Here is a 100,153-nt window from a genome sequence, read left to right as displayed (position 1 = left end):
CTGTTTCAACTAAATCATTCTCTCATTGAGAACTTTATTCTTTACATTTAAAAATCAAAATTAATCATCGTTCGAAATTTGCTCTTTTTTCGACTATTTTTCGCCAAAATTTTTTAAAAAACTTTTTTATTTGCAAAAAGCAAAAAAGACACTCGCTTTAAAAGCGAATGTCTTCTTATTAAATCTATTTAAATTAGATTAAGCTTGATTCCTTAGTGATCTTCTTCATACCGTTCATGTATGGAACAAGTACGTCAGGAACAGTTACTGAACCGTCTTCGTTTTGGTAGTTTTCCAAAATTGCGGCTACACAACGACCAACAGCCAAACCTGAACCGTTCAAAGTGTGTGCCAAGTGAAGCTTGCCGTCTTCGTCACGGTAACGAATTTGTGCACGACGAGCTTGGAAGTCAGTACAGTTTGAACAACTTGAAATTTCACGGTACTTGTCTTGTGCAGGCATCCAAACTTCAAGGTCGTAAGTCTTAGCACTAGTGAAACTTGCATCCCCAGTTGACAAAGCAACAACGTGGTATGGCAAGCCTAACTTTTGCAATAAGTGTTCTGCGTTGTGAGTCAACTTTTCAAGTTCATCCCATGATTCGTCTGGCTTACATACCTTAACCATTTCAACCTTACGGAATTCGTGCATTCTAATTAAACCACGAGTATCACGACCAGCTGAACCTGCTTCACTTCTGAATGCTGGTGATAAAGCAGTTACGTTAATTGGAAGCTTGTCGCCATGGATAATTTCATTTCTGAAGTAGTTTACCAAAGGAACTTCGGCAGTTGGGATCAAAGTCAAGTCACGTGGCTTATCTGGATCGTCGTTGTCAACGATAGTGTAAACATCTTCATGGAACTTAGGGAATTGACCAGTACCTTGCATTGAAGCATCGTTTACCAAGTAAGGTGGGATAACTTCGGTGTAGCCATCCTTGGTGTTTTCATCAAGGAAGAAGTTGAATACGGCACGTTCCAAAAGTGCACCTGCACCAATGTAGTAAACAAAACGTGCACCTGAAACCTTAGCAGCACGGTCCCAGTCCAAGATACCTAAATCAGTACCGATGTCCCAGTGAGCCTTTGGCTTAAAGTTAAACTTAGTTGGTTCTTCCCACTTGCGAACTTCTTCGTTGTAGCTGTCGTCTGGACCAACTGGGTCTGAATCTGCTGGGAAGTTAGGCAATCTAAGCAAAATGTAGTTTTGCTTTTCGGTTAATTCATCAACTTCTTTATCTAAGTCTTTGATTTCCTTACCTACTTCACGCATAGCAGCAATGGCATCGCTAGCGTCTTCCTTGTTACGCTTCTTTTCAGCAATTTGCTTTGAAACGTCGTTACGCTTAGCCTTCAATTGTTCACTCTTAGTCAAATCCTTACGACGCTTAGTATCGATTTCAACTAATTCATCCAATTCTTCTGGCTTAATGCCACGAGTAGCCAGCTTCTTCTTTGACCAGTCAAGATTCTCACGAATCACTTTAATATCAAGCATATAAAACCTCCATGCATAAAAAAGAGCCGATTATCCCTATATTTGGGACGAATCGGCTCTTACACGGTTTCGCGGTACCACCCATCTTCAGTCTAAAATAGACTGCACCTCTTTGATAGACGAATAACGACGCCAAACCGTGCAACTATTAATTGCCCACATTACTGAAATCTGGAAACGACTATGCATTCACTCGCACCAACCGTGAACTCTCTGAAGCAGTCTTAGGATTTCGTGTTTGCGTCTATTTTAAGCCATTCTTCTTTTTTGAGCAAATAATATTTTTCTTTAAATGAAAAAAGTGCGCTAACTTGGCTGTAATCGACGGTATAAACGTAGTGAAAACCCAATCGCTGCAAGAGTTTTTGCGACTTTTTATTGTCGGCAAAAGTGCCAGCCCAAATTTCCGTTTGCCTTTTATGTTTAAAAGCATAGGCCAAAATTAAATGAACAGCTTCGGTCATATAGCCATGGCCTTCAAAGGCTTGATCCAGCAAAAAGCCAATTTCTTTTGTCCTAAGCAATCCACTCTGCTCATCCATGCCGCGTTCGTACAATTCAATCAGGCCAATTCCTTCATCGCTGCCTCGCAAGCAGACAACATAGCTTTCGGGGCGTGCCATATATTGGTGCACGCTCTTTACCGCTTGGTCCATATTTTCCATCCGCTCAAAACCGGCCATATCGTGATAACGCGCGTTTTGTCCCCACTTCAGTAATAACGGCGCATCTTTTTCTTCAAATCTTCTTAAATATATTCTCTTTGATTCAAGCATCAGTGACCCATCAACTTCAACAGCCATCTTGCACCATATTGCAGACCAAAACTGTAGGCTGCAATTGTCCAAGGTTTACATAAAATAATGATCCAGAAATACGTAGAAAACTTCATCTTGGTTAAACCAGCCAGCAAACAAAGCACGTCGTCAGGTGCCGCTGGCGCCAAGATACACAGCGCGAAGAACCAGTTGAATTTCTTTTGATTCTTCGTCCACTTCATATATTTGTCTAGCGTTTCTTCAGAGACAATATGCAAAATAAATGGTCGCCCGTAATATCTGGCTAAGAAAAAGTTGATAATTGAACCAATGCAAATGCCGATGTAATTATAGATAAAACCGGCAATCGGTCCGAAAAATACCACACCGCCCAGCAGCGAAACGCCCCCAGGAATGATCGGTATAACAACTTGTACTATCTGAATCAGTACAAAAATGATCGGACCAACAATTTGTTTATTAGCTAAATAAGCCCGCATTTTGGCTTGATCGGTAAAAATACCTAGCCGATACCAATAGATCACTAGCAAAATAATGATTATTCCACAAACTATCGTGGCAATATTAATTAATTTGCGACTTGCTTTAGCCGATATATGTTGCATTTTTTCGCCTTCCCTCATAGGACTAGTACGTCAATTTTATCAAAAATAACACTAATTAACTGATAATTTACCTTATCATAAAAAAACTAAAAATATTCTTATTAATTTCTTCTGTTCCTATAGTTAATATATAATAACTGTGAAAGATCTAATGAAAGGAATGCATTTCATGGTTGTAATTAAAAATAATGTTATCTACGACACAAATAAGAAATTAGGGGCCGATGTTTACTACCCAAATAATACAACTTCTAAGACCAAAATCTTAATCTTTTGGCATGGTGGTGGCTGGTTCCGCGGCAATAAGGAAAGTGTTAAGAGCGTCGGCGTTGATTTAGCTAATGCAGGTTTTATGACTTTCATTCCTGAATACAGCCTCGCTCCTGCGGCACATTTTCCAGCTGCACATGAAGATGCATTGCATTTTGTCGAATGGCTTTTAAAGTCTGATTATACTGATGAGGACGATCTCAAGAATATCGTCCAAATCGGGGCCAGCGTTGGCGGAACGATGGCGTTATACGTTGCAGGCAAATATGGTTTCCCAACGGTAACTTGGTCTGCACCAATTGAGTATTCAAACTGGATTGCACAACACAAGGACGTTAAGGCATCCCCAGCAGCTGCAAAAGACTTTGGCATCGCTGATCCTGAACAAATCAGACAATCATTCTACAAGTACTTCACCTTAACTTACACCGGCACTGAAGATCAAAAAGTTTTGGCTAAACTTGATGCAAAATCATACGACTTAAGCAAGTTGGACAAAGTAATGATGATCAACTCAGCAGACGAACTTACACCACTTAACTCAGTCCTTGATTTCGTTAACTTTTTGGCTAAGCAAAATCACGGCGTGCAACTGCTCGTTATTCCAGGACATGGCCACGCAATGGACTACGGCAACGACTACATCGATGAATCACTCGACTTTTTATTCCAAACAATTAAGAGACAAAAATAATTATGATCAATATAGAAAAATTCGTACAAATTCGTAAAGACCAAAAGCTTTCACAAACCGACCTTTGTCATGGCATTTGTACGCAATCTACTTTAAGTAAATTTGAAAATAATGGTCAGGTACCGTCTTTTAAAATTTTGAAGCAGCTCTGCGATCGACTAAACATCGAAGTTGGCGACATTATGACCAGTAGCGATGAGAAGAAAGTCGCACGCTTATTATTTGAAGCTGATTTTTCATTTATCAATTTTGACTACGCCAAGATTTTGAACATCTTGTCACAGATTAATCCGCAACATTTAAAGCGTGATGAAGATAAAGTACATTACCACTTTTTACGCGGTCAATATGCACTGAAAAGCGACCGCAACCAAATGAGTGCACTATTTTACTTCAACAACATTCTAACGACGGACAACTTGCCTAAAAACGACATTTACCGTTTGCTTGCTTTAAACGGCTGCAGTCAAATCTACGCTAAACAAGGCGAAATTGAAAAAGCCCAGCACTACTACGACCAGATCCTAAAAAGCATTATGGACGTCGACATCACTAACGTTTTGACTACGATGCATATCTTGGCCATTTTATGCGATGCTGGTGAATTCTACGGTGAACGCAAGATGTATAAAGAGTCCAACTCTTTACTTCGTTACGGTTATAAGATTGGCATGGAACAACACTCCATCTTTTACATGGCTCGCATCCTTTTGCGCCAAGGCTTAAACGATATGGAACAAGCCAAGAAAAAGGAGATTACAAGTCAGCACCTGCATGACGCTTGTGCTTTTGCGAGAATCAATAGAAACCGCATCACACTAAAAAAGGCGCGGAAACTGCTTAAACAATTGAATGCATAAAGAAATACCCGAGGAATTATTCCCCGGGTATTTTTGCTAGATAATCTTGTAGCCAACAACTGGGTTAGCAGGTGTGGTGTTGAAGTCATAAGTAGCTAATTTTTCAAAATCAGTATTACCATCAATGATTGTAGTTACACCTTGTGCAAGCATCAAGTTCATTTCTTTTTCTTTATTTGGATCATTGGTAAATGGTACCAAAATTACTGGCTTGTGGAGTGCTCGCATAAAGCCAATTTCAAAAGCACTACCATCATCGATGTTGTCCATGTCGTATAAAAAGACGCCGCAGGTTGCATTTACAAAACCAGTGATGTCATTGTTGTAAGTTGCAAGACGCCAAGTCATGCTACGGATACCGCCGATTTCTGGATTCTTTTCTTCTGGATCAACGAAGTTTTGGTCAAATGGGAAATGTACTCTTACAACAGTTGGATTCTTTTCGAGTAACTCCATCGCCTTCTTAACACGTGCGCGTTGGTCGTCGTTGTAAAAAGGCGTACCCAAATAAATAGTTGCGGTGGAAACTTGCTTAGTCATAAAATCCTCCATGATTCTCAATTCATTAATTACATATAAAAAGTTTATCATGCATTTTTACTAACTAAAAGTACAAATCAATGTGTTTTCTTTGCAAACGCTTTATAATAAATAGTGTAACTTGTAGATGAATAAAATGTTATGAATGGAGGAAAAATAATTGTCCAGATATCAGTCAATTAACCCATATACCAACGAAGAATTTGCTAGTTACGATAATCCAACCAAAAAGCAAATCGAAGATTCTATCAACTTAGCCCACGCCCTTTACAAGAAGTGGCGTCATGAAACACCTGAAAGTCGTGCAACTATTTTACACGATGTTGCCGATGCTTTACGTGAACATGAAGATGAATTAGCTAAGATGATGACCCTTGAAATGGGTAAATTACTTAGAGAATCAAGAGAAGAAGTAGAATTATGTGCTTCAATCTGTGATTACTATGCTAAAAACGGTCCAGCAATGCTTAAGCCTACCCCATTAAAGACTGGCTTGGGTAATGCCTACTACTTGAAGCAATCAACTGGTGTCATCATGGCCTGTGAACCATGGAACTTCCCACTTTACCAAGTTATTCGTGTCTTTGCACCTAACTTCATCGTGGGTAACCCAGTTTTGCTTAAACATGCTCACAACGTTCCAGGTTCTGCTGCACTCACTGCTAAGATCATCAAGCGTGCCGGTGCTCCAGAAGGCAGTTTGATCAACCTTTACCCAACTTACGACCAATTGGGCGAGATCATTGCCGACCCACGCATCCAAGGTGTTGCATTAACTGGTTCTGAACGTGGCGGTTCTGCTGTCGCGGAAGCTGCTGGTAAAAATTTGAAGAAGTCAACCATGGAACTTGGTGGTAACGATGCCTTTATCGTTTTGGACGACGCAGATCCTCAAGTTCTTCGTAACGTTTTAAACGATGCAAGAACTTATAACGATGGTCAAGTATGTACTTCATCTAAGCGCATCATTGTTGAAAAGTCCCGTTATGACGAAGTATTGCACGAATTGAAGAACGTCTTCTCAAGCTTGAAGGCTGGCGATCCACTCGAAGACGACACTACTTTGCCACCAATGAACTCTGAAAGAGCCAAGGAAAAGTTGGAAGCTCAAGTAAAGAAGGCTACTGATGCAGGTGCTAAGGTCTTCTACCAATACCCAGAAATTGACTCTAAGGGTGCCTTCTTCAGACCTATCGTTTTCACCAACATCGACAAGGACAACCCAATCTTCGATGAAGAATTGTTTGGCCCTGTCGCAGAAGTCTTCGTTGTTGATGACGACGATGCCGCAATTCAATTGGCAAACGACTCAAGCTACGGTTTGGGTTCATCAGTAATCAGTAGCGATATCGACCGTGCACAAAAGGTCGCCGCTCAAATCGAAACTGGAATGACTGTAATTAACGGTCGCTGGATCACTTCTGGTGAATTGCCATTCGGTGGTGTTAAGAAGTCAGGTTACGGCCGTGAATTAAGTGAACTTGGTATGATGGCCTTTGTAAATGAACACTTGGTTATCGACGTTACTAAGAATAATCAATAGTTTTTAACTAGATAAAAAAAGATTGGCTTTTAGCCAATCCTTTTTTACTTGCGCCATTTCTTTATTACGTCATCGACCATTTGCACGCATGAACCAACGTAACGCACTGGATCAAGCATTTCACGTAAAGTAGCTTCATCGACGTCTTTAGTTACTCTGTCGTCGGCTAACAGAACGTCGAGGAAATCAAACTGATCGTTAAACGCTTTTTGCGCATCCTCGTAGATAACCTCGTGAGCATTTTGGCGACCAATATAACGGCCAAGATCGAGCATCATGCGTTCTGAAACGATCAAACCATGAGTCATATTCAAATTGCGTTTAATGTTGTCTTCGTGAACGATCATTTGATCCATTACTTGACTCATCATTTTTATGGCGGCACTAAAGACTAAACACATTTCTGATAAATACATCCATTCTGTTTGCCAGAAGGACATGTCGCGTTCATGTTCTTGCACCATCGCTTCAAGACCCAAGTTGGCATTGTTTTTGACCAAACGAACATTGGCATAAATATTTTCACAGATCATTGGATTCCGCTTCTGTGGCATCGTACTCGAGCCACTTTGCCCATTTGGAATCCTTCTTCGACTTCCTCGATTTCGGTTCTTTGCAAATTGATGATTTCGTTAGCCATCTTGCCGATCGTGCTTGCAGCAATCGCAATATCACTTGAGAAGTTAGCCAAGCGATCGCGTGAAACGTGCCAAGTAATCGTTGGAATAGCTAGACCTAAATTTTTACAAAAATCATTTCTAACAGCAATTCCTTTATCAAAAAGAGATGCCAAGGTTCCGGCTGCCCCACCGAAGTTGCCAGCAAAGTAAGTTTTGCGATCATGTTGCAATCTTTCAAGATCGCGACCCAATTCGTTCGCCCAAATAGCGAATTTATAGCCTAAGGTAATTGAAACGGCGTGTTGTGCATGAGTTCGACCGGCTTAAGGAAGAGCCTTGTATTTTTCAGCTTTATCTAAAACTTGATTTAATAAATCTCCATTTGCTTTTCTAAAATATCTTGAGCATTTCTTAACTGCAAAATCGTCCCCGTATCGGTGATATCTTGCGTAGTGGCACCCCAGTGAATGTAGCCACACGCTTCTGGTGAGCAAAGTTGGATAAAGGCACGAATCTGCGGCATCAATGGGTGTGAAGTCTTTTTAAAACCTTCGCGCACATAATCCATATCGATGTCTTCAGCGTGGGCCTTTTCTGCAATTTCTTTAGCGACATTCTCTGGTATAACGCCGTTCTTTGCTTCAGCTTTGGCCAAGGCAACCCAGCAATCTAACCAACTTTGAATTTGTGCGCGTTCGCTAAATACGGCGCGCATTTCTTTTGTACTGTATTGATCTTTGAATAATTCTGAATCAATTAATGATGATGCCATTGTTTTCCCCTTCGTTTGTCTACATAATCGACTCCATCATCCACCAAAATCAAAACAGAAAAAAGCACAGCCTGACTTATGTCAAACTGTGCTCGTAAAAGATCATTAATTTTGCTTGTGCTTAAAAATGTTAAAAGCGGAAAGTCCTGTAGTCAAAACGCTAGACAACAACAAGAAGTATGCTGAAGTTCCGATTGAAACAGCATATGAAATTAATTGACTTGTAATCTGTGCCACAACACCATTTAATGCGTGGACTGAACTAGACATCATATAAATGATGTAGATCAAGAAGACCGTTTCAATTAGTGACAAAACAAATGCCAAAATCTGACTACTCTTTGTATTCTTCAAAACATTGTAAATAATAAAAACCGGGAACAGCAATAAAAGCAACCAAACAATGTACAAAATAAGCGCTTGAAGTGAATTGGTTGATAGAAGTCGACCAGCCAAACTAAAGATCACATTGGAAATCGACATCTTCTGTGTATAACTTACAGCCGAAACAGAAGCGCCAGAATCCGTGAACAAAACGATCAAACTGATCAAAGCCGTCAAAATTACAGATAATTGAATATAGCTGTAACGATGACTACGCTGCTTTTTCATTTCTCTTACTTGATTCTCAACACGTGGATGCTTTTCGGCGAATTCTTTACTACGCGTTCTCACCTTATCTTCACGCGCATCAACTCGATTGAAAACATTCGATCCTACTTGGTTGATCTTTTCAGTTAAACGTTTATCGGCCGTATATTGCTCAATTTTTTCATTGCGATCACACACAATGAAGAGCCAGATCATCAATGCCAAGAAGCAAACCCAACCTGCTGCTCTTGAAAAACTCATCAAAATCAATAAAAAGACGCCGAGCAAAAAAACAATTGTCGCATTTTTTCTAACCCAAGCAATCATTCTTTGGACAGTGGAATTTTGCTTTTCTGGATAAAATTCTTCGCGGTATGTAGCACGGCTAGCAATCTTTTTACCTTCATCAGGTTGTTCATACTTTGCCTGCTTGTGCTGGTCTGTGAAAAAATCGTCACGATACTTTTTCAGATTAAAGCCGCAGTTAGGACAGATATCATCTGTATCGTTAATCTCGTGACCGCAATTTGGACATGTAGTCATATTTAAAAGTCCCTTCTTTTTTAGTATTAATATTATACCATGCTTATACAAAGCGAATAATTACCCAGGTAATAGTTTTTGTTTGGTTACTCATGATTAACCATGTTAATTAGTAAAACAGCTGAGAGCACAAAAAGAGCAGCCCTACGATGTCATAGGACTGCTCTTTCTATTTTGAACTAATGATTAGTTATTAGTTTTATTTCTCTTAAAGTACTTACCGAAGTCGATGCCTTCATAGGTTAACTTAACTGCAGCTGATAAGGTAATTGGCAAAATGAATACCAAGATTAACAAACCAACGTCCACAGTCAAGGCAACTTCGATCAAGGTTGGAATGCCTGATGGAATGAGGGCTGCGAAAGTACCACCCAAGATGATTGCGGCTGAGATAACAACCGTACCAATGATGGCACATGCCTTCAAGATTCTTGAACTTGGAGTAGTAAATCCTTCTTCCTTGAGTTCGTTGTAACGAGTCATGAGGAAGATACTGTAGTCAACACCCAAAGCAATCAACATGATGAAGCTGAAGAATGGAGTGTTCCAAGTAAGCATGCTTCTGCCAAGAACTGCCTTAACAATCCATTGGTTGATTGAAAGTGAGCAGAGGTAAGCAATAAGCAAAGTACCAAGAATGTAAACAGGTTGAAGAAGTGAACGAGTTACGAACATCAAAGCAATACCGATACCAATTAACATGATTGCGGCAGTTCTGATGAAGTCGCCACTAGCAACTGACTTAGTATCCTTGATCTTTGAACTTTGACCACCCATAGCTACCTTAGCATTCTTCAAAGCAGTACCTTGGAAGGTCTTCTTAGCCATTGCGCTCAATTCTTGTGATTCGTCAGTAGCTTCAGTTGCACTTGGGTTTGAGTTGAAGACAACGATGATTTGAGCTGACTTCTTATCTGGGCTGAGGTATACATCCATTGACTTCTTGAATTCTGGATTCTTCAAGAATTCCCTTGGAATGTAGAAGGTATCTGCGGCTGCAGATGAACCTAAGCCCTTAAGGTAAGTTTCACCTTGACCCAAACCACTGTTGACAGTATCAATACCAGTAGTAAGCTGTGGAACTCTAGAAGCTAACTTGCCAGCACCACTTGCAAGTTGACCTGCACCGCTGTTAAGTTGACCGATACCTGAGATAAGTTGTGGAGCTTGGCTAGCTAATTGACCAACACCGTTGTTAAGTTGACCGGCACCATTTGCAAGTGTGCCAAGACCAGAGTTAAGAGTACCAGCACCGTTAGCAAGAGTACCTAAGCCAGATTGAAGTTGACCGGCACCGCTGTTAAGTTGGCTAACGCCTGCGTTAAGACGGCCGGCACCATTTGCAAGACTGCCAAGGCCATTACTCAAGCGACCGGCACCGCTGTTAAGAGCTGCAGCGCCTGAGTTAAGCTTGTTTGCACCGGCAACACCCGCGCTAGCAGCTGATTGAACTTGACTTAAGCCTGAGCTTAATTGGTTCAAAGCAGTTGCGGCACCTGGAAGTGCTTGGTTTGAAGCTTGAGCTAACTTAGCTACTTGAGCTTGAAGAGTTGATAATTGTTGAAGTGATGATTGCAATGAACCTAATTGTGACTTAAGACCTGCAATATTTGAAGCTACTGAGCTTGAAGCACCATTTGTAGATTCACTAGACATTGCACCTGCTATAGCCTTCATTGCAGCTTGTTTATCGCTTTCATCTTTAAAGTCTTGGCTACTTTGAATTGCATTTACAATTTTTTGCTTCATTGCAGCTGCCGGATCAGAACTTTGTTGTCCTTGTTGACCAGCCATAGCATCAACTTGTTTAGATAAAGCATTCAATTGTTCAGTCAATTTAGCAGTATCCAAACCACTAACAGCTTGATTCAATTGTTGAATACCACTGTTAATTTGTGGCAAAGCGGTTTGCAATGCAGCAAGTTGTTGCTTGTTTGAACCACTTAATTGATTTGAAAGTTGTGAACTCAATTGTTGCAATTGGTTGGCCATTTGTTGGGTACCGTTTTGCAAAGTCTTGGTACCAGCTTGCAAACTGTTGGCACCATTTTGCAACTTGTTAGCACCGCTTTGTAAGCTGCTTGCACCACTTTGAAGTGCATGAGTACCACTAGCTAAACGACCTGCACCAGTTTCAAGACGAGCAGCACCACTAACTAATTGATTTGAACCGTTTTGCAAACGAACGGCACCACTCTGCAATTGCTCAGCACCATTTTGTAAACGACTAGTACCACCAACTAATTGTTGGGCACCACTTTGAAGACGACCCGTACCATCTTGAAGTTGATCAGCACCGTCTCTTAATCTGTTAGCACCGTTTGCTACTTTATTAGCACCTTTGCTTAACTTACCTAAACCGGAACGAGCTTGATCTACCCCATCGTTAACAGTGTTCAATTGATTATTTACGTAAAGCATATCAATTGGTTGACCGTAAGGTTGGGTTACAGATGTTGCAAATGAAACGTCTTTTGATTGTTGAAGTTGTCTTGTCAATTGATCAATCAACTTCAAGTTTTCTTCGTTATCTAATCTATGTTTACTTTGGATGTACAAGTATGATGGCTCAGCCATACCCTTTGAGAAGTGCTTTTGAACTACCAACAAACCTTGCTTAGAAGGAACTGAATCAGCAATTTCATCAGTATCGTCGTAGTTCAAGTGACCTGAGTACATCAACATGAATGGAACAGTAACAACAGCTAAAACAACCAAGTAAATAATTGGGTGCTTCAAAGTTGAAGCTGAAATTCCATGCCAAAGTTTGTTATCACTTTCGCCAGTGAATTCCTTAACTGGCCAGAACATTCTCTTACCAAGAACAGCCATGAAGAATAGGTTGAGTGTTAAAAGTACTATCAAAAGTACAGCAACACCAACGGCAACACCTACAGCTGATTGGTAGATTGAGAACTTAGCCAAACTTAATGCAGTAAACCCGATTAAGATAGATGAACCTGAGTAAAGGATGGTCTTACCAGCGTTACGAAGCGAATCATGCATCGCCTTGTACTTGTTCATCCCTTTCCCAAGGTCCTCTTTAAACTTGTCATACAGCAGGATGTTGTAGTCGGTACCGATACCAAAGAGCACGATAACCATGAACACCTGAGTAAAGTTTGAGAATGGGAAATTAGCATGTTCTACTAAGTTCGTAACAATTGAGAAGGAAGTAAGGAATGATACACCAACAGTCAATAATGAAATTAATGGCACAATTGGTGATCTAAATACAATGATTAAGACAATAAAGATGAAGACAATAGTGATTGCTTCAGTCTTCTTAATTCCTTCCTGAATTGAAGCAGAGAAGTCATGTTGCAAAACATCGGCACCAGTTACATAAGTGCGAAGGCCTTGCGTTTTAACATCCCTATTCATTTGGTTATAAACTTGTTCAACCGTACGGCCCTTCTTAGATACGTTGAATTGTGCTACCCAAGTCGTACCGTCTTTTGATTGAAGCTTCTTTCTAGTAGCAATATTGGAATCAGGAAGCAGCGTGTCCTTAATTCCGTACTTGCTTTTATCATTAGTAAACTTGTCAAGCGTATTGTTGATAGCTTGTTTATCAGCATCTGTCAGCTTGCCATGTTCCTTGTTAAAAACAAGTGCTATCGCATAGGTGTTTTTCTTCTTTGCACCCCAGTTGTTTTCAATTGATTGTGCGACGTTGCTTTCAACATTGCTTGGCAATGTAATATCTGAGTGAGCGTTAGTTAGCTCAGTGATATTAGGCAAAGCAACAACGGAAATAATCAATATCAAAACCCATGCAATTAAAGAAAAAACATGATTTTTCAGAAATTTCTGCACTTTCCTATTTCCTCCCTAGTTTTTGTAAATCAGGCTCTGGTTCTACGAGACGCAGAATCATTTCGTGATAATTACGATTAGATTCATCCTTAGTTTCATCAACAAAAGAAGATGAATTGTCTAAAAACACATAACCCAATACAGCACCAATTAAAGCATGGAATGAAATGACACTCTCTTTTCTAAAATTAAGCTTTTCACCTAATTTTATCAGATTAAAAATCTCCTGACTAATCTCAGCATCTTTTGGATATTCGTTCAAATGATACACGATACTGGACAAAGCCCGATCACTCAACAAAAATTCACGCACCGTGTCCGCAAACTTAAGCAAGGCCTCCTTACCGGAGATCCCGATCAAATCATCCATTAACTTGTGCCGTAAGATCTGCACTTGTCTTGCACCAATTAAAGATAATAACTGCTTTCGGCCTGAAACATAGTGATACAGTGATTGCGAGCGAACATCTAATGACTTAGCCAAAGCTGGCATCGTCATCTTATCTAAGCCCTTCTCACAAATCAGCTCAGTTGCCTGATCGATGATCTTGTCCAGATCAAGATTTCTTTTTTGTGCCATTCTTATCCCTCCTTCTCCTAGCATAATAAATAATATATCACTACAAAGTGAAGAATACAATCTACATAGTGTAAATAATGTAAAAAAATAATAAGGCGTTTCGCCTTATTATTTATGCTTATTTATTTTCTTTTACTAAACCAATTATTAACTTGTTTGCCTAGCTTATTAAAGTTCTTATTGTTGCTGCCCCAAACAGACATGCTGTAAGCATGGCCGTTGCCTTGGACGATTGCTGTCGCAAAATCATCATCACCGATCGCATAAATGCCGCCGCTGATGCCGTTCACCATGCTTGGCAAAGGACGTGAGCTAGCAATTGTGCTAAGTACACGACTAGCATGTTGCCGGTTAAGCACTCTACCTTGGTAAAGACCGACCATCGTCTTAGTCAAATCGTTAGCAGTCGTCTTACCATATGAATCACCGTTAAAGTTCTTGGCGATCGACGTTTGCGTTGCACCCATTCTCTTAGCTACAGAGTCAACATTATTTACGCCAACTTTTCTAAGCAAAGCGTTTGATGCAGTCTTATTGCCTTTAAGCATCCCTTCACGCAAGTAAGCAATGCCATAAGCCATATTAACCTGGAACATCTTATCGCCCTTGGCCTTGTCTGACTTCTTAATCTTAATCGCGGTTCTAGAATTAATCTTACCGTTTTGTTCTTGTTCATATAGCGCAATAAGCAAGAACAACTTCATCGCCTTTTTAGCATCATGTGCCTTTTGCGTATTAGCGACCACGGCATAACGGCTAGAATTGGTCAAATCTTGGACAGCAACTTGGTAGCTGTCATCAACGCCCATCGTCTTCTTAATGATCTTAACCAGCTTCTTGTTGCTACCGCTCTTAGCCTTAACGTGGTTAGTATATTCAATTGAGTTAACCTTAGGTTCCTTCAGCGTCTTTACCTTTGGTTCCTTGGCTTTTTTCTTCTTATTAACCTTGCTGGTTGTTGGTCCCACAACCTTTAATTTGGCGTTATCCACGCGTTTTAAGTTAGTCGTGTACAAAAGAAAGGCCACCAAGGTCGTAATAATTGCACCTATTAATACTTTATGTTTCATTTATTTGCCTCAATCTTAGAAGAAATGGTGTCGCTTCATCAGAATTACTAGCCAGATCATCAAAACCACCATCAATAGGATAATCAAAATCCAGTCAAACGAGTTTTTCAAGATTGGCAAAGAAACGTTCATCCCATAGAACCCAGTCAAAATAGTTGGAATCGTCAAAACCAATGACCACACAGTTAAGAACTGCATCGTGTCGTTCAGGTTATTGTTCATCATGTTGTTGGATGTTGCTGACAAAGTCTTCGTAACTTGTTGTGAAATCCTAACCATTTCTGCTGACTGGCTTGATTCAATTAACACGTCATCGAGTCGTTCTTTAGCTTCCTTAGTGAAGTTCAATTTACTGTGGTCCAAGCTGTGCAACATGATCAGATCAGTTTGAATAGAACTGGACAAATAAACCAAACTTTTTTCAATATTAGAAAGCTCGACCAAATCCTTGTTGTTAATATCATCAGACAATTTTTGATCCAAGCTGTTACGCTCAACATCAAGCTGCGTAACGGCACGCTGGAAATATTGTGAAGAGTAAAGGAAGAACAGCATCAACAGTTCCGTTACATCCTTTGCTTCAGATAATCTTTCCCGCATATGTTCGTCGTTGAATTCGTCAAAAACATAACTGGTCGATTCGGTATGGAAAGTGAAGACATTTTCACCGACAACCAAGAATGTAATTGGGTGAGAAGTGAAGTGCTTAATCGTATTGGTGGGCCAGATTGGTACATCATAAACTAGCAAGTGACTCTTGGTATGCAAGTCATAGTCATAGTGAGGACGTTCGTGACGGTCGGAAATATAAGAGATAATGTCAGGCGTAAAATTAAAATCCTGCTGCAATCTCTCACTGTCTTCTTCACTTAAATTATTGATGTCATACCACTTATACTTTGTTCTTACCGGAAAATTTTGTTGTCTAATCAACCAGCTCACCTCAACTTTTATTTTATTACCTAGTAAATAGTACCATTTTTCAATACAGCGAAGAAACTATAAATTTTATCATCTTAACATAAGGAAAAAATTATTATAATCAAAAAAGTTCATTTATTAATCAAATTGACTATAAATGAACTTTTAATTTGACCGACATTATTGTTTATTATTTAAATCAATCACTCTGTCAAACATTTTCTTTTCTTGATCAGTAATCTTATGTGCAACTTCGATAACTGTTAAACCAGGACTATTCAAAATGATTTTGTGAATAGCTAATGACAATTTATTATCTAACGAACTAGTCGCTTCATCCGCTAATAAAATTGGCCGATTAGCCAATAAAGCTCGTGCAATTTCTATCCTTTGAATTTGACCACCTGATAATTTTTTACCATTTTCACCCACTTGATAGTCCCAACCCTTTTCTTTGATTAATTTCTCTAATCCTGCTGTCCTAATCACTTTATTTAAAAACTCATTACTTACACTTCTACCTAAAGTAATATTAAATCGAAGATTGGCATCAAAAATAAATGGTCTTTGATTTATATAGCTAAAATAATTATGACTTTTTTCAAAGTTACTAGTTATGTTTAGCTTATCTACAACAATATCGCCATCTAATGGCTTTAAAATACCCATTAACAGTTTTAAAAAAGTAGTTTTTCCCCACCCGCTCGGAGCTATAAATAATATTTTTTCATTATTTTTAATTTTGAGATTTAAGTCATTAATAACTGGTGTATTAGAATATGAGTAAAATAAATGTGAGACCGTTAGTGTCTCAAACTTGTTTGGCTTGGATGCATCTTCTTCATGCTTGTTAGTATAATTTAAAGCTGGCTCAATTTTTCTATAAATTGGCTCATTACTCTTAATTTGATTTATTCTATTGTATATATCGATCATTGGATTAATGAATTGATTAGACAACTGTACAATCATTATTAATATTCCCACTTGAAGTTGACCACTTAAAATTAATAGAGAGCCAATTAAAAACGGAATAACAAACCCCATTATCTCAGCTACAAAAGCTATTATTTCGTATGCTGAATTTTGCGAGAAACTCATCTCTTTTAAATTACTTTCTAATTCTTTAATTGGCTTCATTACATAAGAAATAAGAGTGGATTGTGTATTATACAATCTTGAAGTTTCAGTACCATTAATAGTATCTGACGCACTTTGCGTATATTCTGAATTAGATTTTTCCCAACTTTTTGCTGTTTTCTGAATTCGTTTAGTAAAGTGTGTTTGTACAATACTAGGTATAATTGTTGCAATGGAAAAAATAACAGTTAAAATCCAAGAATTAGCTAATCCTATAAGTAAAGCAAAAACAAAAGAGCAAACATCTGAAATTATCAATAGATAATTCAAGGTGATTTGCGTTTCTATTTGCTTTAGGTCATTCGTTACCAGAGATAATTCATTTTTATATGTTTCTTTCCCAACATAAACAAGATAATTAAATACTTTTTTCTTAAGTTCAACATTAATATTTTTTACAATGTCAGACTTTAGATATTGAAAAAATATATTAGAAATCAAAATAATAAGTAGAGCAATAATTCCTAACACGGCAATTAGAAAGATCTCTTGAAACTTACTATTTTTCTTTAAAGCTGTGTCAATCATCAATCCTGAAATATATGCAATAGATATATTTCCAAAAGCTTTAATGACAGCCAATATTATATAGAAAGACAGTAAAGATCTAGATGCTAATCTTAGTATTTTCATTTAAAACACCTGCTTCAAATAAACATATGAAAAAATAGTATTCGCATACTGCCACTTCTGATATTCTGATTCAGAAAATTGATTTTTATTAAGCGGATTAAGTACTCCTATCGCCCCATCTTCTCGCATATTTAAAAATAAAAATTCTGTGTAATTATTCAACAACGATATACTACCTATTTTTTTATAAATATTTGTTGCTACCAAAGAAGCTAAATTAATTTTGTAATTTCTTGCCAAATATATTAACAATCCACTCAAATAATTTTGTACTAATTCACTATCAGCTTCATTTTCTAAACTAGCCAAACTAAATAATGTTTTATTGCAATCGTCTAAAAGCTGTAATTTTTTTATGTTAAAGTCAACTTTAGCGTCACCTAATATAGATAAATAATATTGTTTTTCAGTAAAAGATAAATTATGTAGCCTAACAATTTTCTTAATCTTGTCATTGTCACTTCTATTCTTCATTACATACGCTAACCTATCTGTTTGATTCAACAAATTTATATTTACAGCCTTTGCAAAAATCACAGCATCGTTTTTCACTAAGTATTGTTTGACTATTTCTAGTTTATCCATTTTATTCTCCTTGTTGTAACAATAATCCAAAAATCACATCGGGTTCTAATTCTTGAAAACTATATTTGTTTGAAATACCTGGTTTAATATTGAACATAAAGGATGATAACAGAAACAAAGATATATCATTGTCAAACAATAAACTACTTACAAGATTTTTAATTTTAGTATCTGCTTGAAAATCTTTCTCTATTGCAAGACAACGAATAAAATCTTTAATCTCTGATTTTTTTAAAAACAATATATTTTCTTCAAAAGAATCACATCGTGGTTGAATTTTAGGTATTAATTCTTTATATCGATTTCGATCCTCCAAGTTATAAAATAACTTCAGATAAAATTCATCTGGAAGCTCTAAATTCAAAATAACTGAACTGTAGACTAGTTTTTCAACGTTCACTTTGAACATCTGAGAAAATTTTTGTTCACTAAAATTTTTTTGCAAAAAATTATTCCAATTACCAAAATATCCAATTAATAATGGATTAGTTATCAGCAGCGCTTGAATATTCTGTTCGCCGCCAACAAATGAATAGATTATATTAAATAGCAGCTTGCCTAGTTCTTCTTTAGGCTCATTACCCCACCTTTTATAGTCACAATAATATTCACACATTCGTGTTATTTGTAATATTAAATTTCGATCCTTATATTTTGAATCTAATTTATCAATTAAAATTTCCATCGCTTTTTTCATACAAAAAACCTGCTCCTAAAGCTACCATCGTTGTATGATAACATTCAAAGAATTTTTCCTCTTTACAGCTATATTTACCATCAATCCGCCCTGGCGCTGGTAAGGATCCATCTTCCTTCTGATAGCTTGAAATAAATGTTATCGCATTCCTTATCATTTTTTGCTGTATTTGATTCAGAGAAATATTCAAAAAATAACTTGAAATAATTAATTCAGATAAAATATCTAAATTTTGCTCTAATTCATACACAGGTATTAGATTAAAAATTATATTTAATATTTTTTCTTTATTAAATCCCTCAATATTTTGTCTTCCCATGTCTGTTAAATAAAAAATAGAGTGAGTTATTGAATATGTACTAATCTCATTTGTATACATATAATTAAAATCTTTTCCTAATACCGTATTTTTTGCTATATCAGAAAAGCTATTATAATTCGAATAAATTCCCGCCTTGTTCAAAGAATACTTAACGTCTATTTTTCTAAAAGCAGAACGAGTAGTTAAGAGGTCAAATTTATTATCAATCATCTCCTTTAAAAGTATCTTTTCATGACTAAGATCAATATTGTTATTTTTACCAAATTCTTGTGCAACAGCTAAAGCTGAAATAAAACCGTGTTCATGCAAAATAAAATCATTTAAACTTAATGAATTTAATATTTCTTTAGTCATATTTATTATTTTTCTATGAATTCGTGGCATAAATGGTGATTCTGGGAAAAACATATTTTCCAAAAATAATAGTTCTGTAAAAGATTTAATACGTAACAAATCTTTTGCATATTTCCTATTTGTACGCGGATCGAAGAAATCTAAATTATCATCTATCCAGCGTAGGCATTTTTTATACATAGTTCCGCCCTCTTTTTTAATCTTATTGACATTTTTAAATAAAATACTATACTTAATTTAATTTATTTCAAGGAGGTAATCAAAATGTTTAAAAAACTTACTAAGAACGTAGTTTTAAATAAAGGCATTTACTTTAAGATTAAGAATTTAGATTTATCTAAACCTCTTGTAGAAGAAGGGGGACCTTACATTTGCGCATGGTCGGATTACGTAGCTATCGTTAAGACGAAAGAAATTGAACCTCAAAAGGGAAAGAATTTGTTCCATTTTACGTCGGTTTTAAATTAAGGATATGGTGCTTTATGAGGAATTTATCATTTAACTTAAATAGTGATTCATACGTTTTTGTTTGGCAAAGTTTTATTTGGATTAAACAAAATAAAAAAAAGCTATCCAAAACTAATGCAACAAAATTCATGTATGTCGAAGCTTTATCATAGTCTTTCTCATTAAAAACTATATATCCACTACTGTAATTTAATAACTAGGCGATATTCAACGGATCGATTAACTCAATCGATCTGTTTTTTATATTTGATACAAAAAAGCAGACCAAATGGTCTGCTCTTTGAAATCTAATTGCTATTTAGTTTTATTGCTTCCAAGCAGCATCAAACTTTTGCTTACCAACGTTAATTTGGCTGTTAACATTTTGACCCTTTTGTGCTGCGGACAAAATGTTTTGCATAATGCTGTTCAATTGTTGGTATGCAGCGTTTGAGTTCTTTGAAACAGGAACACTGTACAAGTGCTTCATTGAGTCTTCAAGTTTAGCAGGAAGCTTGGTACTCTTGTTGTTCTTGTATTCGCTTGAAGTTACAACGCTTTCGTTAACTGGAATGTAACCAGTAGCATTAGCCCACTTAAGTTGACTTGACTTAGATACCAAGAACTTAATGTACTTAAATGCGGCTGCCTTTTGATCAGCAGTTGCGTGGTTGAACATGTAAATGTCAGTACCTTGTTGCATAGTGTACTTGCCAGGACGTGGAGCAACGTCGTAAGTGAACTTGTTGCCTACACCTTGCTTAACGAAACCTTCACCTGCTGAAGTACCGATGAACATAGCAACCTTTTCGTTAGCAAATGGACCTGAAAGGTAGTGTTCTGAACCAGCTACTCTGAAGTAACCCTTCTTGATACCATCTGCGTAGTAGTTAATAACTTTCTTTGAAGCAGCACCATTGAAGTTAATCTTGTCTGAGAAGTTAACGCCTTCGTTCTTTAAGCCAAGAGTGTAGTAGTTTGAAAGTGAGTCAAAACCAGCACCTACAACCTTGTGGTTACTCTTCTTGTAAATAGTTTCTGACACTTGCTTAAGTTCTTCCATAGTGGTTGGAACTTTCTTAATGCCATACTTCTTGAACATGTCAGCGTTGTAAGTCAAAGTTTCGATTGACTTGTTAAATGGAATACCATATTGGGTACCTTGATCTTAGCACCGTCAAGAAGTTCGGTTCTAATACCGGATGCCTTAGCACTACCCCAACCAACATTCTTGTCGTTGATGTATGGAGTCATGTTTACAAGCATCTTGTTTTGTGCAGCATTCCAAAGCCAGCCTGGATATGCTTGGGTGATAGTTGGCAAGTTGTTTGGTGATTGCAAAGTTGAGTTAATCTTAGCTTGCAAATCATTGTAAGCACCTTGGTTTTCCAACTTAACATTAATCTTTGGGTTCTTCTTTTCGAATTCGTTAGTCAATTGCTTCAAAGTAGAACCTTGTACACCAGGCATAGCGTTCCAAAAGACAACTGTAGTCTTCTTAGTAATCTTTGATGGAATCTTTTCTGATGAACTTGATGAAGAGTTGCTACCACCATTTGAACAAGCGGCAGTTCCTACTAAGGCTAAAGCAGCAACGGCAGCCATAGCAAGTTTCTTACTAAACTTCATTTGGATAAATCCTCCTAAAAAATAAAACTAAACAACAATAATCTTTAATTTTACTAAAGCGTGGCTGTTTGACCACGTTTAGGTAAAATACGTTTTCCAAATGGATTCTCTTCCAGCTCCGGATGCAATGTGTGCACCGGTACCAAAATAGCTGGCTGAATCCCACCAATTATTTCTTTGAGTTCTTTTTCATCGGCGTGGCCTGAACAACGCAATGCAATGAACTCAATTTTATTTTTAGCGAATTGCTCTACAAATGGCTTGTAGGCAGGGTCGAAGTCACCCAAAGGTTCGGCATTTGAGTGGATGTAAAGACCGCCCTTTTGAAGCTTATCATAATCGCTTACAGCTTGCCACAAGTATTTGTGATTATCTTGCAAAAGCTCGTCGTAACTTACTTCAAGCTCAGGATTCAAATCAGAGTACTTCTCATCTTGTGGCAAGTAGTAGTATGGATAATCTTCGTTAAGACTGTCCTTAATCAAATGCGCACGTTTAGCATGCAAAACAACCTTACGCGGAGAATCAGAGATAATTCTAAGAATACGTTCCACGTTGGTTGGGTAAGTGTTAAAGGTGATCTGACGATCAGAGTTGGCGTTTTGCAAGCGAACGATCTCTTCGGTCAATTCTACTTCATTCTTAGGGCCAGTGAATTCTTCGCTGCTTTCATCATGCTTTTCTTCTGGCCAAGAAACACCGGTACCTTCGATAATCAACATATCGCTACCCTTAGCCGCTTGCATGAAGGCACGTACCCAATCTGGGTGGTAGCCATGCAAACGAATATCACCAGTGTAGGCAATTTGCTTGTCTGGCGTCTTGACTAATAAGCCAGTAGCGCCATAAGCATCATGGTCACTAGGATATATTTCCAGGGTAATATCGCCCACCTTGATTGGTTTCTTATATTCAGCCGCAATGATTGGACGAGTGTAGTTTTTCTCGTGTCCAGCGGCTGGTAAAAGAAAGTCGCCATTTTCATTCAAAGCAGGAAGCATGTGTGCAGTAATTGGACCTGCATAAAGTGGAATCTCAGGTGCAAGCAAGTTTAATGCTTTACTGTGATCCAAGTGCAAGTGTGAAATGTAAGCTGCAGAATGTTCCCAACGTTCGGTATCGATTGGCTTGCCCGTAATTTTTGGATCGTAAAAATTAGGCACATCCCCAATTAACTGATTTTTAATCAAAGTTTGGTAACTTTCATCTGGCAGCTTTAACTCAGGACGATATACTTCGCCTAAGTCAAACAGAACGTGTGACTTGTTATAAGCCACTTCGATCATTGGTCCACCAATTGTGGTTAAACCGTTATAAAAGGTAACGGTTGTTTTATCCTTTAAGGTCATTACGTACTACTCCTCGAATAATTTGCTTTCTAAAGATGAAGTATAAGATCAAGATTGGCAAAACGGTTAATGTAGCAGCTGCTAATTGCAATTGCGTTTCACTACCTGCATCTGAGGCAAATGAAGTTAAACCGTTGTTCAACAGTCTCATGCTGTCTTCATTGGTTACCAATAATGGCCATAGGAATGAATTCCAACCTGAAATGAAGCTCAAAAGCGCTACAGTGAACAAACCACCTTTAGACATTGGTACCAAAATTCTCCAGATGTATTCCCAGTCGCTAGCCCCGTCAATAATCGCAGCCTTGTAGATGGTTTGTGAGATTGAGCCGAAGTAGCTTTGTAAGTAGTACATGTAGAAAATTGAAGTCAAGAATGGTAATACCAAACCGATATAGGTGTTAAGTAAGCCAATTCTGGCAATGGTGTTGTAGTTAGTGAAGATGATTGCTTCACCTGGTACCATCAAGAGTGACAAAAGAACGACTTGTACAACGCCCTTACCTTTGAACTTCAAGTTAACCATGGCAAAAGCACCAAGAAGTGCGTTAAACAAACTTACGATAGTCGTTACACTAGCCGTAATAAAGGTGTTTAAGAAGTAACGAGCAAATGGTGCTTGGGCAAAGACCTTAGCATAGTTTGACCATTCAAAGTGCTTAGGAATTAATGTTGGCGGAATCGTTGTCGTTTCTCTAAAACTCATTAGTCCACCCAAAATCATGTAAACGAATGGAAAGACAGTAATAATCGCAAAGATTGCTAAAACGATGTAAGCAACTAAAGCACCCCAACGAATCTTCTTCATTTTTTACCGTCCCCCAATCTTTTTCATCATCTTACGTTGTAAGAAGGTTACGAACATAATGATGAGGAATAAAATTACCGTTGCGGCCATCGCTACACCTGGCGTACCTACAATTTGGAATTTGTTATAAATGTAGAATACTGCCGTTGTAGCTGAGTTTCCGACACCTGCTTGTCCGTTGAACAATGCATATACGGAAGTATAAATCTTGAATGCCGCAATAATGTTCATCGTCAATAAGAAGGCGATCGTTGGTACAAGTTGTGGCATAGTAATACGCCAGAACTTTTCGGTACCGGTTGCGCCGTACATATCGGCAATACTGTAGTAGTTTGGATCAATGTTACGAAGAGCACCCATCAAGATAACGATGTTAAAGGCAAGTGATGTCCAAACACCAAAGATAATGATGGTTGTCAGTGACATTGATGGATCATCAATCCAGTTAGGAGCTGGCAAATGAAGTGCTCTTAATAGGAAGTTAAGCATACCGTATTCACCATTAAAGATGTAACGGAACACAATACCAATCGCAATGGTTGAAGTAACGTAAGGCATAAAGAAAGTCGTTTCAAAGAATGACTTGTGCTTTACCTTACTGAAAATAAACCATGCGAGCATGATTGAAATAGCTAATGCTACAGGCACCGAAATTAGCGCATAAAGAATGGTGTTTCTAATTGCGCGCCAAAATTCGGGATCACTAAAGATGTATTGATAGTTGCTAAAGCCAGTCCAGTTCAAATTGATTAATGGACCGCTTTGGAAACTCATTACAAATGCCCGTAAAATTGGGTAAATACTAAAGAAAGTAACAAAAATGATTGTTGGCGCTAAAAAAAGCCAAGCCTTCTTTTGATTGCTCTTCATTAGTAGACACGCTCTCCTTCCTTAGTAAAGAGGAATACGCGATCAAGGCGCATCTTTAAGTTAATGTTGTCTCCCCTCTTAATTGGAGTTTCAAGATCAACAAGTGAACGAGCTTGAACGCCATCATGAGTAAATTTCAAAATACGTTCACGGCCGATCAATTCAACGTCGTCGATCTTAGCTGAAACATGGCCAGTTTCGGCTGGCAAAATATTTTCAGGGCGAACAGATAATGTATATTCGCCATCAGTCAAGTCACGCTTGAAGCGACTTTTATCTAAATCATCTACATTAATTTCAAAGTCTGAGCCGGTAATCTTGCCGTCTTTGACATTAACCTTGAAGTTATCGATTACTGGGTTACCAACGAAGTTAGCAACGAAGTAGTTATTTGGTTCAAGGTAGAAGTTTTGACCCATATCGTCTTGTTGGATCACACCATTGTTGAAGAGGATGATTTTATCACCAATAGATAAGGCTTCTTCTTGGTCGTGGGTAACAAATAAAGTAGTGATGCCCACTTTCTTAACCAAGTTACGGATTTCTTCACGAATCTTCAAACGAAGACGTGCATCAAGGTTACTCAATGGTTCGTCCATGAGCAAAATCTTAGGTTGTTGCACCAAGGCACGAGCAATTGCGACACGCTGTTGTTGACCACCTGACAAGTTACCTGGCTTTTGGTCGGCAAGTTCAGTGATTTGCGTGGTTTCCATGTACTTTTCCGCAATCTCCTTAGCCTTGTCTTTAGGCATCTTTTGCTTGCCCACAGTTAAAGGAAACATAACATTTTGAAGGACTGTCATGTGTGGGTATAAAGCGTAGTTCTGGAAAACGTAGCCGATTTGACGATCTTTAGGTGCTACGTTAACGACAGACTTGCCATCAAAGAGAATATCGCCGCTGGTTGGGTTAAGTAAACCAGCAAGCATGTTCAAAATGGTTGTCTTACCACAACCTGAAGGTCCAAGTAAACAAACAAGGTCGCCTTTCTTAACTGAGAAGCTAACGTCCTTGATTGCTTCGTGACCATTGTCGTAAACCTTCTTAAGGTTCTTTACTTCAACAAATTTATCATCATTCATAAGTCTCACACACCACTATATATTGATTTAAGTTTATAAATTTCTCTATTAATTCTAAGCTAAAAGGGCAAAAAGCACAAATGATTCAGTTAAAAAATTCGTGGTTTCTCAGTGTTGATGAAATAAATTTCTCTCAGTATTCGGATCTTGTTCGTATTCAAGCCTTTGCATTATAATGCTTTATCTTTTTGTTCGGGTTTACTAAATATTGTGGTACATACCAAAAAATAGATCATGAAATTAATTTCCATGACCTATTTCTTCTAAATTATTATATTTTTTATAAATTGTCGCCGCGTTCGAATTGGTACTTAGAACTATTCAAAGCTTGTCTTACCAAATCGCTCATTAACTTCTTAGTCTTCTTGGTAATTACGCCGGCAGTAACGTCGTTAGCATTAGTCAAGTACTTGATCAATTCGGTGCCATCGAGATCCTTTGCCTTTTCATCAATTTCATCGATGCGGCCGATACCGTAGCTTTGGCAATCGTCACGGTAGGCATTTACTTGATAAATGTATTGGTGGTAACGTGGTTCAACGATTACTTGCAAAGTTTTGTAAAGCCAGTAAGCACTGCTGTCTGGATCAACCATGTGATCAGCAACCTTGTAGTTAAGTGGCGTATCTTCGATGTTGGTGTAGAAAGGAACGTATGGTGAGTATGCGTAAAAGCCCATGTTGATCCATTGAATAGCAGCCATCTTAGCTGGAACATCGTTTCTGATTTGCAAAATGCTTGATTCTTGGTTTCTGTCCAAAGCAATTGAACGGAACATCTTTTGTTCTTTTTCGCTGCCAGATGAGAAAGTGTCCATTGGATCGTATGGAGTGCCGTTGTAGTGACTAGTCAAAAATCTTTGCACGTCTTCAACGCCGATCTTCTTTTCAGGAACGCGAGTGAATGGCATTTCTTGGCTAGTTGGATCTTGTTCAATGCTTGGATTGAACAATTTTTGACCATACCAAGTTCTTGGGGTGTTGTAGAAAGCATCAGCTTCATCCTTAGTACCAAAGATGTCTCTGAATGAAAAACTACCATCAGTGCTATTGTTCAAATGATTCTTTTCAACGAATTCTTGAATGCCTTCGCTGTACATGAAGTTGTCTGGATCATTAAAGTCAACGTTTTGGATCACCATAATGTTAGGACAAATCGCGTATGAATCATCAGGAACACGAGCTGCTACCCATTGGTGACCTGCACCAGTTTCAAGGTACCAAACTTCTTTGTTGTCTGAAAATGCGATACCGTTGCTTTCACCAGTACCATACTTTTCAATTAAACGGCCTAAACGCTTAACACCTTCACGAGCAGTCTTAACGAATGGCAAAGTGATGTAAACCATTGAGTCTTCGTTAATACCATCTTCAACAAGCGGGTCGTGGCCTAAGCAGCGAGCGTTGGTTGCTTCAGTTTCAGTAGCTGACATAGCGACGTTATATTCGTTGATACCTTGCTCGTCCCAACGACCATCTGAATCGTCAGCAGTTGGAGCAGCAGTCCACTTGCAGCCATCACCTTCAAGGTGCATCTTGAAGCCATTGTATTTTGAAACATAGTCTTCATCGTAGTGACGAGCCTTGTTTACGACAAACAGCTTTTCGTTAATGCCGCCGTAACCGTCCTCGTCACGGGCAATCATAGTTGAGCCATCGATTGAAGCATCTTTACCGACAAGCATTGCGGTACAGTTATCTTTTTTCATAATGTACTTCCTTTTTTATTTTTTATAAATTTACAGTTCTATTCTACTCTTCCTTGACCTGCATTTGGCGGTCAACTTTTGCTCTACCATTATTATAGTTAAATTGATAGCCTGGTTGAACATTATATAAGTAAACGTTGAAGTCAAGGCTACCGTCGGTTGAAACGGCCTGCAGGTTAACGCCACGCGCCATTAATTCGTTGCCTCTAAAAACGGCAGTAGCTTGATAAATCACGCGTTTATTTTGTCTAAGCGCCTTTCTAACTTTAGCTTCAAAAATAGTTTGAATCCGTTGATTAGAAAAGGCCGATTGAGTAAACAAATTCTTAGGGTTGTTTTGGTCGCCAGATTGATTGCTTGGATCATAGTTACCACTCTGGTCAATGCCGGCAGAAACGGAATAAGCGATCAGGTGACCGCGGTTATAAATCTGCGTGCCGTTTCTGTGGTTGTAATGCCAACCAGTCGGTTCTACGAACTGTCGCACACGCAAACTATCATTAGCCACGTTGCGCCGCTCCAAAAAGGCAGTATTGGAACGTGAAGTTCTATTCAGCGAATCAAGGTTTGAATAAATTACTCGGTTGATCTTCCAAGAGCTTTTAACTAAGGTCGAACGATTATGGTTCACTTCGGTATATGCCCTAGAGCCACTCTTGAAATTTAAATCAGCTAGCTTTTTATAATCGCTTTGCGATAGCCCACCATAGACCTTATTGCTTTTTGAAGCACTCTTGATGGTATTGGTTACTTGGTCATTGCTATTGCCAGTTACATCTTTAATAAATTGGCTACCATTAGGATCGCTGCCAGCTTTAGTAAATATTCCCCAGGCAATAGCGATAATTACAATAATCGATGAAAAAACAGTACTCTGTTTTCTGCGTCGTCTTCTTCTTGCCATAAAAATCCTCTAACTTCGTGCCCAGTCATCAAGCATCCCTAAAAAGAAGCTTTCTGACAAACGCTTAATCTTGGCACCATCTTTAATCAACTCACGTGCCGTATTCAAATCTTCGTTGTCTTTTCTAAAGAAATCATAGTCGCCCATAATCAGATAATTGGTCATTGGGTTAACCTTATCTTCGGCCTTACCACCCATGTTGCCAATCATCTTGTCGGCGTCTTGTTCATCCATATGAATGTGACCTGATAAAACGATGTTTTTATTTTGGACCGGATTTCTAAAACCGAGATCAATGTAATCGACATCGTCACTAGTTAAATCAACGTTCTTGATCTTGTTACGTGTCGCTTCAAGCAAATCATCGGTGAAGTGCGCACTAAAGTCGTTATAGACCTTGATCGTATCAAGCGAGTCGGCTAAACCGTGGTGCTCCTCCACTTGTGCGATACCAGCACGCTGCATGCAGTCAATCAAACGATTGTGGCGTTCGCGTGGATAGTACGCTCTGGCTAAGCGTAACACATCGACGTAATCATTATTTAAGATTGGCAACTTGTACTTTTGACTTAAATCATATAAAAAGTTCAGGTCAAAGTTGACGTTATAACCAATGATAATGTCATCATCAATGAACTCACGGAATTCCTTAATCGCTTGTTCAGCAGGAATCCCTTCATTAACGATTTGTTCTTCAGTAATGCCATTCAATTTGGTAATAAAGGCAGGCACCTTATTGTTCTTAGGGAACTTGATCAAATTAGTATATTGGTCAACGATTTGGCCGTTTCTGACCTTCACTGCACCAAGTTCTGTAATGCGGTCTCTGTATGGACTCAGGCCAGTCGTTTCAATATCCAGCATGGTGTAATTAGACAAAAAGTCAGGTATTTCTTGCCCTTTTTGCCGCAACTTATCTTGGGCACCGGAAACATGCAAAATCCCGTTTTTTACGTAAATACTCATTTCTCACCTATTTGGTTAATTTCATCATCATATCGTGTGAATCTGTGGCAAAACCAGCTGATCTCTTTTGAATATCGTCTGGTAAATCATTGTCGGCTAAGTCTGCGGCAACGTAATGCCAATTAGGGAACTGTTCAACTAGCTTAACCATTGGATCAAGCAGTTGTGGACTGGTTTCATCAACGCCGAGTTCTAAGACAACGACCTTCTTGTCTTCGTTACCGGTTAAGAACCAACGGAAGCGCATATTGCATCGGTGTCTGGAAAGAAGTTGGCGTTAAGTGGCATGTGCAATTCCATTGGAGAATTACAATCCTCACACTTTGGCACTTCACCTTTTCCTTCTAAATACTTCTTAACGACTTCACGATCATCCTTTTGACCATGGTTCACGCCGCTAGAACATTGCATTCTGGTCCAGTCACCGAAGGCATTGAAGATGCGTTTTTCGTTAAAACCAGCATTTTCAAAGAAGTGACCGAAAGTGCTAGTAGCGATGAAGTATTGCTTATCTTTGAGCAGCTCCTTTAAAGCCAACATGGTTTCACTTGGCTCATATTCAAACGAATATTCGTTGACCAGTTGACTCCAGAAAGCCCATTGTTCATCCCAAGTGTCAAACTTCTTGTCGAGGGCATCCCCAATTGTATGCACATCGTACTTGTCAGCAACCTTGCCATATTCGTCATCGAAGTTTTCCTCGCTTAAAATGTCGAGGCCTTCCTCTTTAGCCATGCCATTACCGGCAGTGACGATTACGGCGTCAGCATCTTTAAGCCATTCTTTTACTTTAGTTAAATCTGTCATTGTAATTCTCTTTTCCTATTTTTTAATGCATTAAAAGACATCGTTAATATTATTATAACCTGCTTTCTTTGCACAGAAAAAAGCAGTGCTTTCGCACTACTTTCTAAAATTATTTATCTTTTTCGCGACGCTTAGAAGTACCAGCTAACCCGGTAATTCCTAAGGCAGCGGCATGCATACTGAAGATCATGGCAAGCTCGCTCTGTTCTTCACCGGTTTTTGGAAGAGTAGCTTCATCGGCATGTCTAGTTGTGTTCGACTCTATTTCCACTTCGGTAGATCGTGCCGAAACTGTTTCAGGTGCCGTATCTGCATCCCTCGCCACATTTTGAATCAGCTCAACTTTGGTGCCACGCGTGGCTTTAGCAGACCTCTCCACTTCTTTTTAAGCGTGTGGCGTTATGTTTTCTTCAGTTTCATCCTCATCAAATTCTGGTTGCTGTGGGTATGTGCTGAATACTTCAGTGGAGCCATCATCTTCATCTTCGGAATCTCTTGCTTCGTTTTCGACTGCTTCTACAATTGGTTTAACTTCTGGTTCTGGTGTTATCACGTTTGAATTGCTAATCTTTTTTGAAAATGTCCTCAGTTACGGCAACAGCTCCACCATTCAATTTGATGTCACCAAATAATTCTTTTATCTTTGCATCGCCTAATACTTTCAAAACTTCGGGATTTGTCAAAATCAATTCCGTTCCAATTAGATTACCATTTGTTTTATCGTGAGTATCAGTTTGATCAAAGCTCAGCGTAAGCTTCTCATCTTCACCAACTTTGTTGCCATGTTAATTTGTGTGATGAATTAATACTTCAACTTTTTGTGGATAACTTTCTTTTTCAGTATCGTGCTTTAGGTAAACGAAGTAATGCAGTTTACCATCTGATGATATGTCACTTTCAACAACAACTCGAGCCATTTTTCTCTTATTATAACTAGCACTAAAGCCAATATCGGTAGTAGCTAAAATATAGCCAACCTCGTCCTAATCCCACAGATTAATTACGCAATTGCCGTTTTCATCAGTAACTAAAGCATCATCTCCCGGGGTATACCTATTTATTTCTTTACTCTGATTTGGATTAAATTTTGTATCATTAATTCCATTGACATCCATATAGTGAATAATCATGCTTTCCATTGCTTCTTGTGGCAACGTCAAAATTGGCTTTGGCTTAGTCGTATCGCTCTTATATTGTTTAGTTCTTTGATATATTTCTCCAAAGCAACCTCACAGGTCATATGAATTACAGCAGCATCCAATGCACCTGATTCAGCTAAATTTTCAAAATCTTGAACACTAATCTCACCAGTTTTAGGATTTATTTTGCCTTTTTCAAACAAATTATTTCAGCATATTCTTTCAAAGCTGTTTGAAGTGCATCATCACTTAATGTGCTTTTAGCAGCAATTGAAGCAATGCCAGCTTTTTTGAATCACTTATTGTTGTTTGAACAGGCTGATTAGTTCCATCTAACGAATTTGAAGCATCATTACTAGAGTTTTCAGTATCTGACATGTCACCGACCACACTTGAATCCTCGTCTAGAGTCGTATCAGATTTAACGTCTTCATCACTTGGATTGGTATCATCATCAATTGTGCCATCATTATCACTAGTATCTTCTACTGGATCAGTTTCATTACCACTAGGGTTTAAGTCATTTAAACTCAAATCCTTTCCACCATTAGTTGGATCCTCTACGTTTCCTTCATTACTAGGCAGTTGATTATTAGCATCGTCCAATACGATTTCAACCTCATCAACTCCATTCTTAGCCTTAACGGGACGAGCATTAATTCCCATCATTAATCCAGTTCCAAGCAATACGGAAGCAGTCTCCATAAAATACATATATATCTGAATCTATATACTTTAATTATATTTGAATAGTAACACAATGTCACTTATTAGCCACAAAAAGAGCCGCCGAAATTTTCGACGACTCTTTTCATTTAATACTCTATTGTTTTATTTACTAATTTCCTTAAGTCCAGATCTACGACGACCCATGTTGAACCATGGTGAAACAGTAAATGCCAAAACATCATTAATGACATAAATCAATGAGTTGATAGCCATAGCCAAGTTGGCATCACCTTGTGCGTAAGTGATTCCCCAAAGAATAAGTTGAAAGATACCACTTGCAGTCCACCAGAAGTATTGGTTGTTGTAACGCATGAAGCACATGATACCGGCAGTAAGTGAAATAGCAAAACTGATAGCATCAACCCAAGGACGTGGGTCATTAGTGAACTTACCAATTAAGAAACCTGATACTAAGTAAACAGCCAATGTACCAACGATAGCGATGATCCATTCTCTGCCACCGAACTTTCTCAAGTGGTTCTTAGTATCGTTATTCCATGATCTTACTGACAAGATAACTGGCAAATCCAAAGTTGCGATATAAGCAATTTGTTCAAAAATAGAAAGATAATTCTTGGCTGACCAACCAGCATAAATGAAACATGCTGCTGAGATCAATCCTAACCATCCATTAATTGCCTTAGTGGCATTAATTGCCAATACACAAAGTGTACCCAAAAGAGTACCAATGAAAGTGATCAAGGTTACACTAGTAACCTTTGCTTGAATAAGTAACGCTAATTGAAAACCGAATGCGAAAAACCATAAACAATAGTTTTGTACTGGCCACCCCTTTAATTGATTAAACAGCCAAACAAAATAATTCTCGTGTCTTTCCATATAAACAAACTACTCCCTTTTTATTTTAGGTTCACAATACTATATATTGTGCCTTATCCGCTTTTTTCTATTAAAAGCATCGTTATCTAGTATAGTGGACTGAGATTTAAATACAAGGATTGACATTTTTTATATTTGCGTTAATAACACAGTTTTTTTGCAAAATTTTATTTTTTATAAGTAAACTAAGAATTAGCGTCTGATGATATGATATCATATAATATATAAAATAATTATTATATATATTACGTACTACGTAGGTCCAAAATGTTTAAGACAACTAAACTGAAAGCAGAAGTAGAAAATGAAAATGTAACTGAAACCTCAAAAGAAGTTGGACTTCCAGAAACCGGTGAAGATAAGACTAACCTCATTACTACAGGCATTGTTTTAGCAAGTATTGCTGCAACAATCACGGCATTAGGCTCATTCATCAACAAGAAAAATTAACTAAAAATAAGCATCTAAAATAAAGATGCTTATTTTTAAAGTAACCTATTATAAAAATTACTGTTATTCTATTACTAAAAATATTAATTCAGCTAACTGCTTAGAGATTAATTATTACGATCCCTATGGTAATAAAGTTGGTGCATATTATTCTGCACCAGCTAATGCTGCAATATTTATTAGCAACAAAAGATTAAAAGAAATTATCGATTCAAATATTCCTGAAAATCATCAAATAGTTCCTTACTTTGCATATCCACAGCACGACATCACTAGCGATAACACTACTGAAGAAATAATGATTGCAGTAAAAGAAATCAATCCTATTAATTAATAAAAAACTCATCAATGATTCTAAAATTGAGTCAATTGATGAGTTTTTCTATTGATAAATATTAATGCTGTGAAGCACCTGTTGTAGTATCTGGTTCTTCTGTTTTTATAGTTTTTTCTACCTTTTCAGCCTTAGTTGAAGCACCACTTACAGCATCAGGATCTGAATTTCTACGATAAGTTGCACCAGTTGTGGTATCATCATCTACTACCAACTTTTGACCAGTAGTTTCACAGAAATACTTAACGAGTGGATACAAATCTTGAACCCATTCGTAAATACCTGCGTAATCTCCATTATCATCTTCAACACGCTTATAGTAGTGCAAAACAAGTTTCTTCAAATTACCAGTTGGAACAGGCATATAGACATCATCATGTCCATCTTGCTTAGTACGTAAAGCATGAACTACTTTTTTAGCATTAGGAATAACATCACGCACATCAGGGTGAATTGCCTTCATAGTATCACCGACTTGATCTGGTGTACGTTTAGCAAGCATCTTATAATTTGGATCAGTTGGACGATTGTACCATAGAAATTCATTATTATCGTCAACAAAAGTCATTTCCCCAATTGTATTTCTAAGCATCCAATTAAGTTGGTTAACAGTAAGTAACCCCGCATCCAGCTTCACATAATCGTCACCTTCTGCAGCATGGACCTTCTTAGCTGCCTTATCCAGCCATTCAGGATCATTTTTATCGATTCCTTCAACTGTATATTTAGATTTACCCTTAGCTTCAAAATCTTCTTTTAAGTATTCATCAGGATTCATATCCTTAAGCCATTTAGGTTCTGCCATAATTTTTTCCTCCTACTAATAAAGAATCTTCTTAGTTCTAATTATAATTTGTAAACGATTTCGGTTCAATTGGATTGATATAAATTTAGCAATAATTCTTCAGAATCTATTATATAAAATTTTATATATTTCATTTTTTTAAAAAGTACCACTTACAAAGTAGTACTTTTCCTGTTAATTTCACTACATCTTTGTTTCAACGGTATGCTTATCCAAATGAATAATCACATCAAACATTGCTTTTTCCTCAGGTGAGATTTTGTGGGCTACTTCTATTACCGCAACATTAGGATTCTCAAGTAATGTTTTATGAATATCTAGTGACAATTTAGGATCAAGCGCACTCGTTGCTTCATCAGCCAACAAGATTGGTCTGCCCGATAATAAAGCACGAGCAATTTCTACTCTTTGAATCTGCCCACCAGACAATTCACTACCATTTTCACCCACTTGCTTATCTAGGCCTTGGCTCTTAACCAAATTATCAAGTCCAGCTTCATGGATTACTTGTTTCAGCTTTTCATCGCTCACATTCCGGCCAAGCGTAATGTTAAAACGCAACGTATCGTCAAACATGAACGGTTTTTGATTAACATAGGAGAAATAATTATGCGCTGCATACCAATTACCAGTTACATCTTTGCCATTAAGCAAAATCTTCCCATCTTTAGGTCTTTTTGATCCCAAAAGAAGGCGCAACAATGTTGTTTTCCCCCAGCCACTTGGCGCCATAAGCAATACTTTTTCACCAGGTTTAACCTGCAAGTTAACACCCTCAAAAATGCGCTTATGATCCGAACTAGTAACGTAAGACAAGTCCTTAACTTCCATGCCTTCGAAGTGGTCAATCTTTTGCTTATCATTTTTCATCACGTGCTTCAAAGCAATTTGGGTCTTCTCCCACATTGGCACCGTTGACTTAACTTGGTTAAATTCGTTAAACAATGTAACAACTGGCGTGATAAAATTCATTGCCAAGTCAACCATCATTACCAATGTACCTACTTGCAAATTACCCTGCATCATCATAATTCCACCGATTGTACATGGAACGATGAAACAAAATAACTCAGCAGCCGAGTAAATTAACTCAAGTGCCCAAGCTTGCGTTAAAGTCATGTTGCGTAAGGCATTTTCCATATTTTGGGCTGCATTAGCTGCACGCGTTACGATATTCGTTCTAACGTTATAAAGCTTAGTAGCTTGCGCACCATTTAACGAATCAGATACGTTTTGCGTGTAATTAGCATTAGTCTTAGCCCAAACCTTAGATCTCTTAATAATAATTGGGCTCGTTACCATCTGTACAATGGCAGGAGCAATAGTTGCTATTAAGAACACAATAGTCATTTGCCAAGAACTATAGAAGGCAAAACTGATTGCACCTAAAAACGATAATCCTTGGAAAATCATATCAAGCTGAGCTGTAATTCGATTAGTTTCAATCTGCTTCAAGTCATTAGTCATCAGTGACAACCCACTTTTAACATCTAGATCACCTTGATCAACTAAATAACGTAAATTAGCTTTCTTCAACGTCATATTTACGTCACGGATAATCCCCATCTTAACCGTTTCGTAGACAAAGTTGCTGGCCATAAAGCACATCTGACCCAATGCCGTTAAAAGTGCTAGTCTTATTAAATGCATGTAATCTTTAGAACCAGACGAAGCAACGTTCAACATAATCTGAATCATGTAGCCACAAAAACAATATTGCAGGCCTTAATTGCTGCCAAAATCGTAAAACAGATTAATTGGCTTTTTTTAGCATATTTAAGACTCATAAACTCTCCTTTTTTATATACTTGAACCATTATACCCGCATACTTGTCTTTTTCTCAATCTGATACGATAATTAATGTAATACATTCTATTTTTAATAAAGACTGAAAGGAAATTCTATGAAAACTGGTACTAAAATTATCACTTTAGACAACGGTTACCACTTATGGACCAACACTCAAGGTGAAGGCGACATTCATTTGTTAGCTTTGCACGGCGGTCCTGGCGGCAACCACGAATATTGGGAAGACACGGCTGAACAATTAAAGAAGCAAGGTCTTAACGTTCAAGTTACTATGTACGACCAACTTGGTTCACTTTACTCAGACCAACCTGACTACTCTGATCCAGAAATCGCTAAGAAGTACTTAACTTACGAATACTTCTTAGACGAAGTCGATGAAGTTCGTGAAAAGTTAGGTCTCGACAACTTCTACCTTATTGGTCAAAGTTGGGGCGGCCTTCTTGTTCAAGAATACGCCGTTAAATATGGTCAACACTTGAAGGGTGCGATCATTTCTTCAATGGTTGACGAAATCGACGAATACGTTGCTTCAGTTAACCGCAGACGTCAAGAAGTTCTTCCACAAACCGAAATCGACTTCATGCACGAATGCGAAAAGAACAACGACTACGACAATCAACGTTACCAAGACGATGTTCAAATTTTGAACATTAACTTCGTTGACCGTAAGCAACCTTCTAAGCTTTACCACTTGAAGGACATCGGTGGTACTGCCGTTTACAACGCATTCCAAGGTGACAACGAATTCGTTATTACTGGTAAGTTAAAGGACTGGCACTTCAGAGATCAATTGCACAAGATCAAGGTTCCAACTTTGCTTACCTTCGGTGAAAACGAAACTATGCCAATTTCAACTGCTAAGATCATGCAAAAGAAGATTCCTAACTCACGCTTAGTTACCACTCCAGACGGTGGTCACCACCACATGGTTGATAACCCAGCTGTTTACTACAAGCACTTAGCTGACTTCATTCGTGAAGTTGAAAACGGCACCTTTAAAGGTCAAAATTAATTAACAAAACGGTTGGAATTAATTTTCCAGCCGTTTTTTTCTAGAGGTAATTGATATGGATGAAAAAGATGTCAAAATTCTGCTAGTTGAAGACGGAGAAGCAGTGGCTAGTTTTGTGAAGACAGAGCTGGAATTTGAAGGCTACCAGGTAATTTGGGCACAAGATGGTAAAGAAGCCTTAGAGCTTTTCAAAAAGGAAGATCCAACCCTAATTTTGCTCGATTGGATGCTTCCTATTTATGATGGCATCACTGTTTTACGTAGAATTCGCAAACAAAGCGATGTACCAATTATCATGCTTACGGCGAAAAATTCCACCTCTGACATTAGTTCTGCCCTTGATCAAGGATTAGATGACTACATTACTAAACCTTTTGAAATTGAAGAGCCTTTTGCCAGAATCCGCGTTGTCTTGCGTAGATTAAAAAAGCAACAAGAACAAAATACGACCCCTACTTCAACTTTTACTTTTGGTCCATTCAAAATCGACTTGGTGAAGCACGAATCTACTGCAACGACGAAAAAATTTATTTAACGCCAAAGGAATTTGCCTTAATGACAGAATTGATGCAAGAGCCTGAAAAAGTAAAAAGCCGTGATGAACTGCTCGACGTCGTCTGGGGCTATGACTTTGTGGGGCAAACCAACACGGTTGATGTCTACATTAGAACTATCCGCAACAAATTGGGCGATCCTTATAAGAAGCTTATCAAGACGGTGCGTGGCCTTGGCTATTGTTTAAGAGAAGACGATTAAGATGAAGGAAAATAAAGCTAAAACTACCGCTAATCAGTTAACCAAGCTGTTCGTCAGTCTTTTTGTAGCTATCCTGGTTGTCGTCAACATCGCGTTTTTGGCTATTTCATCTGGCTACATTTATTACAATGCTAAAAGTCAAAGCGAGCAGGTCATTGAAGCTGTTGAAGAGAATCTGGAGCCGCAATATGACTGGTCCGCACTGCTTGATGCCTATTTGGCAAAACAGGAAGACGATGCGATTATTTTAACTACGCCACAAGGCAAAACCTACTATTCTGAAGATGCGTACGAAACCTTTAAAGGAATCAATCGTAAACATCATTATCAAAATTTCGTTGTTTATAAACATCGGATTTACTTTTTAGCATTTGAAAAACATCAAGGCTATCATATTCAAGTTGCGTTAAATGTGGATGAGCTCTTCAATCTGATCACCTGGCTTTTGCTTACCATGTTAGGACTAAATCTTTTAGCTATTCTAATTAGCATCCCCCTCATCCGTCGTTTTGCCCACAAGTGGAGTCGGCCGATTCAAACGATGAATACGGAAATCCAGGATATTCGCAAGAATAAAACGCCCGAAAGAAAGATTACCGTTCCAAATAATCCACTTGAAATCAAGAATCTAGCCCGTTCGTTTAACAATCTACTCAATTTTCAAAATAGCGCCTTAAGGCGTGAGCAACAATTCGTCAGCGATGCATCCCACGAATTAAAGACACCGATTGCGGCCATTCGTGGCCACGTCAATTTGATCAAGCGTCGCGGTCAAAGCAACCCAGAGATTATTTCTACTTCATTAGACTATATCGATTCAGAGTCAAAGAAAATGCAGCTAATGGTTAACGAGCTGCTTACTTTGGGCCGAATCGATCAAAATAACGACGACGTAGCGCCAATCGATTTGGTTAAAATTGTCTCTGACGTGGTTAGTGAAGTGCAGACCGTTTATCCGCAAAAGATTACTGCAAAATTACCTGAGCAGTTGCTTTATCCAATTAAACCAACTGACTTCCGCAACATCGCTCACAACTTAGTAGAAAATGCAGCCAAGTATTCCCCAGAAAATAGCGACATCAGTGTTTTACTAAAAAATGAAGACGAAAAATTACTCTTCCAAGTGGCCGATCACGGTATCGGTATTTCTAGAGAAAACCGCGAGAAAATATTCGAACGCTTTTATCGCGAAGACAAATCACACTCAAGCAAAGTCAGCGGTTCTGGCCTAGGGCTTGCCATCGTTAAAGCCGAAGTTGACAAGTATCATGGTCAAATTACGGTTGAAGACAACTCCCCTCAAGGGACAATCTTTTCCGTATATCTCCCCGAAGAAAAATGAAGAAATCTTCATTTAAACTCCATCTAATTTTGGTTTTTCTAGCCTGCTTTCTTAGTAAGATAAATATATCAAGTAAAGCAATTAGGAATTAAGAAAAATCAAAGGAGAATTACTTATAAAAACTATCAACTTAAAGAAAATCGCATTCGCAGGCGCAGCTTTAATCGGCTTAGGCACAGCAGCTATCACTACTGTTAACCAAAATACAGAACCTACTACTGTTCAAGCAGCATCAAGCAAAATCAGGGTCTCTCAAAGCACAGCTGTTAAGAAATTCAGAGCTAAATATCCAAGTGCTAAGATCGACTCCATTAACTTAGAAAAAGAAAGAGGCCGCTACGTTTACGAAATCGAAGGCTTCACTTCAACTAGAGAATACGACATGAAGATCAACGCTTTAACTAAAAAAGTAATCAGCGTAGAACGTGACTAATTTTTTAAGAAAAAAGAAAGGGTATAGAGATGAACCTCACTAAATTAACCAGCGCAATTTTATTAGGTGCAGCTTTATTGACTGGAACCGTGGCTTGTTCAAAGCAAGATAACAGCACTGCACAAACTAGCCAAACCACATCACACAAGTCTACTGCAGCTAAAAGCAGTGACAGTAGTCAAACCAACGATTCCTCCACAGAGACTACTAACAGTGTTAAGACTGAAATTGGTAAGATTAAATTAACTCAACAAGAAGCAATCGATAAATTCCATAGCCAATTCTCAGGCAAGCAAATCAAGAGCATCGATTTGTCACTTGAAGGCAAGCAATACGTTTATGAAATTGAAGGCTTCGATGACACTCATGAATATTCTGCAGAAATCAACGCGGAAACTGGCCATGCCAGCAGCGTTCACTCAGAACGTTTAGACCATGATGACCGTAACGAACAAGCTTTGAACTTGGACGGCATCATCAGCCGTGACGAAGCAAGCGTAATTGCAGAAGAACATGCGCATGGTACTAGTCAAGAATGGAAGTTAGATCAAGAACATGGCAAGACTTACTGGGACGTTGAGGTAGTCAAAGGTCGCCAATCTACTGAGGTAAAGATTGATGCTCACAGTAAGAAGATTCTTGAAATTGAACATGATGATTAATAACTAAATGCAAACAAAATTGGTGAAGAGAAATTCTCCTCACCATTTTTTATTACAACTTTTTAAGTAAAAGCCAGTCAATTTGCGGATCGTCACCCACTTGGAAGACATGTTGTCCTACCCGTTTAAAACTGTGACGCTTATAAAAGTGTTGAGCGTTGATGTTCTTTTCATACACGCCAAGCCACATATAATCCTTCTTTTCATCCCTAGCAATCTTTTCTGCATAATCAAACAAGACATTGCCTAGTCCCTTATGCTGGAAGCTAGTACGCAAATAAATTTTTTGCAATTCAAGGGCATTTTCTTTTAAATGCTCTTTTTGTGCATCCCCCACATTGACCTTCAAATAGCCAGCGATCTTATCTCCTACCATCAAAAAGAAGAAGCGACTATTTGGATTCTCAATCTCGCTAATTAACACATCCGTCGCATAATCTTCGTCCAAAAAACGTTCCATGTCGTCTGGTGCCGTAAAAGGATCGAAAGTCGCTTTAAATGTTTCACGTGAAATCTTTTGTAACTCTGCTACATCGTCGGTTGTGACTGGTCTAATTGTGTAATCCATTAATACTCCCTCTTTCCGCCATTCTTAACAAAGTACCAATTCTCGCTTGCATTGTCTTCTACTTGTTGCAAAAGCTTGGCCAATTCTTGTCTTTGTTTCTCATTCAAACCGGTTAAAACCAATTCATTCGAATAGGTATTTTCCTTCTCAATTCTTTGTGCTAATTCTTCACCTTTATCAGTCACAAACAGGTGCTTGATCTTCTTATTTTTTTGGTCATTTTTTCTTTTGATCAGGCCATTATCTTCTAGCTTTTTAATACTCCGGGCCGTCGTCGTGCGATCCACGTTGAGCATCCCTGCCAAATGATCTGAGATAATACCAGGATTTTCTTTGATTCTAACCAAATATAAATACTGACCACGATTCAGCTGTATCTCTTTAAATTCAATGTTGGCAATCGAATCAAGTGCCCGCGCAATCGTGCCGATTTGTCTTAAAATATCTTCTTTCATATTTTTCAACTAAAAATTATTATGTTGATTATTGTTGCAAATGCAACAATAATTTTATTAAAAAACAAAATCTGCATTTGCAGATTTTCGGAGGCTTATTTAGAGTACCTCATATGACTAAATGATTGGATCATGCTATACTATAGGAGCAACGAAGTGATTAGAGTAAATTCAATCTACTCAAAAAGCCCTACCATCGCAACTGGCAAGGCTTCTTTTTTTACTAGGGGCAACTACCTAGCGTGAGGGTGAACGATGCGACTACTTATTTGTGATCGTTGTCCCGATGGTTCAACCAGTGATCGAACAGTGCAAGCACTATACCCACTATGATGGGCGCAACAATCGAAGTTGATTAACGTATTCAATCTGCTCACCTCCTTTCAGTAGGAGGACGTAGTCGCTAACTAATACTTTATCAAAAGAAAGTTTAATTTAGTGTGGTATTCCCAATATTACTAACCATATTTAATCCCCAAAAAATAAAAACAAAAAATGCTGGTAATCAACGTTTCAAACGAAGATTATCAGCATTTTTAGTTATAAATATTTTTCTACTTCACGTAAGCATACTTGTATGACCATTGCGTACCAGCAGTGTTATGAATCAAGCCATGAACACGTGGCTTTTGCAAATATGCAGTAGTTTGTTGGTAAATTGGTGTAATTGCTTGGTTCTTGTTCACGATCTTAGCGGCAGAAACCAAATTGTTCCAACGCGTTGCAGGATCGTTAGCATCTTGATTGCCAGCTCTTTTTACCAAATTATCGTAATTAGAATCTGACCACTTACCATAGTTGTATGAAGTGCCAGTCATCGGAATTTGCATGAAGGTCATTGGATCGTTGAAGTCACCGCCCCAGTGTGACAAGTAAATATCGAAGTTACCTTCTTGTGCACGACTATCCGAAGATTTTTCTGGCACATTTGTAATATTAACCTTGATGCCACGCAATTCCTTGGTCCATTGTGATTGCAAGTATTGCGTTAATTGATCACTATCAGACTCATCGTTTGAAGCCAAAATGTTAAAGGTTAAGCTGCTTTTACCAATTTCCTTCAAACCTTGCTTCCAGTACTTCTTAGCCAAAGTAGGATTGTAATCAACGGTATTCTTCACAGCTTGCTCTTTAGCAAAGTCCTGGCCATTTGTAGGATTCTTAGCTAAATCAGTTGCGACAAAACCTGTTGGCAAGGTTGAGCCATTGCCTAAAACCTTCTTAGTCACAATGTCGCGGTCAATTGAAAGTGACAAGGCCAAGCGAATATTTTTATTATTCAAAGCCTTACGGTTAACTGCGTTCTTGTCCTTGAAGTTATAAAGCAAGAATCTAACCAATGAGTATGGGTATTGAGTAAAGTCCTTATTGCTCTTCAAATTCTTCACTTGCTCGCTTGAAAGTGGAGTTAAATCCAGCTTGCCTTGTTGGTACATCTGATAGCCAGTGTTGTTGGACTTCACAACTTGGTAGTTAATTTTATCTAACTTAATGACCTTCTTGTCCCAGTAGTCATTATTTTTAACAAAGGACCAGGTATCATTGGTACCGTTCCAGCCCTTAATCTTGAATGGGCCTGAGTAAACTTGGTATTGCGCCTTAGTTGCATACTTCTTGCCGTACTTGTTAACGACCTTTTCGTTTTGTGGTCCAAACAATGGATAAGCCATCAAGACCTTGAAGTAAGCGATTGGTCTGTTTAATTTAACCACCACAGTTTTCTTGTTAGGTGCAGAAATACCGACCGCACTTGGCTTCATCTTGCCTTGTGCAACCGCATCCGCATTCTTTACGCCGCTAAAAAGATATGAATATGGTGAAGCGGTCTTAGGATTCAAGCTTCTACGCCATGAATAAACGAAATCTTGTGCAGTAATTGGATCGCCGTTTGACCACTTGGCATCCCTCAACTTAAAAGTCCAAGTTTTGCCATCTTTTGATACACTACCGCTCTTAGCAAGACCCGCAGTTGGCTTACCGTTTTTGCCCAAACGATAAAAGCTTTCAAAGACATTGCCCGTTTGACCAAAACCGGTAGACTTGCTGATGTCAATGGTGTCCAGTGGTGCTGTAGTGCTTAAATTCAATGTGTTCTTTTCTGCTGTCGAAGCATTGTTATTGCCACAAGCAGCAAGAAGCAATCCTACTGAAACTGTGACAATACCTGCTAAAACTCCCTTTAATTTCGACATGTTTTTTCCTTTCTTTGCAACAAAAATGGGATGTACTCCAACGCGGAATACATCCCAAAAAGAACCACAACTTCATAACTAGTTATAAGTAATAGTCTTCGATGATCACACATTAGAGCACGACAAATAGATGTTGTTTGTGCAACAACATTGGCAGTTTTGGCATTGCAATTGACGTGCTAATAACATGTGATTCATCTCCTTCTTACTTTTGATAAGCTTATCTTAACTTGTTAGTTTACATCTGTCAACACTTTATTTTGTAAAAATCATTTTTTCCGTATAATTATAATGAGCAAAGGAGGAATACGAATGACTACAATTGGTATAGTTCTAACGTTTGTCGTGGGGATTGAACATATTGGAATTTGTTTTTTAGAAATTTTTGGTAAACCTGAAATGCAGGCGAAGGCCTTTGATATGGACATCAATTTTGTTAAGCAAAGAGCTGCGCGAATTTCGATGGCGAACCAAGGCATCTATAACGGGATGCTAGGGCTTTTGTTGATCCTAGTTTACTTTGTTTTCAAAGCTCCTGTGGTCTTCACCGTTTGGGAATTATTGTTAACTTTGATCGTCGTTGTCGCAATTTTCGGTGGTTTTACTGCAACTAAAAAGATTTTTGTGGTACAAATGTTACCTGCATTGCTAGCATTAATTTGTCTTTTGGTCTAAACATTACAAAAATAAAACAAAAGGCGTAAGAAATTTTAAAGTCTATATTGACAACTCGTCACTTTCCTACTTATGGCTTATAATTGGTATAAAAATATCAGTACATAAGTAAGAGGCGTATATGAAAAGATTTCTGACAATTATTCTAAGCATTTGTGTCGGCATTTCTATTTAAATAAAACACAGGCAGTTAGCTATTCCAGCGATAAGCTGCCAGCAATTAGAGTGGATCAAAGCAGTGCTATCCGTAAATTTAAATCTCTATACTCTAGTGCAATGATCAAGTCCATCTCTTTAACTTTGAACAAGGGCATTTATGTCTATAACATTGTAGGTTTTGATGATCGTAAGGATTGTATGATTCAAGTTGATGCAACGAATAATAAAATTTTAGGTCAATCAACTCAAGTGCTTAATTACGATTTTGATAAAGAAACATACTTAAACTTAAATAAGACAATTTCACTTAAAGAAGCTACTGAAATTGCCACCAAGGAATTTAGAAATAGCATTCCTATTTCCTGGGAATTAGAAGATGTTAATGATCAAGCAATTTGGAAAATCATTTTGATTCGTGATGAACAAAAACGTGAAATAAAAATTAATGCCGAAACAAAAGAGCTAATATAACAAAAATAAGCATCACTTTACGCGATGCTTATTTATTCGCAATCAATTATCTCGGTTGACTATCCTTCAATAAACCCATTTTTTGTTAACGTATAAATCTTAAGCCCAAACTTATCTACCAATGTATCATCAATATTATGGGCTACTTCAATCACCATTATTGGCAGTTCATAAATCAATGTTCTAATTTGCTTGGCGTTTTCCTTATCCAAACTAGAAGTAATTTCATCAAGTAAAAATAATTCCTTGTGTCTTAAAAGGCCACGGGCAATCGCCATTCTTTGTGCTTGTCCACCAGACAAATTAGTGCCATTACTATCAATTTTGAAATTTAGAGGACTATCCCCTAATTCTTTCCACAAACGAACTTCTTTAAGAACCTTAACCATATCTGCTTCAGAAAAATCTTGATACAGAGCCAAGTTTTCAGCCACTGTTCCTTCAAATAACCAAGACTTTTGTGAAATAAAAATGGAATCTGATAAAGCAATTAGTCGCTTACCAAATCTTATCTGACCAGAAGTTGGTTTCAATTGCCCAGAGATTAAATTAAGTAAGGTAGATTTCCCTACTCCTGAATCCCCAGTGATGATGATTTTATCGGTATTTTCAAGTTGGAGGTTGACGTTTTTGAAGATCCATTTATTATCTCTTTTAAAACTTACATTATCTACAGTAAGTTGAGGTTCTGCTAGAGCTACCTGATCTTGATTATTAGCTCCTGTCTTAAAGCTCATTTTGCGGATATTCTTGGTACTAGTAATTGAGGTCTGGTAAGAAGCTAATTCTCTGATTCCTTCAAGAATATGATCAGCAGTTAACGACAGAGTAACGATTGTGCCTATTTCGACACCACCTACATGATAAACAACCATTAATAAGCCGATTCCCATTGGAATAATATCCGCCAATAGCGAACACATCCAAGCGCAAAACTGTACTGTGAACTGCACCTGGTTCATTTTAAAATAATTCTCTTCCTCAGCATGTAATGCGTGATTAAAATTCTTAAAGAACAGTTTTCTAACAGCAAATTTGTTTATCTCAGACTTACCTTGAAAAATATCTTTCATCATAGTGACTAACTTTGTATTAGAAGCACTCCATTGATCGGTCCGATTATTCATCCGTTTTTTGCCAACTTCATTAGGGATCATGCTTAGTGCTGAGAGCAAAATATAGATTAGCCCTAAAACAAAATTAGTTTCTAAGACAACAATTGTCGTGGATATGATTGTCATTATACATTGGAGCAAATAAAACAATGGTTGAAAATATTGTCTTTGAATCTGATCAGAGACATTAGTTATATTGTTAATTACTTCCGAAGACTCTCCAGACATATTGTCTTCTTTTTGAAAATCTGAAGTAAAGAAACTGTATTTTAACTGCTCATTTAAATATTGCATAGATTTTTGTGTCACTAGCAAAAACAAATAAGCAGAAGCATAAGTTATTAGATAAGCTAGCAACACAAAGAGTAAAAAGGTGCCAACGTTTTGAAAATTATGAAAGGCAATATTGGTCATTTGTCCAAGTACGTAACCGTTGATTACTCCTTCAAATGAACTAGTGATTGAAAGAATAATGATGGCAAGTATTAATTTAGCAGGCAAATTTTTTAGTACCCATTTCAAGTTAATTTGTATTACTTTTGTCTTCATTGGATGTCACCTGATTCTACATCATCATGCACGTTCTGCTTAAACTCGTACTCACATCCTAACTATTTTTTATGTAAAAAAAATAAAAGTGTCATATGTGACACTTTTATCTTGAATTGTCTATAAATCCTGCCATATTGTTATTAACAAAGAACTGCTTAATTTCTTTAGCTCTTTTCTCATCATCACTAAATATAGCAATATAATACTGTTCCATAATTTTGGCGAAGCAATTCTTAGGCTCCAAGTTTAACTTCTTTAGTATGCTCAGAGATACATTTATTCCCTCTCTATCATTATTATGTTTTCGAAACGACCATTCTAAATAATTAACTGCAATTGCAGCAATCAATCTTTGACTTATATCTGGTAATTCATTTATTTGTGGGCATTTTTTAAAAATCGAACCAATAATGATTTTTAGATCATTCATATCAAATAAGGGCATAGCTATCGCAAAGAGCCTTAATGAATTTTCATCCCAATTTGTTGTTTTAAAAACTTGTTTCCTGATATTTAATTTTTCTTTATCCGAAAGTTGATCAAAAGTATTTGTTAGATAAGCCTTTATCAAGGTTGCTTGAGTAGCCAGGTTTAAAATCCTACTAGTTTGCTTTTCTTGACTTAGCTTTTTCTGTAAATCAGATATTTTGGGCAAATCTTCATGATAATATGCTTCGTGTAATTGAGATAAATATCTTTCAACTTTCTCTTCTTCATTATTTGCTTGTGCTGGTACGATTTTGTTAAAAAAATTAACGACATCAATATCATGCAGCTGCAAAATTTTAATCAAGTCTATTGCCTTAATTTCATACTGATTTCGTTCAATCTTGGAATAGTATGATTTTGTTAAAACATCGCCTGCCATTTCAGTCTGTGATAGCTCTAACTCTTTTCGTTCTTTTTTTAATGCTTCACCAATTGTCATTTCAAAAAATCCTCAAGTATGCTTTAGCTTTGTAGATAAAAATAAGCATCACTTTACGCGATGCTTATTTGCTTGCAATCAATTATCTTGGTTGACTATCTGCACGTGACTTGTAATCACCGTTTTCAGTACCGATAACCAGCTTTTCGCCTTCGTTGATGAAGTCAGGAACTTGAACAACCAAACCAGTTTCCATAGTAGCTGGCTTACCACCACCTGCAACAGTGGCACCCTTGATACCTGGTTGAGTTTCCTTAACAGTCAATTCAACAGTTGCTGGTAATTCAATACCGATGATCTTGTTGTCATCAGTGAAGTCCATGTCAACGACAATGTTAGGAATCAAGAACTTAACGTCGTCGCCTAATTGATCAGCTGAAACTTCGTATTGGTCGTAAGTTTCAGTATCCATAAAGGTATAAGTGTCGCCTTCGCTGTACAAGTATTGTGCGTTCTTCTTAGTTACTTCAACTAAGTCTACCTTTTCAGATGGACGCATAGTCTTATGAACAACGGCACCACTCTTAACATCACGCAAGTCCATTTGCATAACGGTGTTACCCTTACCTGGCTTGTGGTGGTTAGCCTTCAAAACCTTGATCAACTTGCCGTCTTGACTAAAAATCATACCTTTTTTCAAATTAATTGCTTGTACCATTTACTTTTTCTCCCTTAATTTTCTTCAATCTCGTTTTTTTAATTTTTGCGTTTTTCTCTTTTTTAACACGCTGGGGGCAAAGCAAATTTTTTAATTAATAATAAATAAATCGTATTCATAATTTACAGTATACCAAATTAAATATGTCTTAGGTAAATTCGATCGATTAAATGTCCATTTGTTTTATGCAAAATCAAACTAGCTCGTTCCTTTGTTGGCGCAATATATTCACGTAGGTTGACCAAGTTGACCATTTGCCAGGTCTCTTCAGCTAGCTTTAAAGCATCATCTAGCGGACCGTTAGCCATTTCATAGTAGAAATTATTTGGCTTATCTTTGTTTAGTTTCAATACCTTCTTGAAGCGTTGCATGTACCATTTTTCAATCAAATCTTCGTCAGCGTCGATGTAAATAGAGAAATCGAAGAAGTCGCTCGTTACGACTTGGCCACTTTCCGGCAGCTGCAAAGTATTGATGCCTTCGATGATCAAAACATCAGGATTCTTCACATGACCATATTTTCCAGGCACAATATCACTCAATTCCTGTGAATACAGTGGATAAACGATATCATCTTTGCCGCTCAGCACGTCTTTCAAGAAATCGCTGAGCATTGTCATATTGTAACTTTCAGGGAATCCCTTGCGTGGCATGAGGTTACGACGCTGCAATTCTTCATTAGTATAAAGAAAACCATCAGTGGTCATTAAATGAACTTTTAGCTCTGGGTACGTTCTTTTAAGAAGAAGTTGCAACAAACGAGCGGTTGTTGACTTGCCTACCGCAACAGAACCAGAAATACCGATGATAAATGGCGCCGGCTTAAAATCCTTATGTAAAAATTCAATCTGAGCCTCTTGTGCATCCCTTTTTTGTTGGTAAACTAAGTGTAAATAGCTAATCAAACTAGTGTAAATCTCGTGGACGTCAGTCAAATCAACGACATCGCCCAAAGACTTGATGCTAGCTAGCTCTTCTTTTGTGATATTTACTTTATTTTTGGGTGCAAGTTTTGCCCATTCATTTCTTTCAAAGCTTGTATAATTCTTCATATCCTGTTCCTCTAACTTACTTATTATAACGGAAAGGCTGAAACTATGAAAAAAATAATTTTATTTGGCGATTCAATTTTCAACGGTTATCGTGACGGCTGTGACACCAACCTTGTAACTAATTTGTTTAAAAAACAGCTTAACAATTATACACAGGTGGAAAACATCTCTAAAAGTGGTGCAACTACCGTCGAAGGCGTTGATTATTTAGTGCAGATTCCTGCAGAAAAAGATTTAACTGTTGTTGAATACGGTAATAACGACGCCGCTACGGCATGGGGCATTAGTCCTGAAAACTATGAAAGAAATCTAGGTCAAATCCTTGATACTGTAGGTAAAAGCGTCGTTGTGGGACTTTGTTATCCCGATCCCACAAATAGCGAAATCAATCAATTTTATGGTGATGAGCGCCTTGATTTGTTTAACTCGATTGCCAAAAAAGTTGCTTTTGAGCACAAATCACCATTTGTGGATATTCTTCCGGCCATGAGAAAGCTCAAACACATATCGACATATTACCAAGCAGATGGCCAGCATTTAACTGATAAAGGTAACGGATTTCTGGTTAACCAGATTGTGCCCACAATTAAAAAAGAACTCGATTAGTTCAAGTCCTTTTTCATCATGATGTGCTGAATGCCAGCTTCTTCAAATGGCTCGCCGATTTCTTGATAGCCTAATTTGGTATAAAACGGTTCAACCCGCATTTGGGCATGGCAGTATAACGCCGCTACGCCCTTTTCGCGCAAGTATTCTTGTACCGCTTCAACCATCTTGCTGCCGAGGTGCATCCCTCTAGCCACCTTTGACACCGCAACGCGGCCCAACATCCACTTGCCATCTTCTTCAAAAATCCGGCAAGTAGCCAGCGCATTCGTTTGATCATCGTTCAAACGGTACGCTTGAATTGCGATCAAATCTTGGTCATCAAGTTCAGGCAAAGTAATCTTTTGCTCGGTCACAAACGTTTCTTCACGCAATCTTTCCGTGCAAAACAGCTCACGGCCGCTCATTTCATCAATCTTTTTCAGGGTAAAATCATTTATCTGCTTCATTGCTATCTACCTAAATAATTGCTTTCCTTGCCAAACCACTTTTTATTCAACTTAGCTAGTGTACCATTTTTTTGCAAGAGAACTAAGCCGGCATTGACCTTTTTACGCAAAGTCTTGTCACCCTTACGCATTCCGACCACAAACAAATCCTTTGGCACATTATCATTTTGAATCACCTTGTAGTCCTTGCTCTTAGTCATGTGAGCAATGTAGTAGTTGGCATAAACTTCATCTAATAAAATACCCTGAATCCGACCGGCATTCAAATCTAAGAACGAATTAGAGATCGTGTCATAGAGCACGGTCTTTTTTGCGTACAAAACATTTTGCTTAGTTTCATACCACTGCTCGGCAGTTGAACCGGTTTGCATCCCTAATTCATACTTTTTCATCTGCTTAAACGAATTAATGCCGCTGTCCTTCTTAACGACGAGTACCTGTCTGTTGCGCAAATATGGTCGACTAAAGGCCACTTTTTTCTTACGTTCAGGCGTAATACTGTAGCCGTTCCATAACAAGTCGATTGTGCTGTTACGCAATTCTGTGACGTTCATCGACCAGTCGATCGTTTGAAAACTAACGTGGATGCCATATTGTTTAAACACAGCCTTAGCTAAATCAATGTCATAACCAATTAGCTGCCCATTCTTTTTCTCAAAACCCATGGGCACGAAACTGTCATCAAGACCCACCACAACCTGATTTTTCTGTGTAATCTTACTCCACGTGTCTTGCGTATTTGCGCGTTCCTTCACGCTTTCACAACCAGTTAGCACTAGCATTAAAGTAGCTAATAAACCGAAAATCCATCTTTTCTTCATAGACTACGCCTCACTTAATGGCTGGACATTAAGCATCTGATCGGCCACGTTCTTAGCGAAGGTCAAATCGTGCGTGATGATCAATTGCGTTAAGCCTGACTTCTTCAAATCCAAGATCATCTTTTCCACTTCTTTACGCAAGTTAGGATCAAGGGCAGAAGTTGGTTCATCATAACATAAAATTCTTGGCTTCATCGCCAAAGCTCTAGCGATTGCGACACGTTGCTTTTGACCACCTGATAATTGATATGGGTACTGTTTTTCTCGACCATTCATCTGCAATTGATCAAGCAACTTTTTAGCGTTCTGATCGGCTTCCTCCTTGGATTCCTTGAGCACCATCGTTGGTGCCAAAGTAATGTTTTGAAGTACGTTTAAATTAGGGAAAAGGTTAAAATCCTGGAAAACGACGCCAACTTTACCTGGGTCATATGGTTTACCATCGATTAAAATTTCACCACTGTCCTTCGTTTCAAGGCCCGCGATAATTCTAAGCAAAGTCGTTTTACCAGCACCAGATGGACCAACGATCGTCATGATTTCGCCATCTTTTAACGTAAAAGAAATGTCCTTCAAGATCGGACGGTTGTTAAATTCTTTGCATAAGTTCTTTACTTCTAACATTTGTTTTCACCTGATCCTACTTGTAATAAGAGAAGTGCTTTTCAAGTCGTTTAAGAATAAAGGCACAAATACTAATCAAGAGCAAGTAAATGACGCCAACTAGTACAAGTGGTACCAAGGTTACATCCCTTGCCATCGCAACGTTTCCGGCTCTAAGCAAGTCGCCTAAACCAATTACGTAAACCAATGATGAATCCTTTACCAAGTTGATAACTTCGTTACCGATTGATGGCAACACGATCTTAATCACCTGGGGAATAATGATCTTGGTCATCGTTTGCCAGCGGTTCAAGCGCAACACTTGTGCAGCTTCGAACTGACCTTGGTCGATTGATTGAAAACCACCCCGGAAAATTTCAGCGAAATAAGCCGCATAGTTTAAGACAAAAGCAAATAAAGCAGCTTGGTAACGTGGAAAAACAATATGAATAATTGGCAAACCATAAAAGACAAAAATCAGTTGCAAAAGTAATGGCGTACCTCTCATGATCCAAACGTAAAAGTTAACGACCCACTTAAGTGGTTTGATCTTACTCATTTCTCCCAATGAGACTAAAATTCCAAGCGGTGTTGCTAAAATTAAAGTCCAAAAGAAGATGTTCAACGTCATCCCCACTCCACTAAATAAAGCTGGCAATATTTCTGTAATGTATTTCAGCGACATATTCTCACCCATTTTCCTAATAAAAAACGCCCCCTTAGGACTTACCCTAAGAGGACGAACGCATCGTGTTTCCACCTCATGTTCGCACTTGCTCACGCAAAATGCCTCACTAGGTTGATTATCAAAAAGAAAAAGCCCCCATAGCCAAATTGGCTACGAGGGCGAATGAAATCGCGGTTCCACCTCATGTTCACAAACTGCTCACGCAGCTTGCCTCAATAAGTTCGATAATCAACCTTTAGCTGTAACGGGCTAACCCCGGGTCTTCCTACTCAATTCAGAAAATCAACTCGCAGATGTGACTTCATACCAGCGTATGTTTCATTTCCACCATCAGAAACTCTCTATTATTACGACAGGTATTACTGCTTCTGTTCTAAGTTGTTTTTAATGTTGATTAAGATAATAAACGCCAAAAAATAATTTGTCAATTATTTTTCTTCGTAGGTGCTCTTATCTACGTCAAGAAGCGGACTCTTTTCACCGGTGTAAATGATGTCCAGCTTGTACATAGCACGTGAAGTAATCGTGTAAACTAATTGCGTTTCATCTAAGCGGTGGTAGTTTTCTTTTGAAGCACCCCACATGATTACGGCGTCAAATTCTAGACCCTTTGCAAGGTATGATGGAATAATCAAAGTACCATCAACTAAACGTTGGTTAGCAGTCGCAATCAAAGTTGCCTTTTCGCCGCGATCCTCAAGCATCTTGTGAACAAACTTAGCACTAGCCAAATCCTTGGTAATAACAGCTGTGGTCATCTTATGCTTTTCGTTATCGCGTAAAACATTGCTCAAAACGGCAACAGCTTCTTCATCGGTCTTTCTGCCCCAGATAACTGGCTTAGGACCCTTTCTGTTAAAGACTTCGATCTTTTCACCTTGGCGCAAAATTTGCCTGGTAAAGTTGGTCAATTCCTTAGTTGAACGATATGACTTAGTAAGCTGCACAACATCAGTCTTCTTTGGATCAAATAAACCAGAAATTTGCTTAAGCAAACTGCGGCTTTCGTCCTTAGTAAAGATAGCTTGGTTCAAGTCACCTAACATGGTGAACTTGGCACGTGGGAAGTTGTACTTGAGGTATGCTAATTGGAATGGAGTGTAGTCTTGAATTTCATCGATAAAGGCATAACGCATTTCAAAGTCGGTTCTACGGCCAGTAACTAAGTCGTAAAGGTACAAGTATGCGGAAACGTCGCTCATTGCAATATCGTGCTTCTTGAAGTTGTCTTTTACATCTTCGACATGCTTCATCCATTCGTCTTCGTCGATGTCCCACTTGCTTAAATCAACCATCTTAGGTACGGCACGCAAAAAGCTAAGGTATTGTGCACGCATGTTGAGGAAGTGGTTGTGCAAAATAAGTTTGTGAACGCCCTTCAATGCGGCCAAAACGATCTTTCTACCCAAGAAGGCCTCTTCTTTTGCTTCGGATTCGAATTCCTGGTCAGGACGATCATACAAGTCGTTCAATTCTTGTTGGCTCATCCCTTCAATAGTACGAGCTACCCAAGCCTTCTTAGTTTCAGGCGTAATCTTACGGTTAAGCATCTTGATCAATTCTTCACGTGTAGCGTCGATACGGTTAGCCAAACTGTAATTTTCATTGAATGAGTAGTAGATCTCTTTGATCTTATCTTTATCAAAGTATGGCTTCTTCTTATCACGGAAGTAGATATTCTTAAAGACCACACCACGCTTGTTAAGACGCTTTGCATAACGCGTAAGCAAGTTAAAGAAGCTGACAGAATCCTTGAATTTGCTGATGCTGGTGTCGGCAGTTTGATCTTCGAATTGCTTGAACAGGTTTTCAACGTTCATCCCTGGCAAACGACGAGCAACAAATTGCCAGTAGGTCATTTGAACCATGTTTTGTTCACCCATTTCAGGCAAAACGTTCTTGATGTAGTCGTTAAACAATTGGTTAGGACTAAACATGATAACGTCGCTTGAAGTTAAGTTGCCGCGGTAACGGTACAAAAGAAAGGCAATTCTTTGCAAAATAGCACTAGTCTTACCAGAACCAGCTGCACCTTGAACAAACAACAAGTCAGCACTGGTATTTCTGATGATCTTGTTTTGTTCACGTTGAATCGTCGTTACGATCGATTTCATCTGTGTGCTGGATTTTTCGGACAAAACAGACAAAAGCATTTGGTCACCGATTGACTCATTGGTGTCAAACATGTTGATGATCTTGCCGTCTTCGATCATGAATTGACGCTTCTTGGTCATATCGACGGTAATTTCACCTTCTGGTGAGTTATAGGTAACTTTGCCTAATTTTCCATCGTAATAAATTGAAGAAATAGGTGCACGCCAGTCATAGATCAAGAAATGATCATCTTTATCCGCAAAGGAACCCAAGCCAATATAAATGGTTTCAGGCTTATCTTCGCCGTTTTCCTTGAAATCTACACGTGCAAAGTATGGTCGCTTTTCAAGGCGTTCTACCGTGTCTAATTGCTTAGCTGAATGTTGCCAAGCATGTTCACGCTCGCTCAATAATTGTTGCTGTTGGTGAATTGACAAGGCAGTTTCCATTGAAGTGGAATAGCCATCGTAGTCCAATTTCACATCGTCAAAAAAGTGTGAATTAAGCTCTCTTGCTTCGCCTTCAGCTGATTTGATAGATTTCTTTAAAGACTTTTCGCGCGCCTTGATCTGTACCATGATGTTATCAAGGTGTTTTTGCTCAAGTTCTTTTTCATTATTTTCAGTTTTGGCTGTAGCCATTTAATCACCTTTTCCATAAAAAACTTGCTATCTATTTTAGCATGAATAGCGCTTTCATGATAGTTTTCACGCTCGCAAACAAAATATAAGTAAAAATTGGTGAAAATTTAAACTCTAAAGATTATAATTTCAACGTTGGAGTTAAAAAATATGAGACCATTTTTTAGATTTATTCGAAATATTTTCTTGCTTGCTCTTCTCGCATTTGGTGTTTGGACTTATAAAAACAACCCCAACTTCCAAATAGCTACCAATGATTCTTTAGCTACACTTAGCTATCGTATCAATCAATTGCTCACGACGGGAACAGCAACTGCGCCAAAAAATGGCGTTAATCCAAATACAAAAACAGATACTGACAAAACTGAAAATGATAATTCTTCTGAGACGCGCGTTTGGTCAGAGCCGGAAGCTAATGTCTATGTTGATATTAAAAATAATCTCCAGCTACGTTCAGCTGCAATTGACGCAATGAATGCCTGGAACAGAACGGGTGCTTTTACTTTCCATCAAACCAATGATAAAAGTCGCGCCCAAATCGTGATCAGCACAGTCGATGATAGTGACACCAACGCGGCCGGTGAAACAGCGACGACTTATAACCCATCAACAGGTCATTTGTTAAAAGCTGACGTGCATTTGAACCGCTACTACTTGCAAAACGAGTGGTACGGCTACAGCAACAACCGCATCGTTAATACGGCAGAACACGAACTGGGCCACGCGATTGGTTTAAACCACACGAATTCCGTTTCAGTCATGTATCCTAAGGGTTCAATCTACACGATTCAGCCGCAAGATATTAGAAATGTCAGAAAAATTTATCACGAAAAATAATTAGCTTTATTTGCTCACCCTTTTCCAATAGAATAAGGGTGAATTTTTTATTTTCATAAGGAGAAAAAGATGAAAAGAATTTACGTTGTTCGACATGGTCAAACTTATATTAACCGCTACAACAAGATGCAAGGCTGGTGTGATACTCCATTAACTGAACCAGGTATTGAAGGTGCTGAAAAAGCCGGCGAAGCTTTAAAGGATGTTCCATTCGATATTGCCTTATCCAGTGACTTGAAGAGAGCTAGCGACACCTGCGAAATCATCATGAAGCACAACGTTAACAAGGATGAATTACAACACCTTGCTAGCCCATTCTTTAGAGAACAATTCTACGGCTATTTCGAAGGTCTCGACTCTGAAATGGCTTGGCGCATGATAGGTGGCAGCCACGGCTATGCTACTAGACAAGAATTATTTGTCCACGAAAGCATCGACACAATCAAGGACTGGATTAAGGATGCTGACCCATACCACGATGCAGAAAACGCAGAAGAATACTGGGCACGTCTTGATAAAGGCTTTAAGTTAATCAGCCAACTTGATGGTGCTGAAAATATTTTACTTGTAACTCACGGCTTCACTATTAGAAGCTTGTGGTACCGTTACGGCGATAACATCCCTCTTGTACCAGGTCCTAGAAATGCCTCAATCACTATCATGACAATGAGCGATAAGGGCGAAATCAAGATTCCTTCTTGGAACAAGATGCATTTATAGACAAAAAGAAATCAGTTTTCCGATTGGAAAACTGATTTTTTTATTTATGCTTATTATTTTTCAAAACAAGATTTTCATACAGCTTAACAGTCACAGCATAGTAAATGAAGTAGAGAACAATGAAGATCAAGAATGGTACCCAGAAGCCCATGTATGGATGTGGCAAAAGGGCTGTAAACAATCTCAGACCAAACAACACGTCGATCACACCGAGGACTCCAGGAAGAAGGAATAATACACCAATTTCGTGTCTGATTGATTGCTTGAGGATCTTTCTTCTAGTACCGATCTTGTAAAGCATTTCGTAGCGCATCTTGTCGCTGGCGGCGCCGCTCAAAACTTTGAACATCAATGTGGATGCGAGCATGGTGAGGAATGCTATTCCTAGGAAAAAACCCATGAATTCGAAACCACTGGTATAGCCAAGCACCATTTGGTATGAGAATGGCTTGGTTTGTGACAAAGCTTGAGCCATAGCAGGATTGGAAGCCATTTGCACCTTTTCCAGCTTGGTCAAAGTTGGATAATCTTTAACAAAGTTTTTGACTGTGATAAAAGTAATAAACTTCTTTTGTCCTTGAATCTTTTTTAACTGATCTGATGAAACAAGTTTGATTGCCTTGTTTCCAGTATTAGCTTGCATCCCCAAAACACTATTAGCATAACTATTTTTCTTAGTTAATTCGCTAATCTTAAAAGCAATTGGCTTATATGTTGGGAAGTTATTGCCTTTTTGTTTAAACTGAATGTCTTTTAATGGTGTCTTTTCAAATTCACTTCTGTCGAAGTAAACGTCTTTTTTAGTTTCAACATAGTGATATGTCGATCTGGTTTTAATGTCTAATTTATCCACATTCTTTTGAACAGCAGGACTGTTTTCAACGATTGTGGCGTCATAGTATGTGCTTTTTACAGCTTGGTCCTTCAATGAATTGAAGTTAAGACCAACGGTAATAGCACCAAGCGCTAATGCGAAAAGTAATGAGATAACTGAAAGAATACGGGTATAGTCGCGGATTCTGAACTTTAATTGTCCAAGTGTAAACATACGAATGCCACGATATGCGAAGTTCTTTCTTTTAAGTAAGAAATTAATGATGAGAGTGAAGAGAGAGTCAAAAGTAAAGTAGGTACCAGCAACGATAGTAACTAGTGCAATTGGGATGATAGCGATGGCTGGTAATCCCATAACGTAGTAGCCGACAGCCAAAAGTACGATACCTAAGATAGCTTCAAAAACTCTTAAGCCATTTTTACGGCTAAGTTTAATTGGCTTTTGACTTTCGTGAAGCAGGTCGATAACCTTGCTTCGAACAAGTTTATGTACATTTCTTAAAGCAGCAAGAAAGAAAATTGCGATAAAGAAGATCAATGTCCAAATAATTGCGCTAGGCAAAACAATTTGGAAATGCGTAATCTTCAAACCTAAACTAGCAATCAAAACCTTCGAAACGATTGCAGTTAGGCCAAAACCGATGACGATACCAAGTATCGCAGCAAGCATCCCTGTAAGCAAAGTTTCGCAGAAGATCAGCAAGCCGATCCTGGAGCTTTTTGCTCCTAACATCATGAACATGCCGTAGTCATGCTGGCGCATGCGGAGCAGGAACGAATTGGCATAAACCAAATATACAAAAGTGATAATTGCAAGCAGAACAATACCAAAACCAAAGATAAAGCTCAAGTATTGCCCTGGCGCGTTAACGTCGTGACTCATAAAGCCGGGATTAATGGCCAAAGTCAAGAACATGTAGAAAATCATGCTGGCTACAACCAGGCCTGAGAATAAGACCGTGTAGTCCTTCAACCTGCTTTTAATCCCAGTTAAGGATAGTTTCCAAATCATGCTTCTCACCTCCTATTCTTCAGTACCTAAGTGAGCAATTAATTCATGGTAGAAATCGGTTCTGCTCTTGTTTCCCTTTACCATTTGTTCACCGATCTTACCGTCCTTGATAAATAAAATACGGTTGGCAAAACTTGCGGAAAATGGATCGTGCGTAATCATTAAGGTTGTAACGCTATCGTTTTTATTCAAGTTTTCCATTGTATTCAAAAGTTCACGTGCACTCTTAGAGTCCAGCGCACCGGTTGGTTCATCGGCTAGCAAAATTGCGGGTTCATGAACCAAGGCACGAGCTGAAGCAACACGTTGCTTTTGACCACCAGAAATTTCAGCTGGGTATTTGCTCAAAATTTCTTTAATACCCAACTTTGCTGCAATTTTATCCACAAGTGGATTAATTCGATTAGTCAAAATACCACGCAAGCTGAGTGGCAACGCAATATTTTCACGGTTGGTCAAATTTTCCAATAAGTTGAAGTCTTGGAAGATAAAACCAATTTCTTTACTACGAAAGTCAGCCATTTGGTTAGCGTTCAAATTGCTGATGTCTTTACCATTGATAAAAACTTGACCAATAGTTGGCTTATCAAGCGTTGAAAGAATGTTTAACAAAGTTGTCTTACCAGAGCCCGAAGCACCCATGATTGCAACGAATTCGCCGGATGCAACCTTGAAGTTAATTCCTTTTAAAGCTTGATATTGTTTTTCGCCTTTTTTTCCATAAGTCTTGGTGATATTGTCCACCACAAGAATTTCATTCATTTTGAAAACCTCATTTCTCTGTGCTTTGTTCTACTGTATTATTCAATTAATACAGTAATATGATATTAAAACTTTGTCAATCTGTTTTTGGCATAAAAAAAGCTTTCCCACTTTTGAACAAGTGAAAAAGCCTATAATATCAAGCTTTAATTGCTAGTTTTTGTTTTGATTAATTTGCACTTTCCTAGAGTTTCAATCTCTTGTTGACCATCAACTTCATGGAAAATTGCGTTCTGGTATAACAGCTTCTCTTTCTTTTTACTCTTATCTTTGAATTTTCTGATAAAGGTTACTTCGTAGTTCACATTGCTGTAATTGCGTACACCAGGCAAAACAGAAAGGACTTTAACCTTCACGCTGTACTTCTTGAGATTCTTTTTCTTCTTCCAGGCCTTAACCTGCTTATCGATCTTCTTGTAGTCGGCGTTGTCCTTGCCATCGGAAAAGGCTTCAGCATCTGGCTCCTTGAAGTTGTCGTAAAGCATCTTAGCAGCATCCCCCGCCTGAATTAAACCAGGCCAGATTGGGTTAACGATATAGTCGCCTTCCTCATCTTGGTAGACGTCCTTTTCACCGTTACCTTGATAACTATCAGATGTATTATCGTAGTCAGTCACGTCGTCTTCACTATCACTAAATTCTGAGCTGATTGATTGTGATAAGTCGCGAACCGTCTCTGATTTGATCTTCTTACCATCGGCTGTACTTTGAATGTAGATTTCCATCCGCTTAGCAATTGGATAATCCTTAAAGGTATAATTACCGTACTTGTTCAATTTAGCGGCCTTGCGGTCATTAACGTAGATAATACCGTTAGGTACGCTGCGCACTTGGAAAGTAGCCGTCTTGATATTCATATCGACGGTCTTGTTTGACCAAATATTTACAATGGAGTCGGCATCAAGCTTGCGGCCGTTAACCGTTGATTTAACCGAAATGTGGTAACGTCCCGGGAAAACCAAACCTAAATCTTGGTAGTAGTTCTGGTTGCCACCTTCCATTCGACCAAAATTTTTGTGATTGATCAGCAAAGTTGAGCCAGCGTGGTTGGTTCTAATCTGCGGACGATAAACTTGCACACGCAAGGTATATTTTGGAAAGAGCAGGAAATATCTACCAGATTCTTCCAGTTGAATTTCGCCGTTATCTTGGTTGTGACGCAAGTTATAAGCTAGTCTATTAGCAGCTTGCTTGTGCTCCTTAAAATAGCTTTGGAGCGGTTTTAAGCTGCTATCGGTGACGTTCATATCTGGCGTTGAAGCCGTAACATACTTTGCCATTCCAGTTTTTGGATTGCGCAAATTCGTCACAATGCGGCTAATCTGTCGATCTTTTGTATAATAAAAATTACTAACGGCAACAAGGATACCGATTAAGACGATGATAATCCCCGTTGCCCAAAGTTTTTTATGTTTCTTCATATAAACACCCTACTTGAAAATGCCTTTTATATTAGGTTAACAAGTTGAGCTAAAATAGCAAATATCTTTTTCGAATTAATCAAAGGAAAACATAATGGAAATTAATTTTGATTTTTTAAAAGACAGTAAATACTTCAGTGAACAATATCCTGCCGCAGACAAAATTTATAAGCTGTACATAATCGACGATTACCGCGATGTCATCAGCAACTCGCGTCTGCTTCTCGAGACGATTGTGAAGAAAATATTTGATCTAGAAAATCTAAACAAATATTATCCCATTCACGATGGAGAATACCGCAATCTGAGAAATGACACGCACTATCTACGCTCCGAGGTCAATTACCCACTCAGCATCATGGATCTGTTCGACGAAGTCCGTCGTATGGGCAACGCTGCTATTCATGACAGCAAGCTAGAACCTGATAAAAAGCAGGCTTTGCACTGTATTTGCAACTTACATGATATTCTGGTCTTTTTGATTAATAGCTATGAAAATAAGGACCTGTACTACATCAGACCCGACATTTCCATGGAAGCTCAAACCGATGAAAAGCACTATTTTTACAGAAAAGCAAAGAGCGCAAGTACCCAGCATATTCGCTTATCTGATCATAAAACTACAAAGAAAAAGACTGTTCATCATCAAAACAAGAATTTAAAAAAGGCCAAGTATTATTCTTCTACTAAACAAGAAAACAAGGAGAATAATACTCAACCTATTGCAGATACTTCTAATAAAAAACAAGAAAATCTCTTTGATAAAATTAAGCACTTTTTTGCAAAAAAATAGACGGTATTTCTACCGTCTTTTCTTTATGCTATTTGCATACTCTTGTCGACATCAATGTCGCCACGACCAACTTGGATTGCTCTTCTTGCGGCATCATCCAAATCAGCACTGATCAAGTTGTGGCCTAATTCCAAAACCATTGGCAAGTTAGCACCACTAACTACTCTTACGCTGTCTGGGTGAGCTTCTTCGTATTCCTTAGCTACCAAGTGTGGCGTACCGTTTCTAAGATCAGTCAAAATCAAAACTTGACCTGATTGATGTCTGTCCATCAATTCAGCGAAACGTCTGCGGAAGTCTCTGATGCCACTGTCGTTAAGTTCAATTGTCATAATTTGATCATTTTTGCCTACAAGCATGTCATGTGCAGAAACTAGGCCTGAAGCAAGTCCTTCGTGAGTTGCAATTAAAAGTTCCATGATTTTTACCTCTTTATTATTGTATTTTATAAAATGTAAGCGATTTCTACACTGATATTTTAACACAGAAGCTTATGCAGTACTTGTTTCAGGCCGTTTTATAATCTATTTCCAATTAAACTCTTAGCTAAGCTTTTCGATGTCTTCAAGCAAAGATTTTTGTTCTGGAGTCAAACGATTTTCCTTCTTACGTAATTTCAAAACTTTGTGGCAAGTGTGCAAAATTGTTTTAGCCTTTTCTGCTACATCCTTGCCGCTCATGTCTGGCGTTACGTTGCTAAGCAAATTATCCATGTCTTCTGCAGTTACTGCGAAAACATCGTTTTCACCACCGTGTTCAAGTGGCATGCGGTTAAGTATTTCTTCGATCATTTGCAAATTGTTTCTTACTTCTTCAAAATTATCCAATTCATTCATGTCCATTTCATGTTTTTCTTTATTACAAACAAAAAAACAGCCACTTGCGTGACTGAATTAATTTACTTTTTACTAATTATTGCGTTGGAAAAACTCTCTGTTTTAGATTCAATTAACTTATTAGAATTGTTAATAAACAGAGAAATTCCAATGCCTAATGCTGCTAGGATTATCCAAATTTTTTCTAAAACTTTACTCTTCATCTGGCTACAGCTCCTTTATCTTTATATTATACAGGGAGCTTGCATAATAATGATGAGTGCGCTTACGTTTAACTAAATTGTAATATTTTTTAGACTTACTTAAGAGTTACTTCGCCAGCCACATTAGTGTTAAAGAAATCATCGATTTCATGAACGTCCATACCTTGACCTAAGGCCCACATCAACTTAGTGATCGCACTCTCAGACGTCATATCGCACGCACTGATCGCACCTTCCAGTAGAGCTTCACGTCCTACTTCATATTTAGTTAAATCGCTACGTTCATACAAGCATTGGCTGCTGGCGACGACAGGGATGCCGCGGCGAATTAATTTACCGATTGCGGCCACCATGTTACGACGAATGAAGTTCATCCCGCCTAAACCATAGGCTTCAATAACAATCCCGCGACAGCCGCTGTCTACCATCGCAAAGAGCAAATTGGGATCAAAACCAGGGAACAATTTGACCAAAGAAACATGTGAATTAATTTTGGTATTCAAAACTGGCTCGCCATCGTGCTTCTTTTGGAAATGATCGTCAGTATTAAAGACCAATCCATCTGAAGAAACAGTAGCTACAGGTGGTACATTCACACTTTCAAAGGCATCAAAGTTGGTTGTCCGCACCTTAACTGAACGACAGCCCAGCATTACCTTGTTGTGGAAGACCAAATAAATGTCTGGCGGACAAGTAGCAGCCGCCGCAAATGCCAAACGCAAATTATCGTGGGCGTCACTCAAAACGACGTTAATTGGCACCTGACTCCCCGTTAACACGACTGGGATATTTATATTCTTTAGCATGAAAGACAGCATAGAAGCGGTGTAAGCCATCGTATCCGTCCCGTGTGAAACGACGATGCCATCATAATCATTGCGGTATTTATAGATATTTTGCGCGATAAACTTCCATTCTTCTGGCTGAATGTTGGATGAATCCAGCTGCAAAATATCCTTAACGTGGATATCATAAGGCAATTTACCTAGCATCTTGATCAATTCTTCGCCAGTTTCCTTAGGTACCAAACCAGCGTTAGATGCTACAGAAGCAATCGTGCCCCCTGTTGATAGCAATAATAATTTTTTCATAACCGTTACCCTCTATTTTTACAAACCGCAATGCTTGCCGTATTCATTCATCAACAAATCAATCAAAACATAGGCTGAGCTGAACGTGACCGCATTTTGATTACTGAATTGAAACGGTGTCGTTCTAAAGAAGAAGCTGTAATCACTCAGCGACGCAATCTTCCCTGGCTGCCAACTGGTCAAAGAAACCAGCTTCAGCTGATTATTGACCGCATCGATCTTTTTCAATTCTTCAATAATCGTCTTGTTAAAACCGCCAAATGAAATCACAAACAGCATATCATTGGTTGCAACTGACCGTCCCAGCATAGATACCTCATCACGTGCACTCGGCAGAATAATCGCTTTTTTACCAATTAAGAAAAAGGAATGGGCTAAATATTCCGCGATAATTTGCTGCTGCCAACCAGTTGAATAAATATAGATCGTCTCAGCTTGATCCAAATCATTGAACAAATCGGTCAAATTCAGGCCCTTGAAATACTTAACAGTCTCTTCAAGGATCTTCTGCAAATTAGCGTCAAAATCCAGCCCTTGTGCATATTTTTCACGCTGTGTTCTTTTAGCTGTTAGTTCAGACAGTTCAAACTTCAATTCGCTAAAGCCGCTCAGTCCCAGCTTTTTACTCAAACGGAAAATAGCGGACTTAGAAACATACAGCTTCTGAGCTAATTCCATCAGGCTCAACTTGCTGGCAGCTTCTGGATATTGCAATAAATAGCTCACAATCGCCTTGTCAGTTTCGTTAAAGCCTTCTTTATTCTTCATGACTGCTGCTTCTAAATCCATCTGCTTTTTCCTTTCTTTCCTATGTTTTGCCTTTACTCAAAGAATATCATGTTAACCAAAAAAAGGATAGCCGCCACATTGACGGTTATCCTTTCAATTTTTTGTTTTATAAGGTGTGTAGTTTAGTTTGGATTATTTCAATTCTGGCCAGTATGGAGCGTTAACTGGAATCATGTCATCCAAAATCTTCTTAGCAACTGAAGCATCTGGAACAGTCTTGTTTAAAGCAAAGGCTTGAAGCATCTTTTGGTATGAATGTTCAACATAAGCATCAACAACCAACTTTTCACAAGTTTGTTGTTCCATCATCAAACCTCTTTGGAATCTGCCAGCCTTACCAGTTGCCATAGGTTGAATACCATCAGCACCAAATAATGCAGGAACTTCAACGATTGAGTCTGGATCCATGTTTGAAATAGCACCATTGTTAGGGCAGTTTGCCAAGAACTTTTCGTGTGTGTTGTAAGCAATAGCGTGAATAATATCTACGATATATTCTGAGTGCAAACCTGAGATGTCCCAAATGTTGTTCTTAGCGGTACCAGCCTTAACGATACGTTCACATTCGCCGAAGACGATCTTTTGACGGTGTTCACGAATTTCATCAGTACGAGTGTGCTCTGGATCTGCGTTTGCTACTTCGTATTGTGGGAAGTAGTAGTATTGCATGTAGTTGTTTGGCAAGGTTTCTGGTCCATCTTGTAGTCGTCGGCAACTTTCTTGAATGTTGCTTCCCATGAAGGTTCAGTATCCTTGTCGTAGTCACCGCCTACCCAGTAACCGTGGTCCTTAACGTATTCCTTAAGCTTAGGCATTAAGTCTTCGCCGGTCTTCTTGTTTCTAACTTCTTTCCACCAGCCGAAGTGGTTCAAGCCGTAGTAGTTGAAGTCAATGTCGTGCCAGCTGTCAAGGCCACAGATAGCTGCCATTCTGTCCATGTCATCGATAGGCATGTCACAGATGTTAATAATTTTTGCGTTTGGACGAAGACGACGGCAAGCCTCAGCAACAATCGCAATAGTGTTGGAGTAGTTGATCATCCAAGCATTTGGTGAGTATTCTTGCATCCAGTCAATAATTTGAATGATTGCAGGAATTGAACGAAGACCGTAAGCCATACCTCCGGGTCCTGTAGTTTCTTGACCATTTACGCCGTATTTCAATGGAATCTTTTCATCCAAGCTTCTCATGTGGTATTTACCAACACGAATTGAACCCATTACGAAGTCAACGTCAGTGAAAGCTTCCTTAGGATCAGTGGTGTATGAGAACTTAATTTGTGGAGCTCTTTCCTTCATGATGATCTTAACAGCTTCACCAATCTTCTTTTGACGTTCTGCATCGTTATCGTAGAACTTCAATTGTCTCATTGGGAACTTGTCTTGACTCTTGATTAAGTCGAGTACAAATCCTGGTGTAAATGTACTACCACCACCGGCAATAACTACTGAATATTTCTTACCGTTCATCTTATATTCTCTCCTTTGATAAGTTTTTATCTCTTTATGTTTTCCGTTTCATTTACCTTACGGTTATATTTATACCATCAATTTTGCTAAATGTATCCGTTTTCAATAGCTTCGGACTTTGTTTCGTGGCTTGGAACTCGTTTCGCCTCGTGAAATATTTTTTAGTAAACTAAAAGCCTTTTTTCTACCTTATATACAATGTATGTCACGTTCCTTTTTATAAAAAAGACTGTTTTAAGTCAGAAACAGTTTCAGCCAGCTGTTATTTCAAATGAGGTCTTTTTTGTATAACGTATAGCATTAATTTGAGATAATGAATATTTTGGCTATTTTATATAGTTTTCACCTTCATATTTAGTCAAAGGTGGCCTTTTTGACCATATATTATGTTTTTTTACAAACTAGCAATTATTCCTATTTATTATTTATATACTCATATAGTTAATATAAAGGAAGTGCTTATATTTGCCGGTATGACGGCAATCTTTAGCTTGATAATTTTATTTATCTAAAATAACATAGGTTATATCTATTAATTATTTTATATATTTCATTTTTTAGTAAAAAAAAACAAAATTATTTATTAGCCGTATAGGTTTATTATTTCTGACAGCAAAATAGCGCAGCAGCAACCTTTTAGCTACAAATCAGTAGCAAAACTATATACTTTGTTATTTCTAAATCCGTTATTAAATGTTTACGCATATAGAATTTGTTATTAATCCTGCTAATCTTATCTATTGAAGAAACTTATAGCGGATGTTTGAGAAACCGACTACTTCTCAAACTTTGAGTTTATACATCGGGAATTAAGATAAAAATACTTTATTAAAACGAAATTTCAAAACATAGGGGATTAGGAAAATGAGAAAGAACGTTAAACTTTTATTAACCCTTAGTATTGCTGCCGCACTAGCCGGTGGTGCTGTTACCGCTTTGGAAAACAATGGAAATACTTCAACTTCTTCTACTGCTGAAGCTGCTTCAATCACTTTACCATCTGGTTATACCAAGAGTGCTATTATTAAATGGAACCAAACTGGTAAAGCAAGCAAGGCCTTAATCAACGCTTCAAAGAAAGGTATGAAGGATAACACTTATAGCGGTGCAGGTTCTGACAACACTTTAGTTAACGTGACTAAATTAACTAACAGTCAAAAGGTTGAATTAAGTAAATACACTTTAAGTTTAATCAACTCTGCTCGTAACCAACTCGGCAAGCAATCTTGGACTTACAAGACTGGTGCTTTACACTTTGCTGATCGTGTAGCTGATCAATACTACGATCACAACAGATCTTGCTGGGATGCTGATCACTATGTTCCAGGTATCGAACGTGCAGCTAAAGCTTCAGGCCTTAATTCAAGAGTGGGCCAAGTTTATGAAGACGAAGCTGGCTTACCTATCTCATCTGAATATCACACTAACGTACGTACCATGTCAGCATTGAAGAGCCAAATTTACTTTAATGTTAAGCAAATGCTTTTCGGTGGTTTCTATGGTTCAGATAGTCAAATGAATGATTCTTCAAGATACACTGAATGGGAACACGCTGGTGACTTACTTGGTTGCCGTACTAAAAACTACGATGCTAAGACTAAGTACTTTGGTGTTAGCTTCAGTGGTTTGAAGGATGACCCAAGCAAGATCAGTGTTCACATGATGGGTGTTGCAAAACGTTACATTCAAAACTACAAGAAATTTAATCGCTAATCTGAATTTGTAGTTTCATTTTAATAAAGTTCCTAATCCAAGAGTTCAAATGGTTCAGTCACCTATTTGGGCTCTTTTAATTTGCAAAAATAAGGCAGATTGTATGAGATTTTCATACAACCTGCCCTTTTTATATTAAGCCATGTTTTTTATTTCTCAAAAATTTTTAATATCATACAAAAACGTCTTTAGCCCATTAATCATGCCTATATCGAGCTTTAAATCAAATTTTATCAAAAATACTATTGCTATATTTTTGTACTACTGGTATATTTTATATCTATAAATCAAAAGGGGACACAATTGATCTTGTTATTATATAGGGGAGGTGAATGAGTTGAATACACTCATCGCAAACAAGATTTTGAAGGAAGAATTAACATACCGACTAAGAAATAAATATTCTGTTACTCAGTTTTGTAAGACAGTTGGCATCACGCGCGGCGTTTTCTATAGAACTTATGTAGATATGCCTGATATGTTCTGTGACGTTATCCAATACAATATCCGTCAGCATTTTCGCAACCATCGTAATTGCGACACTGAACAAATTATTTTTGCTTTTTTAGAACATATCGATCAGACTCGTCTTTTCTACACCAACATTTATCATCTTGTATCTAAAAATAAATCTCGTCACATTTGCCAAGAAATCCGCAATACATTTTTCCAAGAGTTGCAAAAGCACTTGCATAGCAGTAAATATTCAAATGTCCACATTAAGAGCATCACTTCTGTGCTCTTCTCACACGTTACCGATTGGTTGGTTCACGAACGCGAAAAGAATGCATGCGATATCTATAATGAAGTAAGATTCATGTTAGCGAAGAAGGTATAAAAAAGGGATGCACGCGGCATCCCTTTTCTCATTAAATATGCTTAATCATATGATCATAAGTACGATCACCGATTGTCATTGACTTTTCTGTTTCGTAGCCTTTGTGATCGTAGAGCTTTTTTGCGCGTGGATTTTCTTTATCCACATTCAAGCTAATAATCTTGTAGCCGTGATCCTTAGCAATCTTTTCAGCTTCGTCCATTAAGCTGCTGGCGATTCCTTCACCCCAGTGGTCGGGATGAACCGCCAAAGAATCGATGTACCATTCATGTGGCCAAGCTTCTTGATCGTCGAAAATCACTGTTGAAATTGGCAAGCCAGTCTTAGCATAGTTGTGACGCAAAACAACATCGATGATCTTTTGGTCCTTGTATGGATACATGTCGAGAATACCGACAATCTTGCCATCTCTCTCATCCACCCAAACACGGCGGTAAGAATAACGATAGTCTTCTGAAATAAAGCCCAGTTTCATCAAACTATAGAATTGGTCTTCGGGCAATTTTTCAATCGACTTCATCTGCATTTCGTCAAAAATCTGCTTAAGAATAGGATATACAAATGGGAAATCTGTTTTTCTTGCTTGTCTAATCATTTCTACCTCTAAAAATAAGAATTAATATATTGTCTATATCTAATGTAACATGTTTTAACGCTTTTTGCCGTTTCCAGAATTAAAAGACTACAAAATTTGGCGATTATATGATATATTAAGTTTAGATAAGGTAAGCGCTTACTTTATAAAAACCAACAAAACCAGATTTAGAAATGAGGTGCTGTTGTGATATTGAATATTGAAGATGATAATTGTTCTTTCAATCGAAATATAAAAAATACCACATATCGAGACACCCATCAGGCCAGGAGCCTCTAGCGTAGACAGGCGCTTGATCTGTGTTCTGGATATTAAAAGTGAGGATTACAGTGTTTGCAAGCCTCACTTTTTTGTTTGCAAAAAAAAGAGTCGGAAAATTGATCCGACTCTTCTTTAATATTTAACGCAAATTATCTAATATTTAACTTGCTTGCTGGAATCCATAAGTTTCTGCCTGAAACCTTGTAGTAGGTTCTGCCGTTAATACTACGTCTTGCAGTGAACTTGTAGCTCTTTCTACCTGAAAGGTAGCTGCGAGTACGCTTACCAGTTGAAGTGTAAGCACGAACTCTAGCGTTCTTTCTACCCTTAACAACGGCTCTTACGTTAGCTTTTCTGATTGGAGCAATAACGTTTGAAGCTTTAACGTATTGGTTCTTGCCGATTTGGTAGTACTTTTGACCCTTGATAGTTACCAACTTAGCGTTGCTCAATGAACGAGTTGATGATTTCTTCAAAACGACACGCTTGCCGTTCTTTCTAGCAATCTTGCCGCTCTTGGTGTAAACGTAAGATCTTTGAGCAATACGAACTACAGGCTTAGCAGCTGAAGTGGTGCTAGTTGAAGTAGTTGAGCTGGTTGAGTTTGAGTTGTTGTCTGCTGGTTGTTGGCTAGTAAAGGTTGAAGAATTGTTTGCACTAGAGTTGTTGTTAGCAGTAGTGTTTGAGTTGGTTGTGTTTTGGGTACCATTGATGTTGGTTGTAGTACCAGTTGTGGTAGTTGAACCGTTAGTGGTTTGACCATTGTTAGTAGTACCTTGGTTTGAACCGTTGGTAGTGTTGCCAATGGTTGAACCAGCGTTGGTGTTTGAACCTTGAGTTACATTGGCTTTGCTGGTGTTGGTTGAGTCACTTGCATTACCAGTTGAAGTATTGTTACCAGTTTGAGTACCTGAAGCTGGAGTATTTTGCTTTTGACCACCTTGAGCTGATTGATCCCCTTTACTATCAGATGAAGTTGGATTATCAGTTTTTGGAGTTACTTTAGTCCCTGCAGTAGTATTGGCTTTGGGTTGATCTTCGCTACCCTTATCTGTAGTTACAGTCTCAAAATGACCGTTTTCGGTTACAGTATTTGTAGTATCAGCCTTAACATTACCAGTTGCTGCGCCAACTGAAGCAGCTGCCAATAATGCGGCTACGACGACACTACTATGTTTAATAAAATTCTTCTTCATTATAAATATTGCCTCGATATCTAAAATTTTATCTAATTACGTTTGTATCATAGCACTTCTTATAAAAAATCCAACAGATATGTCTTATTTGCACAAAATTTTCACAACGAATTTGGCCCATTTTTCGATCTTAAATTGTTAGTAATAGTGTAAGAACGTTTTTACAATAAAAAATTAATTTACGATTTTTCCATGTTCATTTTGTGATATTGGTTAACCTCCTTTCTACAAAAAAGCCTCGCAGTCATTTCGATTGCGGGGCTTTTTTAGTATTATTCAATTTTTACAAACCATGCGTTGAAAGTTCATATGGTGACTTCATCACATTCAACTTGATCATGCTCTTGATGTCTCTGACCGTCATTTGATCTGAATGATGTTGTCAAATGAGCAATGGCTCCAAGAATGCCAAAGCGTATTGTCTTGAAATGAACTGCAATTTGGTATTCTTTTTACTCAAGAGACGCTCTTGGTGATAAAGACTGTAGTAATAAATGATTGCTCGTTCGATCATCCTAGTTGAGTACTCAATGATCCGATATGGAAAATTAGCATCACCATTTCTCGACAAAAGCGTAGAAACAGACTCATGATTTTCTGTAGCAAAATTGATCAGCTCGTTAATATTTTGATCAATCAAACGATCCATATCCTTCTTACTTAGTGAATGGTTCATAGTTTGCCAGTGCTTAATATCCTTTGCAACTGCTTTTCTAAATTTTGCCATCAAATCATTTTCCAAATCGTCGAGCACTTCACTCTTATCTGAATAATACTTATAAAAACTGGCCGCAGAAACTTGCGACTTCTCAATTATGTCTTTATCTTTCACTTTATATAATGGTTACTCTTGGACCGCTTTAACCAAGCCATCCTGAATCCGATTCTTAGTATTTGTTATTCTTATATCCATACTCTATCAACTCCATGTTAGTTATATAATATTAAATCTTTACCATATTATTTAGCAATTATATTAACTTAAATTAACGCTATCATGCTGGGATTGAGACCGTAAAATAGTTTGTGTAAGGATGGATAATTCCTTAAATTAATTTCTTGAAACATTAGAAAAAGGAGTTCCTTTCTCGTATGATTGGTTTGAACAAAAAAACACATACGGAAAGAAGAACTCCTTCATGAATGATTTTACCCAAAATATGGCTCAAGCTCTATTCAATCAAGACAAAAAGTTATGAAAACTGCAAATTAGTTTTCAAAAACAAAATTTCAGAGTAAAGAGTTTTTTTAGTATGACTAAGACATCAACTAAAAAGAGAATTTTCATCGTAGAATATGGCTACGAATTATTCAACAAAGGTAATTTTTCAAATATCACCATCAATAAGATTGCCAAAGCTGGACATTTTTCAGTTATGTCACATTTTCAACAGCAAAGAAGCTTTACAAGACGAAATTTTGTCCATTGCTTTGGGTAGTTTCAAGAGCAAGCTTTCCTACAAGACCGCAAAATCCATTTCTGAATTGAACGAGCGTTTAATGGCAGCTTTCAAGGAAGTTTCAGGCTTGATTCACGAAGTCATCTGCAACAACGAAAATGTCATCAATCGTTTGACCGGCATCGTTGCTCCGCTTCTTGCAGAAATCTGTCCACGCCGATATCAAAGTTGACCTCTTTTTGATCTGCTCAGTAATTGCTTTGACCGAAAACATCAACCTTAAGATATCATCAGAAGATATGCTTAAAACTATCTCAAGAATGAATAATAATTTAAACCCGATTTTGGACCCAAATGATGAACAAGAACGCTTGCAAGCATAAGCCTGCCTACCAAAATAGCATCCCTTCAAGTGAGTAGCTGATCCTTCCCATTCACTTGCTAGGGATGCCTTTTTTATTTGTAAAAACAAAAATGAAACCCAATGCATATCACATCAGGTTCCATTTTTAATATGTGAGGCAGGCAGATGCTGCCGTAATTAGAATTAGTCGCGTTTTAAAATCTTGATTAAGCTGCTACCCAGCCTTGTTCTGCCAACATTTCATTCATGTCCTTTGCTGTAAAAGTACGTTCAGCAAACTTGAATTCATCAGCAGTGTTTAAAGTCATTTCCTCGTTTTTCATAAGAATTACCTCACATTCAACTCTTAACTCTCTTCGTTTACTATGACAACACCCGTTATTTTAAATGCAGGTATTTTTTGTTTAAAATACATATTTTGCAATAAAAAAAGTCCCAGATGAAAATCTGGGACCAGCTCAACCTCAAAATATACAAAATTTTAATTGAAAATACTAATTTTTTAAGATATAGAGTACGAGGTTTTGCCTCAGGCGTATTATAACAAAAATAGACCAATTTATGTCATATATGCACAAAAATTGATGATGAAAAACCTCTCGCTGATAGAAAAGACTGTCATTGCGAGAGGTATGATCTGTGTATTATTATACACTTTATTTATTGTTTTGCGCTTTAACAGTAGATCTCATCTTATATGCACCAATTAAAAATGAAAATGGCCACAAAATAAAATTAATTATGGTATTAAGTACTGGATAAAGCAACATACGAGTTAAAAATACTCGAAAAGCTTCTAACCACTTATTTGTTTTGGCACGTCGAATAAATTCTTTATAACTTTCTTGTACATAACTTATATCATAGCCAACGGAGCTTACTTCTCTAGTAGTCGGTTCATCATCAGTAGGTTTCTTTGCAACAACCGCATAATTTGAACCATAATTCTTTTGAATATTTGAAGTTTCAGGAACATTAACTGGTGTACTACCACCTGTATTTCTACGAATTTCATAATTGCTACCATATTTTGCTTTAACATTTTGTACTTCGCTATATGGAACATTAGTCGGTGTAGTATCTTTTTGTGGTGCATCATCTTGAACTATGCTTGTCTCTGGGTGTTCGTGAATCACCATTTTATCTCTAGGGCCCTCATCTATTGTTTCCTGGTAGGCTTGATTACCACTATCTTCCATATCTTGAAGCAAAGACTTTTCAAATTTTGAAACGTGCTTAGCCCACGGGAAGAATCTAATATTAACATAAGTCAACACACATAGAACTATTGCGATAATAATTGCTTCAATTATATTAGCTATCATTGCACCTAAACTACTGAACCCTGCATAATTATAGGTGGCAAGAATGTACAATGCATCAATGACTGCAAGTATCCATAAGATAGTTGTCAATCTTACATACTGAAACTTGTTTAATTCACCAGCAACTTTCCAAGCCTTTTTATAATAATTAATCATCTTCTATATCTACCTCACTTAAAAATACGATGAAACTCATTTTTTATTATAAACTCAGTATTTTAGTTGTTTAGTTTATTGTCATATTTGCACGAAATTAATGTACTTTAGTAGTTATAATAATAATACTAGTAAGCAGAAAGGAGCCAATCATGACAAGCAAAGACATCGAAAAATTAGAGCAAGCAGATCAATTAATGTTCAATCTTCCTAATAGCAATAATCCTAAGGAAGATATTTTAAAAGTAGGTCAACTATTAAAAGAAGTCGGAATATTGGACGACGCCAGTGATTTACGAACTATTGTCGACACATACAATCAAAATGCCCACGACGAAATCAAGAATGCTATCAGAAAGAAAATGAGAGCAACTGTTGGATTTCATCCAGAAATTCTCATCCAATATTTGCACGACGAAGATGATATGATCGCAGATATTGCCAAGGATTGTCTAACTAATTTCACCAAATATGGTCAAATAGTGATACGATTCGACGATAAAAAGGCTGCTTGGAAGGCAGAAAAAAGCGGCGAAGAATATCGTCAAACTTTCCATGAACTTGATGAAAAGCGCCACAGAATTCACAACGATTGTATCGACAGCATCGCGGTGATCAATCGCCTGAGTAGTCGTGACGGTTCCGCTACAACTTACGCTACTTGGGATAATTCAAGCATTACGGATATTAAAAAGGTGCCTCGTAGCGACATCGGTAATGCAATTATTGAACAATATCTCGATGAGTTGATTCAAAATGATCAAAAGGTTTTGAAACAAGTTGTTGATTAATTTCATATCCATGCAAATAGGCATCCCCAAAACAGGGACGCCTATTTTTTCTACTATCTAATTACCTAATTCACTCAATGGCTTCAATTTATCTACATAGCCATTAACTTCAGCTTTTTGACCTGAGTTAACATAATAATCTGACTTTAGGCGATCCACTGTATAATGCTCAGTCTTGTAAACACCATCAGCAACGACATGATCAGGATCACTGTACTTCACAGTAATATCGTCACCGTCTTGTTTGAACCAGTAATATGAAGCAGGCGAACCACCAGTGGTAATACAATCATATCCTGCAGTCTTACCATGACCAGCTGTTTTACTAAAGTACATGGTGCCATCCTTCAAATTACTCTTAAACCAGTCACCATTCTTTAATAAACCAATAAACACTCCAATCAACTTAGGGTCTTCTGAAGCTGAATCATCATCTGAAGCCTTATTGTCATCACTATCATCACTGTCTTTATCAGGCATAGAAGCATTTTGACCATTAGCAATTGAATTGAAGCCGTTGATCAAATCCTGGTTAGCAGTTTCTTTAACCATTACCTTGTCACCATTAGTTGTCTCATCAACCAAAACAATTGGCTTACCATCATGGAATGAGAAGAAGTATGTAATATGGCCTTCAAGTGGGGCCTTATCGCTATCGTGGTTGTAAATAGCAACTACATTATAGTCGGCATCACCTTTACCATCTGGGTTATAAGCCAACGATACTTTTTGATTGTTAATGTACACACGGTTGAAATCACGTGGGAACTTTTCACCAGCAGCAGTAGTAATTTGACCATCACCATCATACTTGTCATATTCTTGGTCCATTGTGTCGGCCCAATCATCGAAGAAATCATCAAGCTTATCCTGCTTGTCTGAATCCCATAAAGCATCATCATTTGAATCAGAATTGTGACCAAATTTTCCGCCGCCATTATTGGTACTGCCACCATTATTCTTTTTAACTTGAGCATTACCACTTGTCTTAGATACGCTGCTATTTTGTTTATTGTTCTGGCATCCCGTCAATGCGAGAACAGCCATCCCAGCTAAAGCAATCTCAATTATTTTCTTTTTCATTTCTACTCCCCGATTATTTCAAATCAACTGTTAAATCAAATGTCTTGTCCAAAGAACCATCATCATTATCTTGCGCAGAAGCATCGAACTTTATGCGAATGCTTTTAAGCGACGAAGTATTCTTCAAATGCTGAATTGGAATAGTGACAGTTCCTGACTTAGTTGTGCCATCATTAATATCACCATCCCAGCTTTCCGAGCTATCAACGCCATGTTGTTCACCATCAGAATAATTATATGTTCCTTGAGTTGGGTAAATTGAAACATCGTCATCCGCTTTGACAGTCATGTAAATTCTGGCAAAACCGTGAATATTAAATTTACCATCATTTGATGAGCTAAACATGTATGGTTTAGCAGTCTGATAAATGATGACCTTGTTTATTCTTACATCTCCACCATCCCAAGAATGATCGGTGTAGTCGACACGGTAATTTTTCATCGCCTTAATTTGGTATTTTTTATAATCAACACTCAATGTGTGACCGCTATTAGTATTTTGACTAGTATTAGCATCAAAATCTGACGAATCTCTGAAGCTGCCATCCGTCAAAATGAAGAAGCCCATGGAGATAACCAGGATTGATAAAACAATAATTACCCAAGTTGACCAAGTTTTATACCATGGCTTGTGAGATGTAGGTTGTGTAGTTTTCTCAGCTTGCTTGTCATCAGTAGATACATCCACATCTTGGTAGGGATGCTTACGATAACCTAATTTACCCCAAGGGCCGCCAATTGCATAAAAAATCATCAACACAACACCGTAAATAGCGGCATCACTATAATCTAGCATGGCACCATAAATGGCATTCAACCCAATAACAATGAAGAAAATAATCTTAACGATTAATTCTGCCTTCTTATTAGTGGGTCTTTTCAAAGTTACGAAGTACCAGATAGCTAAGCCAGTTGCCCATGCACCATCAAAATACAAAAATTGCTGGAATTGTCTAACTCGACCAACCCACGCAATTTCAAGTAAATACTGAGAATAACCAATTATTCCCACAGCAAAAATAGCTAGAAGAATTGCTCCCACTAATCTCCTAACATTCAAAGTGTTATTCTGTTTCAACAGATTTTCCTCCAAAATTACTTATATACAAACATTTTCATTATAAAACAAAAAGCCGTAGCTATTAACTACGACTTTGAAAGAAGAAATATGTTGAGAAAGTGGACTCTTATGTGAAACAGGAACGCAAAAACAAAAAAAGGCATCCCCCTCCAGGGGACACCTTCATCTCACAATTTATCTCTTCACTTTACGAGCACGGCGTACCTTTTTCACACTCTTCTTATCAGCTTTCTTAGCTTTAGCCAAAGCCTTCTTGGCTGCTTTTACCTTATTTTGGGCGCTTTTACTTGGTCTGGTTGTTCAATCTTGTTGTAGTAATCAGTTACTAACTGTTTGAATTCATTTACTGAAAAGGCAGGTTCACCGTAGCCAGCATCCCATGACTCGGTATTGTCATACTTATGATGCTCAGTGTTCAAGCCGTAGCCATAACTCTTGGTAGCGGGATCGGTCAAGTTGAGGTAGTGGCCTACTTTTTCAGCAAAATCATGATCAACTTGGGACAAACCATAGGCATCATCTCTGTATTGTTCCAAAGAAGGATTCTTCTTCACGCCCTTGTTCCAAATTGACTCCTCGCTCATCCAAAGACTGTTGGGATCATCAGGAACATTCCAAGCCAAGTTTTCATTAGCTTCGTAGTGACGAGCATGGTCGATCACATGAGTACTGTAATCTGCGTCCATCATCGCAACAGCAACGTCAGCCAAAGAAACTTGAGGAATATTCAAGTTGTACTTCTGACGGATTTTGATGTATTGGTCATAATAAGGCAAAGTTGCGTATAAATTTTTTAAGCTAGTTGCATCGCTAGCTTGACCCAAATTAACGTACTGGCCATACCAACTTGGCGCATCAATTTGACCGTTAACTACGCCATATGCAGTGGCCGCGTCATTCTTTTGTGCTTCGCTCATGCTAGAGTTTTCCGCAATTTCTTGGAAAAAGCCGCTAGCTCCACCGGTGACTAATTCATCGCCATTGATTTTACCTTTAAGTGCAGACAACTCGTTTTGCGCATTGATCAAAGCCTTGCGCTTGGCGTTCACTTTGGCGCTTTGCTTACGGTTATAAACAAAAACTTTCTTGGTGATTGAAACTGTGTTGGCAGCAGTCATGCCAGCCGGCAAGTCATCAGCCTTAACTTGAGAAGGACTCATCATTCCGGCCAAAGCGACAATGCACTGCATACTAATATCGCTTTCTTATTCATTTTTTACTCCCTAAAAACTTAACAAATTTCATTCAACTTAATTTTGGAACAATATTTTGTTTTTGCAAGTGGCTTTTGAAATAGATAAAAAAACAAAAGCCCTGATAATAATATCTATAAAATATTATCTCAAGGCTTTTGTTAGTTTAGGACCTACTCCTAGTGCCTCTAAACTTGATCTGTAAGTATTTATAATATACATGCAATATTTACAATAATCAAGATATTCATAATTAACAAAAATGCTTTTTTGTTAATTATGTGATTTCTTATTCTAATCATTATTAACAAAATGCCGGTTTTGTAAATAATGTCCTCTTAAAGTACACTTTATCATTAACAAAACAGCACTTTTGTTAATAATATTTATACTTGCTACTTTTCTGTTTCTCCATACTTTTTATAAAAATTAGTCAAATTTACAGGAACATGTACGACTTCCACATGACTGTCATCGCCATTAATATATTCGCGATAGACTTTCAAAGATTCTAAAATTGTAGATTTTGACATAATTATCTATCCCATTCTGAAAATCATCTTTCAATTCATCAATATTCTTTCCTTCATAAGAAATGATCACATTCTTCAAGCCTAAAACATGACCAAATAAAGTATCGTCTTCTGTTTCAATCGTCCCTTTATAGCCCCTGTATTCGAGAGTATTCATAATCGATTCCTCACTTTTTAAAACAAAAAGCACCTCTGGATCAGAGATGCTTCTCGCAATAGGCTCCGCAGAGTATCTATCACTCTTCCTTATTTATTATAGCTATTACTCTTTCAACAAATCAATCTATTACTTAACCCCAAACCAACTTAGAAAGCTTATCTCTTCTGCTCATGCTTCTGTCGGCTTTGTGGTTCCTTTTAGCTGCAGATTTGCTCTTATAATACGTATCTACCCAAGTATCTACACCTACATAGAGCTTTTTGCGGTTATTAGCGACGTACGCAGCTGAGGTCTGACCTTGTGGAGCACATATCCACATTCTATTGCCTTTAGTATTAATTAATAGGTGCGAACTATAATAATCTAAACTGCCTTTGGCATTAAATGCCCGTTTAGTATATTTATAAACTCCTGCTTTGCCATCAGCACAGCCGGCTAAGTTAATTTCATTACGCGTAATCTTGTAAGCCTCAACTTTTCCATTACCAACATAGTAATACCAAGTGCCGCGGAATTTCTTAGGCACAGTAGTCTTTTGAAAAGCAGATGCGCTTACTTGCTCGGGTTGATTAGTTACCCCAATTGCTGAAACAGCCAACAATATCCCTGCTAAAAAAGCTAAAATTCTTTTGATCTTCATATTTTTCTCCTTATTACTACATACATATCTTCAGTATAAACCCGATCAAGCAATCAAAAACTTGAAAGTTCCCCCCGCACACTAAAAAAGCACCAACCTAAAACGATTGGTGCTAATTTCTACTATATTATTACTTCTTCTCCAACTCATGCGCGAGCTCAATAATATACTTTCTCAAAGCGTCGTGCGTTTCGGAGTGGCGCAAACCATATTGGATCGAGGTTTCGAGGTAGCCTTCCTTGTTGCCGACATCGAAGCGTTGGCCCTTGTACACGTGGGCAAATACGCGTTGCGTCTGGTTCAAAGTATCGATGGCGTCGGTCAATTGAATCTCGCCGCCGCGGCCTGGCTTTTGCTTTTCAAGAATGTCAAAAATCTCAGGTGTCAGCAAATAACGACCGATGATGGCGAAGTCACTTGGCGCCTTATCTACGGCTGGCTTTTCGACGAACTTCTTAACGTTGTAAAGATCCTTATCCAGCATGTCGCCAGGATCAATCACACCATACTTGGATACTTCCTCGTGTGGCACCTTCATCACGGCAATCGTTGAGGCGTGCGTCTTGTCGTACTCATCAATCAGCTGCTTGGTCAGCGTTACCTTATCCTTCATCAAGTCGTCGCCGAGCATAACGACAAAAGGTTCTTCACCAACGAAGCTGCGTGCGCGGTAGATGGCGTCGCCTAAGCCGGCGGGATGCGACTGACGAGTGTAGTACAAGTTAATCCCCAAGTTGGTGATGTCTTGCGTCAACTTCAATAACTGCGTCTTGCCGGTTGCTTCTAAGTCTTGTTCAAGCTCTGGATTTGAGTCAAAATGGTTCTCAATTGCTCGCTTGTTCTTGCCGGTTACGATCAAAATGTCTTCAATCCCTGCAGCCTTTGCTTCTTCGACGATGAATTGAATTGTTGGTTTATCAACAATTGGTAGCATTTCTTTAGGCAAAGCCTTAGTCGCAGGCAAAAATCGGGTTCCGAGCCCTGCAGCAGGAATGATTGCTTTTCTTATCTTCATGTTTAATTCCCCCATAATACACCTTCACCTTAATAATACTAAAAATATAGCTTTTTATTAAAGTCATATTTGCACATGTTAGGGGGGTTGGTTTTATTTATAGGGATAAACCTATATTTCTTCGGTATTAAAAAAAGAGTTTAAATTTATTTTCACCCTTTCCTTACCTTCTATTTTCATCCCCAGTTCTTGTAAGATAAAGTATTGCGTCAAATATTGAAGAGTATCTACATCTCGCGAAAGTTCCATAAAGTCATCAATCACATGTTCCTTCCTATCTCCATGAGCAATATATACCCTTGTATCCTTAATTTCTGATAACCAAGTGTCCAGATCCCCTACATTTTTTTCTAAAGTATCTTGTATATATTCTGGCAAGGAATTCAACATATCTTCTAATTTTTGATGCAAATTTTCATCCTTATCACGATAATATGCTTCAATGCCTTCTGTTAAATTAATTAATTTATTTTGAACCGTTTCATTATAAGAAATAGTCAGCAGATAATCTTGTATTAATAATTCAAAGTTTTCACCCTTATTAAACCAATTAGGAATTAAATTGTTTAATTGAATATCCCGCTTTTCTTGAAACATTTCATAAATTAGCAACTTATCTTTATTATTTTTAAACCGCATTTCAAGGAAGTACAAATCCTCTGTAAGAGATTGATGTGTGATTCTATCAATACCTTTTTTAGATAATTGTGTAGTATTTAATGGGCGTGCTAGCACTACTGAAAACATTTTTCTCAATTCAGTTGCAAAGAAAATTGCCTGTTCAGAAGAAATGCTATTTTCTCCCTCAATTAAAATCCAAGAATCATTTTTATAATTAACATATTTATCATTTTGACCATTCTTTTTGCTTATGTTTCCAACTAATTCCACTTTAAAAAGTTGGCCCCTGTAAGTAAAATATGCCAGCACAATTGGTTTAGCCATTTTTACTTTTGTTTGCATACCTGTATATGCTTCTTCAAATCTAAAAGCTGGTGTAATCCAGTCATCCAATAGCGTAAAATTCAATAATATTTTATTAAATATCTTTGTCGACAAATTCTAAGGAATAAAATTCACAATAGAAAATCTATTCATATGCCAATTGTTATAAACAACCGGAATTATAGTTGGTCCAGTAAAAATTGGTTCTATTGAAACTTCAGGAATAAACACAAATTTAGTATTATTATTGGCAATAAATCCTAAAATATTGCATTTTCTGTACAATGGCATACCAGAGGTTATTCTTCTATAATGTGATTTCCATCCCTGAAAAAGCGCAAGTTCACTTGAGCCATTCTTATATTCCAATGTACCAAATTTGTATTTATCTTGTACCTTTGTTAGATCAGTATCTGCTGTTAATTCAATCCACCCTCCATTTAGCGAAAAATCATCAAGTGATGACTGCTTAATTAATGGAAAATATTGCACTCTCAATTTTACCCTTTCTAGATAAAGAAAACTCCTTAGCTGACAGGTTAAGGAGTTCATTTTTACTTAAATTTTACTATAATCAAAATAACAATGACTAATAGCAAATTAGCATCCATAATATCAACTCCTTATTTTAGAATCAAACCTGATTACCTAAAACAGAGTGATCTTATGGACCCTTTTATTATACATCTTCGTTTACTTATTTAATAGATTGAGCATTTTAGTAGCTACCCTTTCGTATTATCTTGCTTACCAAGCTATCCTCTAACTTATCTAATGCTTGTAAGGCTTCAAAACAAGCTTTTCTATACTCCAGTGCAGTTTCTTCTGGTATACGTATATTATTATTATGTACTACTTCACTTCTTAAATCTTTCAAATGAAGAATTAATTTTGACTGCTTAAAATCATATTTTTGAACCAATTTTTGAGATTTATTACGAGTGTAGGGGTTAATTCCCATTTGACGTAACTTCATTTCAATATCTTGCCAAGAAGCTAAGATACTAAAATCTGATCGAACTCTAAGTAACTGTCTAAATTCAGGATTATAAAGATATTCTTTTAACTCGACCGATTCTTTTACATCATAATTCTGTTGAAAATTTTTTAGTTCATTTACTTTCTGAACAAATTCAACAGAAATTTTATTAAAAGTTATTTTCTTTATTCTTGGAAGAAGATCCCCAACTAATAAAGGAATCTTCTTTCGATAATACATGAAAATTATAAAAATTAAGATTGGCCAACCTGCATAATGAAGTAGATCAATTATTAATTTCAAATATTCTATAATTATTTTATTTACATCCATATCGTGTTTACTTTCTCTAGCCCATCAATCCAACAAAGTTACAGGTAACAAATATTCATGTTCAAAATAATAACTTGAGTGGTTAATTTTTCCATTCCACATCACAAAAAAGCCCCACCAACCTCAACCAAGGAGATTGCAGGAGCCACCTACACTATCTACGACTTAACAAACATATAAATTATACCAATAAACATTATGCGATTCATGGCAACATAAAAATTCTAGCCTCATATCACCAAGGCTAGAATTTTTCATTAGCGCTCAATCTTGACTGTCCTCTTTTGCTCTAACTTCCTACAAAAACGAGAAAAGCATCACACACATAAGTGCATGATGCTTAAAACCTGAATCAACTTAGCACGAAGCCTTGTTGATCAACGTCATTAGCGCTGATTCCTTACATATAATTATACATGATTAATTCAAGTATTCAATTAAAATTGATAGGTCGTCAATGAATTTAGTTAAATTTTCTTCTTTTTCATACCAATAATGTCTATGAAATCTCTGAATTAATTTTTGACCTTTATTATACTGAAACTTCCCTAATAATTCACTCTGAATTGATTTATGAATATAAAACAAAGAAATTAAATCTACCATTTTTTCATAATACGTATCTTGATTTGGAATACCAATATTATTAGAAATTCCTTGAATAGCCTTCGGTCTTTTATCTAATCTATCTGAATTAGAAAACAAATTGACCAATATAGGTGTATTGTGAGCACAAGCATTCCTTATGTTTTTACAATAACGTAAAAGTGAACTTATTTTTTTAATTTTTTTCGTAGTTTCTCTATTAACACAAAAATATTCAGTAAAAGCTGTTAATCCACCAAATGAAACGGTTTCTAAAAATACCCAAACTGGTGGATTCTGAGAATATTTTCTACTCATTTCTTTCAAATATTGATTACTTTTTAGATTTTTAATAGTCAAATCATATTGATCTGAGCCATAATCTGCTCCGTTTCTAAAATCTTGGACAATCTTATATCCATCTTCATTAGGTAAATAATCAGAAATTCTATTTAATAATAAGACTTTTACCCCATGTTCTACATCCAAGCACAACTCTAAAAGAAATTGTCTCAATTGCATATCAATAGCAGCCAGGTCAGTTAAATATGCAAAATCTAAGTCCTCATACTTTCCATTTACATCTTTTTTAAAATTTTTTCGATATGCGGCGAGTTTATAATAGTAATTTAAAGTTCTTAAACATTTTTTAGCATCATTTTCTGTCATATGGTTAAATGTTATACCCTTGTTTTTAATATGGGTTATTAATTCTTCTGTAGTTAGTTTCTTTTTCATATAATTGCTCTTCCTTATTTCAATTTCAGTATTTTGGATCACTTGTTCGTATATATTTAAAATAAGTATAGCAGTTTCTGTAAAAAGAGCATATGATTTACCAAAATTTTGTACCAAAAGGCATCCCCAAGGAGGCTGCCTTCCTACCTTCATCTATTCTCTTACTTACCCAATTCATCAGAGATGCTTCTTCAAGATTTCGAGATAATCGCTTACCGCATCAGGCCAAGTTGGCAATGGCTCAAAGCCGTGCGCTACCACCTTACTCTTATCAAGGCGTGAGTTGAACAGACAAATTACCTTGGACAAACCGTATTCGGCAATAATTTATTATTTTATCAAAATGTGTTAAACCAATACATTTGTCGCCATCAATTTAAAAAGCTCCATTTTTAAACATAGTATAATATCTATAAATCATGAAAGTTGTTACATTCAAGAATTTTTATCTCTATAATTCAAAATTGGTTGAAAGGCAATCTAACTCAAAAATGAATATTATTTTTTCGGATCTTGATGGCACATTATTAAATAGCCAGCATAAAGTATCTATTCCCACAATTGCAGCTATTCAAAACAGACTCACTAAAGGTGACATATTTATTCCAGTGTCTGCCAGAATGCCTCTAGCAATCACTAAAGTTACAGATCCAATCAGTTCAGAATTGCCATTAATATCTTATAACGGTGCATTAATCATTAATAAAGATAAAACTGTAGCATATTCTTGTTCTTTAGATAATGCTACAGTCAAAAGAATTATTAAAATTGTAAAATCTAACTATCCGCAATTAGTGATAAATGTTTATTGCAACTATGACCTATGGTTGACCGAAAATATTCATAATTACTGGACAGAAAAAGAAATGAAAGCTGTTAATTGCATACCCAAAATAGTGGATCTTTCCAATTTTTCTTTTAACTCACCTATATATAAGCTTTTAATTCAAGGTCCTAAAGAAGTTAAACTTGAACTAAAGAAACGTTTAGAAAGCAGTATCAATAATATTAATATTGTCAATTACGGAGAGATTACTAACTCTTCTAGCAATAAGGGGTATGCAGTAAAACAAATAATAGAAAAGTATAAGGCTACTTCTATTCAAAGTTGGGCTTTTGGTGATAGCGAGAATGATATTACTATGCTTAACTCTGTTGAAAATCCGTATGTAATGGGAAATTCATCCCCATCTATAAAAAAGCTATTCCATAATCACACCTTAACAAATGATAATAATGGAATAGCTTTCGTATTAAATCAAATTAACGATTAACTTTCTTAATTAGCATAAACACAGTTACCATTACAGAGCATATCAATAAAATAATTCCAGAGAAGCAGATCAACGTACCAGCATTATTAGTACCAAGAAGATTACCAATCAAATCATTTAAATATGGATTCATAAAGCATCCAATGTTCACACCAATTATTAATACTGTATTTATCAAGGGCTGAGTTTGGTAGTCTCCTATTCCAGCAATTGAATTATATAAATATGAACTTACCCATGAAGCAAAGAAACCACATAATAATACAATTAAGCCAACCAAATACAGTGAATTAACAATATTCACTAAACAAAATAGTATTCCTAAACTTAATAAAGAAATTGAAACTATATAATTACCTAGCCATTTGAAGGCGCGTGAGAATAAGATTCCACTTACAAATCCTATCATTGTGTTTAAAGCTAGTATTATTGCTGCTTGACTACTAGACCCTATTCCCCTACTTACTATAAATGAAGAGCATTTATATGTAATGGTTAGTTCTGTAATAAAGTAAATACACGCAAAAACTGCAATTATAAATATTTTGGCATTTTTCAATGAACTAAAATATCTTTGAGATCTGTTAGTTACACGATCGTCTGGTACGTATTTTGCAAATAGAATTAACGGAAAAATATTCAACAAATAAATTAAAAATACATAATGCCAACCACATGGAATTAAAATTCCAACTAAAAGAGTAAGAATTGTACTTCCTAACGCCTGAGTAGCGCTTTGTAATCCAATCATCTTTGCACGTAATTGGTCTGTATAATATTCAGAAATCAAACTAAAACAAAGAGAGTTAAATACGCCTATACCAATTCCTAAACAAAATCGACTAATTAATATTAATACATAATTACTGTTAATCAGCGGAAATGTTCCAAAGATCGTCATAATAATTAAGCCAGTAATTACCGTGTTTTTATAGCCATATCTTTTTATTAAAAGCCATGAAAGAAGTAATCCGAATATCAATCCAAAAGTAGGAATAGAAACTAAAACTTCAATATTTGTTAAAGAAACATTTCCGAGCCCTGTTTTAATATTAGGAATAGCTGCTGAGATTGAAAAACCCGATGCACAAAAAAGTGAAATTGATAAAATAGCCAATTTAAAGCTGAGTTTATTAACGTCTGCTTTCATAGTTATGCTTCCTTGTATCAAATACTCAATTTGCGAACTAAGCAAGAACAATCAGACCCCGATTTCACTTCTAAGTTACATCCACCAGAACCATACAAACGCTCGCTAAATGTAGCGATTCCATCATTAACAAATATTTCAACTGAACTAGTATCACAAAGTATCTGTAGCCTTAGCTTAGATTGAGTATTGATCTTTACAAATCTATTTGTACTGTCAGTTCTATTAAGAATGAGGAAATCATCTTTTAGTGTCAATTTAATTTGCTGTTGGCCATATGATATCTTCATCTCAAAATTATTTGTAATTTGTTTGTTAGCAAGATCTATTTCTAGTTGATGTGTATCAAATTGCTTCTGAATATGACGGCTTTCTTCCCTAGCTAAAATTCCATCATATAATTTGTTTATTTCTTTAATAGGCCTCTGAATCAATCTATCATTTTGAACCAGCAATTCTCGAGGAAACGTAAGCATACCTGCCCATCCCTCTTCTTGTTCTTTAAATTTTGATTCCCACATATCTAGCCAGCCGAATAAAATTCTTCTGCCATCTGGAGTCAAAAATGTTTGAGTTGCATAAAAATCATGTCCACTATCTAGTTCTTTAAAATCTTTTTCTCTGACCAGCTTTCGGGCATTCCAGTCCATCTGTCCTAGCAGATATCCTGTCTGATAGAGATTCTTAAACTCAGTTTCTTTGGCCTTTATTCCTTGAGGTGAAAAAAGTAAAACATCTTCGCCATTTATTCTAAAAATATCAGGGCATTCCCACATATAGCCTTCATCATTTGTACTCTTAGACTGTGCCAATATTGAACAGAATTTCCAATTATACAAATCAGGAGAAGAATACAGTTTTACTTGTCCCATATTTTCTTTATTCTTAGTGCCAACTATTGTATAGTACTTTCCATCTCTTTCGAAAACTTTAGGATCACGAAAATCATGGATATCATTAGTATCATTTACGATAATTGGTTGTGGAAATTTAGCAAAATGGATTCCATCTTCTGAAATAGCCAATTTCTGATTTTCGGTAATCAAGCCATCTTTATTTTCATTGTGGCTAGTGTAAATCAGGAATAAATTATTATCTTTTACAATTGCACTTCCAGAAAAGCAGCCATCTTCAATATCAGGATATAAAGCAATGGGTTCAGTTTCCCAATGAATAAGATCTTTACTTACAACATGTCCCCAATGCATTGGTCCCCATTGACTATCCTTAGGATAATACTGATAAAAAACATGATATTGTCCTTTAAAATAAACTAATCCATTTGGGTCATTCATCCATCCCTTTATAGGAAAAATATGGTACTTAGGTTCAAACATAATAATCCTTTCTCATAAAAAATAGGAGTAGTTCTCGCTACTCCTATTTAAATCACATAATCTTCTGCAACTCATGGATATCGTAATCTACCACGCTTGTTCCATTATGACTGGTTAAGAAAATATTATGATCTTCAGAGGGGCAAAACAAACGTAAACTAAATACTTCTTTACCATCATTTAGGAATATCTCAGCGGAAGATATATCTTGCAAAATTCTTACTTTAACTTTTTTACTCAAATCTAATGAGCAAAATCTTGTGTTACCATATGCTTCTGCAAAAGAAACACCACAATGTGATCTATCAACAATGAACTCATTTTTCTTTTGATTGAAAATAAGACGTAAATGATTAGTATTCTTCTGATCTGCAAAAAGATCAAGAATTAAATAATCAGCTGAAGAACAATCAACATCAATTTTGATATCTCTGGCGTTAACGTTACCAGCGTTTACCTTCTCGCAATGTTTAACCGTTACTTTTCCAGTATAGTTGGTTGAATAAATATTTTTTATTTCTCTAATAGGAGATTGGTAAATATGATTATTTTTAACAGTTATCTCTCGAGGAAAGATTAATGAGCCGTTGTAATGAAATTTTGTTGTTGGATATTCAATATCAGAGATTCCCATCCATGCCATTAAGATACGTCTATCATCTGGTGATTGCATAGTTTGCATTGCATAAAAGTCAAAGCCTTTATCCAATTCTTGAAAATTCTGACAATCGAACTCACCTGTATCCAAATTAAGTTTTTTACCGATAAAGTAACCATTTTGATATATATTTCTGAAATGATTATCCTTCTCTTTTAAGCCTTGTGGGCAAAATTCCAAAATACCATTATCACCAATTTCATAGTAATCTGGACATTCCCACATATAACCTAATGACTGATTGGCTGTTGGTTTTATCTCACCAACAATTTTCCAATTCTTAAGATCCTTGCTTTTTACTAGAAGAGCAGTACCAGTTAAATTCTCTCGTTGTATACCCAATACTGCATAGTAGGTATCATCCTTCTTAAAAATCTTAGGATCTCTAAAGTGACCTGTATAACCTGGCAACGGCCCTTTCATTAATGGCTTAGTCCATTTAACCACTTGATTATCTTTATCCATCATCGCACCAACTTGAAAAGGTACACGGTGCCAATCATCTTCACTTTGAGTATTAACCCAAGTATTACCTGTATACATCAGGAATAACTTATCTTCCACCGGAATAGCACTCCCTGAATACGTCCCGTATCTATCCAGAGGTGTATCACTTTCCATCCCGGCTCCTAAGTTTTCCCAATGTACCAAATCTTTGGAAATTAAATGTTTCCAACCATGTTGAGTATAGTGTGGTGATTGACTAAAAGCCAAAGGAGACCATTGATGAAATAAATGATACTTACCATTGAAATAAGAGAATCCATTCGGATCTCCTATTGCACCACTTTCGCCTTCAATATGATAGTACTGACGATATGGCTTTGACTAGCTAGTTGGGCCTCTTTTTGTACGATTTTTTGAGGTACATCAGTAAGATGATCCACCATATTTATAAATTCAGCTCTTCTATTAGTCATAATATATGCCTTTCAATTAGTTTAATTGACCGTATTTACTTGCATCTTTTTCTCCAACTTCATCTTCATGTGAAGGTTTGATAAATTTAGACAAAATCAATGAGAAAATGCATCCGAACACTACACCGATAAGGTTAGCTAAGAAGTACATTAAGTAACCATTATGTTCAGGAGCAGCAATAGCTATACCTGTCAAACCAGTGGTACCAAATGAAATAGCATTTAATTTAACAAGGTAAACAAATGCACCGGCGATTGCACCACCAATACAGCCACCAACTAAAGGATACTTCTTTTCAAGGTTAATACCGAAAAGAGCTGGTTCAGAAATACCAAATAAAATTGAGAAGAATGCTGAAATAGAAATTTCTCTAGCTTTCTTATTCTTGTGGTTCAAAATGTAGTAGGCAACAACACCGCCACCTTGACCCATCAAGGCTACTGACATAAGTGGGTTTAAGAAGTCGTGGCCAGTTGAAGCTAACAATTGAGTTTCAACGGCACCAAACATGTTATGCAAACCAGTAATAACAATTAATTGTTGTACACCAGAGAATGCTGCATAACCAAATACACCTAAAGTATTAGCTACCCAAAGTAGAGCATCAGTAATACCTTTTGACAATGCTACACCAACTGGTCCAATAACTAGGAATAAGCCTAATGAGGCAAACAAGATAGTAAGCATAGGTGCTAATACGAACTGAATTACACCTGGCAAGTGCTTTTGGAAGTAGTTATCCAATTTGGCTACTACCCAACCCATGATCAAAGCAACAATGATTTGACCACCGAAGCTAGTCATTGAAACATGCCAGCCAAATACATTGGCAATCATTGGCTTAGCTGCACCAGTAGCAACATCTGACATTGATGGTAATGATGACGACATCATTACGGCACCGATTGCCAAACCTAAAACTGGCCTTCCTCCGTATCTTTTTGTTGCTGAATAACAAACAATTAAAGGCAACATTGCAAAGATACCACCGGCACCTATTCCGATAATTTTACTTACACCTGAAAGGCCCGGCACCATTTGAATAATAGATTGGGATCCAAAAACGTTTTGTGTTAACAGGTTATTAAGACCAATTAAAATACCACCGGCTAAGATACCTGGTAAAATTTCTGTAAATACACCTGTTAAATCATCTAGGAAGTTTTGGAACCATCCTTTTTTCTTCTTAGTATCATTTTCTCCGGCTTCTTTTACAGCTTCAGCATCACCAGAATCACCTGCTGCCGGAATTCCTGTATGCTTAATGAAATAGGCTGTTACTCGATCAACTAAACCTGGTCCAAAAATTATTTGTAACTGCTTATTTGTAGGATTAATATTCACGCCCTTTACTAAAGGCATATTCATCAAAGTTTTTTTATCAACTTTTGATGTATCTTTTAGATTAATACGTAATCTTGTTGCACAGTGAAACGCTTCTATGGCGTTATCTTTTCCGCCGATAGCTGGAATTATGGTATCGGTTATTTGCTTAAAAGTCTTTGTTTCATCAGCCATACTACGTTACCTCCTATATTTATTTCTTTCACATTTCAATTTTATTATGCATCATATAAAGCGCTTTCACCATTTGCAATTGTTGCTTTGATATGTAATTATGTTGCTTAGAGGAGAGAAACAATTATGACATACAGATGGGGATTTAATAATCTTTCATACAACGGACAGTTTTATGTATCATCCGGAGGCTTTGAAAAAGCAAAGCCGACTCACCACTATGGTCCAATTGGACGTTCTGGATATATGATTCATTGCGTTACCAGTGGACATGGCATTTTTATAAGTGATGGTAAAACTTATCATGTTAAAAAGGGAGACATGTTTTTCATTCAGCCACACAAGACTATAGTAATGAAAGCAGATCAAGACGATCCGTGGAGTTATTATTGGATCAGATTTATTGGAAATCTAGCTTCTAAATATATGGATCGAATTAATTTAACTTATAAAAATCCTATTATGAACGTAAAAGATTTACCGGGTGTTTATGATCGGGTAATAGGCATTGTAGAATATTCAAAAAATAAAGGTCCTAAAGACTTTTACTATCAGGCCAAAGTATTAGAAATTTTAGATCTATTGGAAAAGAAGTATCCTAAAAATACTAACAAGAGAAGTCAATTATCTAAAGATGATATTTGTAAAGTGGCTATTCAATATATTAGAAATCATTATGATGAGCAAATTTCTGTTCATGATTTGGTATCATATTTAAATATCGATCGTACATATCTTTATCGTATATTCATGAGAAAACATAATATGAGTCCTCAAGAATACATCAATCAATATCGTTTGCAAAAAGCAAGTGAACTATTAAAATCCCCTGAGGGTACCATTGAATCAGTAGCATATTCATCAGGTTTCAAGACATATCAGAGCTTTTTCAAAATGTTTAAAAAGTATTATGCTATCTCTCCACTAGCATTTAGAGAAAAATACGTATTGAAGGATACTGTTTCAGAAATTAAAAAGAAAAATAATCTATAGCAAAAAAGCCCCACCAACCTCAACCAAGGAGATTGCTGGAGCCACCTACACTATCTACGACTTAAACATATAAATTATACCAATAAACATTATGCGATTCATGGCAACATAAAAATTCTAGCCTCACATCAACAAGGCTAGAATTTTTCATTATTGCTCAATCTTGACTATCTTCTCTTGCTCTAACTTCCTATAAAAACAAGAAAAGCATCACACACATAAGTGCATGATGCTTAAAACCTGAATCAACTTAGCACGAAGCCTTGTTGACCAACGTCATTAGCGCTGATTTCTTATATCTTTATTATAGATAATTTCTGCCGCCAGCGTCCTATAGATCTGGCAGCGTTGCTATGGGATGCAGCGTAAAGTTATTCTGCTTCATAGCATTTGGCACATCTTAAGGCGAAGTATTACTCCACACAATAGCGTTACGTAATACCGTATCTTTCATTTTCGCTTGTATTTCATCAAGAGTGTCCTTATTAGTCTTGATATATTCGGCCCAAGCCAATTGATAAAGAGCAATGAGCTGTGCTACGTATACATTAGCATGCTTCAAAAATGATAAATTATTGGCATCTTCCCAGTATGAATCAGCGACATTTGCTTTAGCGAATTCCTTCCTAAAATCTTTAAAGGGATCTATATTTAATACAAGAACAGTATTTACCTTATCTTGTAAAATTAAAGATGTATTTTGAACCTATCTTCTATCTTGGTTAAATAGAGATTGTGTTATATTTTAAAAATCGTTCATCCTTACAAACTATTTTTCAGTCTTTGAATTTGCATCGTAATTATGGCGAAGAATACCATTTTTGTACATTTTCTCTTCATCAAATTGATAATCTTCATCTTTTAAATCATCCGAAGACAAAAAGTATTCATTTATATCTGGATTAACTGTAACTTCATTATTATTAGTTCTCTCATATTTATAAATTGGATGAATAAACTGCATATAACCATCTGAATCTTTATGAGAATCATCATAAACACAATATCCAGTCTCATTACCAGGAGTAGTAAATTTTATAATTACCTTTTTTAATTTTTCCTTTTTACCTTGTACAACTTTTCCAGGAATAATAATTAATTCTTGGGAAAATTGAAGCCCAGAATAATTAAACATTTCAGTATAATCTTTATGATTATTATCATAAATCAATTTGATAGCTATTTCGTAAATACTATTTTTAGAAATATTTTGTATTTCTATTAAACTATGCTTCCCTGCATTCCTTAACATTGAATCAATCTGATCTTGATCCAAGTTGGGATCGTAAGGTAATACTATTGCTTTATTTCCTCCGGTTTTGGATATAAAATGACATGCAAATTTTGGTCTGTATTCTTCAACCTTCTCTGCTCTATTAAGTTTATTTTGTTTATTCATTTGATAAAAACCGGATATTATTGCAGCAATTGTACCTAAAGCACCCGTTAATGCTGTTAATACATTCCATAATTTCATTTCTATTAACTTATTTCCTACTAACATTATTAAACATATCAAAATAACAATTCCACATACTATTTTAAATGCCCTGTCTTCATCTTCATACAGAGTATTTAATTTTTCATCGTTAGTAATTTTATTTGTAACCTTATTTTCTTTACCCATATTTATAGTCAGCAATCTGCTAAAACAAACTCCATCTGCATTATTAAATACAATGCAAAAACTTTTTCGATTTAAATTTTCTTCAGGAATTGCATTTATTATGTCCCGACAATTTAAATGATACTCTCTACTAAATTCATGCGGCTGAATCAGCTCAGGCGGTGATTCTAATTTATATTCCTTTCCATTATTTAATTTTTTTACTGGCATGAACAATTTATCTTTATTCTTAAAAAATGACGCTTCAATTTTATCAATATCTTCTTGAAAACATATTCCCATAAATCTTACAATCTCTTGATTAGTACTATTACAGAGGATACGTATATTTAAGACGTCATCAATCGTAGCCGAAATATTACCATCATCGTCTATTAAATTATTATTTAATACCTTTATAGATATGACAGGCAATTTATTTAAATATCCTAGTAGAGGAACACTTATTCCACCTAATACCGCAAAAACTATAGTTGTTACACTTTTATTATTATCAAGTATTGGACCTTCTTTTATTAATAAAGGGTCAAAAATAATAAGTAAAAAAATAAATATAACTATGGCTAATAAAAGTTTCCTATTGTAGTTAAGAAACAAAATACTCAACCTATCAGAATATTTAGGTAACATAAATGCTACACAAATAAGAAAGATTAATATTCCAACTATGTAAGTTGGATAAAAATCAAAGTTTTTTACGCTTCCAGCAAAATAAAACACAAAGTTTATTAAAATAAAAGTTATTATTTCAGCAATGATAACCACTGACAAAAATCTTTTATTATAATATTTCTCACGCATTTTCAATCCTTGTTACTATAGCTGTATTACTATCCTCAGCTTCTATATCTTAATCACTAAAAAGCTCCATCAACCTCATTAGAGATTCATGGAGTTTTACAACATCTATAACAATACAATTATATCAATATTACGAATAGTGTAATTAAAAAAGTTGTAAAAAACTCTAGTTTTGTTTCAAAAGCAAGACTAGAGTTCAATTCATTTAACAACAGTAAATTTTACTATTCTTCAAAATTATTTAAGTTTTATATTCCTTTTATTATTCTAACCAATCTGAAGGGATCAAATTATCATCAACTTTATGCCAATTTTCAATAACTGATTCATCAAAAATCTTGTTTTGTAAACAAGCATGATCAACCACTATAACTTGAAGTTTCCCATTTTCTTCATTAACCCGATCATTAATGAAAGCATAAATATTCTCTACTGCCTTATAATCTTCAGAGCCAAGCTGCAGTTCCTTCATAGTTACAGGAAAATAAACTTGAGAGGGCTGATCCAAAAATAAGAAAGCAGGTACAGGACGATTATGTTGTATGAAAAACTTTTGAAATGCAAAGTAGGTTATTAAATGCACCCCCAACCAATTTGCTCCACTTCCTAATTGACTCAAAGGAATAGGACGATCTTTATCAACTATAACTGTCATTTTATTGAGATCGAATCTATATGTAGAGTTCTCATACTCAAGATCTAATGCTTGTGTCCAATTGTTCATATTGGCTTGTATCTTAGAAAGAGCATACTCAACTTGATCCTTATTGAAACTTTCATTCAATTTGGAATCTATCATGTCAATTTCTTGGCTTAAATCGTTAATTTTACCACTAAAATCAATTTTATTTTTTTCAGCATGTTGGCTTTCTAACCATAAACTAATCCTACCTAAAACTTTACTTTGTTGAAGATAAATATCTCGATTTTTTAAAGCATATTTTTGTTGATCATATGCATCATTTATTCGCAAACGAAGAGTCGAAATATCAGATCTTGTTTCATTTCTTTTTTCTTTTAAATCCATTAGATAAGCATCTAACTTTGGCTGTTCTAAATCTACTTTTTCAATAGAATCATTAAGTTCCAACAACGATTTCTTCATTTCGTCCAAGTTAGGTAAAGGATTTGATAGTTTATTAGAACAAAACGGACAATAATTTGTTCTAAAATCCAAAGCCTTAAATAATCCAATTGATTTTAAACGAGATGATTTATATCCTAATTCATCATGAAAGTTTTGAAAATTTTGTTGATATATTTCTACCTCTTGTATCCGCGAATTATATCGGCTTAATATATCCTGTTGATGTGCGATTTCTTTTTGTAAACTCAGTAATCGTTCATCTCCCATATACTCAGTTAAATTATTAGTATTTAAAGAAGATAAGGTTTTTATTATTTTTGTTCTATTATTATTTTCTTTTAGCTTCTTTACTTGTGTTTTATCAAGTAAGCCAACATCTTGAGCTTCCTCTATTAAATTATTTACCAAAGAAGGACTATAGTTGCTAATTCCCTTATATTCCTCGTATTCAGCCTGTAACTTTTTTAATTGTTTTTGTAAGCTTTTCTTTTTGTGAATTAAAATTACAGCATCTTCTGTTGAAGCACCTAGAAAATAGGGCAAAGTATCTTTAATCGAATTCTGAACAAAAGGCTGGGCCTGATTATGAAATAAAGCGTTTTTACTTGCTATTTCATCCTGATCTTGAAAACAAAATTTTAAAGCAGCCGTAAAATTTGACTTTATTGATTTATTTATTTGATTAGAACTATCAGTATAATGATTTTCACTAATATTTGATAAAGATCCTAATTTTTCTAATATAGCATCCAAATTAGCATTTGGTCTTATTTCATCCAAAGAAGGAATTGCGACATTTTCTCCTTCTCTAAAATAGAATAAATCAGATTTATTTTTATTTTCATCCGGATTTTTCCTTGCTATAAACAATTGAAATTGATTAAATTGTAGCAACAAGCCGTACCATGAGACCTTTTCTCTAATTACCTCATCAGCTATATTACATTTATTACTCCCTAAACAATATTCAATTATCTCTCCTACAGCCGATTTACCAGATTTTGACTTTCCAGTAATAATATTTAAACTTCCTAATTTAAAAGATAATTCTCTCCTTTTTCCAAACTCATTATAAAGTATCATTTTAGCTATTTGCATTATGGCCTAACTCCCAAGCATATGTATATTGAAGTAACATCGTTATTTTCGGCAAACCATCTACCTATTTGACGTGCCTTGTTCATAAAATCTTTTAATTCGCTATCATTTATATTTTTTCTTAAAGCATTAGAACGAACGTCAAACGAACCTTTTGATGTTAGATCAATACTACTGGATTGTAATAAAAATTCTATAGTTTCATTTGTAAATGGTACTAATGCTTTAGCTACTCTTGAAAAACTGATTAGGTGTGAGGAATTTTTCTGTACCCATCTTGAAAAATATTTTGTCCTATCAATACTATTCCTTATATCATCTGGAAGAATCAAAGGTAGTATTAAATAAGATAATGAAAATGGAAAGGTTCTTTTTGTCTTTTTTATATATTCATCTACAGCTGTATATATGAGCAAGCCACAGAAAGCGGGATTTAATAAATACTTAACTTCATCTGGTCGCCTATTCCATTTTTCCATTGCTAGATTCATGCCCTTTCAATAATTTATGATAATCTTTATGCCAACCTACTTTTAGATTATCCGATAATTTTTGATAACTTCCACACATAATAAATTGCTCTCTACAATTAGCTCTAATTGGAAAATCCTGAGTCATTGTTTTTCCGTATAATCTACGCCCTGCTTTTATTTTATCAGGATCTGCTGCCAGCTCCATCTTCATATTAAGAAACAAACGATGCCAGCGATCTATTAAATTCCTATCATATTCCCCTAATTCATCTGCTAAAGAGGGATCTTCTCTTATCCATTTTGAACGTTGAGCATCGGCTTTAACGTAATCTGAAGCTGCAGATTCCAATATATCTTCATCATCTATTTTTAATAATCCCAATTGCTTCACATATGTAGAATCTTTATTCACACCATATCTAAGTGAATTAATATCGGAGTCTATTGGCAAATAGTCTATATCATATTTTTTTACTAATTGTTGAATTTCACGCGTAACTTCATTTTTACTAATTAATTTTAACTCAGGCGAACGCAATCCTATAATACACTGTTGAAACCACCAGCCCTTCAGAGCTATTAAAACCTCATCTTCATATTTTGGTTTTACGGCTATTTCTAGATAACTTTTAATTTTAGAATCAGTATCTGTTATATCTGTAGCCCCGTCCAAAACTATAATTCTTTTGACAAGTTTTAGCCCTTCTGATTGGTCTAATTTTTTAAAAGCATTACATGCATTTAATATTGCATTATTTTTACTTTTTTTAGCCACATTCATTAATTTACAATAAGCATCTTTATAATTTCTAACTTGCTCATCCGCTTTTAACAAATAGGCAACACTTCCCTTGGGCGCAGATGCCGTTGTAATTAACAATAATTTAGTGTCTTCCTCTAGTATGTCCTTGGAATCCATCCATACTTTTAAAGTTCTCCATAAATCAACACTTGAGTCTGTCAATTTACCCGGAGTAATATGGTGCTTTAATTGAATTAATTCTTTCGGTGTACCATCTTTTTCAAAAGATACGTCATCAAATCTTTCTATTCCAATTTGATCATTATTATCTTCACAACTTATTATTAAATACAAGGCATACACTACTTGATACAGATAGCCTAGCATTTGTTGAGACGCTTGATGTGATTCAGTCATTAATGTAATATTTACTCCTAATAAAATATATTAATATTCTTTTTATATCGTTTTTGTAGCTAAACTCTGAAACACAATATTTTTTCAAAACTTATGATTGTCATACCCAACTTTTTAGCAATCTTATCAACTTAGTAATTACTTTTTAGATAAACTTAGTTTTGGGTAATTAGCTTGAAATGATTCAATTGCTTCCTGAGAATCTAATTGTTTAATTATTTCCAGACGATTCTTAGGATTATTTTCCGATTTATTCGTAGGCTTCCAAACTAAGACAAACTCATTTTCACTATCTACATACCATCCAAAGCCTTTGATATCTGTGTTGATGGATGTCAGATATTGTTTGGGTTCGTTATATAAATAAATATTCCTCGAAATTTTTCCTTCTGATAAAACATACTCTTTAGTAAAAGGAAAATATTTGTACATTTTTTGTGTATCTGCAATATAGAAAAGAATATATTTCTTTGAACCATATCCTTCTTGATTTAAATAAGAGCTTAGTCTTTTAAAATCCTGATCTGAGGCTGATGACACATTTATTTCAAAATCAGATAAAGGAAGCATATAAGTAGTAGAACTATTATTGGGATTGGGTGTTCTAGCTATTAATCCAACATCTTGTAACACTTTGTTCCAATTACTAATAGTTTTTACGCTGACATTTAACTTCCTAGCAATCGTCTCATTACTATAGTAAGAACAACCTTCTTCATTTTTAGCATGAATTGCATAAAAAATATATAAATTCATTGCCGCAGATTTTATAAATGGAAGATAAGTTTCTAAAGCATTAGATAGCATAAAATAGCCTGTTTTATTGTTTTTGACATACTTTGTCCATTGATTAAAAAGATAACTTGGATTCAAAGTATCCATTGATTTATTCAAATTTAGTTTAATCGACATAGTTATTCCTCCTAGTAATATATTTCTTCAAATTGACAAGAATACAAAACCAATTTTCTCACGCGAATTACGTATAGCAGTATAGTTAATTATAGTTTGTTACAGTTATAGTATAGCTTGTCTGTAAAATATTGCAACCTGTCTTGCCGTAGCCCAAGTAAAGATGCTTGCAATATTTAACAAAGAAAGCTATATTTCACTATGTAAAACAAAACAAAAAGGAGAGATAACTTTGAATTCATTAAAGCAGCTTAAAAAAATCGTGATTGACAACTCTACCACTAATGATTGGGCATCAGCCAGAAATGAATGGGAAGTGATTCCAGGCGTTAGAGAAGACCAAGACGTCAATACCACGTGCATTTGTTCGCACCCTAACTTACGCTATATTTATGCTATTAGGAATACTAAAAACGGCAATATCTTAACTCCCATTGGTGATATTTGCATCCATCAATTTGATAGCAATACTATGACCAATGATGCAAGTAATTATTTGGCTTTGTATAAATTATGTCAAGCCGCTGATGCTAACGAAAATATCACGCTGTCTACTAAGTATTTCTCCCGTAAGCTACTACTATATTTGTACGATAATAACGCTTTCCAACCTTCCAAATTCAATTCATATAATCCTTGGAATGATTATAATTTCATGCTGCATATGTTCAATAAGCGCAGTCCATTATCGCCAGCACAAAAGAAAAAAGTAAGTGTATTAATTAAGTACAATATCATCCCCTGTGCTAGATATATTCTAAACCCCTAAAAGATTTTGATACTCAACTAATAAAAGCTTAATTTCGAAATATTATCGAAATTAAGCTTTTATTTTTCCATTCAACTATGGAAAAATCTCAAATATTTTGTATAATTAAACTTTCTATTTATCTTCGAATTTTCAAAGTATTCTATGCTTGATAAAAACTTTGATCGAATCTGAATAACATACTGATCATTGCAGTCTACGTTAAGAATTTCTCTTTGGATTTAGTCTTACACTTGATATTTTATTAAATAATACAATCATATTCATTGAATAGACTGGTAGTCTAATCTACTTAGGATAGGTTTACAGACTTGTTATAAGCCTCGACTAAATCACTTCTGTCTAATCTTAATTTAAAAGCTACCTTGAATGATACAACGATACAACTTACCTTAAATTTACCTTATTCCAATAGCCGCCTCAAAAAAGAACTTTAACCTCAAATAAAGCGCAGCAAAAAAACAATGTATGGCTACTTTAAATTTATCGTAAGCGTCAAATAAAATAGTGTACTTAAAAACCGTCCCAGTTACTGTTATACTGAGACGGTTATTTAAGTTCTTTTATTTACAATTTATCTGGATCTTCTCTTGCCACGGTAAATAAGCTTTAAGGGTTTCCGAATCCAGAATCT

At 36.7% G+C, this 100,153-nt stretch carries 97 protein-coding genes, 7 pseudogenes and 1 other annotated feature; of the genes and pseudogenes, 25 read left to right on the top strand and 79 right to left on the bottom strand.

Features of this window, described 5'->3' with window-relative positions:
- Window positions 1-193: 193 nt before the first annotated feature.
- From serS to JCM1039_RS06035, 3 genes are all read right to left on the bottom strand, one after another.
- Window positions 194-1,501, bottom strand: coding sequence for a serine--tRNA ligase (serS, locus tag JCM1039_RS06045; protein WP_025015075.1), 1,308 nt, complete (start codon window positions 1,499-1,501; stop codon window positions 194-196).
- Between the two features lie 224 nt (window positions 1,502-1,725).
- Window positions 1,726-2,277 (bottom strand): GNAT family N-acetyltransferase, encoded by a 552-nt coding sequence (locus tag JCM1039_RS06040; protein WP_025015074.1) that lies wholly within the window; start codon window positions 2,275-2,277, stop codon window positions 1,726-1,728.
- Entirely contained in the window at window positions 2,277-2,885 is a 609-nt protein-coding gene (locus JCM1039_RS06035; RefSeq protein ID WP_025015073.1) for a TVP38/TMEM64 family protein, read from the bottom strand. Before JCM1039_RS06035 ends, JCM1039_RS06040 begins: the two co-directional genes overlap by 1 nt.
- A 169-nt stretch (window positions 2,886-3,054) precedes the next feature.
- On the opposite strand from JCM1039_RS06035, the gene JCM1039_RS06030 reads away from it, so the two are divergent.
- Together JCM1039_RS06030 and JCM1039_RS06025 are read left to right on the top strand one after the other, a co-directional pair.
- Window positions 3,055-3,849 carry an alpha/beta hydrolase family protein gene (locus JCM1039_RS06030; RefSeq protein WP_025015072.1) on the top strand — a complete coding sequence of 265 codons (795 nt, stop codon included), beginning with the start codon at window positions 3,055-3,057 and terminating at the stop codon, window positions 3,847-3,849.
- A gap of 2 nt (window positions 3,850-3,851) precedes the next feature.
- A complete protein-coding gene (locus JCM1039_RS06025) occupies window positions 3,852-4,709 on the top strand; it encodes a helix-turn-helix domain-containing protein (protein ID WP_025015071.1) in 858 nt (285 codons plus the stop codon).
- Window positions 4,710-4,745: 36 nt separating this feature from the next.
- Here the strand turns inward: JCM1039_RS06025 and JCM1039_RS06020 are convergent, their stop codons facing one another.
- Window positions 4,746-5,249: a nucleoside 2-deoxyribosyltransferase gene (locus JCM1039_RS06020; protein WP_025015070.1), complete on the bottom strand. Its 504-nt coding sequence runs from the start codon at window positions 5,247-5,249 to the stop codon at window positions 4,746-4,748.
- Between the two features lie 160 nt (window positions 5,250-5,409).
- On the opposite strand from JCM1039_RS06020, the gene JCM1039_RS06015 reads away from it, so the two are divergent.
- Window positions 5,410-6,792 (top strand): NAD-dependent succinate-semialdehyde dehydrogenase, encoded by a 1,383-nt coding sequence (locus JCM1039_RS06015; RefSeq protein WP_025015069.1) that lies wholly within the window; start codon window positions 5,410-5,412, stop codon window positions 6,790-6,792.
- Between the two features lie 44 nt (window positions 6,793-6,836).
- On the opposite strand, the gene JCM1039_RS12640 is transcribed toward JCM1039_RS06015, so the two are convergent.
- The 12 genes from JCM1039_RS12640 to JCM1039_RS05965 form a co-directional block, all read right to left on the bottom strand.
- Window positions 6,837-7,346: a lyase family protein gene (locus JCM1039_RS12640; RefSeq protein ID WP_236692593.1), complete on the bottom strand. Its 510-nt coding sequence runs from the start codon at window positions 7,344-7,346 to the stop codon at window positions 6,837-6,839.
- Window positions 7,322-7,678 (bottom strand): lyase family protein, encoded by a 357-nt coding sequence (locus tag JCM1039_RS12860; protein ID WP_307178374.1) that lies wholly within the window; start codon window positions 7,676-7,678, stop codon window positions 7,322-7,324. Before JCM1039_RS12860 ends, JCM1039_RS12640 begins: the two co-directional genes overlap by 25 nt.
- A gap of 101 nt (window positions 7,679-7,779) precedes the next feature.
- Complete coding sequence (locus tag JCM1039_RS12855) at window positions 7,780-8,184, bottom strand: lyase family protein (RefSeq protein WP_269082124.1); 405 nt, start codon at window positions 8,182-8,184, stop codon at window positions 7,780-7,782.
- A gap of 105 nt (window positions 8,185-8,289) precedes the next feature.
- Window positions 8,290-9,318: a zinc ribbon domain-containing protein gene (locus JCM1039_RS06005; RefSeq protein ID WP_025015068.1), complete on the bottom strand. Its 1,029-nt coding sequence runs from the start codon at window positions 9,316-9,318 to the stop codon at window positions 8,290-8,292.
- A gap of 186 nt (window positions 9,319-9,504) precedes the next feature.
- Window positions 9,505-13,137: an MMPL family transporter gene (locus JCM1039_RS06000; protein ID WP_025015067.1), complete on the bottom strand. Its 3,633-nt coding sequence runs from the start codon at window positions 13,135-13,137 to the stop codon at window positions 9,505-9,507.
- Between the two features lie 4 nt (window positions 13,138-13,141).
- On the bottom strand, window positions 13,142-13,717 hold the full coding sequence (locus JCM1039_RS05995; protein ID WP_025015066.1) for a TetR/AcrR family transcriptional regulator: 576 nt from the start codon (window positions 13,715-13,717) through the stop codon (window positions 13,142-13,144).
- Between the two features lie 122 nt (window positions 13,718-13,839).
- On the bottom strand, window positions 13,840-14,787 hold the full coding sequence (locus tag JCM1039_RS05990) for a serine hydrolase (RefSeq protein WP_025015065.1): 948 nt from the start codon (window positions 14,785-14,787) through the stop codon (window positions 13,840-13,842).
- A gap of 15 nt (window positions 14,788-14,802) precedes the next feature.
- On the bottom strand, window positions 14,803-15,720 hold the full coding sequence (locus JCM1039_RS05985; protein WP_025015064.1) for a magnesium transporter CorA family protein: 918 nt from the start codon (window positions 15,718-15,720) through the stop codon (window positions 14,803-14,805).
- A 168-nt stretch (window positions 15,721-15,888) separates the two neighbouring features.
- A complete protein-coding gene (locus JCM1039_RS05980; RefSeq protein ID WP_025015063.1) occupies window positions 15,889-17,481 on the bottom strand; it encodes an ABC transporter transmembrane domain-containing protein in 1,593 nt (530 codons plus the stop codon).
- Entirely contained in the window at window positions 17,482-18,066 is a 585-nt protein-coding gene (locus JCM1039_RS11710; RefSeq protein WP_025015062.1) for a hypothetical protein, read from the bottom strand. It abuts the gene before it with no gap.
- Window position 18,067: 1 nt separating this feature from the next.
- Window positions 18,068-18,763, bottom strand: a complete 696-nt coding sequence (locus JCM1039_RS05970; protein ID WP_025015061.1) for a hypothetical protein — start codon at window positions 18,761-18,763, stop codon at window positions 18,068-18,070.
- The gene (locus tag JCM1039_RS05965; protein ID WP_025015060.1) at window positions 18,735-19,619 is read right to left on the bottom strand and encodes a DUF6895 family protein; all 885 of its coding nucleotides are present in this window, start codon (window positions 19,617-19,619) and stop codon (window positions 18,735-18,737) included. The genes JCM1039_RS05970 and JCM1039_RS05965 overlap by 29 nt, the downstream gene beginning before the upstream one ends.
- A gap of 84 nt (window positions 19,620-19,703) precedes the next feature.
- On the opposite strand from JCM1039_RS05965, the gene JCM1039_RS05960 reads away from it, so the two are divergent.
- Complete coding sequence (locus JCM1039_RS05960) at window positions 19,704-19,907, top strand: hypothetical protein (protein WP_025015059.1); 204 nt, start codon at window positions 19,704-19,706, stop codon at window positions 19,905-19,907.
- Between the two features lie 304 nt (window positions 19,908-20,211).
- On the opposite strand, the pseudogene JCM1039_RS10870 reads toward JCM1039_RS05960, so the two are convergent.
- From JCM1039_RS10870 to pnuC, 15 genes and pseudogenes are all read right to left on the bottom strand, one after another.
- Window positions 20,212-21,515, bottom strand: a pseudogene (locus JCM1039_RS10870) (extracellular solute-binding protein).
- 53 nt (window positions 21,516-21,568) lie between these two features.
- Entirely contained in the window at window positions 21,569-22,864 is a 1,296-nt protein-coding gene (locus tag JCM1039_RS05950) for an MBL fold metallo-hydrolase (protein ID WP_025015058.1), read from the bottom strand.
- Window positions 22,848-23,672, bottom strand: coding sequence for a carbohydrate ABC transporter permease (locus JCM1039_RS05945; protein WP_025015057.1), 825 nt, complete (start codon window positions 23,670-23,672; stop codon window positions 22,848-22,850). Before JCM1039_RS05945 ends, JCM1039_RS05950 begins: the two co-directional genes overlap by 17 nt.
- Before the next feature lie 3 nt (window positions 23,673-23,675).
- The gene (locus JCM1039_RS05940) at window positions 23,676-24,542 is read right to left on the bottom strand and encodes a carbohydrate ABC transporter permease (RefSeq protein ID WP_025015056.1); all 867 of its coding nucleotides are present in this window, start codon (window positions 24,540-24,542) and stop codon (window positions 23,676-23,678) included.
- Window positions 24,542-25,627 carry an ABC transporter ATP-binding protein gene (locus tag JCM1039_RS05935; RefSeq protein ID WP_025015055.1) on the bottom strand — a complete coding sequence of 362 codons (1,086 nt, stop codon included), beginning with the start codon at window positions 25,625-25,627 and terminating at the stop codon, window positions 24,542-24,544. The genes JCM1039_RS05940 and JCM1039_RS05935 overlap by 1 nt, the downstream gene beginning before the upstream one ends.
- A gap of 280 nt (window positions 25,628-25,907) precedes the next feature.
- Window positions 25,908-27,335 (bottom strand): C69 family dipeptidase, encoded by a 1,428-nt coding sequence (locus tag JCM1039_RS05930; RefSeq protein ID WP_025015054.1) that lies wholly within the window; start codon window positions 27,333-27,335, stop codon window positions 25,908-25,910.
- A 43-nt stretch (window positions 27,336-27,378) separates the two neighbouring features.
- On the bottom strand, window positions 27,379-28,239 hold the full coding sequence (locus JCM1039_RS05925; RefSeq protein WP_025015053.1) for a DNA/RNA non-specific endonuclease: 861 nt from the start codon (window positions 28,237-28,239) through the stop codon (window positions 27,379-27,381).
- Between the two features lie 9 nt (window positions 28,240-28,248).
- Window positions 28,249-29,205 carry an exonuclease domain-containing protein gene (locus tag JCM1039_RS05920; protein ID WP_025015052.1) on the bottom strand — a complete coding sequence of 319 codons (957 nt, stop codon included), beginning with the start codon at window positions 29,203-29,205 and terminating at the stop codon, window positions 28,249-28,251.
- Window positions 29,206-29,212: 7 nt separating this feature from the next.
- Window positions 29,213-30,012, bottom strand: a pseudogene (locus JCM1039_RS10865) (SIR2 family NAD-dependent protein deacylase).
- Window positions 30,013-30,121: 109 nt separating this feature from the next.
- A complete protein-coding gene (locus tag JCM1039_RS12630) occupies window positions 30,122-30,283 on the bottom strand; it encodes an LPXTG cell wall anchor domain-containing protein (RefSeq protein ID WP_236692591.1) in 162 nt (53 codons plus the stop codon).
- A gap of 114 nt (window positions 30,284-30,397) precedes the next feature.
- A complete protein-coding gene (locus tag JCM1039_RS12190) occupies window positions 30,398-30,565 on the bottom strand; it encodes a hypothetical protein (protein WP_155831138.1) in 168 nt (55 codons plus the stop codon).
- 232 nt (window positions 30,566-30,797) lie between these two features.
- Complete coding sequence (locus JCM1039_RS12850; RefSeq protein WP_269082123.1) at window positions 30,798-30,929, bottom strand: hypothetical protein; 132 nt, start codon at window positions 30,927-30,929, stop codon at window positions 30,798-30,800.
- A gap of 239 nt (window positions 30,930-31,168) precedes the next feature.
- A complete protein-coding gene (locus tag JCM1039_RS05885) occupies window positions 31,169-31,354 on the bottom strand; it encodes a hypothetical protein (RefSeq protein WP_025015050.1) in 186 nt (61 codons plus the stop codon).
- A 46-nt stretch (window positions 31,355-31,400) separates the two neighbouring features.
- Window positions 31,401-31,838, bottom strand: coding sequence for a hypothetical protein (locus tag JCM1039_RS05880; RefSeq protein ID WP_025015049.1), 438 nt, complete (start codon window positions 31,836-31,838; stop codon window positions 31,401-31,403).
- A 144-nt stretch (window positions 31,839-31,982) separates the two neighbouring features.
- Window positions 31,983-32,720, bottom strand: coding sequence for a nicotinamide riboside transporter PnuC (pnuC, locus tag JCM1039_RS05875; RefSeq protein ID WP_025015048.1), 738 nt, complete (start codon window positions 32,718-32,720; stop codon window positions 31,983-31,985).
- A 267-nt stretch (window positions 32,721-32,987) separates the two neighbouring features.
- Here pnuC and JCM1039_RS05870 point away from each other — a divergent pair, with 267 nt between their 5' ends.
- Both JCM1039_RS05870 and JCM1039_RS05865 read left to right on the top strand, forming a co-directional pair.
- On the top strand, window positions 32,988-33,170 hold the full coding sequence (locus tag JCM1039_RS05870; protein WP_025015047.1) for an LPXTG cell wall anchor domain-containing protein: 183 nt from the start codon (window positions 32,988-32,990) through the stop codon (window positions 33,168-33,170).
- A gap of 25 nt (window positions 33,171-33,195) precedes the next feature.
- Entirely contained in the window at window positions 33,196-33,504 is a 309-nt protein-coding gene (locus JCM1039_RS05865; RefSeq protein ID WP_025015046.1) for a hypothetical protein, read from the top strand.
- A gap of 61 nt (window positions 33,505-33,565) precedes the next feature.
- On the opposite strand, the gene JCM1039_RS05860 is transcribed toward JCM1039_RS05865, so the two are convergent.
- Window positions 33,566-34,309 (bottom strand): PAS domain-containing protein, encoded by a 744-nt coding sequence (locus JCM1039_RS05860; protein WP_025015045.1) that lies wholly within the window; start codon window positions 34,307-34,309, stop codon window positions 33,566-33,568.
- Between the two features lie 183 nt (window positions 34,310-34,492).
- A pseudogene (locus tag JCM1039_RS10860) lies at window positions 34,493-36,096 on the bottom strand (ATP-binding cassette domain-containing protein).
- A 117-nt stretch (window positions 36,097-36,213) separates the two neighbouring features.
- On the opposite strand from JCM1039_RS10860, the gene JCM1039_RS05850 reads away from it, so the two are divergent.
- The 5 genes and pseudogenes from JCM1039_RS05850 (at window position 36,214) to JCM1039_RS05835 (ending at window position 40,324) form a co-directional block, all read left to right on the top strand.
- Complete coding sequence (locus JCM1039_RS05850) at window positions 36,214-37,131, top strand: prolyl aminopeptidase (protein WP_025015044.1); 918 nt, start codon at window positions 36,214-36,216, stop codon at window positions 37,129-37,131.
- A gap of 55 nt (window positions 37,132-37,186) precedes the next feature.
- Window positions 37,187-37,887 (top strand): annotated as a pseudogene (locus JCM1039_RS10855) (response regulator transcription factor).
- Window position 37,888: 1 nt separating this feature from the next.
- Entirely contained in the window at window positions 37,889-39,229 is a 1,341-nt protein-coding gene (locus JCM1039_RS05840) for a sensor histidine kinase (RefSeq protein ID WP_025015043.1), read from the top strand.
- A gap of 115 nt (window positions 39,230-39,344) precedes the next feature.
- A pseudogene (locus tag JCM1039_RS12925) lies at window positions 39,345-39,647 on the top strand (PepSY domain-containing protein); the annotation flags it as partial.
- 44 nt (window positions 39,648-39,691) lie between these two features.
- On the top strand, window positions 39,692-40,324 hold the full coding sequence (locus tag JCM1039_RS05835; RefSeq protein WP_025015042.1) for a PepSY domain-containing protein: 633 nt from the start codon (window positions 39,692-39,694) through the stop codon (window positions 40,322-40,324).
- Window positions 40,325-40,376: 52 nt separating this feature from the next.
- Here the strand turns inward: JCM1039_RS05835 and JCM1039_RS05830 are convergent, their stop codons facing one another.
- The 4 genes and pseudogenes from JCM1039_RS05830 to JCM1039_RS05820 all read right to left on the bottom strand — a co-directional run bounded on the left by JCM1039_RS05830 (window position 40,377) and on the right by JCM1039_RS05820 (window position 43,539).
- Entirely contained in the window at window positions 40,377-40,892 is a 516-nt protein-coding gene (locus tag JCM1039_RS05830; protein WP_025015041.1) for a GNAT family N-acetyltransferase, read from the bottom strand.
- Window positions 40,892-41,347, bottom strand: coding sequence for a MarR family winged helix-turn-helix transcriptional regulator (locus tag JCM1039_RS05825; RefSeq protein WP_025015040.1), 456 nt, complete (start codon window positions 41,345-41,347; stop codon window positions 40,892-40,894). The genes JCM1039_RS05830 and JCM1039_RS05825 overlap by 1 nt, the downstream gene beginning before the upstream one ends.
- A gap of 265 nt (window positions 41,348-41,612) precedes the next feature.
- Window positions 41,613-41,696, bottom strand: a pseudogene (locus JCM1039_RS12185) (type I toxin-antitoxin system Fst family toxin); the annotation flags it as partial.
- 205 nt (window positions 41,697-41,901) lie between these two features.
- Window positions 41,902-43,539 carry a peptide ABC transporter substrate-binding protein gene (locus JCM1039_RS05820; RefSeq protein ID WP_025015039.1) on the bottom strand — a complete coding sequence of 546 codons (1,638 nt, stop codon included), beginning with the start codon at window positions 43,537-43,539 and terminating at the stop codon, window positions 41,902-41,904.
- Window positions 43,540-43,851: 312 nt separating this feature from the next.
- Between JCM1039_RS05820 and JCM1039_RS05815 the strand changes: the two genes are divergently transcribed.
- Together JCM1039_RS05815 and JCM1039_RS05810 are read left to right on the top strand one after the other, a co-directional pair.
- The gene (locus JCM1039_RS05815) at window positions 43,852-44,214 is read left to right on the top strand and encodes a DUF1304 domain-containing protein (protein WP_025015038.1); all 363 of its coding nucleotides are present in this window, start codon (window positions 43,852-43,854) and stop codon (window positions 44,212-44,214) included.
- Between the two features lie 276 nt (window positions 44,215-44,490).
- Window positions 44,491-44,844: a PepSY domain-containing protein gene (locus JCM1039_RS05810; protein WP_051523216.1), complete on the top strand. Its 354-nt coding sequence runs from the start codon at window positions 44,491-44,493 to the stop codon at window positions 44,842-44,844.
- A gap of 59 nt (window positions 44,845-44,903) precedes the next feature.
- On the opposite strand, the gene JCM1039_RS05805 is transcribed toward JCM1039_RS05810, so the two are convergent.
- From JCM1039_RS05805 to coaA, 4 genes are all read right to left on the bottom strand, one after another.
- Window positions 44,904-46,508 (bottom strand): ATP-binding cassette domain-containing protein, encoded by a 1,605-nt coding sequence (locus JCM1039_RS05805; protein WP_025015036.1) that lies wholly within the window; start codon window positions 46,506-46,508, stop codon window positions 44,904-44,906.
- Window positions 46,509-46,614: 106 nt separating this feature from the next.
- On the bottom strand, window positions 46,615-47,439 hold the full coding sequence (locus JCM1039_RS11980) for a helix-turn-helix domain-containing protein (RefSeq protein ID WP_025015035.1): 825 nt from the start codon (window positions 47,437-47,439) through the stop codon (window positions 46,615-46,617).
- Between the two features lie 82 nt (window positions 47,440-47,521).
- Window positions 47,522-48,097 (bottom strand): elongation factor P, encoded by a 576-nt coding sequence (gene efp, locus JCM1039_RS05795; protein ID WP_025015034.1) that lies wholly within the window; start codon window positions 48,095-48,097, stop codon window positions 47,522-47,524.
- Between the two features lie 137 nt (window positions 48,098-48,234).
- Window positions 48,235-49,149, bottom strand: coding sequence for a type I pantothenate kinase (gene coaA, locus JCM1039_RS05790; protein ID WP_025015033.1), 915 nt, complete (start codon window positions 49,147-49,149; stop codon window positions 48,235-48,237).
- 45 nt (window positions 49,150-49,194) lie between these two features.
- On the opposite strand from coaA, the gene JCM1039_RS05785 reads away from it, so the two are divergent.
- Complete coding sequence (locus JCM1039_RS05785) at window positions 49,195-49,755, top strand: SGNH/GDSL hydrolase family protein (protein WP_025015032.1); 561 nt, start codon at window positions 49,195-49,197, stop codon at window positions 49,753-49,755.
- On the opposite strand, the gene JCM1039_RS05780 is transcribed toward JCM1039_RS05785, so the two are convergent.
- The 5 genes from JCM1039_RS05780 to helD form a co-directional block, all read right to left on the bottom strand.
- Window positions 49,752-50,204: a GNAT family N-acetyltransferase gene (locus JCM1039_RS05780; RefSeq protein ID WP_025015031.1), complete on the bottom strand. Its 453-nt coding sequence runs from the start codon at window positions 50,202-50,204 to the stop codon at window positions 49,752-49,754. The genes JCM1039_RS05785 and JCM1039_RS05780 overlap by 4 nt on opposite strands.
- A gap of 2 nt (window positions 50,205-50,206) precedes the next feature.
- Window positions 50,207-51,025, bottom strand: a complete 819-nt coding sequence (locus JCM1039_RS05775; protein WP_025015030.1) for an amino acid ABC transporter substrate-binding protein — start codon at window positions 51,023-51,025, stop codon at window positions 50,207-50,209.
- A 3-nt stretch (window positions 51,026-51,028) separates the two neighbouring features.
- Complete coding sequence (locus JCM1039_RS05770; protein ID WP_025015029.1) at window positions 51,029-51,649, bottom strand: amino acid ABC transporter ATP-binding protein; 621 nt, start codon at window positions 51,647-51,649, stop codon at window positions 51,029-51,031.
- Window positions 51,650-51,665: 16 nt separating this feature from the next.
- Window positions 51,666-52,313, bottom strand: a complete 648-nt coding sequence (locus JCM1039_RS05765) for an amino acid ABC transporter permease (protein ID WP_025015028.1) — start codon at window positions 52,311-52,313, stop codon at window positions 51,666-51,668.
- 154 nt (window positions 52,314-52,467) lie between these two features.
- Window positions 52,468-52,701, bottom strand: a binding site (T-box leader).
- Between the two features lie 43 nt (window positions 52,702-52,744).
- Window positions 52,745-55,051: an RNA polymerase recycling motor HelD gene (helD, locus tag JCM1039_RS05760; protein ID WP_025015027.1), complete on the bottom strand. Its 2,307-nt coding sequence runs from the start codon at window positions 55,049-55,051 to the stop codon at window positions 52,745-52,747.
- 150 nt (window positions 55,052-55,201) lie between these two features.
- Between helD and JCM1039_RS05755 the strand changes: the two genes are divergently transcribed.
- Together JCM1039_RS05755 and JCM1039_RS05750 are read left to right on the top strand one after the other, a co-directional pair.
- Window positions 55,202-55,888 carry a M57 family metalloprotease gene (locus tag JCM1039_RS05755; RefSeq protein ID WP_025015026.1) on the top strand — a complete coding sequence of 229 codons (687 nt, stop codon included), beginning with the start codon at window positions 55,202-55,204 and terminating at the stop codon, window positions 55,886-55,888.
- Window positions 55,889-55,957: 69 nt separating this feature from the next.
- Window positions 55,958-56,608, top strand: a complete 651-nt coding sequence (locus tag JCM1039_RS05750; RefSeq protein ID WP_025015025.1) for a histidine phosphatase family protein — start codon at window positions 55,958-55,960, stop codon at window positions 56,606-56,608.
- A 40-nt stretch (window positions 56,609-56,648) separates the two neighbouring features.
- Here JCM1039_RS05750 and JCM1039_RS05745 read toward each other — a convergent pair whose 3' ends face one another.
- The 3 genes from JCM1039_RS05745 to JCM1039_RS05735 form a co-directional block, all read right to left on the bottom strand.
- Window positions 56,649-58,454: an FtsX-like permease family protein gene (locus tag JCM1039_RS05745; RefSeq protein ID WP_025015024.1), complete on the bottom strand. Its 1,806-nt coding sequence runs from the start codon at window positions 58,452-58,454 to the stop codon at window positions 56,649-56,651.
- Between the two features lie 12 nt (window positions 58,455-58,466).
- Window positions 58,467-59,216: an ABC transporter ATP-binding protein gene (locus tag JCM1039_RS05740; RefSeq protein WP_025015023.1), complete on the bottom strand. Its 750-nt coding sequence runs from the start codon at window positions 59,214-59,216 to the stop codon at window positions 58,467-58,469.
- 146 nt (window positions 59,217-59,362) lie between these two features.
- The gene (locus tag JCM1039_RS05735) at window positions 59,363-60,637 is read right to left on the bottom strand and encodes a TcaA 3rd/4th domain-containing protein (protein WP_025015022.1); all 1,275 of its coding nucleotides are present in this window, start codon (window positions 60,635-60,637) and stop codon (window positions 59,363-59,365) included.
- 94 nt (window positions 60,638-60,731) lie between these two features.
- Between JCM1039_RS05735 and JCM1039_RS05730 the strand changes: the two genes are divergently transcribed.
- Complete coding sequence (locus tag JCM1039_RS05730) at window positions 60,732-61,430, top strand: DUF4145 domain-containing protein (protein ID WP_025015021.1); 699 nt, start codon at window positions 60,732-60,734, stop codon at window positions 61,428-61,430.
- Between the two features lie 23 nt (window positions 61,431-61,453).
- Here the strand turns inward: JCM1039_RS05730 and JCM1039_RS05725 are convergent, their stop codons facing one another.
- From JCM1039_RS05725 to JCM1039_RS10850, 6 genes and pseudogenes are all read right to left on the bottom strand, one after another.
- Entirely contained in the window at window positions 61,454-61,849 is a 396-nt protein-coding gene (locus JCM1039_RS05725; RefSeq protein ID WP_025015020.1) for a PTS sugar transporter subunit IIA, read from the bottom strand.
- A gap of 123 nt (window positions 61,850-61,972) precedes the next feature.
- Window positions 61,973-62,272, bottom strand: a complete 300-nt coding sequence (locus tag JCM1039_RS05720) for a hypothetical protein (protein ID WP_025015019.1) — start codon at window positions 62,270-62,272, stop codon at window positions 61,973-61,975.
- A 56-nt stretch (window positions 62,273-62,328) separates the two neighbouring features.
- Complete coding sequence (locus tag JCM1039_RS12385; RefSeq protein ID WP_167330319.1) at window positions 62,329-62,469, bottom strand: hypothetical protein; 141 nt, start codon at window positions 62,467-62,469, stop codon at window positions 62,329-62,331.
- 95 nt (window positions 62,470-62,564) lie between these two features.
- Window positions 62,565-63,560 (bottom strand): asparaginase, encoded by a 996-nt coding sequence (locus tag JCM1039_RS05710; RefSeq protein WP_025015018.1) that lies wholly within the window; start codon window positions 63,558-63,560, stop codon window positions 62,565-62,567.
- An 18-nt stretch (window positions 63,561-63,578) separates the two neighbouring features.
- A complete protein-coding gene (locus JCM1039_RS05705) occupies window positions 63,579-64,349 on the bottom strand; it encodes a MurR/RpiR family transcriptional regulator (RefSeq protein WP_025015017.1) in 771 nt (256 codons plus the stop codon).
- A gap of 132 nt (window positions 64,350-64,481) precedes the next feature.
- Window positions 64,482-65,818: pseudogene (locus tag JCM1039_RS10850) on the bottom strand (family 4 glycosyl hydrolase).
- Between the two features lie 864 nt (window positions 65,819-66,682).
- On the opposite strand from JCM1039_RS10850, the gene JCM1039_RS05695 reads away from it, so the two are divergent.
- Both JCM1039_RS05695 and JCM1039_RS05690 read left to right on the top strand, forming a co-directional pair.
- Entirely contained in the window at window positions 66,683-67,531 is an 849-nt protein-coding gene (locus JCM1039_RS05695) for an SEC10/PgrA surface exclusion domain-containing protein (protein ID WP_025015016.1), read from the top strand.
- Window positions 67,532-67,868: 337 nt separating this feature from the next.
- The gene (locus JCM1039_RS05690) at window positions 67,869-68,369 is read left to right on the top strand and encodes a hypothetical protein (protein ID WP_025015015.1); all 501 of its coding nucleotides are present in this window, start codon (window positions 67,869-67,871) and stop codon (window positions 68,367-68,369) included.
- A gap of 31 nt (window positions 68,370-68,400) precedes the next feature.
- On the opposite strand, the gene JCM1039_RS05685 is transcribed toward JCM1039_RS05690, so the two are convergent.
- The 3 genes from JCM1039_RS05685 to JCM1039_RS10845 form a co-directional block, all read right to left on the bottom strand.
- Complete coding sequence (locus tag JCM1039_RS05685) at window positions 68,401-68,964, bottom strand: GNAT family N-acetyltransferase (protein ID WP_025015014.1); 564 nt, start codon at window positions 68,962-68,964, stop codon at window positions 68,401-68,403.
- 410 nt (window positions 68,965-69,374) lie between these two features.
- A complete protein-coding gene (locus tag JCM1039_RS05680) occupies window positions 69,375-70,421 on the bottom strand; it encodes an SLAP domain-containing protein (protein WP_025015013.1) in 1,047 nt (348 codons plus the stop codon).
- A gap of 382 nt (window positions 70,422-70,803) precedes the next feature.
- Window positions 70,804-71,253 carry a TetR/AcrR family transcriptional regulator gene (locus JCM1039_RS10845; protein ID WP_236692590.1) on the bottom strand — a complete coding sequence of 150 codons (450 nt, stop codon included), beginning with the start codon at window positions 71,251-71,253 and terminating at the stop codon, window positions 70,804-70,806.
- 464 nt (window positions 71,254-71,717) lie between these two features.
- On the opposite strand from JCM1039_RS10845, the gene JCM1039_RS05670 reads away from it, so the two are divergent.
- Both JCM1039_RS05670 and JCM1039_RS12180 read left to right on the top strand, forming a co-directional pair.
- Entirely contained in the window at window positions 71,718-72,053 is a 336-nt protein-coding gene (locus JCM1039_RS05670) for a hypothetical protein (RefSeq protein WP_025015012.1), read from the top strand.
- Complete coding sequence (locus tag JCM1039_RS12180; RefSeq protein WP_155831136.1) at window positions 72,019-72,204, top strand: hypothetical protein; 186 nt, start codon at window positions 72,019-72,021, stop codon at window positions 72,202-72,204. The genes JCM1039_RS05670 and JCM1039_RS12180 overlap by 35 nt, the downstream gene beginning before the upstream one ends.
- A gap of 637 nt (window positions 72,205-72,841) precedes the next feature.
- Here JCM1039_RS12180 and JCM1039_RS05655 read toward each other — a convergent pair.
- On the bottom strand, window positions 72,842-73,666 hold the full coding sequence (locus JCM1039_RS05655; protein WP_025015011.1) for a hypothetical protein: 825 nt from the start codon (window positions 73,664-73,666) through the stop codon (window positions 72,842-72,844).
- Between the two features lie 152 nt (window positions 73,667-73,818).
- Between JCM1039_RS05655 and JCM1039_RS05650 the strand changes: the two genes are divergently transcribed.
- Window positions 73,819-74,457: a DUF3232 domain-containing protein gene (locus JCM1039_RS05650; RefSeq protein WP_025015010.1), complete on the top strand. Its 639-nt coding sequence runs from the start codon at window positions 73,819-73,821 to the stop codon at window positions 74,455-74,457.
- A 57-nt stretch (window positions 74,458-74,514) separates the two neighbouring features.
- Here JCM1039_RS05650 and JCM1039_RS05645 read toward each other — a convergent pair whose 3' ends face one another.
- The 11 genes from JCM1039_RS05645 to JCM1039_RS12845 all read right to left on the bottom strand — a co-directional run bounded on the left by JCM1039_RS05645 (window position 74,515) and on the right by JCM1039_RS12845 (window position 84,051).
- Window positions 74,515-75,540, bottom strand: a complete 1,026-nt coding sequence (locus tag JCM1039_RS05645) for an Lreu_0056 family protein (protein WP_025015009.1) — start codon at window positions 75,538-75,540, stop codon at window positions 74,515-74,517.
- Window positions 75,541-75,553: 13 nt separating this feature from the next.
- Window positions 75,554-76,618: a hypothetical protein gene (locus JCM1039_RS11700; RefSeq protein ID WP_025015008.1), complete on the bottom strand. Its 1,065-nt coding sequence runs from the start codon at window positions 76,616-76,618 to the stop codon at window positions 75,554-75,556.
- Between the two features lie 266 nt (window positions 76,619-76,884).
- The gene (locus JCM1039_RS05635; protein ID WP_025015007.1) at window positions 76,885-77,811 is read right to left on the bottom strand and encodes a hypothetical protein; all 927 of its coding nucleotides are present in this window, start codon (window positions 77,809-77,811) and stop codon (window positions 76,885-76,887) included.
- Window positions 77,812-78,294: 483 nt separating this feature from the next.
- Window positions 78,295-78,504, bottom strand: coding sequence for a hypothetical protein (locus tag JCM1039_RS05630; RefSeq protein WP_025015006.1), 210 nt, complete (start codon window positions 78,502-78,504; stop codon window positions 78,295-78,297).
- A 133-nt stretch (window positions 78,505-78,637) separates the two neighbouring features.
- Entirely contained in the window at window positions 78,638-79,147 is a 510-nt protein-coding gene (locus JCM1039_RS05625) for a hypothetical protein (RefSeq protein WP_025015005.1), read from the bottom strand.
- A 130-nt stretch (window positions 79,148-79,277) separates the two neighbouring features.
- Window positions 79,278-80,162 (bottom strand): UTP--glucose-1-phosphate uridylyltransferase GalU, encoded by an 885-nt coding sequence (gene galU / locus JCM1039_RS05620; protein WP_025015004.1) that lies wholly within the window; start codon window positions 80,160-80,162, stop codon window positions 79,278-79,280.
- Between the two features lie 111 nt (window positions 80,163-80,273).
- A complete protein-coding gene (locus JCM1039_RS05615; RefSeq protein ID WP_155831133.1) occupies window positions 80,274-81,176 on the bottom strand; it encodes a HEPN domain-containing protein in 903 nt (300 codons plus the stop codon).
- Window positions 81,177-81,224: 48 nt separating this feature from the next.
- Window positions 81,225-81,605 carry a hypothetical protein gene (locus JCM1039_RS05610; protein WP_025015002.1) on the bottom strand — a complete coding sequence of 127 codons (381 nt, stop codon included), beginning with the start codon at window positions 81,603-81,605 and terminating at the stop codon, window positions 81,225-81,227.
- 220 nt (window positions 81,606-81,825) lie between these two features.
- On the bottom strand, window positions 81,826-82,419 hold the full coding sequence (locus JCM1039_RS05605; RefSeq protein WP_025015001.1) for a hypothetical protein: 594 nt from the start codon (window positions 82,417-82,419) through the stop codon (window positions 81,826-81,828).
- Window positions 82,420-82,839: 420 nt separating this feature from the next.
- Complete coding sequence (locus JCM1039_RS05600) at window positions 82,840-83,895, bottom strand: Abi family protein (RefSeq protein WP_025015000.1); 1,056 nt, start codon at window positions 83,893-83,895, stop codon at window positions 82,840-82,842.
- A gap of 24 nt (window positions 83,896-83,919) precedes the next feature.
- Window positions 83,920-84,051 (bottom strand): hypothetical protein, encoded by a 132-nt coding sequence (locus JCM1039_RS12845; RefSeq protein ID WP_280113557.1) that lies wholly within the window; start codon window positions 84,049-84,051, stop codon window positions 83,920-83,922.
- Window positions 84,052-84,161: 110 nt separating this feature from the next.
- Between JCM1039_RS12845 and JCM1039_RS05595 the strand changes: the two genes are divergently transcribed.
- Window positions 84,162-85,016, top strand: coding sequence for a Cof-type HAD-IIB family hydrolase (locus JCM1039_RS05595; protein ID WP_025014999.1), 855 nt, complete (start codon window positions 84,162-84,164; stop codon window positions 85,014-85,016).
- Here JCM1039_RS05595 and JCM1039_RS10835 read toward each other — a convergent pair.
- The 4 genes from JCM1039_RS10835 to JCM1039_RS05580 all read right to left on the bottom strand — a co-directional run bounded on the left by JCM1039_RS10835 (window position 85,006) and on the right by JCM1039_RS05580 (window position 90,600).
- Window positions 85,006-86,166: an MFS transporter gene (locus JCM1039_RS10835; protein WP_034533047.1), complete on the bottom strand. Its 1,161-nt coding sequence runs from the start codon at window positions 86,164-86,166 to the stop codon at window positions 85,006-85,008. The two genes, JCM1039_RS05595 and JCM1039_RS10835, sit on opposite strands and share 11 nt — an antisense overlap.
- Before the next feature lie 17 nt (window positions 86,167-86,183).
- Window positions 86,184-87,503, bottom strand: a complete 1,320-nt coding sequence (locus JCM1039_RS10830) for a glycoside hydrolase family 32 protein (RefSeq protein WP_051523214.1) — start codon at window positions 87,501-87,503, stop codon at window positions 86,184-86,186.
- Between the two features lie 52 nt (window positions 87,504-87,555).
- Entirely contained in the window at window positions 87,556-88,941 is a 1,386-nt protein-coding gene (locus tag JCM1039_RS10825; protein ID WP_306305425.1) for a sucrose-6-phosphate hydrolase, read from the bottom strand.
- 156 nt (window positions 88,942-89,097) lie between these two features.
- A complete protein-coding gene (locus tag JCM1039_RS05580) occupies window positions 89,098-90,600 on the bottom strand; it encodes a PTS transporter subunit EIIC (RefSeq protein WP_025014998.1) in 1,503 nt (500 codons plus the stop codon).
- A 126-nt stretch (window positions 90,601-90,726) separates the two neighbouring features.
- Between JCM1039_RS05580 and JCM1039_RS05575 the strand changes: the two genes are divergently transcribed.
- Window positions 90,727-91,593, top strand: coding sequence for an AraC family transcriptional regulator (locus tag JCM1039_RS05575; protein WP_025014997.1), 867 nt, complete (start codon window positions 90,727-90,729; stop codon window positions 91,591-91,593).
- Window positions 91,594-92,362: 769 nt separating this feature from the next.
- On the opposite strand, the gene JCM1039_RS05565 is transcribed toward JCM1039_RS05575, so the two are convergent.
- The 5 genes from JCM1039_RS05565 to JCM1039_RS11695 form a co-directional block, all read right to left on the bottom strand.
- Entirely contained in the window at window positions 92,363-94,021 is a 1,659-nt protein-coding gene (locus JCM1039_RS05565) for a hypothetical protein (RefSeq protein WP_025014996.1), read from the bottom strand.
- Window positions 94,022-94,283: 262 nt separating this feature from the next.
- Entirely contained in the window at window positions 94,284-96,206 is a 1,923-nt protein-coding gene (locus tag JCM1039_RS05560; protein ID WP_025014995.1) for a DUF3732 domain-containing protein, read from the bottom strand.
- Window positions 96,206-96,685 (bottom strand): three component ABC system middle component, encoded by a 480-nt coding sequence (locus JCM1039_RS05555; RefSeq protein WP_025014994.1) that lies wholly within the window; start codon window positions 96,683-96,685, stop codon window positions 96,206-96,208. The genes JCM1039_RS05560 and JCM1039_RS05555 overlap by 1 nt, the downstream gene beginning before the upstream one ends.
- Complete coding sequence (locus tag JCM1039_RS05550; protein WP_025014993.1) at window positions 96,669-97,838, bottom strand: ABC-three component system protein; 1,170 nt, start codon at window positions 97,836-97,838, stop codon at window positions 96,669-96,671. Before JCM1039_RS05550 ends, JCM1039_RS05555 begins: the two co-directional genes overlap by 17 nt.
- Before the next feature lie 138 nt (window positions 97,839-97,976).
- Window positions 97,977-98,750 (bottom strand): helix-turn-helix domain-containing protein, encoded by a 774-nt coding sequence (locus JCM1039_RS11695; protein WP_025014992.1) that lies wholly within the window; start codon window positions 98,748-98,750, stop codon window positions 97,977-97,979.
- Between the two features lie 232 nt (window positions 98,751-98,982).
- Between JCM1039_RS11695 and JCM1039_RS05540 the strand changes: the two genes are divergently transcribed.
- The gene (locus JCM1039_RS05540) at window positions 98,983-99,519 is read left to right on the top strand and encodes a hypothetical protein (RefSeq protein ID WP_081775145.1); all 537 of its coding nucleotides are present in this window, start codon (window positions 98,983-98,985) and stop codon (window positions 99,517-99,519) included.
- The last annotated feature ends 634 nt before the right edge of the window (window positions 99,520-100,153 follow it).

Origin of the sequence: Lactobacillus kitasatonis DSM 16761 = JCM 1039, assembly GCF_000615285.1 — a bacterium.
In the GTDB taxonomy this organism is placed as follows: Bacteria; Bacillota; Bacilli; order Lactobacillales; family Lactobacillaceae; genus Lactobacillus; species Lactobacillus kitasatonis.
The sequence above is the reverse complement of the archived record's forward strand: the minus strand, read 5'-3'. Positions and strand labels throughout refer to the sequence as shown.

Bases quoted from the DNA above. Each gene is read 5' to 3' on its own strand.
- serS (WP_025015075.1), bottom strand. From the start codon at position 1,501: ATGCTTGATATTAAAGTGATTCGTGAGAATCTTGACTGGTCAAAGAAG.
- JCM1039_RS06040 (WP_025015074.1), bottom strand. From the start codon at position 2,277: ATGCTTGAATCAAAGAGAATATATTTAAGAAGATTTGAAGAAAAAGAT.
- JCM1039_RS06035 (WP_025015073.1), bottom strand. From the start codon at position 2,885: ATGCAACATATATCGGCTAAAGCAAGTCGCAAATTAATTAATATTGCC.
- JCM1039_RS06030 (WP_025015072.1), top strand. From the start codon at position 3,055: ATGGTTGTAATTAAAAATAATGTTATCTACGACACAAATAAGAAATTA.
- JCM1039_RS06025 (WP_025015071.1), top strand. From the start codon at position 3,852: ATGATCAATATAGAAAAATTCGTACAAATTCGTAAAGACCAAAAGCTT.
- JCM1039_RS06020 (WP_025015070.1), bottom strand. From the start codon at position 5,249: ATGACTAAGCAAGTTTCCACCGCAACTATTTATTTGGGTACGCCTTTT.
- JCM1039_RS12640 (WP_236692593.1), bottom strand. From the start codon at position 7,346: ATGCCACAGAAGCGGAATCCAATGATCTGTGAAAATATTTATGCCAAT.
- JCM1039_RS12855 (WP_269082124.1), bottom strand. From the start codon at position 8,184: ATGGCATCATCATTAATTGATTCAGAATTATTCAAAGATCAATACAGT.
- JCM1039_RS06005 (WP_025015068.1), bottom strand. From the start codon at position 9,318: ATGACTACATGTCCAAATTGCGGTCACGAGATTAACGATACAGATGAT.
- JCM1039_RS05995 (WP_025015066.1), bottom strand. From the start codon at position 13,717: ATGGCACAAAAAAGAAATCTTGATCTGGACAAGATCATCGATCAGGCA.
- JCM1039_RS05990 (WP_025015065.1), bottom strand. From the start codon at position 14,787: ATGAAACATAAAGTATTAATAGGTGCAATTATTACGACCTTGGTGGCC.
- JCM1039_RS05980 (WP_025015063.1), bottom strand. From the start codon at position 17,481: ATGAAAATACTAAGATTAGCATCTAGATCTTTACTGTCTTTCTATATA.
- JCM1039_RS11710 (WP_025015062.1), bottom strand. From the start codon at position 18,066: ATGGATAAACTAGAAATAGTCAAACAATACTTAGTGAAAAACGATGCT.
- JCM1039_RS05970 (WP_025015061.1), bottom strand. From the start codon at position 18,763: ATGAAAAAAGCGATGGAAATTTTAATTGATAAATTAGATTCAAAATAT.
- JCM1039_RS05965 (WP_025015060.1), bottom strand. From the start codon at position 19,619: ATGTATAAAAAATGCCTACGCTGGATAGATGATAATTTAGATTTCTTC.
- JCM1039_RS05960 (WP_025015059.1), top strand. From the start codon at position 19,704: ATGTTTAAAAAACTTACTAAGAACGTAGTTTTAAATAAAGGCATTTAC.
- JCM1039_RS05950 (WP_025015058.1), bottom strand. From the start codon at position 22,864: ATGACCTTAAAGGATAAAACAACCGTTACCTTTTATAACGGTTTAACC.
- JCM1039_RS05945 (WP_025015057.1), bottom strand. From the start codon at position 23,672: ATGAAGAAGATTCGTTGGGGTGCTTTAGTTGCTTACATCGTTTTAGCA.
- JCM1039_RS05940 (WP_025015056.1), bottom strand. From the start codon at position 24,542: ATGAAGAGCAATCAAAAGAAGGCTTGGCTTTTTTTAGCGCCAACAATC.
- JCM1039_RS05935 (WP_025015055.1), bottom strand. From the start codon at position 25,627: ATGAATGATGATAAATTTGTTGAAGTAAAGAACCTTAAGAAGGTTTAC.
- JCM1039_RS05930 (WP_025015054.1), bottom strand. From the start codon at position 27,335: ATGAAAAAAGATAACTGTACCGCAATGCTTGTCGGTAAAGATGCTTCA.
- JCM1039_RS05925 (WP_025015053.1), bottom strand. From the start codon at position 28,239: ATGGCAAGAAGAAGACGACGCAGAAAACAGAGTACTGTTTTTTCATCG.
- JCM1039_RS05920 (WP_025015052.1), bottom strand. From the start codon at position 29,205: ATGAGTATTTACGTAAAAAACGGGATTTTGCATGTTTCCGGTGCCCAA.
- JCM1039_RS12850 (WP_269082123.1), bottom strand. From the start codon at position 30,929: ATGGCTCGAGTTGTTGTTGAAAGTGACATATCATCAGATGGTAAACTG.
- pnuC (WP_025015048.1), bottom strand. From the start codon at position 32,720: ATGGAAAGACACGAGAATTATTTTGTTTGGCTGTTTAATCAATTAAAG.
- JCM1039_RS05870 (WP_025015047.1), top strand. From the start codon at position 32,988: ATGTTTAAGACAACTAAACTGAAAGCAGAAGTAGAAAATGAAAATGTA.
- JCM1039_RS05865 (WP_025015046.1), top strand. From the start codon at position 33,196: ATGCTTATTTTTAAAGTAACCTATTATAAAAATTACTGTTATTCTATT.
- JCM1039_RS05860 (WP_025015045.1), bottom strand. From the start codon at position 34,309: ATGGCAGAACCTAAATGGCTTAAGGATATGAATCCTGATGAATACTTA.
- JCM1039_RS05850 (WP_025015044.1), top strand. From the start codon at position 36,214: ATGAAAACTGGTACTAAAATTATCACTTTAGACAACGGTTACCACTTA.
- JCM1039_RS05840 (WP_025015043.1), top strand. From the start codon at position 37,889: ATGAAGGAAAATAAAGCTAAAACTACCGCTAATCAGTTAACCAAGCTG.
- JCM1039_RS05835 (WP_025015042.1), top strand. From the start codon at position 39,692: ATGAACCTCACTAAATTAACCAGCGCAATTTTATTAGGTGCAGCTTTA.
- JCM1039_RS05830 (WP_025015041.1), bottom strand. From the start codon at position 40,892: ATGGATTACACAATTAGACCAGTCACAACCGACGATGTAGCAGAGTTA.
- JCM1039_RS05825 (WP_025015040.1), bottom strand. From the start codon at position 41,347: ATGAAAGAAGATATTTTAAGACAAATCGGCACGATTGCGCGGGCACTT.
- JCM1039_RS05820 (WP_025015039.1), bottom strand. From the start codon at position 43,539: ATGTCGAAATTAAAGGGAGTTTTAGCAGGTATTGTCACAGTTTCAGTA.
- JCM1039_RS05815 (WP_025015038.1), top strand. From the start codon at position 43,852: ATGACTACAATTGGTATAGTTCTAACGTTTGTCGTGGGGATTGAACAT.
- JCM1039_RS05810 (WP_051523216.1), top strand. From the start codon at position 44,491: ATGATCAAGTCCATCTCTTTAACTTTGAACAAGGGCATTTATGTCTAT.
- JCM1039_RS05805 (WP_025015036.1), bottom strand. From the start codon at position 46,508: ATGAAGACAAAAGTAATACAAATTAACTTGAAATGGGTACTAAAAAAT.
- JCM1039_RS11980 (WP_025015035.1), bottom strand. From the start codon at position 47,439: ATGACAATTGGTGAAGCATTAAAAAAAGAACGAAAAGAGTTAGAGCTA.
- efp (WP_025015034.1), bottom strand. From the start codon at position 48,097: ATGGTACAAGCAATTAATTTGAAAAAAGGTATGATTTTTAGTCAAGAC.
- coaA (WP_025015033.1), bottom strand. From the start codon at position 49,149: ATGAAGAATTATACAAGCTTTGAAAGAAATGAATGGGCAAAACTTGCA.
- JCM1039_RS05785 (WP_025015032.1), top strand. From the start codon at position 49,195: ATGAAAAAAATAATTTTATTTGGCGATTCAATTTTCAACGGTTATCGT.
- JCM1039_RS05780 (WP_025015031.1), bottom strand. From the start codon at position 50,204: ATGAAGCAGATAAATGATTTTACCCTGAAAAAGATTGATGAAATGAGC.
- JCM1039_RS05775 (WP_025015030.1), bottom strand. From the start codon at position 51,025: ATGAAGAAAAGATGGATTTTCGGTTTATTAGCTACTTTAATGCTAGTG.
- JCM1039_RS05770 (WP_025015029.1), bottom strand. From the start codon at position 51,649: ATGTTAGAAGTAAAGAACTTATGCAAAGAATTTAACAACCGTCCGATC.
- JCM1039_RS05765 (WP_025015028.1), bottom strand. From the start codon at position 52,313: ATGTCGCTGAAATACATTACAGAAATATTGCCAGCTTTATTTAGTGGA.
- helD (WP_025015027.1), bottom strand. From the start codon at position 55,051: ATGGCTACAGCCAAAACTGAAAATAATGAAAAAGAACTTGAGCAAAAA.
- JCM1039_RS05755 (WP_025015026.1), top strand. From the start codon at position 55,202: ATGAGACCATTTTTTAGATTTATTCGAAATATTTTCTTGCTTGCTCTT.
- JCM1039_RS05750 (WP_025015025.1), top strand. From the start codon at position 55,958: ATGAAAAGAATTTACGTTGTTCGACATGGTCAAACTTATATTAACCGC.
- JCM1039_RS05745 (WP_025015024.1), bottom strand. From the start codon at position 58,454: ATGATTTGGAAACTATCCTTAACTGGGATTAAAAGCAGGTTGAAGGAC.
- JCM1039_RS05740 (WP_025015023.1), bottom strand. From the start codon at position 59,216: ATGAATGAAATTCTTGTGGTGGACAATATCACCAAGACTTATGGAAAA.
- JCM1039_RS05735 (WP_025015022.1), bottom strand. From the start codon at position 60,637: ATGAAGAAACATAAAAAACTTTGGGCAACGGGGATTATCATCGTCTTA.
- JCM1039_RS05730 (WP_025015021.1), top strand. From the start codon at position 60,732: ATGGAAATTAATTTTGATTTTTTAAAAGACAGTAAATACTTCAGTGAA.
- JCM1039_RS05725 (WP_025015020.1), bottom strand. From the start codon at position 61,849: ATGGAACTTTTAATTGCAACTCACGAAGGACTTGCTTCAGGCCTAGTT.
- JCM1039_RS05720 (WP_025015019.1), bottom strand. From the start codon at position 62,272: ATGGACATGAATGAATTGGATAATTTTGAAGAAGTAAGAAACAATTTG.
- JCM1039_RS12385 (WP_167330319.1), bottom strand. From the start codon at position 62,469: ATGAAGAGTAAAGTTTTAGAAAAAATTTGGATAATCCTAGCAGCATTA.
- JCM1039_RS05710 (WP_025015018.1), bottom strand. From the start codon at position 63,560: ATGAAAAAATTATTATTGCTATCAACAGGGGGCACGATTGCTTCTGTA.
- JCM1039_RS05705 (WP_025015017.1), bottom strand. From the start codon at position 64,349: ATGGATTTAGAAGCAGCAGTCATGAAGAATAAAGAAGGCTTTAACGAA.
- JCM1039_RS05695 (WP_025015016.1), top strand. From the start codon at position 66,683: ATGAGAAAGAACGTTAAACTTTTATTAACCCTTAGTATTGCTGCCGCA.
- JCM1039_RS05685 (WP_025015014.1), bottom strand. From the start codon at position 68,964: ATGATTAGACAAGCAAGAAAAACAGATTTCCCATTTGTATATCCTATT.
- JCM1039_RS05680 (WP_025015013.1), bottom strand. From the start codon at position 70,421: ATGAAGAAGAATTTTATTAAACATAGTAGTGTCGTCGTAGCCGCATTA.
- JCM1039_RS05670 (WP_025015012.1), top strand. From the start codon at position 71,718: ATGGCTACGAATTATTCAACAAAGGTAATTTTTCAAATATCACCATCA.
- JCM1039_RS05655 (WP_025015011.1), bottom strand. From the start codon at position 73,666: ATGATTAATTATTATAAAAAGGCTTGGAAAGTTGCTGGTGAATTAAAC.
- JCM1039_RS05650 (WP_025015010.1), top strand. From the start codon at position 73,819: ATGACAAGCAAAGACATCGAAAAATTAGAGCAAGCAGATCAATTAATG.
- JCM1039_RS05645 (WP_025015009.1), bottom strand. From the start codon at position 75,540: ATGAAAAAGAAAATAATTGAGATTGCTTTAGCTGGGATGGCTGTTCTC.
- JCM1039_RS05635 (WP_025015007.1), bottom strand. From the start codon at position 77,811: ATGCAGTGCATTGTCGCTTTGGCCGGAATGATGAGTCCTTCTCAAGTT.
- JCM1039_RS05630 (WP_025015006.1), bottom strand. From the start codon at position 78,504: ATGAATACTCTCGAATACAGGGGCTATAAAGGGACGATTGAAACAGAA.
- JCM1039_RS05625 (WP_025015005.1), bottom strand. From the start codon at position 79,147: ATGAAGATCAAAAGAATTTTAGCTTTTTTAGCAGGGATATTGTTGGCT.
- galU (WP_025015004.1), bottom strand. From the start codon at position 80,162: ATGAAGATAAGAAAAGCAATCATTCCTGCTGCAGGGCTCGGAACCCGA.
- JCM1039_RS05605 (WP_025015001.1), bottom strand. From the start codon at position 82,419: ATGGATGTAAATAAAATAATTATAGAATATTTGAAATTAATAATTGAT.
- JCM1039_RS05600 (WP_025015000.1), bottom strand. From the start codon at position 83,895: ATGAAGGTAGGAAGGCAGCCTCCTTGGGGATGCCTTTTGGTACAAAAT.
- JCM1039_RS05595 (WP_025014999.1), top strand. From the start codon at position 84,162: ATGAAAGTTGTTACATTCAAGAATTTTTATCTCTATAATTCAAAATTG.
- JCM1039_RS10835 (WP_034533047.1), bottom strand. From the start codon at position 86,166: ATGAAAGCAGACGTTAATAAACTCAGCTTTAAATTGGCTATTTTATCA.
- JCM1039_RS10830 (WP_051523214.1), bottom strand. From the start codon at position 87,503: ATGTTTGAACCTAAGTACCATATTTTTCCTATAAAGGGATGGATGAAT.
- JCM1039_RS05580 (WP_025014998.1), bottom strand. From the start codon at position 90,600: ATGGCTGATGAAACAAAGACTTTTAAGCAAATAACCGATACCATAATT.
- JCM1039_RS05575 (WP_025014997.1), top strand. From the start codon at position 90,727: ATGACATACAGATGGGGATTTAATAATCTTTCATACAACGGACAGTTT.
- JCM1039_RS05565 (WP_025014996.1), bottom strand. From the start codon at position 94,021: ATGCGTGAGAAATATTATAATAAAAGATTTTTGTCAGTGGTTATCATT.
- JCM1039_RS05560 (WP_025014995.1), bottom strand. From the start codon at position 96,206: ATGCAAATAGCTAAAATGATACTTTATAATGAGTTTGGAAAAAGGAGA.
- JCM1039_RS05555 (WP_025014994.1), bottom strand. From the start codon at position 96,685: ATGGAAAAATGGAATAGGCGACCAGATGAAGTTAAGTATTTATTAAAT.
- JCM1039_RS05550 (WP_025014993.1), bottom strand. From the start codon at position 97,838: ATGACTGAATCACATCAAGCGTCTCAACAAATGCTAGGCTATCTGTAT.
- JCM1039_RS11695 (WP_025014992.1), bottom strand. From the start codon at position 98,750: ATGTCGATTAAACTAAATTTGAATAAATCAATGGATACTTTGAATCCA.